The 83158-nt window shown below is 63.3% G+C and carries 71 protein-coding genes, 5 tRNA genes and 1 pseudogene (1 of these 77 only partly in view); 31 read left to right on the top strand and 46 right to left on the bottom strand.

Annotated elements, in window-relative coordinates; all coding sequences use genetic code 11:
• Positions 1-13: 13 nt before the first annotated feature.
• From tuf (C7449_RS03285) to rpsL, 4 genes are all read right to left on the bottom strand, one after another.
• Positions 14-1189, bottom strand: a complete 1176-nt coding sequence (gene tuf, locus C7449_RS03285; protein WP_108001299.1) for an elongation factor Tu — start codon at positions 1187-1189, stop codon at positions 14-16.
• A gap of 67 nt (positions 1190-1256) precedes the next feature.
• On the bottom strand, positions 1257-3356 hold the full coding sequence (fusA, locus tag C7449_RS03280) for an elongation factor G (protein WP_108001313.1): 2100 nt from the start codon (positions 3354-3356) through the stop codon (positions 1257-1259).
• A gap of 20 nt (positions 3357-3376) precedes the next feature.
• Positions 3377-3847 carry a 30S ribosomal protein S7 gene (rpsG, locus tag C7449_RS03275; RefSeq protein WP_108001312.1) on the bottom strand — a complete coding sequence of 157 codons (471 nt, stop codon included), beginning with the start codon at positions 3845-3847 and terminating at the stop codon, positions 3377-3379.
• A gap of 57 nt (positions 3848-3904) precedes the next feature.
• The gene (rpsL, locus tag C7449_RS03270) at positions 3905-4276 is read right to left on the bottom strand and encodes a 30S ribosomal protein S12 (protein WP_108001311.1); all 372 of its coding nucleotides are present in this window, start codon (positions 4274-4276) and stop codon (positions 3905-3907) included.
• Positions 4277-4841: 565 nt separating this feature from the next.
• On the opposite strand from rpsL, the gene C7449_RS03265 reads away from it, so the two are divergent.
• Positions 4842-5138, top strand: coding sequence for a transcriptional regulator (locus tag C7449_RS03265; protein ID WP_108001435.1), 297 nt, complete (start codon positions 4842-4844; stop codon positions 5136-5138).
• 74 nt (positions 5139-5212) lie between these two features.
• On the opposite strand, the gene C7449_RS03260 is transcribed toward C7449_RS03265, so the two are convergent.
• From C7449_RS03260 to C7449_RS03215, 10 genes are all read right to left on the bottom strand, one after another.
• On the bottom strand, positions 5213-5485 hold the full coding sequence (locus tag C7449_RS03260) for a hypothetical protein (RefSeq protein ID WP_108001310.1): 273 nt from the start codon (positions 5483-5485) through the stop codon (positions 5213-5215).
• Between the two features lie 152 nt (positions 5486-5637).
• Complete coding sequence (gene rpoC / locus C7449_RS03255) at positions 5638-9849, bottom strand: DNA-directed RNA polymerase subunit beta' (protein WP_108001309.1); 4212 nt, start codon at positions 9847-9849, stop codon at positions 5638-5640.
• 180 nt (positions 9850-10029) lie between these two features.
• Entirely contained in the window at positions 10030-14169 is a 4140-nt protein-coding gene (gene rpoB / locus C7449_RS03250; RefSeq protein WP_108001308.1) for a DNA-directed RNA polymerase subunit beta, read from the bottom strand.
• 249 nt (positions 14170-14418) lie between these two features.
• On the bottom strand, positions 14419-14796 hold the full coding sequence (gene rplL / locus C7449_RS03245; protein WP_108001307.1) for a 50S ribosomal protein L7/L12: 378 nt from the start codon (positions 14794-14796) through the stop codon (positions 14419-14421).
• Positions 14797-14856: 60 nt separating this feature from the next.
• Complete coding sequence (gene rplJ / locus C7449_RS03240) at positions 14857-15375, bottom strand: 50S ribosomal protein L10 (protein ID WP_108001306.1); 519 nt, start codon at positions 15373-15375, stop codon at positions 14857-14859.
• A 337-nt stretch (positions 15376-15712) separates the two neighbouring features.
• Complete coding sequence (rplA, locus tag C7449_RS03235; protein ID WP_108001305.1) at positions 15713-16411, bottom strand: 50S ribosomal protein L1; 699 nt, start codon at positions 16409-16411, stop codon at positions 15713-15715.
• Between the two features lie 4 nt (positions 16412-16415).
• Positions 16416-16844: a 50S ribosomal protein L11 gene (gene rplK, locus C7449_RS03230; RefSeq protein WP_108001304.1), complete on the bottom strand. Its 429-nt coding sequence runs from the start codon at positions 16842-16844 to the stop codon at positions 16416-16418.
• A 210-nt stretch (positions 16845-17054) separates the two neighbouring features.
• On the bottom strand, positions 17055-17585 hold the full coding sequence (gene nusG, locus C7449_RS03225) for a transcription termination/antitermination protein NusG (protein ID WP_108001303.1): 531 nt from the start codon (positions 17583-17585) through the stop codon (positions 17055-17057).
• 16 nt (positions 17586-17601) lie between these two features.
• Positions 17602-17802, bottom strand: coding sequence for a preprotein translocase subunit SecE (secE, locus tag C7449_RS03220; RefSeq protein ID WP_108001302.1), 201 nt, complete (start codon positions 17800-17802; stop codon positions 17602-17604).
• A 184-nt stretch (positions 17803-17986) separates the two neighbouring features.
• Positions 17987-18062, bottom strand: a tRNA-Trp gene (locus tag C7449_RS03215).
• Between the two features lie 247 nt (positions 18063-18309).
• On the opposite strand from C7449_RS03215, the gene C7449_RS03210 reads away from it, so the two are divergent.
• Positions 18310-19350: a glycosyltransferase family 2 protein gene (locus C7449_RS03210; RefSeq protein WP_108001301.1), complete on the top strand. Its 1041-nt coding sequence runs from the start codon at positions 18310-18312 to the stop codon at positions 19348-19350.
• A 98-nt stretch (positions 19351-19448) separates the two neighbouring features.
• Positions 19449-20600, top strand: coding sequence for a glycosyltransferase (locus tag C7449_RS03205; protein ID WP_108001300.1), 1152 nt, complete (start codon positions 19449-19451; stop codon positions 20598-20600).
• Positions 20601-20719: 119 nt separating this feature from the next.
• Here C7449_RS03205 and tuf (C7449_RS03200) read toward each other — a convergent pair whose 3' ends face one another.
• Both tuf (C7449_RS03200) and C7449_RS03195 read right to left on the bottom strand, forming a co-directional pair.
• The gene (gene tuf / locus C7449_RS03200) at positions 20720-21895 is read right to left on the bottom strand and encodes an elongation factor Tu (protein WP_108001299.1); all 1176 of its coding nucleotides are present in this window, start codon (positions 21893-21895) and stop codon (positions 20720-20722) included.
• A gap of 404 nt (positions 21896-22299) precedes the next feature.
• Positions 22300-23112: a hypothetical protein gene (locus C7449_RS03195; protein ID WP_108001298.1), complete on the bottom strand. Its 813-nt coding sequence runs from the start codon at positions 23110-23112 to the stop codon at positions 22300-22302.
• A 380-nt stretch (positions 23113-23492) separates the two neighbouring features.
• Between C7449_RS03195 and C7449_RS03190 the strand changes: the two genes are divergently transcribed.
• The 3 genes from C7449_RS03190 to C7449_RS03180 are packed head-to-tail and all read left to right on the top strand — an operon-like array spanning position 23493 to position 26576.
• Entirely contained in the window at positions 23493-24545 is a 1053-nt protein-coding gene (locus tag C7449_RS03190; RefSeq protein WP_108001297.1) for a type III polyketide synthase, read from the top strand.
• On the top strand, positions 24542-25048 hold the full coding sequence (locus C7449_RS03185) for an isoprenylcysteine carboxyl methyltransferase family protein (protein WP_108001296.1): 507 nt from the start codon (positions 24542-24544) through the stop codon (positions 25046-25048). Before C7449_RS03190 ends, C7449_RS03185 begins: the two co-directional genes overlap by 4 nt.
• Positions 25032-26576, top strand: coding sequence for a DHA2 family efflux MFS transporter permease subunit (locus tag C7449_RS03180; protein ID WP_108001295.1), 1545 nt, complete (start codon positions 25032-25034; stop codon positions 26574-26576). Before C7449_RS03185 ends, C7449_RS03180 begins: the two co-directional genes overlap by 17 nt.
• Before the next feature lie 111 nt (positions 26577-26687).
• Here the strand turns inward: C7449_RS03180 and C7449_RS03175 are convergent, their stop codons facing one another.
• A complete protein-coding gene (locus C7449_RS03175) occupies positions 26688-27380 on the bottom strand; it encodes a CerR family C-terminal domain-containing protein (protein ID WP_170115776.1) in 693 nt (230 codons plus the stop codon).
• Between the two features lie 58 nt (positions 27381-27438).
• On the opposite strand from C7449_RS03175, the gene C7449_RS03170 reads away from it, so the two are divergent.
• Genes C7449_RS03170 through C7449_RS03155 form a run of 4 tightly spaced genes read left to right on the top strand, consistent with a single transcriptional unit; the run spans position 27439 to position 32484 of the window.
• On the top strand, positions 27439-28461 hold the full coding sequence (locus tag C7449_RS03170) for an efflux RND transporter periplasmic adaptor subunit (RefSeq protein WP_108001293.1): 1023 nt from the start codon (positions 27439-27441) through the stop codon (positions 28459-28461).
• A gap of 11 nt (positions 28462-28472) precedes the next feature.
• Positions 28473-30230, top strand: coding sequence for an ATP-binding cassette domain-containing protein (locus C7449_RS03165; RefSeq protein WP_108001292.1), 1758 nt, complete (start codon positions 28473-28475; stop codon positions 30228-30230).
• Positions 30227-31366: an ABC transporter permease gene (locus C7449_RS03160; protein ID WP_108001291.1), complete on the top strand. Its 1140-nt coding sequence runs from the start codon at positions 30227-30229 to the stop codon at positions 31364-31366. The genes C7449_RS03165 and C7449_RS03160 overlap by 4 nt, the downstream gene beginning before the upstream one ends.
• On the top strand, positions 31366-32484 hold the full coding sequence (locus C7449_RS03155) for an ABC transporter permease (protein ID WP_170115775.1): 1119 nt from the start codon (positions 31366-31368) through the stop codon (positions 32482-32484). Before C7449_RS03160 ends, C7449_RS03155 begins: the two co-directional genes overlap by 1 nt.
• Positions 32485-32586: 102 nt before the next feature.
• On the opposite strand, the gene C7449_RS03150 is transcribed toward C7449_RS03155, so the two are convergent.
• Positions 32587-32660: transfer RNA gene (locus C7449_RS03150), tRNA-Gly, on the bottom strand.
• Positions 32661-32684: 24 nt separating this feature from the next.
• Positions 32685-32769: transfer RNA gene (locus C7449_RS03145), tRNA-Tyr, on the bottom strand.
• 217 nt (positions 32770-32986) lie between these two features.
• Here C7449_RS03145 and C7449_RS03140 point away from each other — a divergent pair.
• Positions 32987-33862 carry a TrmH family RNA methyltransferase gene (locus C7449_RS03140; protein ID WP_108001289.1) on the top strand — a complete coding sequence of 292 codons (876 nt, stop codon included), beginning with the start codon at positions 32987-32989 and terminating at the stop codon, positions 33860-33862.
• A gap of 39 nt (positions 33863-33901) precedes the next feature.
• Here the strand turns inward: C7449_RS03140 and C7449_RS03135 are convergent, their stop codons facing one another.
• Positions 33902-34162 carry a hypothetical protein gene (locus C7449_RS03135; RefSeq protein ID WP_108001288.1) on the bottom strand — a complete coding sequence of 87 codons (261 nt, stop codon included), beginning with the start codon at positions 34160-34162 and terminating at the stop codon, positions 33902-33904.
• A gap of 141 nt (positions 34163-34303) precedes the next feature.
• On the bottom strand, positions 34304-34927 hold the full coding sequence (locus C7449_RS03130) for an FMN-dependent NADH-azoreductase (protein WP_108001287.1): 624 nt from the start codon (positions 34925-34927) through the stop codon (positions 34304-34306).
• A 241-nt stretch (positions 34928-35168) separates the two neighbouring features.
• On the opposite strand from C7449_RS03130, the gene C7449_RS03125 reads away from it, so the two are divergent.
• Both C7449_RS03125 and C7449_RS03120 read left to right on the top strand, forming a co-directional pair.
• Positions 35169-36116 (top strand): LysR family transcriptional regulator, encoded by a 948-nt coding sequence (locus C7449_RS03125; RefSeq protein WP_108001286.1) that lies wholly within the window; start codon positions 35169-35171, stop codon positions 36114-36116.
• A gap of 56 nt (positions 36117-36172) precedes the next feature.
• Positions 36173-36248: transfer RNA gene (locus C7449_RS03120), tRNA-Thr, on the top strand.
• A 278-nt stretch (positions 36249-36526) separates the two neighbouring features.
• Here the strand turns inward: C7449_RS03120 and C7449_RS03115 are convergent.
• From C7449_RS03115 to C7449_RS03070, 9 genes are all read right to left on the bottom strand, one after another.
• On the bottom strand, positions 36527-37219 hold the full coding sequence (locus C7449_RS03115; protein WP_108001285.1) for a response regulator: 693 nt from the start codon (positions 37217-37219) through the stop codon (positions 36527-36529).
• Complete coding sequence (locus C7449_RS03110) at positions 37216-39912, bottom strand: sensor histidine kinase (protein ID WP_108001284.1); 2697 nt, start codon at positions 39910-39912, stop codon at positions 37216-37218. The genes C7449_RS03115 and C7449_RS03110 overlap by 4 nt, the downstream gene beginning before the upstream one ends.
• Before the next feature lie 15 nt (positions 39913-39927).
• Complete coding sequence (kdpC, locus tag C7449_RS03105; RefSeq protein WP_108001283.1) at positions 39928-40500, bottom strand: potassium-transporting ATPase subunit KdpC; 573 nt, start codon at positions 40498-40500, stop codon at positions 39928-39930.
• Positions 40501-40502: 2 nt separating this feature from the next.
• Positions 40503-42545, bottom strand: a complete 2043-nt coding sequence (kdpB, locus tag C7449_RS03100) for a potassium-transporting ATPase subunit KdpB (RefSeq protein ID WP_108001282.1) — start codon at positions 42543-42545, stop codon at positions 40503-40505.
• A 14-nt stretch (positions 42546-42559) separates the two neighbouring features.
• Positions 42560-44269: a potassium-transporting ATPase subunit KdpA gene (kdpA, locus tag C7449_RS03095; protein ID WP_108001281.1), complete on the bottom strand. Its 1710-nt coding sequence runs from the start codon at positions 44267-44269 to the stop codon at positions 42560-42562.
• A 24-nt stretch (positions 44270-44293) separates the two neighbouring features.
• On the bottom strand, positions 44294-44380 hold the full coding sequence (gene kdpF, locus C7449_RS22435) for a K(+)-transporting ATPase subunit F (protein WP_108001280.1): 87 nt from the start codon (positions 44378-44380) through the stop codon (positions 44294-44296).
• 369 nt (positions 44381-44749) lie between these two features.
• Positions 44750-45316, bottom strand: coding sequence for a helix-turn-helix transcriptional regulator (locus tag C7449_RS03080; RefSeq protein WP_108001278.1), 567 nt, complete (start codon positions 45314-45316; stop codon positions 44750-44752).
• 16 nt (positions 45317-45332) lie between these two features.
• Positions 45333-46205 (bottom strand): S1C family serine protease, encoded by an 873-nt coding sequence (locus C7449_RS03075; protein WP_108001277.1) that lies wholly within the window; start codon positions 46203-46205, stop codon positions 45333-45335.
• 492 nt (positions 46206-46697) lie between these two features.
• Entirely contained in the window at positions 46698-47387 is a 690-nt protein-coding gene (locus C7449_RS03070) for a TetR/AcrR family transcriptional regulator (RefSeq protein WP_108001276.1), read from the bottom strand.
• Positions 47388-47783: 396 nt separating this feature from the next.
• Between C7449_RS03070 and C7449_RS03065 the strand changes: the two genes are divergently transcribed.
• From C7449_RS03065 to C7449_RS03040, 7 genes are all read left to right on the top strand, one after another.
• On the top strand, positions 47784-48848 hold the full coding sequence (locus tag C7449_RS03065; RefSeq protein ID WP_108001275.1) for an efflux RND transporter periplasmic adaptor subunit: 1065 nt from the start codon (positions 47784-47786) through the stop codon (positions 48846-48848).
• A gap of 1 nt (position 48849) precedes the next feature.
• Positions 48850-49944 carry an efflux RND transporter periplasmic adaptor subunit gene (locus tag C7449_RS03060; RefSeq protein WP_108001274.1) on the top strand — a complete coding sequence of 365 codons (1095 nt, stop codon included), beginning with the start codon at positions 48850-48852 and terminating at the stop codon, positions 49942-49944.
• Entirely contained in the window at positions 49941-52991 is a 3051-nt protein-coding gene (locus C7449_RS03055) for an efflux RND transporter permease subunit (RefSeq protein ID WP_108001273.1), read from the top strand. The genes C7449_RS03060 and C7449_RS03055 overlap by 4 nt, the downstream gene beginning before the upstream one ends.
• A gap of 336 nt (positions 52992-53327) precedes the next feature.
• The gene (locus C7449_RS03050; protein WP_108001272.1) at positions 53328-53684 is read left to right on the top strand and encodes an EF-hand domain-containing protein; all 357 of its coding nucleotides are present in this window, start codon (positions 53328-53330) and stop codon (positions 53682-53684) included.
• A 202-nt stretch (positions 53685-53886) separates the two neighbouring features.
• Positions 53887-54021 (top strand): hypothetical protein, encoded by a 135-nt coding sequence (locus C7449_RS22310; protein ID WP_280952449.1) that lies wholly within the window; start codon positions 53887-53889, stop codon positions 54019-54021.
• A gap of 121 nt (positions 54022-54142) precedes the next feature.
• Positions 54143-54484 carry a hypothetical protein gene (locus C7449_RS03045; protein ID WP_108001271.1) on the top strand — a complete coding sequence of 114 codons (342 nt, stop codon included), beginning with the start codon at positions 54143-54145 and terminating at the stop codon, positions 54482-54484.
• 58 nt (positions 54485-54542) lie between these two features.
• Positions 54543-54887 (top strand): hypothetical protein, encoded by a 345-nt coding sequence (locus tag C7449_RS03040; protein ID WP_210204689.1) that lies wholly within the window; start codon positions 54543-54545, stop codon positions 54885-54887.
• A 119-nt stretch (positions 54888-55006) separates the two neighbouring features.
• Here the strand turns inward: C7449_RS03040 and C7449_RS03035 are convergent, their stop codons facing one another.
• From C7449_RS03035 to pcsA, 7 genes and pseudogenes are all read right to left on the bottom strand, one after another.
• Positions 55007-55765, bottom strand: coding sequence for a FadR/GntR family transcriptional regulator (locus C7449_RS03035; RefSeq protein WP_108001270.1), 759 nt, complete (start codon positions 55763-55765; stop codon positions 55007-55009).
• 278 nt (positions 55766-56043) lie between these two features.
• Positions 56044-57114 (bottom strand): BMP family ABC transporter substrate-binding protein, encoded by a 1071-nt coding sequence (locus C7449_RS03030; RefSeq protein ID WP_108001269.1) that lies wholly within the window; start codon positions 57112-57114, stop codon positions 56044-56046.
• 46 nt (positions 57115-57160) lie between these two features.
• Positions 57161-58081, bottom strand: a complete 921-nt coding sequence (locus tag C7449_RS03025) for an ABC transporter permease (RefSeq protein ID WP_108001268.1) — start codon at positions 58079-58081, stop codon at positions 57161-57163.
• Positions 58081-59178, bottom strand: coding sequence for an ABC transporter permease (locus C7449_RS03020; RefSeq protein ID WP_108001267.1), 1098 nt, complete (start codon positions 59176-59178; stop codon positions 58081-58083). The genes C7449_RS03025 and C7449_RS03020 overlap by 1 nt, the downstream gene beginning before the upstream one ends.
• Positions 59168-60773 (bottom strand): annotated as a pseudogene (locus C7449_RS03015) (ABC transporter ATP-binding protein). Before C7449_RS03015 ends, C7449_RS03020 begins: the two are co-directional and overlap by 11 nt.
• A gap of 11 nt (positions 60774-60784) precedes the next feature.
• Positions 60785-61756: a quinone oxidoreductase family protein gene (locus tag C7449_RS03010; RefSeq protein ID WP_108001266.1), complete on the bottom strand. Its 972-nt coding sequence runs from the start codon at positions 61754-61756 to the stop codon at positions 60785-60787.
• Positions 61757-61758: 2 nt separating this feature from the next.
• Positions 61759-62496, bottom strand: a complete 738-nt coding sequence (gene pcsA / locus C7449_RS03005) for a phosphatidylcholine synthase (RefSeq protein WP_108001265.1) — start codon at positions 62494-62496, stop codon at positions 61759-61761.
• Positions 62497-62755: 259 nt separating this feature from the next.
• On the opposite strand from pcsA, the gene C7449_RS03000 reads away from it, so the two are divergent.
• Entirely contained in the window at positions 62756-63964 is a 1209-nt protein-coding gene (locus C7449_RS03000) for a UbiH/UbiF family hydroxylase (protein WP_108001264.1), read from the top strand.
• Here the strand turns inward: C7449_RS03000 and C7449_RS02995 are convergent.
• Complete coding sequence (locus C7449_RS02995; RefSeq protein ID WP_108001263.1) at positions 63932-64894, bottom strand: AEC family transporter; 963 nt, start codon at positions 64892-64894, stop codon at positions 63932-63934. The genes C7449_RS03000 and C7449_RS02995 overlap by 33 nt on opposite strands.
• Before the next feature lie 100 nt (positions 64895-64994).
• Positions 64995-65744 (bottom strand): cytochrome c biogenesis CcdA family protein, encoded by a 750-nt coding sequence (locus C7449_RS02990; protein ID WP_108001262.1) that lies wholly within the window; start codon positions 65742-65744, stop codon positions 64995-64997.
• A 338-nt stretch (positions 65745-66082) separates the two neighbouring features.
• On the opposite strand from C7449_RS02990, the gene C7449_RS02985 reads away from it, so the two are divergent.
• The 3 genes from C7449_RS02985 to C7449_RS02975 all read left to right on the top strand — a co-directional run bounded on the left by C7449_RS02985 (position 66083) and on the right by C7449_RS02975 (position 66974).
• A tRNA-Lys gene (locus tag C7449_RS02985) sits at positions 66083-66158 on the top strand.
• A gap of 105 nt (positions 66159-66263) precedes the next feature.
• On the top strand, positions 66264-66470 hold the full coding sequence (locus tag C7449_RS02980) for a hypothetical protein (RefSeq protein ID WP_108001261.1): 207 nt from the start codon (positions 66264-66266) through the stop codon (positions 66468-66470).
• Between the two features lie 234 nt (positions 66471-66704).
• A complete protein-coding gene (locus tag C7449_RS02975; protein ID WP_108001260.1) occupies positions 66705-66974 on the top strand; it encodes a hypothetical protein in 270 nt (89 codons plus the stop codon).
• Between the two features lie 237 nt (positions 66975-67211).
• Here the strand turns inward: C7449_RS02975 and C7449_RS02970 are convergent, their stop codons facing one another.
• The gene (locus tag C7449_RS02970; protein ID WP_108001259.1) at positions 67212-67901 is read right to left on the bottom strand and encodes a TetR/AcrR family transcriptional regulator; all 690 of its coding nucleotides are present in this window, start codon (positions 67899-67901) and stop codon (positions 67212-67214) included.
• 95 nt (positions 67902-67996) lie between these two features.
• Here C7449_RS02970 and C7449_RS02965 point away from each other — a divergent pair, with 95 nt between their 5' ends.
• The 5 genes from C7449_RS02965 to C7449_RS02945 are packed head-to-tail and all read left to right on the top strand — an operon-like array spanning position 67997 to position 72545.
• Complete coding sequence (locus tag C7449_RS02965; RefSeq protein WP_108001258.1) at positions 67997-68362, top strand: cupin domain-containing protein; 366 nt, start codon at positions 67997-67999, stop codon at positions 68360-68362.
• Positions 68359-69678, top strand: a complete 1320-nt coding sequence (locus C7449_RS02960) for an NAD(P)/FAD-dependent oxidoreductase (RefSeq protein WP_108001257.1) — start codon at positions 68359-68361, stop codon at positions 69676-69678. The genes C7449_RS02965 and C7449_RS02960 overlap by 4 nt, the downstream gene beginning before the upstream one ends.
• A gap of 26 nt (positions 69679-69704) precedes the next feature.
• Complete coding sequence (gene dctP, locus C7449_RS02955; protein WP_210204688.1) at positions 69705-70718, top strand: TRAP transporter substrate-binding protein DctP; 1014 nt, start codon at positions 69705-69707, stop codon at positions 70716-70718.
• Positions 70719-70747: 29 nt separating this feature from the next.
• On the top strand, positions 70748-71254 hold the full coding sequence (locus C7449_RS02950; protein ID WP_108001256.1) for a TRAP transporter small permease: 507 nt from the start codon (positions 70748-70750) through the stop codon (positions 71252-71254).
• Between the two features lies 1 nt (position 71255).
• Positions 71256-72545, top strand: coding sequence for a TRAP transporter large permease (locus C7449_RS02945; RefSeq protein WP_108001255.1), 1290 nt, complete (start codon positions 71256-71258; stop codon positions 72543-72545).
• Between the two features lie 239 nt (positions 72546-72784).
• On the opposite strand, the gene C7449_RS02940 is transcribed toward C7449_RS02945, so the two are convergent.
• Positions 72785-73651 (bottom strand): DMT family transporter, encoded by an 867-nt coding sequence (locus tag C7449_RS02940; RefSeq protein WP_108001254.1) that lies wholly within the window; start codon positions 73649-73651, stop codon positions 72785-72787.
• A 194-nt stretch (positions 73652-73845) separates the two neighbouring features.
• On the bottom strand, positions 73846-74073 hold the full coding sequence (locus C7449_RS02935; RefSeq protein ID WP_108001253.1) for a hypothetical protein: 228 nt from the start codon (positions 74071-74073) through the stop codon (positions 73846-73848).
• 236 nt (positions 74074-74309) lie between these two features.
• On the opposite strand from C7449_RS02935, the gene C7449_RS02930 reads away from it, so the two are divergent.
• Positions 74310-75083, top strand: coding sequence for an NAD kinase (locus tag C7449_RS02930; protein WP_108001252.1), 774 nt, complete (start codon positions 74310-74312; stop codon positions 75081-75083).
• 182 nt (positions 75084-75265) lie between these two features.
• Here C7449_RS02930 and prfB read toward each other — a convergent pair.
• From prfB to C7449_RS02910, 4 genes are all read right to left on the bottom strand, one after another.
• A protein-coding gene (gene prfB, locus C7449_RS02925; RefSeq protein WP_108001251.1) for a peptide chain release factor 2 occupies positions 75266-76397 on the bottom strand; the annotation gives its coding sequence in 2 pieces (ribosomal slippage) (positions 75266-76327 and positions 76329-76397; 1131 coding nt in all).
• A gap of 160 nt (positions 76398-76557) precedes the next feature.
• The gene (locus tag C7449_RS02920; protein ID WP_146165032.1) at positions 76558-76896 is read right to left on the bottom strand and encodes a hypothetical protein; all 339 of its coding nucleotides are present in this window, start codon (positions 76894-76896) and stop codon (positions 76558-76560) included.
• An 81-nt stretch (positions 76897-76977) separates the two neighbouring features.
• Positions 76978-79428 (bottom strand): penicillin-binding protein 1A, encoded by a 2451-nt coding sequence (locus tag C7449_RS02915; protein WP_108001249.1) that lies wholly within the window; start codon positions 79426-79428, stop codon positions 76978-76980.
• Positions 79429-79722: 294 nt separating this feature from the next.
• Positions 79723-80994 carry an N-acetylmuramoyl-L-alanine amidase gene (locus C7449_RS02910; RefSeq protein WP_108001248.1) on the bottom strand — a complete coding sequence of 424 codons (1272 nt, stop codon included), beginning with the start codon at positions 80992-80994 and terminating at the stop codon, positions 79723-79725.
• A 712-nt stretch (positions 80995-81706) separates the two neighbouring features.
• Here C7449_RS02910 and C7449_RS02905 point away from each other — a divergent pair.
• Positions 81707-83158 carry the 5' portion of an Rne/Rng family ribonuclease gene (locus C7449_RS02905; RefSeq protein ID WP_108001247.1) on the top strand. The gene runs 1449 nt beyond the window's last position, so only the first 1452 of its 2901 coding nucleotides appear in the window; it begins with the start codon at positions 81707-81709; the stop codon falls past the right edge of the window.

The following is an 83158-nucleotide window of genomic DNA, read 5'->3' as shown; positions in this document are numbered from 1 at the left end:
TTCCCGCCGTCGCTTACTCGATGATCGAGGCGACGATGCCGGCGCCGACGGTGCGGCCGCCTTCGCGGATGGCGAAGCGCAGGCGCTCTTCCATCGCGATCGGCACGATCAGCTCGACGTCAACGGTGACGTTGTCGCCCGGCATGACCATTTCCGTGCCTTCCGGCAGCGTGACGATGCCCGTCACGTCGGTGGTGCGGAAGTAGAACTGCGGACGGTAGTTGGTGAAGAACGGCGTGTGACGGCCACCCTCTTCCTTCGTCAGGATGTAGGCCTCGGCCTTGAACTTCTTGTGCGGCTTGACCGAACCCGGCTTGCACAGGATCTGGCCACGCTCGACGCCGTTGCGGTCGACGCCGCGCAGCAGCGCGCCGATGTTGTCGCCGGCCTGGCCCTGGTCGAGCAGCTTGCGGAACATCTCGACGCCGGTGCAGGTCGTCTTCGTCGTCGGACGGATGCCGACGATCTCGATTTCCTCGCCGACCTTGACGATGCCACGCTCGACGCGGCCGGTGACGACCGTGCCGCGGCCGGAGATCGAGAACACGTCTTCGATCGGCATCAGGAACGGCTGGTCGATCGGACGCTCAGGCGTCGGGATGTACTCGTCGACGGCGGCCATCAGGGCGCGGATCGCGTCTTCGCCGATTTCCTTGTTGCTGTCTTCGAGGGCGGCCAGCGCCGAGCCCTTGACGACCGGGATGTCGTCGCCCGGGAACTCGTAGGACGACAGCAGCTCGCGCACTTCCAGCTCGACGAGCTCGAGCAGCTCGGCGTCGTCGACCTGGTCGACCTTGTTGAGGAACACGACGATCGCCGGAACGCCGACCTGGCGGGCGAGCAGGATGTGCTCGCGGGTCTGCGGCATCGGGCCGTCGGCGGCCGAGACGACGAGGATCGCGCCGTCCATCTGCGCCGCACCGGTGATCATGTTCTTGACGTAGTCGGCGTGGCCGGGGCAGTCGACGTGCGCATAGTGGCGGTTGGCCGTCTCGTACTCGACGTGGGCCGTCGAGATGGTGATGCCGCGCGCCTTTTCTTCCGGAGCGGCGTCGATCTGGTCATACGCCTTGAACTCGCCGAAGAACTTCGTGATCGCCGCCGTCGTCGACGTCTTGCCATGGTCAACGTGGCCGATCGTGCCGATGTTTACGTGAGGCTTGGTGCGCTCAAACTTACCTTTTGCCATTTCCGGCTCTCCATAATTTCTCCCCGGGCGGGGAAGCGTTCAAATCGGTTGGGGTTGGGTATTCCGGTCACTTCTGACCGGAATACTTCGCCTGGATGTCCTGTGCCACGTTCGACGGAACCGGCGCGTAGTGATCGAAGGTCATCGTGTACTGCGCGCGGCCCTGCGACATCGAGCGCAGGTTGTCGACGTACTTGAACATGTTCGCCAGCGGCACATGCGCATTGATGACAACCGCCACGCCACGCGATTCCTGGCCCTGGATCTGGCCACGACGCGAGTTGAGGTCGCCGATCACGTCACCGACATAGTCTTCCGGCGTCACGACTTCGACCTTCATCATCGGCTCGAGAAGCTGGGCACCAGCCTTCTTGGCCGCTTCACGGAAGCAGGCACGGGCGGCGATTTCGAACGCCAGGACCGACGAGTCGACGTCGTGGAACGCGCCGTCGATCAGGGTCGCCTTGACGCCCAGCATCGGGAAGCCCGCGAGCGGACCCGACGACAGAACGCTTTCGATACCCTTCTGCACGCCCGGGATGTATTCCTTCGGAACAGCACCACCGACGATCTTGGACTCGAACTTGAAGTCTTCGCCTTCCGGGTTCGGTTCGAAGACGATCTTGACGCGCGCGAACTGGCCGGTACCACCGGTCTGCTTCTTGTGCGTGTAGTCTTCCTCGCAGGCCTTGGTGATCGTCTCACGGTAGGCAACCTGCGGCGCGCCGACGTTGGCCTCGACCTTGAACTCGCGACGCATGCGGTCGACGAGAATGTCGAGATGGAGTTCGCCCATGCCGGCGATGATCGTCTGGCCCGATTCCTGGTCGGTCTTGACGCGGAAGGACGGGTCTTCGGCCGCCAGGCGGTTGAGCGCAAGGCCCATCTTCTCCTGGTCGCCCTTGGACTTCGGCTCGATCGCGATCTGGATCACCGGCTCCGGGAACTCCATGCGCTCGAGGATGACCGGCTTCAACGGGTCGCAGAGCGTGTCACCGGTCGTGGTTTCCTTGAGGCCGGCGAGAGCAACGATGTCGCCTGCAAAGGCTTCTTCGATGTCTTCACGCGAGTTGGAGTGCATCTGCAGCATACGGCCGACGCGCTCGCGCTTGTCCTTGACCGTGTTCATCACCGAGGAGCCCTTCTCGAGCTTGCCCGAGTAGATGCGGCAGAACGTGAGCGAACCGACGAAGGGGTCGTTCATGATCTTGAACGCGAGCATCGAAAGCGGCTCGTTGTCGTCGGAGTGACGCTCGATCTCGGCTTCGGTCTTGACGTCGATGCCCTTGATGGCCGGGATGTCGACCGGCGACGGCAGGTAGTCGACCACGGCGTCGAGCAGCGGCTGGACGCCCTTGTTCTTGAACGCTGTACCGCAGAACACCGGATGGAACTTGACGTCGATGGTGCCGCGGCGAACGAGTTCGCGGATCTTGTCGTTGTCCGGCATCTGGCCCTCGAGATAGGCCTCCATCGCGGCTTCGTCGATCTCGACCACGGTCTCGATCAGCTTCTCGCGATACTCTTCGGCCTTGGCCTTCATGTCTTCCGGGATCTCGACGACATCCCACTGAGCGCCCAGCGCCTCGTCGCGCCAGATCAGCGCGTTCATCTCGACCAGGTCAATGACGCCCTGGAAGTCGCTCTCGGCGCCGATCGGCAGCTGCATGGCAACCGGGATCGCACCAAGACGAGACTTGATCATGCTCAGGCAGCGATAGAAATCCGCGCCGGTCTTGTCCATCTTGTTGCAGAAGATCATGCGCGGAACATGATACTTCTCGGCCTGGCGCCAGACGGTTTCCGTCTGCGGCTCGACACCGGCGTTGGAATCGAGCAGCGCGACAGCACCGTCGAGAACGCGCAGCGAGCGCTCGACTTCGATGGTGAAGTCGACGTGGCCGGGGGTGTCGATGATGTTGAAGCGGCGCATCTTGCCGTCGCGACCCTTCCAGAAGGTCGTGGTGGCAGCCGACGTGATGGTGATGCCGCGCTCCTGCTCCTGCTCCATCCAGTCCATCGTCGAGGCGCCGTCGTGGGTCTCACCCATCTTGTGCGACTTGCCGGTGTAATAAAGGATGCGCTCGGTGGTCGTGGTCTTGCCGGCGTCGATATGCGCCATGATACCGAAGTTACGGTAGTCTTCGATCTTGTATTCGCGTGCCATAAGGAGCTGCCTTTTCGAGATTACCAGCGGTAGTGCGAGAACGCACGGTTGGCATCGGCCATCTTGTGCGTGTCTTCACGCTTCTTGACGGCGCTGCCACGGTTGTTCGCAGCATCCATGAGTTCGCCGGAGAGGCGCTCGACCATGGTGGTTTCGTTGCGCTTGCGCGCAGCTGCGATCAGCCAGCGGATTGCGAGAGCCTGACGGCGCTCCGGACGGACATCGACCGGCACCTGGTAGGTCGCACCACCGACGCGGCGCGAACGCACTTCGACGTGCGGCGCAACGTTGTCGAGAGCAGAGTGGAACACCGTCACCGGGTCCTGCTTGGACTTGCCCTGGACAACGTCGAAGGCGCCGTAAACGATGGTTTCGGCGACGGACTTCTTGCCGTCCAGCATGATGGCGTTCATGAACTTGGTGACTACGAGGTCGCCGAACTTCGGGTCCGGGTTGATCTCGCGCTTTTCTGCTCTATGGCGACGGGACATACTTTTTGTCTCTCAACTTTGAATGATCTGACCAGCGAAATGGCGCCGGTTGCCGTGTTACTTCGGACGCTTCGCGCCGTACTTGGAGCGGCGCTGCTTGCGGTTCTTGACGCCCTGGGTGTCGAGAACGCCGCGGATGATGTGGTAGCGCACACCCGGAAGGTCCTTCACGCGGCCGCCGCGGATCATGACCACGGAGTGCTCCTGAAGGTTATGGCCTTCGCCGGGAATGTAGCCGATGACCTCGAAGCCGTTGGTCAGACGAATCTTGGCGACCTTACGGAGAGCCGAGTTCGGCTTCTTCGGCGTGGTCGTGTAGACGCGGGTGCATACGCCGCGCTTCTGCGGGTTCTCCTGAAGAGCGGGAACCTTGTTTCGCTTTACCTGTGCCTGACGCGGCTTACGGATCAGCTGTTGTACGGTAGGCATATAACCATCCCTTGCAATTTTGTCTCGTTACCCTTGCGGGCGGAAATGTGCCGTTTCCGGCACCTGCCGCACACCTGTCGTCCATGCGCAAAACAGGACCGATCCGCTTGTGGCAGATGGCCCCCGAAGGCAGAGGACGCGATATTCCCGCGTCATGCGTGCAGCTTTCATGTCTTCAACGTGCGTTGAAGCCTTGTTTGAGGCGAACTTCAGAACGAGTCGTACCGAACCAGCCAGCCTCACATGGGCTCCGATGCGGGTGCCATCTACTGGTTTAAGCCCCGTGCGTCAAGGGGATGGGCGAATTTATCTTGCCCGAACGGCAACCAGGCCCCTGCATTACAGGGGTCGGCGGCACTTTATAGCACGGCTTCTCTGCCGAGCCACCACGGCCAGCGCGCATCCACTTGCACGGGCATTATTAAAGAATCATGAAGAAAGAATCAATGTCTATGTTCATCGTTTTACGGCGCTGCCCTTTCGCGTTCGCACCAGCGGCGGCCGCTTTCCATTTGACTGCATGGGGCGTATTGAGATGGGCCCAAGCATCACGAAGGACAGCGGCATGACCATTTCTCCGGACAACGACAACAACGCCGAAGACTCGATGGTCTTCATCATCATCGGCAAGGCCTATGAGCGCGACGGCGACACCGAGGGCGTCGACATCCATGTCATACTGCGGGCGCCGGACGACGACACTGCCGTGCGCGAGGCTCTGAACGCCCTTGCCGAGGAGGGCTTCCTCGAGGCTGACCTCGATCAGATCGGGATGCTGACCGAGGCGCCGGACGATGAACCGCATGCCTCGGCCTACCAGGGCGCTCTCGAGGGCGAGGTAGCAATCATCCGGTTCGCCTGACAAAGCCCGCCCATAAGCGCGCCCACGAGGCGAAGGCCGCCGCGTGCCCCGGGCCGCGGCCGCCTGAGCTTGGATTACCCCGCCCGCCTGCCCGGGCCATCAGGCCCCCACGCCAGATAGGGGGCACCCGACTGGTCGATGAATGTCGCACCCGTCACGGTCCCCCCGGTCGCGGCGCCCTCGTCAAATTCAAACGCCCTGCCCGTCAGCACGATGCGGCCGCCGCTCGGATCCCGGTACACCGCCAATGTCGGGCTTGCCTCGATCAGGATGTGCCGGCCAGTGTCGGCAAATGCCGACTGAACCGGTTCCGCATGCAAGCTTGAATGTTCCTTCAACGCTGCCATTCATTCCCCTCCAGGTCTCTATTGTAGCCAAGGCAGCTCCCCACGCTGCCGTGTCGGGAGTTCATCCGCTGCGGGACCCGGACGCAAGAAGCCGCCCGGATCACTCCGGGCGGCTTCCCCAAATCATTCGGCGTAGCCCTACGCCTTTAGGCTTATTCGCCTGCCGGCACGTTCTCGCCTTCGGCCATTTCGGCCAGCATCGGCGTGGCGACGGCGGCCCCCGTCGACTTGCGGCGCTCGTCGAGGATCATCTCGTCCCGCGAGGTCGCAATGCGGCGGATCTGCGTCATGGTTCCGCCGGTGCCGGCCGGGATCAGACGGCCGACGATGACGTTCTCCTTGAGACCCTGCAGGCCGTCCATCTTGCCGGCGATAGCGGCTTCGGTCAGCACCTTCGTCGTCTCCTGGAAGGAGGCGGCGGAGATGAAGGACGGGGTCTGCAGCGACGCCTTGGTGATGCCGAGCAGGACCGGCTCGCCATAGGCGGGCTTCTTGCCTTCCTCGATCAGGCGATCGTTGACGTCTTCCAGCTCGATCCGGTCGACGTTGTCGCCGACGATGTAGGTGCTGTCACCTGCATCGGTGATCTCGACCTTCTGCAGCATCTGGCGAACGATCACCTCGATGTGCTTGTCGTTGATCACCACGCCCTGCAAGCGGTAGACCTCCTGGATCTCGTTGACGAGGTAGGAAGCCAGCGCCTCCACGCCCTTGATCGCCAGGATGTCGTGGGGAGCCGGGTTGCCATCGAGGATGTAGTCGCCCTTTTCGATGTAGTCGCCGTCCTGAAGGTGGAAGGGCTTGCCCTTCGGGATCAGGTACTCGACCGGATCAACGCCGTCTTCCGCCGGCTCGATCGTGATGCGCCGCTTGTTCTTGTAATCGCGGCCGAAGCGAACCGTACCATCGATCTCGGAGATGATGGCGTGGTCCTTCGGACGACGCGCCTCGAACAGTTCGGCAACGCGCGGCAGACCACCGGTGATGTCCTTGGTCTTGGCGCTTTCCAGCGGCGAACGGGCGAGCACGTCACCCTGGCTGACCTTCTGGCCCGGCTCGACCGACAGGATCGCATCGACCGAGAGCAGGAAGCGGGCTTCGCCACCACGGGCAAGCTTGGCAACCGCCCCGTTCTTGTCCTTGATGACGATGGCCGGCTTGAGGTCCGTGCCACGCGGCGTCGAACGCCAGTCGATGACCTGGCGCTTGGTGATGCCGGTGGATTCGTCGGTCGCCTCGAGAACCGAGATGCCGTCGACCACGTCCTCGAAGTGAACGATGCCCTCCACTTCCGTCATCATCGGACGGGTGTAGGGGTCCCATTCGGCGAGACGCTGGCCGCGCTTCACCTTGTCGCCGTCGTCGACGAAGATCTTCGAACCGTAAGCGACGCGCTGCGAGGAGCGTTCCACGCCGCGCTCGTCCAGGATCTGGATCGCCATGTTGCGGCCCATGGCGACGAGCGCGCCATCGGAGTTGCGCAGCATGTTGCGGTTCTTGATCTGCACCGTACCTTCGTACGAGGCTTCCAGGAACGACTGGTCGACCACGGTCGCCGTGCCACCGAGGTGGAACGTCCGCATGGTGAGCTGGGTGCCCGGCTCGCCGATCGACTGGGCCGCAATGACCCCGACCGCTTCGCCCATGTTGACCGGCGTTCCACGTGCCAGGTCGCGGCCGTAGCACACGCTGCAGACGCCCGTCTGGATTTCGCACGTCAGCGCCGAACGGATGCGGATCGACTGGATGCCGGCCTTCTCGATCTCGATGACGTCGGGCTCGAGGATCATCTTGCCGGCATCGACGATGCGCGCACCCGTGACCGGGTGATCGATGTCGTCGAGGGCCGTACGGCCGAGGATGCGCTGGCCGAGCGAGGCCACGACCTGACCGGCATCGACGATCGCCGTCATCGTCAGGCCCTTGTCGGTGCCGCAATCGACGGAGTTGACGATGCAGTCCTGCGCCACGTCGACGAGACGACGGGTCAGGTAGCCGGAGTTCGCGGTCTTCAGGGCGGTGTCGGCCAGACCCTTACGGGCGCCGTGCGTCGAGTTGAAGTACTCGTTCACGGTCAGGCCTTCCTTGAAGTTCGAGATGATCGGCGTCTCGATGATCTCACCCGATGGCTTGGCCATCAGGCCGCGCATGCCGCCCAGCTGGCGCATCTGGTTCGGCGAACCACGCGCACCGGAGTGGCTCATCATGTAGATCGAGTTCATCGGCTTCTGACGGCCGTTGTCGTCGAACTCGACCGCCTTGATGCGCGCCATCATCTCTTCGGCGACCTTCTCGGTCGCCTTGCCCCAGGCGTCGACGACCTTGTTGTACTTCTCGCCCTGGGTGATCAGGCCGTCGTTGTACTGCTGCTCGTATTCCTTCACGAGCGCCTCGGTGTCGCCGACGATCTTCACCTTGGTGTCCGGAATGACCATGTCGTCCTTGCCGAACGAGATGCCGGCACGGCAGGCGTGGGCGAAGCCGAGCTGCATGATCCGGTCGCAGAAGATGACCGTGTCCTTCTGTCCGCAGTGACGATAGACCGTGTCGATCATCTTGGAGATGTTCTTCTTGGTCATTTCCTGGTTGCAGATGTCGAACGGAACGTTGGGGTTCTTCGGCAGCAACTCACCGATCATGAGGCGACCCGGGGTCGTCTCGTAGATCTTCGAGACCGGCTTACCCTCCTCGTCGACGGTCTTGTAGCGGCCCTTGATCTTGGCGTGCAGCGTCACCGTCTTGGTCTCGAGCGCGTGCTGGAGCTCACCGAGATCCGAGAAGGCCATGCCTTCGCCGGGCTCGTTCTGGTTCATGATCGACAGGTAGTACAGGCCGAGAACCATGTCCTGCGAGGGCACGATGATCGGAGCACCGTTGGCCGGATGCAGGATGTTGTTCGTCGACATCATCAGCACGCGGGCTTCGAGCTGGGCTTCCAGCGACAGCGGCACGTGGACGGCCATCTGGTCGCCGTCGAAGTCGGCGTTGAAGGCGGTGCAGACGAGCGGATGCAGCTGGATCGCCTTGCCCTCGACCAGGATCGGTTCGAAGGCCTGGATGCCCAGGCGGTGCAGCGTCGGCGCGCGGTTCAGCAGCACCGGATGCTCGCGGATGACCTCGTCGAGGATATCCCAGACTTCCGGCTTTTCCTTCTCGACCAGCTTCTTGGCCTGCTTGACGGTCGAGGAGAAGCCCTTCGCGTCGAGGCGGGCGTAGATGAACGGCTTGAACAACTCCAGCGCCATCTTCTTCGGCAGGCCGCACTGGTGCAGCTTCAGCTCCGGACCGGTCACGATGACCGAACGGCCGGAATAGTCGACGCGCTTGCCGAGCAGGTTCTGGCGGAAGCGGCCCTGCTTGCCCTTGAGCATGTCGGACAGCGACTTCAGCGGACGCTTGTTGGCACCGGTGATGACGCGGCCGCGGCGGCCGTTGTCGAACAGGGCGTCAACCGACTCCTGAAGCATGCGCTTCTCGTTGCGGATGATGATGCCCGGCGCGCGTAGTTCGATCAGCCGCTTCAGGCGGTTGTTGCGGTTGATGACGCGGCGATAGAGGTCGTTCAGGTCGGAGGTCGCAAAACGACCGCCGTCCAGCGGCACCAGCGGACGCAGGTCGGGCGGGATGACCGGCACGACCTTCATGATCATCCATTCCGGACGGTTGCCGGACTCAATGAAGTTCTCGACGATCTTCAGGCGCTTCATCAGCTTCTTCTGCTTGAGATCCGACGTGGTCTCGGCAAGCTCGGCGCGCAGGTCGCCGGCGATCTTCTCAAGGTTCATCGAAGCGAGCATCTCGTAGATGGCCTCGGCGCCGATCATGGCGGTGAACTGGTCCTCGCCATATTCATCGACCGCGATCATGTACTCTTCTTCGCTGAGGAGCTGGTTCTCCTTCAGCGCCGTCAGACCCGGCTCGGTGACGATGTAGTTCTCGAAATAGAGAACGCGCTCGACATCCTTCAGCGTCATGTCGAGGAGCGTCGCGATGCGCGAGGGCAGCGACTTCAGGAACCAGATGTGGGCAACGGGCGCTGCGAGCTCGATGTGGCCCATGCGCTCGCGGCGAACGCGCGACAGCGTGACCTCGACGCCGCACTTTTCGCAGATGATGCCCTTGTACTTCATGCGCTTGTACTTGCCGCACAGGCACTCGTAGTCCTTGATCGGCCCGAAGATGCGCGCGCAGAAGAGACCGTCGCGTTCCGGCTTGAACGTGCGGTAGTTGATCGTCTCCGGCTTCTTGATCTCGCCATAAGACCAGGAAAGAATCTTCTCCGGCGACGCAATCGAAATCCGGATGGAATCGAAGGTCTGTGCAGGCACCTGCGGATTGAAAAGATTCATGACCTCTTGGTTCATGCCTGTCTCCTTTGTGGGCCTGAGGCCCTCAGCTTAGCGGGCGAATGCGGCGATACCCGGGTGCCGCAATGCCGCTTGAATCGGATAATGCCGCTTCCGAAGAAGCGGCCAAGCCCCTGCCCCGCCCTGTCGGCGGAGCGGGAACGGTGCGCGCCACATCGCAGCGCGCACCCTTGAGGCTTACTCGGCGGCGTCCGGAAGCTGGGCTTCGGCGGTCGGCTCTACCTTCGAGTTCTCCAGCTCGACCGACAGACCCAGCGAGCGCATTTCCTTGACGAGAACGTTGAAGCTCTCCGGAATGCCGGCCTCGAAGGTGTCGTCGCCGCGCACGATCGCCTCGTACACCTTGGTACGGCCGGCTACGTCGTCGGACTTCACCGTCAGCATTTCCTGCAGGGTGTAGGCGGCGCCATAGGCCTCGAGTGCCCAGACCTCCATTTCCCCGAAGCGCTGACCGCCGAACTGCGCCTTGCCGCCCAGCGGCTGCTGGGTCACGAGCGAGTAAGGACCGATCGAACGGGCGTGGATCTTGTCGTCCACCAGGTGGTTCAGCTTGAGCATGTAGATGTAGCCGACAGTGACCTGCCGGTCGAACTGCTCGCCGGTACGGCCGTCATAGAGCGTCGACTGACCGGTGACATTAAGACCGGCCTGCGCAAGCATCTCGTTGACGTCCTTCTCGACGGCGCCGTCGAAGACCGGCGTCGCGATCGACACACCACGGCGGGTCTGTTCGGCAAGCCGAACGACCGACTCGTCGTCGTAGTGCTTGATCGGCTCGCCCTTCGGACCTGCCCCGATCACGCTGTCGATCTTCTGGCGCAGCGGCTGGATGTCGCCGCCGCCCTTGTAGGCGTCCAACAACTCGCCGATCTGCTTGCCCATGCCGGCGCAGGCCCAGCCGAGATGCGTCTCGAGAATCTGGCCGACGTTCATGCGCGAAGGCACGCCCAGCGGGTTCAACACGATGTCGACATGGGTGCCATCCTCGAGGAACGGCATGTCCTCGACCGGAACGATACGCGAGACGACGCCCTTGTTGCCGTGCCGGCCGGCCATCTTGTCGCCCGGCTGGATCTTGCGCTTCACGGCGACGAAGACCTTGACCATCTTCATCACGCCCGGAGGCATCTCGTCGCCGCGCTGGACCTTCTCGACCTTGTCCATGAAGCGCTGCTCGAGCCGCGACTTGGATTCGTCGTACTGGCCGCGAAGCGCCTCGATCTCGCCCTGCGCCTTCTCGTCCTCGACGGCGAACATCCACCACTGCGAGCGCGGATATTCGGAGATGACGGCGTTGGAGAGCTCGGTGCCCTTCTTGAAGCCCTTAGGACCGGCGACAGCCACGTGGCCACGCAGCATGTCGATCAGACGGCCGTAGACGTTACGGTCGAGGATCGCCTGCTCGTCATCGCGGTCCTTGGCGAGGCGTTCGATCTCCTCGCGCTCGATCGCCATCGCGCGCTCGTCCTTCTCCACGCCGTGGCGGTTGAAGACGCGCACTTCGACGACCGTGCCGAAGGTGCCCGGCGGCATGCGCATGGAGGTATCACGTACGTCCGAAGCCTTCTCACCGAAGATGGCGCGCAGAAGTTTTTCTTCCGGCGTCATCGGGCTTTCGCCCTTCGGCGTGATCTTGCCGACGAGAATATCGCCCGGCTGAACCTCGGCGCCGATATAGACGATGCCGGCCTCGTCGAGGTTCTTCAGCGCTTCTTCCGAAACGTTCGGAATGTCGCGGGTGATTTCTTCCGGGCCGAGCTTGGTGTCGCGGGCCATCACCTCGAACTCTTCGATGTGGATCGAGGTGAAGACGTCGTCGGAAACGATCCGCTCGGAAAGCAGGATCGAGTCTTCGTAGTTGTAGCCGTTCCACGGCATGAACGCGACGAGCACGTTGCGGCCGAGCGCCAGGTCGCCGAGATCAGTCGACGGACCGTCGGCGATGATGTCGCCCTTGTTCAGAACGTCGCCGACGCTGACCAGCGGACGCTGGTTGACGCAGGTGTTCTGGTTCGAGCGCTGGAACTTCTGCAGCCGGTAGATGTCGACGCCGGACTTGCCCGGATCGAGGTCCTCGGTGGCGCGGATAACGATACGGGTCGCGTCGACCTGGTCGACCACGCCGCCGCGGCGCGCCGCGATCGCAGCACCGGAGTCACGCGCAACCACCGGCTCCATGCCGGTGCCGACGAACGGCGCTTCCGCACGCAGCAGCGGCACAGCCTGACGCTGCATGTTCGAGCCCATGAGCGCGCGGTTGGCGTCGTCGTTCTCCAGGAACGGAATGAGCGCCGCCGCCACCGAAACGAGCTGCTTCGGCGAGACGTCCATCAGGTCGACCTGGTCGCGTGGCGCCAGCATGACTTCGCCGGCGTGACGGCAAACGACGAACTCTTCCTCGAACTCGTTGTTGGCGTTGAGGATCGAGTTGGCCTGCGCAACGTGGTACTTGGCCTCCTCCATCGCGGAGAGGTAGACCACGTCGTTCGTGACCTTGCCGTCGACGATCTTGCGGTACGGGCTTTCGATGAAGCCGTACTTGTTGACGCGCGCAAAGGTCGCAAGCGAGTTGATCAGACCGATGTTCGGGCCTTCCGGCGTCTCGATCGGGCAGATGCGGCCGTAGTGGGTCGGGTGAACGTCGCGGACTTCGAAGCCGGCGCGCTCGCGGGTCAGACCGCCCGGGCCGAGCGCCGACAGACGACGCTTGTGGGTGATCTCCGAAAGCGGGTTCACCTGGTCCATGAACTGCGACAGCTGCGAGGAGCCGAAGAATTCGCGAACCGCGGCAGCCGCCGGCTTGGCGTTGATCAGGTCCTGCGGCATGACGGTGTCGATCTCGATCGACGACATGCGCTCCTTGATGGCGCGCTCCATGCGCAGCAGACCCAGACGATACTGGTTCTCCATCAGTTCGCCGACCGAGCGGACGCGGCGGTTTCCGAGGTTGTCGATGTCGTCGATCTCGCCCTTGCCGTCGCGCAGGTCGACAAGCATCTTGACGACCGCGAGGATGTCTTCCTTGCGCAGCACGCGGACGGTGTCGGCGACGTCGAGGTCGAGGCGCATGTTCATCTTCACGCGACCGACCGCGGACAGGTCATAGCGCTCGGCATCGAAGAACAGCGACTGGAACATCGCCTCGGCCGAATCCATCGTCGGCGGCTCGCCCGGACGCATGACGCGATAGATGTCGAACAGGGCGTCCTGACGGTTCTCGTTCTTGTCCGCAGCAAGCGTGTTGCGGATGTATGCACCGACGTTGATGTGGTCGATGTCGAGGACCGGAATCTCGTCGAAGCCAGCCGACAGGATGACCGGAAGGGTCTTCTCGTCGATCTCGTCGCCGGCTTCCAGGTAGATTTCACCGGTCGAGAAGTTGACGACGTCTTCGGCCAGATAGTTGCCGTAAAGGTCGTCGTCGGTCGCCTTGAGCGCCTTCAGCCCCTTCTCGGTCAGTTGCTTGAGGAGGCGCGGCGTCAGCTTCTTGCCGGCCTCGACCACGACTTCACCGGTGTCGGCGTCGATCATGTCGGCAACCGCCTTCTGGCCGCGCATCGCCTCCGGATGGAACGGCACGCGCCAGCCTTCGCCGTCGCGCTGGTAGAGCGACTTGGTGTAGAAGGTCGACAGGATCTCCTCGCCGTCCATGCCGAGCGCCATCAGCAGCGACGTCACCGGAATCTTGCGGCGGCGGTCGATGCGCGCATGGACGATGTCCTTGGCGTCGAACTCGATGTCGAGCCAGGGGCCGCGATAGGGAATGACGCGGGCGGCAAAGAGCAGCTTGCCGGACGAATGGCTCTTGCCCTTGTCATGGTCGAAGAACACGCCCGGCGAACGGTGCATCTGCGAGACGATGACGCGTTCGGTGCCGTTGACGATGAAGGTGCCGTTGTCGGTCATGAGCGGCATGTCGCCCATGTAGACGTTCTGCTCCTTGATGTCCTTGATCGACTTGGCGCCGGTATCCTCGTCAATATCGAACACGATGAGGCGCAGCGTCACCTTAAGCGGCGCAGCGTAAGTCAGATCGCGCTGGCGGCATTCCTCGACGTCGAACTTCGGCGGTTCGAACTCGTAGGAGACGAACTCGAGCATCGAAGCGCCGGAGAAATCGGTGATCGGGAAAACCGACTTGAAAACGGCCTGAAGGCCTTCGTCCGGGCGGCCGCCCTGCGGCTCCTCGACCATCAGAAACTGGTCGTACGAGGCCTTCTGAACCTCGATGAGGTTCGGCATCTCGGCGACTTCGGGGATCTTACCAAAAAACTTGCGTACGCGCCTGCGACCATTAAACGAAAGGGTCTGAGCCATCGTCGCTCCTTCAAATGTGCATCCGGGCCTGCAACGGACGGGGTTCGCTGGCCAGTCGATCCCGTCGATCAATGGGTATTCTCAACCTCGTCCCCTCTCCCGACACGCCGGCCGGATTGCCTGAAGCAGTCGGGTTTGGGACCATCCTCTTGAGAACCCATTACCCAAGAGCCGTTTCGACGGCTCTTGGGTAACCAGTTCGGAGGAAATGACCGGGGGAGGACACACTCCCCCGGACGCATTCCGGTATTACTTGACGTCGACCTTGGCGCCGGCTTCCTCAAGCTTCTTCTTGAGGTCAGCGGCTTCAGCCTTCGAAACGCCTTCCTTGACAGCCTTCGGAGCGCCTTCGACGAGGTCCTTGGCTTCCTTGAGGCCGAGACCGGTGATGGCGCGGACTTCCTTGATGACGTTGATCTTGTTCGCGCCGGCATCCGCGAGGATGACGTCGAACTCGGTCTTTTCTTCTTCAGCAGCAGCCGGAGCAGCACCGCCGCCGACGGCAGCAACAGCTACGGGAGCAGCAGCCGAAACGCCCCACTTCTCTTCGAGCATCTTGGACAGCTCAGCAGCTTCCAGGACGGTCAGCGAGGAGAGGTCTTCAACGATCTTTGCGAGATCAGCCATTTTGATAGTTCCTTTTGTTCAGTTCGAACTGGGTTGTTTGATTTACAGCGAAAAACCGCCTCAAGCGGCTTCGTCCTTCTTGGCGTAGGCGGCGAACACGCGAGCAAGCTGGCTTGCCGGTGCTGCAACGACCGTGGCGACGCGCGTTGCCGGGGCGTTCAGCAGGCCCAGCAGCTTCGCACGCAGCTCGTCCAACGACGGCAGGGTCGCAAGCGACTTGACTGCATCGGCGTCGAGCGTGGTCGCACCCATGGCGCCGCCGAGAACAACGAGCTTGTCGTTGGACTTGGCGAAATCCATGGCAACCTTCGGAGCGATCATCGGATCATTTGCGTATGCAATGAGCGTCTGACCCTGGAAGAGATCTGACATCCCTTCCGACTCCGTACCCTGAAGGGCAATCTTGGCCAGGCGGTTCTTCGCGACTTTGACGGTTCCGCCCGCTGCACGCATCTTCGAACGAAGATCGTTCATCTGTGCAACGGTGATACCGGCATAGCGGGCCACGACAACCGAACCGGAAGCCTTGAAGACTTCGTTCAGCTCCGTGACGAATTCGCGTTTTTCCGCTCTTTCCACTGCCTATCTCCAGTTGACGGGGCTACGGGTGCCGCAGTCCCCATCGGGTTTGCCTTTGCCGCCAGGGATCATCTGTCGAAGATCCCGAGCGACGCTCGAGGATCCTGTCCCCTCGCGCTCGGCCTGTCGGCCGGGGCACAAGGCAAGGTAGGTTCGAACCGAACTCTTCCGCGCATCGCTGCGGGGTAAAATCCAGGTCTTACCCGTCTCATGCAGGCAAAGTGATTAAGGGATAACCACCTGCAATCTCGGACAGGAGTTCCGGGTTGCCCCGGAAATTCCCGGCCAGACAAGGCCGGGAATTCTTGGTCTGCCGGGCCGAAGCCCGGCGAAACAATCAGGCGACCGTCAGGCTCGCCGGGTCGATCTTGACGCCCGGGCCCATCGTCGAGGAGATCGCCACGCGCTTGACGTAGTTGCCCTTCGCGCCGGTCGGCTTCGCCTTGATGACGGCGTCAGCGAACGCCTTGATGTTCTCTTCGAGAGCCTTGGCATCGAACGAGGCCTTGCCGATGCCGGCGTGGACGATACCAGCCTTCTCGACGCGGAACTCGACAGCGCCGCCCTTCGACGCCTTGACGGCGCCGGCGACGTCCATGGTGACGGTGCCGACCTTCGGGTTCGGCATCATGCCGCGCGGGCCGAGAACCTTACCGAGACGGCCGACGAGCGGCATCATGTCCGGGGTCGCAATGCAGCGATCGAAGTCGATCTTGCCGCCCTGGACGATTTCCAGCAGGTCTTCCGCACCGACGATGTCGGCGCCGGCAGCCTTGGCCTCGTCGGCCTTGGCACCACGGGCGAACACGGCGACACGAACCGTGCGGCCGGTGCCGTTCGGCAGGTTGACGACGCCGCGGACCATCTGGTCGGCGTGGCGCGGGTCGACGCCGAGGTTCATCGCCACCTCGACGGTCTCGTCGAACTTGGCGGTGGCGCGCTCCTTGACGAGGGCGATCGCGTCGCTCAGCGCGACGAGCTTGGTCGGGTCGATCCCTTCACGGATCTTCTGGATACGCTTTGCAATCTTCGCCATGGTCTCAGCCCACCACTTCCAGGCCGATCGAACGAGCCGAGCCCGCGACCATTGCCATTGCGCCTTCTACGTCGGCGGCATTCAGGTCCTTCATCTTGGCTTCGGCGATCTTGCGGATCTGAGCCTCGGTGATGGTGCCGGCCTTCGCCTTGCCCGGGGTCTTGGAGCCCGACTTCAAACCGGCTTCCTTCTTGAGGAAGTAGGTGACCGGCGGCTGCTTCATCACAAAAGTGAAAGACTTGTCCTGGTAATAGGTGATGACGACCGGAATCGGCATACCCTTTTCCATCTCCTGCGTGGCGGCATTGAACGCCTTGCAGAATTCCATGATGTTAATGCCACGCTGACCAAGCGCAGGGCCGATCGGCGGGGACGGGTTTGCCGAACCTGCCGAGACCTGCAGCTTGAGCTGGCCTGCAACTTTCTTAGCCATTTCTCTCTGCCTTTCTGGTGCGACCGGTCACCCGGTCAATGATGCCGCGACCGCAAGGGGCGCGGCGGCTGCGGTTGCGTGGTGCGGGGACGTGGCACCCGGCTCAGGCGCCACCCCTTCCACGCGGGATTGCGGGATTTCCCGCAACCGGCTCACGAGAGAGCCGGAACTGTCGAGCCGCCGCCACGGATGCACCGGCGGCGGCAATGATCAGATCTTCTCGACCTGGCCGTATTCCAGTTCGACCGGGGTGGCACGACCGAAGATCGACACCTCGACCTTAAGGCGCGAACGCTCCTCGTCCACGTCCTGAACGATCCCATTGAACGACGCGAACGGACCATCCGAAACCCGCACCTGCTCGCCGATCTCGAAGGAGATCGACGGCTTCGGGCGGTCGACGCCCTCCTGGACCTGGCCAAGAATACGCTCGGCCTCGTGATCCGGGATCGGCACCGGCTTGTTGTCGGAGCCGAGGAAGCCCGTCACCTTCGGCGTGTTCTTGATCAGGTGGTAGGCCTCGTCGGTCAGATTGGCGCGTACGAGAACGTAGCCGGGGAAAAACTTGCGCTCGGCATCGACCTTGCGGCCACGGCGGACCTCGACGACCTTCTCGGTCGGCACGAGGATTTTCTCGAACAGGTGCTCAAGCCCCTTCTGGCGGGCCTTCTCCTCGATCGATTCGGCGACCTTCTTTTCGAAATTCGAATAGGCGTGAACGATGTACCAACGCGAAGCCATAGTCATCTCCACCCAATTACATGCCGACGTGCAGGATCAGGCCGATAAGCCAGCCCATGAGCTGATCCGCGGCGAAGAAGAACAGCGCAGCGAAAAAGACCATGACGAGTACCATGACGGTGGAGATCATCGTCTCGCGCCGCGTCGGCCATGTGACTTTCGACGCTTCGGAGCGGACCTGCTGCAGAAACGCTATCGGATTCGTCTTGGATGCCATTGAATGCTCACGCCATTACGGCACGTAAAGCCGAAATCTCAGCCCCACGCGCCGCGTGTCTGTTTTGCCCTACATAAAGCGCGATTCCTTTTTTCACAAGAGGCAAGCGCGCTTTTAACGAAAACAGGCGAAATCGCCCTTTGCCAACCGCGCCGCTGCAGGTCACCTGCGCGAACCAGCGTGATGGCAGGGGCAGAGGGGCTCGAACCCCCGACCTGCGGTTTTGGAGACCGCCGCTCTACCAACTGAGCTATACCCCTGTGCCGCCGCGCGCATCCGGGAATGTCCGGCCGCGCATCGAGACAGCGGCTTATTATTCAACTTGATGTGCAATGACAAGCGGCTTCAATGCAAAAAGAGCGAAGAGCCTGTGCATTCCGCGATCGGCTGGCGCCATACCCTGATCCCGATGCACAGAATGCCGTGCATCGGCGCGTGATTGCGGTGCATCGGCGGACGTGCGATGAAGAATGCGGTCACGTTACGTGAGTCGAGGGGTGGTGCCTGATGCAGTATCCTGTGCGCAATGTGAAGGACTGGGGCAAACTTGGTCGCCTCTCACTCAAGAAGCGGATCCGTTTGTTTCTGCGCGATCGCCGCTATCGCAAGCGCGCAAAGTCCGACCAGGGCGTCGAATTCGAGAGAATCAATGCCGCAACGGCGCCGCTTGGGCCTCGTGACATCATCCTCATCTGCGTCGCGCGCAATGCCGCTACATACATCCCCTCTTTTCTAGCCCACTATCGCCGCCTCGGCGTCACGCGATTCGCGTTTCTCGACGACCGTTCCGACGATCAGACGCGCACCCTCCTCTCCCAGCCGGATGTCGACCTCTACGCCTCGAATGTCGACTTCCGCCGCGCCAGCGGCGGCCTGCTCTGGCGTGACATGCTTGTCGGGCAATACGGCTACGATCGTTGGTACATTTCAGTCGATTGCGACGAGTACCTCATCTATCCCGGTTGTGAAAACAGACCAATTACAGCATTCGCCGCCGACCTCGAACGCAACCGGCTGAAGCGGACCCTCGCCATCATGCTGGACATCTACCCGGATGGGAAGCTGACGGAGGCGGCGCACGATCCGATCGACGCCCCGCCGACCTTTTGCTGCCCGCTTCATGACGGCGACGGCTATACCGTGTACGACGATTCCCACAGCACCGCCGTGCGCGGCGGGCCGCGCCTCCGGCTTTTCGGCGCCGACATGCGGATGAGCAAATTTCCGGTCATCTTCGTGGACAGGATGACGCAGTTCAACGGCGGAAGCCACCACGCGCCGATCCCCGTCACACGCAATTTTGGCCCGGTCCACGCGGTCCTGCTGCACTACAAGTTCCCGGCCGACGCGGTGCGGGAATTTCATCGCATCGCCGACCAGGGTACGCACGCCAAGGAGGCCGGTTTCTACAAGGCAATCATCTCGCATGTGGCCTTTGGAGAAGAAATGGACCTGCGTTATCCCGGATCCGTCCGCTTTACAGATTCGGAAAATCTCGTCGCGAAGGGCTACATGAAAGATCTGCGCATTCCAGTCAAACAACAGTAATACTAGAGCGCCTCCTTGCGGTCACCAGTTGCATCCGCTACGCTCTACTTCCTATACTTCATCTGATATTCAGACCCGCACAGCCAGGGAGCGATCGTATGTCCGTGCAGCTTGCAGTAGCTCCCAGCGTCACCCCCCAGGCCCGGCGAACCACACCCGTCCTCAAGAGCGATGGCACGCCGCTGAAAGTGCTCTACGCGCTCGACAGCTTTCCGCAGCTGTCCGAATCCTACATCAACGCCGAGATCGAGCGCATGCTCGGCTGGGGCGTGCATGTCGAAGTCTGGTCCAAGGACGATCCGAAGACCGAGGGCCGGCATGTCGACGTGAAGATCCATCGCGGCACCCTTGTCGACACGATCGCCCGCGAACAGCCGGACATCGTGCACACGCACTGGACGCAGACTGCGCTGAAATACAAGGACGCGGCCAAGCGCTACGGCATCCCGATGACGGCCCGCGGCCACTGGCACTTCGTTCCCAAGCAGATTGAGCGGGTGGAGCGGGAGGACACGATCGTGCGCCTCTACATGTTCCCCCACCTCACCGAGCAATGGGGCTCGATGACCACGAAGATCCTGCCGATGACCTCCTGCTTCCACCCGGAGTGGGCAGCGCCGCCCTGCAAAAAGAACCGCAAGATGATCATGCGGACGGCGGCCTGCAAGAAGCCCAAGGGGCTAGCCGACTTTATCCGGATCGCCCATCGGCTTCCAGACTACCGCGCCGTAATGATTCTCTGCAGCCTCGGGCCGAACCAGCTCTATCGCGACCTCGAGGAACTCAATCGCGAACTCGGCAGCCCTGTCGAGATGATCCGCGACGTTACCTACGAGACGGTTGCCGGATACCTAGCCGAGGCCGGCATCTACGTGCACACCTATGATCCGAACGTCTCGTTCGGAATGCCGGTATCCATCGCCGAGGCCATGGCGGCCGGCTGCACAATCCTTGCCCGCGACGTTTTCGGCGCTGAGGCGTACCTCGGCGACGCCGGCCGAGTTTACAAGGACGAAGACGAGGCGGTTGAACTGGTCCGCGCTACGGAAGGCTGGTCGGAAGAACAGTGGGCGGCCGCCGAGCGTGTCTCCCGCCAGCGCGCCCAGACCTGCTTCAACGACAACGAGGTGCTCGTTCCGTTGCTCGAGACCTGGAAGGAGATCGGCGAAAGCCGCGTTGCCGCCGGGTCGAATGTCTCGCTGCTGGCAACGTTTCGCCGATGGACCGGCCTCGGCCTGAAGAAAATCTAGATGCCTGCATGATGGGCGGTTAGCGAAGTCCGATCCACCGAGCGTCCCGCAAAGCCATCAAACGGAAAAAAGGCCCCGCGGTTTCCCGCGAGGCCTTCTTACTGCAAGAGATCCGTCGCTTACTCGATGATCGAGGCGACGATGCCGGCGCCGACGGTGCGGCCGCCTTCGCGGATGGCGAAGCGCAGGCGCTCTTCCATCGCGATCGGCACGATCAGCTCGACGTCAACGGTGACGTTGTCGCCCGGCATGACCATTTCCGTGCCTTCCGGCAGCGTGACGATGCCCGTCACGTCGGTGGTGCGGAAGTAGAACTGCGGACGGTAGTTGGTGAAGAACGGCGTGTGACGGCCACCCTCTTCCTTCGTCAGGATGTAGGCCTCGGCCTTGAACTTCTTGTGCGGCTTGACCGAACCCGGCTTGCACAGGATCTGGCCACGCTCGACGCCGTTGCGGTCGACGCCGCGCAGCAGCGCGCCGATGTTGTCGCCGGCCTGGCCCTGGTCGAGCAGCTTGCGGAACATCTCGACGCCGGTGCAGGTCGTCTTCGTCGTCGGACGGATGCCGACGATCTCGATTTCCTCGCCGACCTTGACGATGCCACGCTCGACGCGGCCGGTGACGACCGTGCCGCGGCCGGAGATCGAGAACACGTCTTCGATCGGCATCAGGAACGGCTGGTCGATCGGACGCTCAGGCGTCGGGATGTACTCGTCGACGGCGGCCATCAGGGCGCGGATCGCGTCTTCGCCGATTTCCTTGTTGCTGTCTTCGAGGGCGGCCAGCGCCGAGCCCTTGACGACCGGGATGTCGTCGCCCGGGAACTCGTAGGACGACAGCAGCTCGCGCACTTCCAGCTCGACGAGCTCGAGCAGCTCGGCGTCGTCGACCTGGTCGACCTTGTTGAGGAACACGACGATCGCCGGAACGCCGACCTGGCGGGCGAGCAGGATGTGCTCGCGGGTCTGCGGCATCGGGCCGTCGGCGGCCGAGACGACGAGGATCGCGCCGTCCATCTGCGCCGCACCGGTGATCATGTTCTTGACGTAGTCGGCGTGGCCGGGGCAGTCGACGTGCGCATAGTGGCGGTTGGCCGTCTCGTACTCGACGTGGGCCGTCGAGATGGTGATGCCGCGCGCCTTTTCTTCCGGAGCGGCGTCGATCTGGTCATACGCCTTGAACTCGCCGAAGAACTTCGTGATCGCCGCCGTCGTCGACGTCTTGCCATGGTCAACGTGGCCGATCGTGCCGATGTTTACGTGAGGCTTGGTGCGCTCAAACTTACCTTTTGCCATGTTGTTCTTCCTGTGAACGAAATTTGGGCCTAACCGACAGTACGGTTTGGCAGCCGTTTAAGGCTTTCGCAAGGAATGCGCAAGCCTTAAATACACCGGTGACAGGCGCCCGCGAAGCGGCGCCCGGCAAGGTGTATCGTCCCTTTCGATCGATCCCCGTCGCAGTGTAGGCGAATTACCGTTTCACCTATACTGCAGTATCTTCCGGGATTTTTCTAATCTTGTACATCAGCACTCGTGAACTGGCGTCACGCCTGCGAGGCACGACGCAGAGGAGCGACCACGCACGGCGGGGCCGCTGCTGCCTGCCACTCAATTCTTGATTGCAGCAGAGGGCGAAGTGGAGATGATAAAGCGAGGCGATCGGCCTGCGCTCAGGGACGTGCAACGGCTGCGACGCAGGGTCACCGAAGTCGGGCAGCGTGCCGGAACTCGTTCTTCAGGAAGTTGCCGACCCGTTTGCCCCGGTTCATCAACTTGTGCTGCACGGTCTCGTCGACGAAATAAGTGTGCAAGATGGAATCGCGGCTGCGCACTTCCGGGCCAAGTTTATCGACCGAGTGCCAGGTGTCGGTCCCAACCGCGAATGCGTAGCCCGTGTTCGGGGAAAACGGCATCCGATGCACCATCTCGAAGCTGCCATCCGGCTTCTGCCGATCGAAACGCGTACCGATATGGCTGACGCTCTCATCTTCGGGCAGATAGAACTGCACCGTGATCCCCTTCCACCGCGTGTCGGTGTGGGGGCGGATCTTGTAGCCGGTAACGTCCCGCGTCAGCATGGGCACGGGGTACAGATCGGTCTTCATGAAGTCCGCCCCGAATCGGCGTTCCAGCCCCGGCGCAAGGCGGCGCATGAACGCCTCCTTCAGCTCTGGCGCCTGCAGGGCGCTTCCGACCAGATCCCACACGGCGCGTTTTTCGGGGGGCAGATGCCGGATATACTCCGGAAAAAGGTCGATCTTGATCCGAGTGGAACTGCCGTCCGCCTGGATGTTTCCGTTGTAGCGTCCCTTCAGGGCGCGATACTCGCTCGCCTCCGGCATCGCCGCCCGCATGCGACGATAAAGTTCAGCCGGGAAGACTTCCGTCATCTCCAGATGCCAGAACGGCTCGTCCACAAACGCGGCGCGGTTCACCGCATCCAAGATGTGGGCAACGACCTGGGCCGTCTGAAAGGAACCCTGCGATGCATCCGTGTGGGCTGCGACAGACATGGACAACTCTCGGCGTTAGAGAAATTTTCCATTATTTCCAGCATAGGTAGCACGACCAGCAACGGGCGTTCAAGCCTTCCGGATGACCGTGGGAGGAGCGATGAGGCGTTTATCCCCACCAGCAAGGTCTTGGGCGCTGCATTCGCTTATGCATGCCTAATTCCAAGCGAGTGTAATCGGCTTCTGCCGCGCCTGGCGAGATCGCGAATCGATTTTGATGTCCTGGTCAGGTCCTCCGGCAGCGGACGTCACACCGCGAAGGTTTGTCTGAATTTGCCCCGCTGCAAGGTGCAACTTCCAAAAGGTCTCTGCGTTTTCCTATCGGACCTACTACCGCGCTGCCGGCTCAAAGCCACAAAGCGAATCCGGAGGAAAATTCGATGGCACACTCGGCAGAGCTTTGGTCCATTGGAACTGCCGTGCCGCCGTATGTTATCGACCAGCGTGAGGCGGCACTCGCCTCGCATGATGCTTTCTCCTCTCGTTTTGCCGACTTTGAGCGGCTGGCAAAAGTCTTCGAAACTTCGGGCATTCGGCGGCGCTACGGCGTGCGTCCGATCGACTGGTACTTGCGCACGACAGGCTGGGTCGAACGCAACAATGCTTACATCGAAGGGGCGAGCGCCCTGTTCGTCTCGGCGGCCAGCAACGCACTGACCTTGGCAGGCATCACCGCAGCAGATGTGGATACCGTCGTGACCGTGTCGTCGACCGGTATCGCCACGCCAAGCCTGGAAGCACGGGTAAAGCAGCAGATGGGGTTCCGCGACAATGTCGAACGGGTTCCCGTCTTCGGGCTAGGCTGTGCCGGCGGCGTCTCGGGTTTGTCGATCGCCTCGCGACTGGCGGCCTCCCGTCCGGGCACAGTGGTGCTGCTCATCGCGGTCGAAACCTGCACGCTGGCATTTCGGATGGACAAACTGACGAAAGCCAACATTGTCGCCACGGCGCTTTTCGGCGACGGCGCCGCCGCTTGTGTCCTGAGCGCCACCGACGGTGGCCTCGCCCAGGTCGAAATGAGCGGCCAGCATACATGGCCCGACACGCTGGACATCATGGGCTGGAGTGTTGATCCGGAGGGCTTCGGGGTCATATTCGACCGCGCGATACCACCTTTCGCAGAGGCCAACATCCGGCCAGCACTTATTTCGATCCTGGAGCGCGCCGGCCTCAGCCTGGACGACATCGACAGGTTCGCCTGCCATCCGGGTGGCGCGAAGGTGATCGATGCGCTCGAGACTGCATTGTCACTCGGCCAGGGAACTCTGAACCACGAGCGCGCCGTGCTGTCGGACTATGGTAACATGTCCGCGCCAACGGCATTGTTCGTGCTGGATCGGCTGATCTCAGACGGATTGCCGCCCCGCACGTTGCTGACCGCGATGGGACCCGGGTTTACCTTGAGCTGCGTGTCGCTGAAGGCGGCAGCATGATCTGGTCTACGCTGCTCCTGACAGCGGTCACTTTCGAAAGGCTGGGGGAGCTTTGGCTCGCGAGACGTAACACCCGTGCTCTTATTCAAAAGGGAGCGGTTGAGGTGGGGGCATCGCATTACGCGGCGATCGTCGCCCTGCATGCCACTTGGCTGGCTGGTCTCTGGCTTCTCGGGTGGAACGCGCCGCTGCATCTGGGATGGCTCGGCTTGTTCGCAGGGTTGCAGATCCTGCGGCTGTGGACCCTGTCGACGCTTGGCCGGCGCTGGACGACACGGATCATCGTGGTGCCGGGAGAGAGGCTTGTGACTGCCGGCCCCTATCGGTTCCTTCGGCACCCGAACTACCTTGTGGTTATAGGCGAGATTGCGGTTCTCCCGCTGTGCTTCGGCCTGACGCGGTTCGCGCTCCTCTTCTCGATCGCCAACGCTCTGATCTTGACGGTGCGGATCAGGGCCGAGAACGCAGCCCTGTCAGGATCGGGCCATGCCGACCAGCTCTGAGACCAGGCCCTTTGTCAGTGGCCCTGTCCTGGTGTGGACGGGCTTTACTGCGATGTGCCTCGGGATGTTCATGGCCATCCTCGATGTTCAGGTGGTTGCGACGTCACTTCCAACCATCCAGTCGGCTCTCGAGATCAGCCCCGACCAGATGAGCTGGATTCAGACCGCCTACCTCATCGCCGAAGTCGTCGCCATACCCTTGACCGGCTTCCTGACCCGGTTCCTGACGATGCGCTGGCTGTTCGTGTCGTCGTTAACCCTGTTCGTCATTGCATCGGCCGGGTGCGCCGCGAGCAGCAGTCTTGGCAGCCTCGTTTTATGGCGCGTTTTGCAGGGCTTTTCTGGTGGAACGCTGATACCGTCGGTCTTTTCGGCCGTCTTCATCCTCTTTCCCAAAGAGCGGCAGGCCCTCGCCACCACGATTGCGGGTGTGCTCGCGGTTTTGGCGCCTACCGTCGGGCCTGTCGTCGGCGGCTGGATGACAGAGACCTATTCCTGGCACTGGCTGTTTCTGATCAATGTTCTTCCGGGAATCCTTGCCGCCCTGGTCGCAGGGCGATCGCTGCCGCGCCAGGGCATCGAGGTCTCTGAACTTCGCCATCTTGATGGCGTGTCCCTTGTCCTGATGGCGATCAGCCTGGCCGCGTTGGAGCTTGCCCTGAAGGAGGCGCCCAAGAGCGGCTGGACATCGCCCTATCCGGCGGCTTTGCTGGGCGTCTTTGGCGTTTGCGGAATGGGGTTTGTCTGGCGGTGCACGCACCGCGCCCGCCCGCTTGTCGACCTCGACAATTTCCGCGATCGGAACTTCCTGGCAGGGTCGATCCTCAGCTTCATTCTCGGCATCGGGCTGTTCGGCTCGGTCTATCTCATGCCGGTCTTTCTCGCCTTCGTCAGAGGACACAATGCATTCGAAATCGGCATGACGATGCTGATAACCGGGATTGCCCAATTGCTGACAGCCCCGATCGCCGTCGCCATGGAGAAACGACTGGATGCCCGTCTGCTGTCGGCGGCGGGCTTTACGCTCTTTGCGATCGGCATTGGGATGAGCGCGTTTCAGGACCCGCGCTCCGACTACGACGCGATGTTCTGGCCGCAGGTCGTGCGTGGCGTCGCTATCATGTTTTGTCTGTTGCCGCCGACGCGCCTGGCGCTCGGCACGCTGCCGGTGGACAAGGTTCCGGATGCAAGCGGGCTGTTCAACCTGATGCGGAATCTCGGCGGCGCAATCGGCATCGCATTGATTGACACGATCATTTACTCCCGCGCCGAGCCCCTCGGGCGAACGCTTCTGGAGCGCCTGCAGGCGGGCGACACGGACGTCGCCGCATTCATCGGTGTTCCGCTGGAAGCTATGGCGGAGCACAAGGATGGTTTGGATGAAACGACGATGGCGCTGCTCGAGCCATTGCTGCGGGCGGCCGCGACCGTCCAGGCAATCAACGAGGCATGGATGGTCGTTGCGATGCTGACGGCTTGCGCCCTGCTGTGCTTGCCCCTCGCACAACGCGTCGGTCCGGCAGAATGATCACTCCCGGATGAGATGCGGCATGCGGGGGCTTCCGGCCACGCGTGGCGGCTTGGCGCCGGTACCGGTTCACTGCCGCTCTACTTGCTTCAAAGCCCCCTGCTCTCGTGATCAGGCCGTCGCCTTAGCCAGCCCTGCGAGACCACCGAGAGCGAAGCGGACCAGCCGGTCCACCAGTTCGTCATCGCCCGTCATCTGCCGGCCGATAACGGGAATGATTTCCGACAGCCGTTTCTCCGCGACCATCATCATGAGGCAAGGAGACATGACCGAGAAGACCGCCTGCCCGGCCAGGGCATCATCCGGCGCAATTCCCATGATCTCGGCTACGACACCTGTCAGCAGCGCCTTCTTCGGCTCGAGCTCTTCGCGGTGCAGCCGCTCGATGTGCGGCGTCGGCGCGATCAGTTCCCTGACGATGATCTTGATCGGCCATGCATCTTGCACGTCTGCACGGATGACCTTGACGACGAGGCCAAGCAACCGGCGAAGCTTTTCCTCCGGATCGTTGCTTGCAGCGAGTGCCTGCGCAAGGTCGTTGTAGTTCACGATCCGCCGATGGGCCTCCACCAGAACCTCTTCATAGAGGCCCTGAATGCCGCCAAAGTGATAGTTCACGGCTGCCGCATTCGTTTCGGCCCGGCTGGCAATCTCCTTTGCGGTCGCCCGATCGAACCCGAGTTCAGCAAAAACGCTTCCCGCGGCATTCAGAAGGTTGATGCGAGTGCTCGCCCCGTCCTGGCGCTCCTTTACGCGTGCCTGTCGTGTTGCCTGTCGTGTTGCCTGTCGTGTTGCCTGTCTCACCAAACCAGCCCTTGACCAATGATAGTTTGAATTCTAATTTCAAATGTGAGTTTGACAAGTGTCTTTCTCGGCACCGCCATGCCTCGTCGGCATTCTTTTACTCCTGGCCGCCGTCGTCGGCGGGGCGGCCTGGTGGTACATCTACCGTGACAACGCCTCTGACGAACTCGTCCTCTACGGCAACGTCGATTTCAGGCAGGTCAGCCTCGCCTTCAACGGAAGCGAGCGGGTCGCCGAGGTCCTTGTCGAGGAAGGCGACCGCGTCAAGAAGGACCAGGTGCTTGGCCGGCTCGACACCAGCAGGCTTCTGCCGCAGGTCGCCCAGGCCGAGGCGCAGGCCGCCAGCCAGCGCGCCAATCTCGCTCGCCTGAAGAGCGGCAGCCGGCCGGAGGAAATTGCGCAGGCCCGTGCCAATCTCGAATCCGCGAAGGCCGATGCGGCGAATGCAAAGATACAGTATGAGCGTCAAAGTGACCTGGCCTTGCGAGCCGTCGCCAGCCAGCGGTCCCTCGAAACGCTGGAAGCGACCTCCAGAATGGCCGATGCGAAGGTCGCGGCAAATCAGGAAGCGCTGGACCTGCTGGTGGCCGGCCCGCGGATCGAAGACATCCAGGAAGCGGAGGCGCAGCTTCATGCGGCAGAGGCCAACGTCAGCCTCCTGCATCAGCAGCTTGCCGACGCCGAACTGAAGTCTCCGGTCGATGCCGTCGTTCGGTCGAGGCTGATCGAGCCTGGCGAGATGGCATCGCCCACACGCGCGGCGTTCTCGCTGGCGACAGTCAGTCCGAAGTGGGCGCGCGCCTATGTTTCCGAAGCCGAGCTTGGGCGGATACGGCCCGGCATGAAGGCTTCCGTGTCGGTGGATTCTGCTCCCGGACGCCCTTTTCAGGGCTGGATCGGTTTCATCTCGCCTGTCGCCGAGTTTACGCCTAAGACGGTGCAGACCGAGGAGCTGCGCAGCAGCCTCGTCTACGAGGTACGCGTCTTCGTCGACGATCCCGACAACATGCTCAGGCTTGGCATGCCCGCGACCGTCAGACCGATCCTCGTTAACGGCGAGACCGCGACCGCCCAGCAATAGGGTCACCGACGATGAGTGCCAGTGAAGCAGCCCTTGTCGCGACGGATGTTCGAAAGACCTTCGTGCGGAACACCGGCGAAGTGGTCGAAGCCCTTGCGGGCGTCTCCCTGCAGGTGGAACGCGGCGCGCTGACAGCGCTGGTCGGACCGGACGGAGCGGGCAAGACGACGCTGCTGCGTCTGGCCTCCGGACTCGTGGTGCCGGACAGCGGCAGCCTTGACGTCATCGGCATCGACGTTACGCGCTTCCCGCAGCAGGTTCAGGACAAGATCAGCTACATGCCGCAGCGATTCGGTCTCTACGAAGACCTCAGCGTCCAGGAGAACCTTGATCTGTACGCCGATCTGCACGGGGTGCCGCAGGTGGAGAGGAATGAGGTTTATCCGCGCCTGTTCGGGATGACCCAGCTCGGTCGGTTCAAGGAAAGGCCGGCTGGAAAGCTGTCGGGCGGCATGAAGCAGAAGCTCGGGCTTGCGTGCACGCTCGTCCGCTCTCCGCAACTCCTCCTTCTTGATGAGCCGACCGTCGGGGTCGATCCCCTCTCCCGGCGCGAACTCTGGGAGATCGTGTTCCAGCTCGTCAAGGACGGTCTGTCCGTGATCGTCTCGACATCCTATCTGGACGAGGCCGAGCGGTGTGAACGGGCCGTCCTGATGCATGCCGGGCGTATTTTGGCGGAGGGTCGCCCGAACGAGATTACCGCCAGCGCCAAGGGGTGCTGCTTTCTGGTCAGGGCGCCGGATGGAATGCCGGCGCGGTCCCTCCAGGCGCGCCTGTTCGGGTTGCCTGACATCGCCGACGCGGTGCCGGAAGCGGGCCGCGTGCGGGTCGTCAGAAGGTCCTCCGCAGCCCCGCCGCCGTTCGAACTCGACGGCAAAAGCCTTGAGGCCGAAGCGGTGGAACCGCGGTTCGAGGACGCATTCATGCTGCTCTTCGACGCGATCGCAGGCGATCAACGACGCGAGAGCCACGCCGGCATCGCCGGCCAGGCATCCGTAAACGAGGAGACGGTCGTAGAGGTCCGCGATCTCGTCAGAATGTTCGGCAACTTCACGGCCGTCGACCATGTGAGCTTCAAGGTCCGTCGCGGCGAGGTCTACGGCCTGCTTGGCCCGAACGGAGCGGGCAAGAGCACAACGTTCAAGATGCTGTGTGGCCTCCTGCCGGCCACAAGCGGCACGCTTCATGTCGCAGGCGAAAACCTCCTGACCGCCGGGGCGAAGGCTCGACAGAGGCTCGGCTACGTGGCGCAGAAGTTTTCGCTCTACGGGCAGCTCACGGTCGACGAGAATCTCGAATTCTTCGCCAGTGCCTATGGCCTGCGGGGAAGCAGCAGGCGTGAGAGGATCAAGGCGCTGAAGGAGCAGTTCGAGCTCGACCGGTTCTCCGAGCTGCCGAGTGGCCAGTTGCCCGGCGGCTTCAAGCAGCGCCTGGCCCTGGCAGCAGCCCTGCTGCACCAGCCCGAGATCCTGTTCCTCGACGAGGCGACCACCGGGGCCGACCCGCTCGCCAGGCGCCAGTTCTGGGGCAGGATCACCGGGCTCTCCGAGCGTGGGGTGACGGTCATCGTCACCACCCATTTCATGGAGGAAGCCGAGTACTGCGACCGGATCATCATCCTGGACGCGGGCAAGAACCTGGCGGAAGGCACGCCCCTGGACATCCGGGCTCACGCCGAGACCGATCGGGACAAGGCGCCGACGATGGAGCAGGCATTCATTGCCATCGTGGAAAAGCAGCGCCGCAAGGACAAGGAGGGCGGAGCATGAGTACCCGCGCCGCCAACAGGAGGCTCGCCGCCCTCCGGCGGATCCGCGCGCTCATCCGGAAGGAAAGCTGGCAGCTTCTCCGCGACCCGAGCAGCATCGCCATCGGCATCGTGATGCCGATGGCGATGCTCATCCTCTTCGGCTACGGCATCAACCTCGACGTCAAGAACGTTCCGGTAGCGATTGTCATGGAAGACGATTCGGCCGAAGCGCGCAGTGTCGCCTCTGCCTTCGAACTGTCCGATTATTTTTCTGCCATGCCGGTCAAGACGATGGCGGCGGCGCAAGAGATGCTGATGTCGTCCCGGGCCAATGCGATCGTAAGAATTCCCACGGATTTCGCACGCAACCTGAAAGCCGGAAACGCGCAGGTCCAGGTGATCGTGAACGGCGCCGACTCCAACACCGCGCGGATCTCGCTCGGATACGCTCAGGGCGCAGTCGGCGTCTGGGCCGCCAAGGAGGCGGCCCGAAGCGGAAGTTCGGGCGGAGTCATCACCGTCGAGTCGCGGCTATGGTTCAACGAGGCGAACGACAGCACCTATTTTCTGGTTCCGGGGCTGATCGTTCTGGTGATGACCTTGATCGGCGCGATGCTGACGGCGCTCGTCATGGCGCGCGAATGGGAGCGCGGCACGTTCGAGGCGCTCTTCGTCACACCCGTGAACGCCTTTGAGATACTCTTGGGAAAGACGGTCCCCTATTTCCTGCTCGGCCTTGCCGGCCTAGCGCTCTGTGTCGCGGGCAGCAAGCTATTGTTCGGCGTCCCGCTTCGCGGCTCGCTCGTCATCCTCACCGTCGTGTCGATGCTCTACCTGCTGGTCGCCCTCGGCCTCGGGCTGGTGATCTCGTCTGCGACCAAGAACCAGTTCATCGCAAGCCAGGTGACCATGCTGGTCACGTACCTGCCGGCCATGATGCTCTCCGGCTTCGTGTTCGACCCGCGCAGCATGCCGGTGGCGGTGCAGATCATCACCTACATCTTTCCCGCGCGCTATTTCGTGAAGTTGCTCCAGACCCTGTTCCTGGCCGGAAACATCTGGAGCGTCATTCTGCCGAATGCGGCGGTTCTCGCCGGAATGGCAATCGCCCTGCTTGCCCTGTCGGTGAAGCTGACCCGGAAGAGGATCGCGTGATGCTGGCCTCGCTGCTGCGTATCCTGACCCTGATCCACAAGGAACTTCTGGTCATTCTCAAGGACCCCAAGAGCCGAGCCAGCCTCGTCCTTCCGCCGATCCTCCAGTGTCTCATCTTCGGCTACGCGGCCACCTACGACCTGAACACGGTCCCTTACGCGCTCGTCGACCTGGATCGAAGCGCAACTTCCAGGGAGCTCGTATCGAAGCTGGAGGGGTCCGGGATATTCCGGCGGCAGACGACGCTGGCCCAGATTGGCCAGGCGGTGACCTTGCTCAACACACAAAAGGTTGTGCTTGTCGTCGTCATCGAGCGTGACTTCGAACGCCAACTTGCGGGCGGAGGCAAGGCGGCGGTGCAGGTCATTGCAGATGGGCGCAATTCCAATACCAGCGGCGTCGCACTGGGTTACGCGAACACGATCATCGCCGACTTCGCTAACGACTGGCGTTCGCGGCAGGGATTGTCCGGACCCGTCGTTGAGGTCACGAGCCGCGCCTGGTTCAACCCGCAGCTCGAAACGCGCTGGACCATGATCCCTTCGCTGATCGGGACCATCACCATGATGATGACGATGATGCTGACGGCCATGTCGGTGGCGCGCGAACGGGAGGAAGGAACATTCGACCAGCTTCTCGTCGCTCCGTTCACGCCCACCGAGATCATGATCGGCAAGGCGGTCCCTTCGATGATCGTCGGCATCGTCCAGTCGTCCGCCATTCTCATCGTGGCGCTGTTCTGGTTCCAGATACCGTTTGCCGGCTCTCTGGCGACGCTCTCTCTGGGGCTGGCGCTGTTTCTGGCGGCTGCGATCGGCTTCGGCCTGTTCCTGTCGTCGCTCGCCTCGAACATGCAGCAGGCGATGATCCTGTGTTTCGTGTTCCTGATGCCGTTCATGCTGCTGTCGGGACTGATGTCACCGGTGGACAACATGCCCGAGGTGCTGCAATACGCTACGGTGATCAACCCGTTGAAATACGCGATTTCGATCACCCGTCGCGTCTATCTCGAGGGCGCCCACCTCACCGAGATGCTGCCTGACATGCTGGCGCTGGTGGCCATCGCCGCCGTCACCATGCCCGTCTCCGCCTGGATGTTCCGGCACCGGTTGAACTAGAAGTGGTCCCGCCTGCGCGATCGCCTTGCGTGCGGGTATTTGGGAAGAACGGGGGCCGACCGGAGCATCGACGGGCCAAAGCCACAGAATTTTGTCTCTGTTTGGAGCGGGTAGCGGGAATCGAACCCGCGTATTCAGCTTGGAAGGCTGCTGCTCTACCATTGAGCTATACCCGCGGCGTTCGATCCGTTGCGACAGAATGGTGGAGGGAGCTGGATTTGAACCAGCGTAGGCATAGCCAACGGATTTACAGTCCGTCCCCTTTAACCACTCGGGCATCCCTCCAGCTATCTGTCGGGATCAAGCGACCAGGCATTTCAGAGCGAAGCGCGGTTCCTGCCGGAGCAAGGCGCCCCTTCGATCTGCGCCGGGTATATGACCGGGCCCTTGCCTCCTGTCAACACGAAGTTTTGGAAAAAGTTGGGAAAACCGGCGACCGGATTTTAGTCCCCAGCGCCAATCATTGGATTTGCGGATTTCGTGCCGAACGCTATAAGGCGGCATGAGCAAGGACGACGCAGGCGGCAAGAACGCCCGGGACACCCATTACGCCAAACTGCGCCGGGCGCACCGCGACCAGCGGCGCGAGCGCGGCGAGATTCCGACGCCGAAGGACGATCGCCGCCGCCGGCAGGCCGAGGGCTGGAAGCCGCCGGCGCTGGCGCCCGACCAGGTCTTTCTCTACGGTCTGCACACCGTGCGCGCCGCCCTCGACAACCCCGAGCGCCACATCATCAACCTTTCGGTGACGCAGAACGCCGCCCAACGCCTCGGCCTGCCCGATTCCGCGACCCTGCCCTACCCGGTCGAAACCGTGCTGCCCTCCGATATCGACCGCCTGCTCGGCCCGGAGGCAATCCACCAGGGCGTGATGCTGGAGACCCGGCCCCTGCCCGTGCGCCGGCTCGGCGCGCTGAAGGAAAGCCCGCTGATCCTGGTTCTCGACCAGGTGACCGACCCGCACAATGTCGGCGCCATCCTGCGCACCGCCGTCGCTTTCGGCGCCGGAGCCGTCGTCACCACGATGCGGCACTCGCCGACCGAATCGGGCGTGCTCGCCAAGTCGGCTTCCGGTGCGCTGGAACTTATCCCCTACATCCAGGTCACCAACCTCGCCGAGGCGCTGGAGGAACTGCACGGGCTCGGGTTTCACTCGATCGGGCTCGATTCGGAGGGGCCGGCCCCCTTCGAGGCGACGCTTTCGGGCAACAAGGTCGCTCTCGTCCTTGGTTCGGAAGGCAAGGGACTGCGGCAGAAGACGCGCGCCACCTGCAGCGCGCTGGCACGGCTCGACATGCCTGGCGCCATCAAGTCGCTGAACGTCTCGAATGCCGCGGCCATAGCCCTCTACGCCGCGCGCCAGTATCTGGCGCGGTAAAGCAGGATCACCGGCGCCCGCCGCACGGGGCGGTAACGGTCAGAGGGCTGCCGCAAGACGCTCCACCCGAGAACGGTCGGCAGCCGGACAGCCGTCCTGCACCTTCTTCCAGTTGGGCACGTTCAGCGCCATCTCGCAGCGGGCAAGATACGTGCGTCCGTCGACGTTCAGGCAGGCGACGGCCCCCTGCTCGTAGCGGCTGCCGTCACGGTTGCGGCAGGTGCACTTGCCGAGTGCATCAGACGCGACCGGCAAAAGCAGAACCGGGATCAAGACGAAAATTCCAAGCAACGACCGCATGGGAAGCCTCCGTTGCCGTTTTCGGCAGGAGAATTCTAGGCCGTTTTTTGCACCTGTCGAGCGCCAGGCACCGTCCTCCGTTACCCGGCCAAGGCGGCCCCTCCGCAATCCGCGCGAGCCGCCTGGCTCTTTCCGGCGAAGTCAGCTCGCTAGGCTCAGAGCTCCGAGACCGGAGATGGTACGCTCGGCTTCAGAGATCGCCGTCGCCTTCGAAGCGGCGCTGACGTTCAGGCCTTCGGCACGGACCAACTCGATATCCGTGATGCCGAGGAAACCGAAGACGGCCTGAAGATAGCTTTCCTGATGGTCCATTACCGCTGCCGGGCCGCTGCTGTAGTGACCGCCGCGGGTGGAGGCGACGATCACCTTCTTGCCGCGCGCCAGGCCTTCCGGACCGGTTTCGGTGTAACGGAAAGTCTTGCCGGCGACGGCGATCCGGTCGATCCAGGCCTTCAACTGGCTCGGCAGCGAGAAGTTGTACATTGGCGCGCCGAGCACGACGGTGTCGGCGGCCAGAAACTCGTCGAGCACGGTGGCACTGGTGACGACGTCGGCGGCGATGCGGGCGTCGATGTCCCCTGCCTTCGCATTGGCAGCCATCAGGTGGGCGCCGGTCAGGTGCGGCAGGGCATCGGCGACGAGGTCGCGGTAGGTAATCTGCGCCTGCGGATGGTCTCTCTTGACCTGCGCGACGATCGCGGCGGTCAGACGGCGGGATACGGAATGGTCTCCGAGAATCCCGGAGTCGATATGGAGAACGTTCATGGTGGGGCACCTCTGTTGGGTTCGGGTGCAACCTATATGTATTGAAAACAGTCTCCCGATTAGACGGCCGATATTCGATTGACTGTTTCCTGATGGAAACAATAATTCACCTTATGCTGGGACAAGGCCGCACGAGGACAGCGTCAGCAGAAGCCGTTGCCGGCTTTGATTGTGGGCAGATGCCGCCGCTGCGACCTCGACGGGCCTTTGGGAATCGAGCATCAGGCAAGGAGTGCACGTCATGCAGGACCTTAACGATCTGGCGCTGTTTGCCGCCGTCGTCAGACACAAGGGGTTTACGGCCGCGGCCAATGCGCTGGGCGTACCGAAGTCGAAAATCAGCAAACGCGTCGCCCAGTTGGAGCAGCAATTGGGCGTCCGGCTCCTCGAGCGCTCGACCCGCAAGCTCCGCGTGACCGACATCGGCCAGAGCTTCTACGAGCGCTGCGAGGCCGTGCTTTCCGGCGTCGAGGAGGCCGAGGCTGTGGTCGCCGCGGCAAAAGCCGAAGCGGCCGGTCCGGTGCGGCTCGCCATGCCGCTCGGCTTTGCGCCGATGCTCGCCGACGTACTGCCGCGGTTTCTGAAGCAATATCCGCAGGTGCGGCTGGCGATCGTGACGACGAACCGACCGATCGACCTGATCGAGGAGCGCATCGACGTCGCGCTCAGGGTGCGCGCCAGCTATGAGGGCGAGCAGTCGATCGTCGTCCGGAAGTTCTGCGACACGCGCCACTACCTGACCGCCAGCCCCGCCTTCGTCGCCCGGCACGGTCCGATCACTTTCGACAACCTGTCGCTGTTGCCGACGATCGCCATGCAGGAGCAGCCGAGCCGGGCCATCTGGACGCTCGTCAACGGCGAAGGCGAATTCCGGGACGTCGCCCACAATCCGGTGCTGTCATGCGTCGACTTCGGCATCCTGGAACGCGCCGTCATCGAGGGAATCGGCCTCGGCCTGCTGCCCGACAGCATCGTGGAGCGCGGTGTTCGCAGCGGCGTGCTGGTGCCCGTGCTCACCGGCTGGAGCTCGCCGGAATCGTCGGTGCACGTCGCCTTTCCGTCCAGGCACGGCATTCTGCCGGCGGTCCGGGCGCTGATCGACTTTCTCGCCGAGACGCTGCCGAGATCGATGGAAAGCTGCAACGAAGTCATTCCCCGCCCGGCGACGACGGCCGACTGGTCGATCTGATGGCCTTTTCCTCTTTACAGCCGGGTGGAATGTGCTAACTCACACTCACTTGGCATGCCCTTATAGCTCAGTTGGTAGAGCACCTGATTTGTAATCAGGGGGTCGCGGGTTCGAGTCCTGCTGGGGGCACCAAGCTTTTCTTAGCAAAATGAAAACATAGCGGCCGAAACCCAGAGTTCTTGGCGATTTCATGTCGCATCGTGTTGCGTGCTGCTATCATTAATTTTCAGCTGTTTCCCTGAGAACTCGGCAAATCCATGCGACATGGAATGCAACATCCGGGGAATCGGTGCCCGGCAGTGTGTGGCGGTTCTCGATCGCAATCGCGTTTTTCTGATGGGAGGCACCTATCTCAGGTTTGAGCGCGTCCAATATCAGGACGTGGCGAACGGCAGCGGGATTGGCCTGTCTCAGTTGTCATCCCTGACAAAGCGGTATCCGACGCCCGGTTCGGTGCGGATGATCGTCGGGGCGGCGGGGTCGCGCTCGACCTTGCTTCGCAACTGGCCGATGAACACCCTCAGGTAATGCAGGTCCTCGCCGTGAGCAGCGCCCCAGACGGCGGTCAGCAATGTCTTGTGGGTTACCACCCGATCGGCATGCCGCGCGAGCATGACGAGCAGATCGTATTCCTTCGGCGTCAGCCGCAGTGCCTTCCCATCACGGCTAACCGATCGCTTGACCATGTCGATCGACAGGCCGTCGGTGGAGAGCTGCGCTTGTCCGCCTTGCATCTGGATACGATGGCGGAGCGCGGCGCGAATGCGCGCGGTCAGTTCGCCGATGGCGAACGGTTTTTCGATGTAATCGTCAGCGCCGAGATCGAGGGCGGCGATCTTTTCGCTTTCCCGGTCGCGCGCCGACAGGATGATGATCGGCAACTGCGACCAGGCGCGGATGTTGGCGACGACGTCCTTGCCGTCCATGTCGGGGAGGCCGAGATCGAGGATGATGACGTCCGGCGCGCGCGTCGCGGCTGCCTTGAGTGCCTCACCGCCGGTCATGGCCTCGACCACCTCATAGCCCGCCGCCCCGAGCGCTGGCCGAAGAAACCGCTGGATTTGCGGCTCGTCGTCGACCACGAGAATACGTTCTGCCGTCATGCACATCCCCTCTTGGAGGGTTCGGCGATGGCGACCGGAAAGCGCATCGAGATGCGCGTGCCGCGGCGCTTGACGGCCGGGCTCTCGGCCTTGATCTGCCCGCCCATTGCCTCGACAAACCCCTTGCTGATCGCAAGGCCAAGCCCGGTGCCGCGCGCGCGTCCATCCGGCCTTCCCTTACGGAAGAACTTGTCGAACACATGCTTGAGATCGGCGGGGGCGATCCCCTTGCCGAGGTCCGTCACGGAAAGCACGATCTCGTTTCCCTCGCGACGGGCATAGATGCTGACGGGATCGTCGCCGCCGAACCTGTCGGCATTGTCGAGAAGGTTGAACAGCACCTGGCCGAGCAGCACGCTGTCGCCGCGCATCAACGGCAGGTCTGGTGCGATGCTCGTCTCGAAGGCGCGCTCGGGGAAGTATTTCGTTGCCCGCTCCACCGCTGTGCGAACGACGTCGGCCACGTCGACCCAGTCGCGCCTGGCGTTCAAGGTTCCCGCCTCGATGCGGGTCATGTCGAGCAGGTTGGCGACGAAGCGGGTGAGCCTTCCGCTTTCCTCCTCGATCGATTGCAGGAGGTCGTTGCGGCTCTCCTCCGGCATCCGGTCACCAAGCTGGCGAAGGCTCGTCACCGCCCCGGTGATCGTCGCCAGCGGCGTCCTCAGGTCATGCGAGATGGACGAGAGCAGTGCGGCGCGGAACTTCTCGCCTTCGAGGCGGGCCGCCTGATCGAGGGTTTCGCGCGACAGCCGGGCCCGGTCCACGGCGATCGCCGTCTGGTCGAGGATTGCTGCGAGCGCCCGTTCCTCGTTGATCTCCAGCGGCTTGTCCCGTTGCACGTAGCCGCAGACGCCGACGACACCGTGCGGGGTCATCAGCGGCCTGAACTGGAACGGACTGTTCGGCAGCGTGCCGGTACCGTTGCCAGCCGTCTCCTTCTTTTCGAAGGCCCAGCGGGCCGCCATCATGTCGGTCACGCTGAGTTCCATATCCGGCGGCCAGGCGACGCTCAAGGCGATGTCGCCGTCCTCCGGCAACAGCAGCACCGCGCCGCGCCTCAGCATCTTCTGCGTCTGGGTGACGGCAGCCCAGAGCACGTCCTCGACATCGACGGTGCCGGAGAGCGTACGCGAATAATCGTAAAGTGTCAGTATGTCCGTTGCCCGCCGCCGCGCCGCCTTTGCCTGCTGTCGGATGCGGGAGGCCAGGCTGCCGACAAGGATCGCAACTACGAGGAAAACGAAGAAGGCGAAGACCTCGTGCGGCTCGGCGATGGTGAAGGTGCCGACCGGCTCGATGAAGAAGAAGTTATAGGCCAGCCCGGAAAACAGGGCCGCGGCGATTGCGGCGACGTAGCCGGCATAGCTGGCCGAGATCAGAACCGCGAGCAGGTAGAGAAGCGATATGTTTTGCAGGATGACGAAACGTTCGATCACGAGACCGGCGGCTGTGGCCGAAGCCACGGCAGTGGCGGCGATGGCGACCCAGCGGGCGATCTCCTTCGCTGATGCGCGGGCGCGCGTCCGCTTCGGCCGTGCGGAGGGTTTGTCGCTGTCGGCAATCAGGTGAACGCCGATGCCGGAGGCCCGCGCCGCCAGGGCATCGGCCAGCGAGCGGCGAAGGAAGCGTAGCGGAGAGCGATCCTGTCGTGCGCCGATGATGATCTGCGTCGCGTGCTCGCGCCGTGCCAATCTGAGGATCTCCTCGACGAAGTCATTGCCGATGACGCGGCGCGTCTGGGCACCCATCTGCTCCGCGAGCCGGAATGTATCGTCGAGCTGCCGCATTTCCTCGCGGTCGCCGTCCTCGCCGTCGGCCCGTTCCATGGAGACGACGATCCACTCGGCGTTGAGCCCTGAAGCAAGACGACTTGCGGTCCTGACCACCTTTTCCGACAGGGCATCGGGGCCGATGCAGACGAGCAGCCTTTCGCCGGCCGCCCAGGGCCCCTCGATGGCATGCTGCCTGAGGTAATCGACCATCTGATCGTCGACGCGGTCAGCCGTGCGCCTGAGCGCCAGTTCCCGCAAGGCCGTCAGGTTGCCCAGCCGGAAGAAGCGGTCGACGGCGCGGCTGGCGCTGTCGGGCAGATAGACCTTGCCCTCCTTCAGCCGCTCGATGAGCTCGGTCGGCGGCAGGTCGACCAGCAGCACGTCGTCGGCACGGTTCAGCACCGTGTCGGGAATGCGCTCGCGTACCTGCACGCCGGCAATCTGGGCGACGACATCCGCCAGGCTCTCGAGATGCTGGATGTTGACAGCGGTCCAGACGTCGATGCCGGCGGCGATCAGTTCCTCGATGTCCTGGTAGCGCTTCGGATGGCGGCTGTCGCCGAGATTGGTGTGGGCGAGTTCATCGACAACGATGATCCGCGGATGTCGGGCCAGCGCGGCGTCGAGGTCGAATTCCGAAAACGTCCGGCCGCTATGGACCACCTCGCGACGCGGCAGCACCTCCAGCCCTTCGAGAAGCGCCATCGTCTCGCTGCGGCCGTGCGTCTCAACAAGTCCGATGACGATGTCCACGCCCGCTTTCTTAAGCCGCTGCGCCCGCATCAACATGGAATAGGTTTTTCCGACGCCGGGTGCTGCGCCGAGGAAGACCGTAAGTTTCCCCCTCTTGTCGCGGTCAACCAGCGCCAGCAGGACATCGGGATCGGGGCGGCTCGTTCGCTCGCGGTCGTTTTCGGGCATGCGATGTCTCGAGCTTTATCGGTTCCCTGGCGCATCCAAGGCGAGGTTCAGTTTTAGCACATTGACGCGCGGCTCGCCTATAATCCCGAACAGGCGACTTTCGGTCGCCTGCTCGACGCGAGCGGCAACATCCGCTTCCGGCAGGCCGCGCGCCTTGGCGACGCGCGCGACCTGGGCCCTCGCGAATTCAGGCGAGATATGCGGGTCGAGGCCCGATCCCGACGCCGTGCCGGCATCGGCCGGAACGGCGCCGGCGATACCTGCGGCGCGCAGCCGGGCGATATCGGCTGCCACGCGCTCCTTGAGCTTGACGGAGGTGGTGCCGAGATTGGAGCCGGTGGAGGCGCTGGCATTGTACGGTTCCGGGCCGGTCGCCGATGGACGCGGCCAGAAGAATTGTTCCGACGCAAAATTCTGGCCGATCAACTCGGAGCCGATGACGGCTCCGTCCTTGAGGATCAGGCTGCCATTCGCTTGCCGTGGCATCAGTGCCTGCGCGATGCCGGTGATCGCCAGCGGATAGGAAAGCCCCGTGATCGCGGTCAGGGCCAGGGTGAGGACAAGGGCGGGGCGGAGTTGACTGAGCATGGTCACACCAGATTCAGGGTGGAGACGACGACGTCGATGGCCTTGATCCCGACGAAGGGCAGCAGGATGCCGCCGAGGCCGTAGACCAGCAGGTTGCGGCGCAACAGGGCGGCCGCGCCGACGGGGCGATATTTGACGCCTTTCAGCGCGAGCGGAATGAGCGCGACGATGATCAGCGCGTTGAAGATGACGGCCGAAAGGATGGCGGACTGCGGCGACCCCAGCCCCATGACGTTGAGCGTCGCAAGCGCCGGGTAGGTGGTGACGAACAGCGCGGGGATGATGGCGAAATATTTCGCCACGTCATTGGCGATCGAGAAGGTGGTGAGCGAGCCGCGCGTCATCAGCAGCTGCTTGCCGATCTCGACGATCTCGATGAGCTTGGTCGGGCTCGAATCGAGATCGACCATGTTGGCCGCCTCGCGGGCGGCTTGCGTTCCCGTCTGCATGCAGACGCCCACGTCGGCCTGGGCGAGCGCCGGCGCGTCGTTGGTGCCGTCGCCGCACATGGCGATGAGCCGGCCGCCCTTCTGCTCCTTGCGGATGAAGGCGAGTTTGTCCTCGGGCGTCGCCTCGGCGAGGAAATCGTCGACGCCCGCCTCGGAGGCGATTGCGGCGGCGGTGATCGGATTGTCGCCCGTGACCATCACGGTGCGGATGCCCATCGCCCGCAGCGCGGCGAAGCGCTCCTTGATGCCGGGCTTGACGATGTCCTTCAGGTGGATGACGCCGAGCAGCCGGTTGCCGTCCGCCACCGCCAGCGGCGTGCCGCCGGTGCGGGCGATCTTGTCGACCGCCTGTCGGAACGTGGCAGGGACATCGGCCTCGGAAAGGCCGGCAAACCTCAGGACCGAGTCGACCGCGCCCTTGCGCAGCCGGCGGTCGGCATGGTCGACACCGGAGAGCCGGGTTTCGGCAGCAAACGGAATGATCGCGTCCATCTTGCCCGAAGGCGGGTGCCGGCCGAATTCGCCGGTGGCAAGCGCCACGATCGAGCGGCCCTCCGGCGTTTCGTCGGCCAGGCTCGCCAGCAGCGCCGCATCGGCGAGTTCGTGGTCCGTGACACCCGGAACGGGCAGGAAATCGCTTGCCATCCGGTTGCCGAACGTGATTGTTCCCGTCTTGTCGAGCAGCAGCGTATCGACATCGCCCGCCGCCTCGACGGCGCGCCCGGACGTGGCGATCACATTGAAGCGCACAAGCCGGTCCATGCCCGCGATGCCGATCGCCGAGAGCAGCCCGCCGATCGTGGTCGGGATCAGCGTGACGAGCAAGGCGGAGAGCACCGTCACCGACAGAACGGTCGCCGAGTAGCCGGCGAGGCCCCAGAGGGTGACGACGGCGATCAGGAAGATCAGCGTCAGGCCGGAAAGCAGGATCGAGAGCGCGATCTCGTTCGGCGTCTTCTGGCGCTGTGCTCCCTCGATCAGGGCGATCATGCGATCGACGAAGGTCGACCCGGGAGCGGTGGTGATGCGAACCTTGATCCAGTCGGAAAGGACCTGGGTGCCGCCGGTGACGGCGGACCGGTCACCGCCGGCTTCGCGGATCACCGGCGCCGATTCGCCGGTGATCGCGCTCTCGTTGACCGAGGCGATACCTTCGACGACCTCGCCGTCGCCGGGGATCAGTTCGCCGGCTTCGACGAGAACGAGATCGCCGACCTTCAGCATGGTGGCCGGGACGTCCTGCGTCTCGCGCCGCTCCGACGACAGGAGCTTGCGGGCCGTCAGTTCCGACTTGGAGCGGCGCAAAAAATCGGCCTGCGCCTTGCCGCGCCCTTCGGCAACGGCTTCGGCGAAGGTCGCGAAGAGCACGGTGAACCACAGCCACGCGGCGATCTGGCCCGAGAAGGATGGGTTGCCGCCGTGTGCGACGAGGTCGCGGACGAAGAATAGGGTGACCACCGCCGCCACGACCTCGGTCACGAAGATCACCGGATTGCGGACGAGCTGGCGCGGGTCGAGCTTGGCGACGGCGGCCCTGGCTGCCGGCAGCAGAATCGCGGGATCGAAGAGGCTGGGCGCGAGGGGTTTCCTGGACATCTGCCTGGTTTCCTTCAGAAGGTCTGGCCCGAAAGCATGGCGAAATGCTCGATGATCGGGCCGAGGGCGAGCGCCGGGAAGTACACCAGCCCGCCGAGGATGAGGATGATGCCGATCATCAGGCCGACGAAGAGCGGCGTGTCGGTCGGAAACGTGCCCTTCGACGCCGGCACGCGCGTCTTGGCGGCGACCGAGCCGGCGATCGCGAGCACGGGGACGGCGTAGGCGAAGCGGCCGAGCAGCATCGCAATGCCGAGTGTGGTGTTGTACCACGGCGTATTGCCGTTGAGCCCGCCGAACGCCGAACCGTTGTTGCCGGTGGCGGATGTGAAGGCATAGAGGATTTCCGAGAGCCCGTGGGGCCCGGCGGTGCCGATGCTGGCGACGGCCGACGGCAGCATCGCGGAGATGGCCGTGAAGCCGAGGATCGCGACCGGCAGGATCAGCACGGCGAACATCGCGTACTTCATCTCGCGCGCCTCGATCTTCTTGCCCAGCAATTCGGGGGTGCGGCCGACCATCAGGCCGGCAACGAACACGGCGAGGATCGCAAAGACGACCAGGCCGTAGAGGCCTGAACCGACGCCGCCGGGCAGGACTTCGCCAAGCTGGATGAGGAACATCGGGACAAGGCCGCCAAGGCCGGTGAACGACCCGTGCATGCCATTGACGCCGCCATCGGAAAGGCCCGTCGTGACCGCAGCATAAAGCGCCGTCATCGCCTCGCCGAAGCGAACCTCCTTGCCTTCCATGTTGCCAAGCGCCGGATCGAGGCCAAGGGCCGTCAGGATGGGGTTGCCCGCCGCCTCCGCCCAATAGACGACGCCGGCGCCGACGACCAGGAAGGTGAAGGTGACGGCGACGAAGGCCCAGCCCTGGCGGCGATTGCCGACGAGCTGGCCGAAGGTGTAGAGCAGCGCCGCCGAGAGCGACAGCATCGCGAAGATGTTGAGATAATTGGAAAGCGCCGTCGGGTTTTCGAACGGGTGCGCGGCGTTGACGTTCAGGAAGCCGCCGCCGTTGGTGCCGAGCTGCTTGATCGCCTCCTGGCTGGCGATCGGCCCGAGCGCGATCGTCTGCCTTGCGCCCTCGAGCGTGGTCGCAACCGCCGACGCATCGAGCGTCTGCGGCAGGCCCATCGCCACGAAGGCGAGCGCAATGACGACGGCAATCGGCAGGAGGACATAGAGGGTCGCGCGGACGAGATCGACCCAGAAATTGCCGACCGTCGCGGCGGCCGAGCGCGCAAAGGCCCGCGTCACGGCGAGCGCCATCGCGATGCCGGTCGCGGCCGAAACGAAGTTGTGCACCGTCAGCCCTGCCATCTGGCTGAAATGGCTCATCGTCGTTTCACCGGCATAGTTCTGCCAGTTGGTGTTGGTGACGAAGCTGACAGCCGTGTTGAAGGCGAGGTCCGGCGGGACGTTGCCGAAGCCCTGCGGGTTCAGCGGCAGCCATGCCTGGCATCTCAGGATCGTGTAAAGCGAGGCGAAGCCGATCAGGCTGAAGGCGAGCATGGAAAGCGTGTATGCCAGCCACCCCTGTTCTTTCGCCGGATGGACGCCGGCGGCGGCATAGAGGCCGCGCTCGACGGGGGCGAGAACGGGTGAAAACATGGTGCGCCCGCCGGAAAAGACTCGCGCCATGTAGAGCCCCAACGGCTTGACGACGATCAGGACGGCAAGAAAGAGGAGGCATATCTGCAGCCATCCGATGGTAATCATGGGAAAGTCTCCGCAGAGGACGGGTCAGAAGCGTTCCGGCCGGACGAGGGTCACGACGAGGTAGACGGCAAGCGCAATGGCGACGGCCAGGCCGATCAAGGGTTCGATCATCGATCCCTCCTAGAGGCGGCTGAGCGCGCGCGCGTAGAGCGCAAGCACGACAAAGCCTCCGATGCCGGCGGCGAGAAAAACGATGTCGGACACGGGCGTTCTCCAGGCTTCTCTGACACCTGGATGATGCACCCTCGCGGGGTCAGTTATCGATTTGGATTGTTCATTAGCGGCATAAGGAAAATATAAATACGCGGCTGCCTTCGGTATCTTGCTGCGGACTTATCAACGACCGAACCGAAGCGCAAAGCCCAGGGAATTGGGGCCTACCATGTCCGAAATGAGCAGCTTGCAGACGTCGCACGTCATCCGCAACGCGCCAACCTGCAAACAACACCACCTTATTGGCCGAGCGTTATACGTGCTGGCTCATACGTAAAGCAGGCCTTGCCTTAGCGCTATGGCCACAGCGTCGGCGCGGTTTTGCGCCTGAAGCTTGGCAAACACTGCAGAGACGTGGAATTTCGCGGTATGCACCGAGATTTTGAGCTGGCGGGCGATCACCTTGTTCGAGGCCCCGTCAGCAAGCAATGCAAGCGTTTCCAATTCGCGGGGGCTCAGTGACAGATGGTGAGGCCCGTCTCTCGGCAGCCCTGTCTCGTCCGTATGAGCGGCCTCGTTTGCATCTCCAGCATCGACGGCTGACAGGCGATATCCTGCCGCAACGACCGTCGTGGCCGCGGCAATGAGCGCAACATCCGCGGAAAGCGGCAGCACAGCATGGATGTTGCTACCCGAGGCTGCACCAAGCACGATATGCGGCGTCATGGCGTCGAGAAGTTCGCCATCGGACACGACCACATCGAAATCCTCCGGCTGCTCGAGATGGAACGACGTCACGGCCACATGACCGCGCTCTTCCAGAGCATGTTCCAGTTCCACCGCATGCTCCGGATCGGACAGGGCTATCATCACGGTCAGTGGACGCTCAGCCATCCATCCTCCCTGTCGCTCAAGAGTGCGGTCGTGCGCCGACGAGGACGTCGAGGCTTCGCGCCTCACAACCGCGCAATATTCCGAGTGCCACCGTTTTGCCGACACTATCGGGACCGAGCTGACGGATCAGGTCCCGCACGCCCTCCACCGTCTCCCCCTTGCAGGATGTTATGATGTCGCCGAGCACCAGCCCGGCCCTCTCCGCCGGACCGCCCGCCTCGAGGCTCATTACCATGGCGCCCCGCGTCTTCTCCTGGCGCACCGGGTGCAACCCTGCGCCGAGATATCCGCGTGGCACATGTCCCTTTTCGGCAAGCGTTGCCGCAACCCGGTCGACCGTTTCGGCCGGAATGACGAGAGCCCGCCGGCGGGGGCCGAACAGGACGACCCCGATGAAGCCCCCCTCGGCATCGATCGCCGCCCCGCCTTCGGCGCACGGGTCGATATTGGCGGAAAGGCGGATGCGCCGGTCGATCAGGCCGCCACGCATGCTGCGCCAAGCGGGTCCGACCTCGCTGACAATCCCGAAGCCGGCCAGCGTGAAAGCTTCGTCCCGGCCGACAGCGACGACAAGGTTCCCTGCCTCCGCCTGCCCGGCAGGTTTCAGGGTCGGCGCGCCATCAGGAACCTCCGATTTCAACACCGCGAGCCCCGTCGTCGGGTCGCGCCCGACGAATTCAGCCACCGCGGCGTTGCCGTTCGGCAAAGTCAAGGTGATGCCTTCCTCGGTCTCGATCGCCTCGCTCGCGGCAACGAACAGGCCTTCACGCCAATGGACGGCGCTCGACGGATTATGGCGGCTGGCCTGGACGGCGACGATCGCCGGCGCGGTGGCGGCGACAAGGCCGGCGATCTCGCGAGAGAGGTTTGTAAGGCTGGCTTTCGGCATGGTCTTTCTCCTCAATCCGTTTGAGGAATCTGGACTGTTTCATCACGCCGGCCAACTGGCCTCTCGGCTAGGTTTGGCGCGAACTGGCAATCCGGGCAGGTCGCGTCACGCCGGCTCCAGCACGGAGATGGGGCGCATCGTGGTGCATGCTGCGGCCGTTGAACGGGAGGGCCGGAACAACAACAGCCGATGCTGCAATGTCCTTGCCCGCCCGTCGAGAACTGCTGGGAACTGCCGAAGGGTGACGGCGACAAGCAGTCCTGCAAGATTGACGATCTGAGAACAAAGGGCCCTGCCCTGCAAGCTGCAGTTACCTGCTCAGTTACAAGAACGACTATTCAGATCGTGAACAACTGTCTGATTCGCGCCGTCGGCCGCAGTGCAGACTTGGAACCAGCATCGTCTGGTATTCGCGCGGTCGAACCAGTTCCGTGGCGGCCCGCTTCGATAGGGACAACGCAGGTCGGCGTTGCCGAACACGAGCCACGCAAGTCATTTGCCGGCAAGCGGGGGCCCCACCCATGCCCCTTCCGGTAACACGGGGATGCTGTTGGCCAGCCCATCGAGGATGCCTTGCAGAACGATGTCGCTCAGTTCGCGCATCGCTTCGCCGGGGCCGACAAGGCGGTCCACCAGCAGCAAGGTGAGACCGTGCATCTGCGACCAGAAGATCAGAATGGCGCCATCGATCATCCGCTCGTTGGCAGCGGTGTGCGGAATAAGTCGCCCTAGGGCGCCGTCACTGATCGCGCCCACCACAAGCGCTTTCATCCTGTAAGCGGCGGTTCGTTCTATAGCCGGACGGTCACTTTGCTGATCGGTGAGGTAGCCTCCGAACATCAATCTGTAGAGCGCGGGATTGTTGACGCCACCGCAAATGTAAGCGCGTGCCATGGCTGCGAGCCGCTCGCGTGGACTGGCCAGTCCCCTTGTTGCATCGCTCATCTGCCTTGCAAGGGCTTCAAACCCCACCGCCGAAACGGCCGCCAACAGCTCGCGCTTGTCGGCGAAGTGTTTGTAGGGCGCGTTGTGACTGACGCCCGCCCGCCGAGCGAGTTCCCGAAGCGAGAACTCGGTGCTCTGGGATTCGCTGAGGACCTCAAGCGCGGCATCGACGATGGCGCGCTGCAGGTCGCCGTGGTGGTAGGGGCGCTGATCGGGATTTGAATTCTCGTTGGTCATAATCGATCCATTAGAGCTCAATGTTGCTATTGTCAACTTTTCGGCGTTGAGATTGTGGCGTTGTTCGCTTCAGCAGGCAGCGCCCGGTCAGTGATCAGATTGTGGACTGCTACCGCGCCCCTGCCCTGCGAATCCTTCCGCGCCGAAGGCTGCCGCATGGCCAAACCGGATCACCTCGCCGCATCCGGCCCTGGCCAGAGCATTTGCACGGCATCCTTCAAAAGCGACGACCACGATCCAGCTGTTCTCTCGATCCGACATTAACCATGTTGACACTGTCCACTCCTTCAACTAAAGTGGCCACTGTCAACATTGAGCGATGCCCTCCTTTGCATCAGAGCAAGGCCGCGACGACGCGGCTCTGCCCCCTTGGCCACAAACCGAACCGGAGCAATCATGCAGTCCTTTCGATTGCTAGGAATTGGTCTCGCCTGCGCTTTTCTGGCGGCCTGCGAAGACAAGGCGGTGCAAACGCCGCAGCCGCAGCAGGTCCGCGTCGTTGCCGCCGCCAGTGCGCAGTATCAGCCCAGTGCAGAAATCACAGGCGAGGTGAAAGCTCGGATTCAGACCGAGCTTTCCTTTCGCGTCAGCGGCCGCGTGATCGAGCGGCGGGTCGACATCGGATCGCACGTACGCGCGGGAGAAATCCTTGCTCGGCTGAACGATACCGAGCAGCAGGCAGACGTAAGTGTCGCCCGAGCGGCTTTGGAGTCGGCAAAGGCCGTCGCCCAGCAGAAAGCCCTGGCCTTAGAGCGGGCCAAGCACCTCGTGCAGTCGCAGGCAGTAGCCAAACAGGTCTTCGACGCGGCGCAGCAGGAGTTGCTGAGCGCCCGGGCGGCGCTCGCGTCAGCCGAGGCCGCGCTTGCAACCGCCCAGGACGCGCTGTCCTACACCGAGGTGAGAGCCGACGCCGACGGGATCATCACCGCGCGTGGCATCGAGGTTGGACAAGTGGTGTCCCCGGCGCAATCCGTGTTCACCCTCGCTCACGATGGTCAAAGGGACGCCGTCTTCGACGTCTTCGAGGCCTTCTTCCTCGACGGGCGGCCCTCGGCGGACATCGAGGTCGCGCCGCTCGTGGACCGAGTGCACGAACTGCACGCCAATGTCCGAGAGGTGTCCCCGGTCATAGACACCAAAGCCGGTACGATCCGCATCAAGGCAGCTCTGCCGGACGATGCCGGATGGCCCCTCGGCACCGCAGTCGTAGGCAGGATCAAGTCATCGCCTCGCTCGGGGATCGTCCTGCCTTATAACGCGATGGCCTCCGACCACGGTGATCCCGCCGTCTGGCTGGTCGGCACCGAAAAACACACCGTCACCCTCCGCAGGATCTCTGTCGATCGCTACCGCAAGAGCGACTTCGTCGTGGCTGGCGGCATCGCGCCGAACGACCTCATCGTCACGGAGGGGGGGAAATTTCTGAGGGAAGGCCAGGCCGTTGGCTGGGAAGGTATGTGAGATGACCGTCAAACGCTTGTATGCAACTCTTCCGCTTCTGCTGTCGATCTCACTCCTCGCCGGCTGCGATGAAAGCTCGGTCGCCGGTGAGCAGGCGCCCCCTCGGCCCGTCAAGAGCGTGACGGCCACCGCGGAACCGGAGAACATCGAAAGCCTGCCCGGCGTCGTGCAAGCCCGCGTCGAGACTGACATGGCCTTTCGGACACTCGGACGAATCGTATCGCGCAGGGTCGAGGTCGGAGACCTTGTTTCCAAAGGCGAGGTCGTCGCCGAGATCGATCCGCTCAGCCTTCAGCTCGCGGTGAGGAGCGCGGAAGCCGATCTGCGCGACGCGCAGGCGCAATTGGACAATGCTGCCGTCACTGAAAGACGCAAGCGAGTGCTTACGAACAGCAATGCCGTCAGCGTTGCCGACTACGAGCTTGCACAGCAGCAGCTCAAGTCGGCCGAGGCAAACGTTACGAGGACCACCGCAAGCCTTGCCAAGGCGCGTGAGCAGCTTGGCTACTCGGAACTGCGAGCCGAGTTCGATGGTGTCGTCACGGCCACGTCCGCGGAAACGGGTCAGACGGTCGCAGCTGGTCAAACAGTTCTGAGGCTCGCGCGTCCCGAACTGCGTGACGTGGTCGTCGACATACCGGAGGCGCTTTTGTCATCCGCCCGGGTGGGCGACAACTTCAACGTCGCGCTCCAACTGGACTCCCGCCAAAAGACACTGGGCAAGGTGCGCGAGATCGCGCCACAGGCTGAACCCAGCACCCGCACCTACAGGATCAAGCTCGCAATCGACGAGGCGCCCGAGGTTTTCCGTCTCGGCGCTGTCGTCACGGTCACCATGGCCAAGCCAGCGAAGGGATCGATCCGCCTGCCGATCGCCGCAATCTGCAACAAGGACGGCGCCGACCGCGTCTGGGTGGTGGATCGGTCGACGGGCACGGTGAAACTCACGCCGGTCAAGCTCGGGAGGCGCGCTGCGGGGGCCCCCTTCGTCCGGGTTCTCTCCGGACTTGGGGAAGGAGACGAAGTCGTCGTCGCCGGCGTGAACGAACTTGCCGAGGGACAGAGGGTCAAACGAGATCAGGAGCCGCGCTCGTGAACAGGTTCAATCTCTCCGACTGGGCGCTCGAGCATCGCTCCCTCGTCTGGTATTTCATGATCATCTTCGCAGCCGCCGGCGCCTTCGCCTATCTCGGGCTCGGGCGCGAGGAAGATCCCTCCTTCACGATCAAGACCATGGTCATCCAGGCCCAGTGGCCCGGCGCTTCCGCCCAGGAAGTGACCGAGCAGGTTGCAGACCGCATCGAGAAGAAACTGCAGGAGCTCGACAACCTCGAACACACCCGCAGCATCACCACGGCCGGCCAGACGACCGTCTTTGTCGATCTGCTGCCGGATACCAACGCGCGGGATGTGAAGCCCACCTGGGCACGGGTGCGCAACCTGATCGACGATATCAAGCACGAATTCCCGCAGGGCGTGGTCGGCCCGTTCTACGACGACCAGCTCGGCGACGTCTACGGCAATATCTTCGCCTTTACCGGCGACGGGTTGAGCTTCAGGGAACTGCGCGATTTCGCGGAAAAGGCGCGGACGCAGATCCTCAAGATTCCGGACGTGGGCAAGGTCGACATCGTCGGTGCCCAGGACGAGGTCATCCATCTCGAATTCTCCACGCGCAAGATCGCCGCCCTCGGCATCAGTCGCGCCGACATCATCGCCACGCTGCAGGCGCAGAACGCCGTCACCCAATCGGGCTTCGTCCAGACGGGGCCGGAACGCATCGCCCTGCGCGTCGGCGGGCGCTTCATCTCCGAGGAGACCCTGCGCGGCATCAACCTGAGAGTAAACGATCGCTTCTTTCCGCTGACCGACGTCGCCACCATCACCCGCGGCTATGTCGATCCGCCGACATCGCTGTTCCGCTTCAACGGAAAGCCCGCGATCGGGCTGGCGATCGGCATGAAGACGGGCGGCAACCTGCTTCACTTTGGCGAGGCGCTCGAAAAAACGATGGGCCGCGTCATTAGCGACCTGCCGGTCGGTGTGTCGGTGGAACGTGTCTCCGACCAGCCGAAGGTGGTCGAGGAAGCCGTCGGCGGTTTCACGAAGGCCCTGTTCGAGGCAGTCGCCATCGTGCTTGCGATCAGTTTCGTCAGTCTCGGTGTCCGGGCCGGCCTCGTCGTGTCGTTTGCGATCCCGCTGGTCCTCGCCATCACCTTCCTGGTGATGCAATATTCAGGAATTTCGCTGCAGCGGATATCGCTCGGAGCGCTGATCATCGCGCTCGGCCTGCTGGTCGACGATGCAATGATCGCGGTCGAGATGATGGTGGCGCGGCTGGAATTGGGTGACAGTCTCAGGAAGGCCGCCACTTACGTCTACACATCGACTGCGTTCCCGATGCTGACCGGCACGCTCGTGACCGTCGCCGGCTTCATACCGGTGGCGTTCAACAAGAGCAACGCGGGCGAGTTCACCTTCACTCTCTTTGTCGTCATCGCCGTTTCGCTCGTCGTATCCTGGGTCGTCGCGGTTCTGTTCACACCCCTCATCGGCGTGACGATCCTTCCGAAGACCATGAAGAAGCATGCCGAACACAAGGGTTGGTTTGCGAAGGCGTTCTCGAAACTTCTGCAAGCCTGCCTACGCTGGCGCTGGATCACGATCATGGCAACGGTCCTGCTGTTCTCAGCATCGGTCGCCGGCCTGTCATTGGTCCAGCAGCAGTTCTTCCCGAGCTCCGACCGGCCGGAACTGATCGTCGACTGGAACCTGCCGCAGAACAGCTCGATTGCGGAAACGAGCCGCCAGATGGCTCAGTTCGAGCGCGAGATGCTGGCCGGCAACCCTGCGGTCGACCACTGGTCGACATACGTCGGCAGGGGCGCGCCGCGCTTCATCCTTTCCTTCGACGTCCAGCCGGCCGACGTTGCCTTCGGCCAGACCGTCATCGTCACAAAGGGGCTGGATGTCCGCGACAAGCTCAAGCAGGATATCGAATCCTACCTCCAGAAGACCTTTCCAGGCACCGACGGCTACGTGAAGCTCCTGGAGGTCGGGCCGCCGGTGGGCAAGCCGATCCAGTACCGTGTGTCCGGCGAGGACCTGCAGACAGTGCGCGAACTGGCGCAGAAACTGGCGTCGATCGTGGGCACCCATCCCTCGCTGAAGAACCTCGCCCTCGACTGGAACGAGCCGGCCCGCGTCGTGAAGATCGACGTGCTCCAGGACAAGGCGCGCCAGCTTGGCGTCTCGTCCCAGGACATCGCGATGGCGCTCAATACCGTCGTGCAGGGGAACGCCGTCACCCAGGTCCGCGATGACATATACCTCGTCGATGTGGTCGGCCGCGCGGCTGAAAAGGAACGCGAGTCGGTCGACACGCTGCTCGACCTGCAACTGCAGAGCAGCAGCGGCCAGTCGGTTCCGCTGTCGTCGGTCGCGACCTTCCGTTACGAGCTGGAACAGCCGACGATCTGGCGCCGCGACCGGGTGCCGACGATCACGGTCAAGGCCGGGATCGCCGATGCGACGCAGCCGGCGACCGTCGTGAAGGATCTGTCCGGCAAGATCGACGCGTTTAAAAAGGCGCTGCCGGCCGGATATTCCGTCCAGGTCGCCGGCGCGGTCGAGGAAAGTGCCAAGTCGCAGGGTCCCATCGCCAAGGTGGCGCCGGCCATGCTCCTCATCATGGCGACGCTGCTGATGATCCAGCTGCAGAGCTTCCACCGGCTGTTCCTGGTGTTCTCGGTCGCCCCGCTGGCGCTGATCGGTGTCGTCGTGGCTCTGCTCGCGAGCAATGCACCGCTCGGCTTCGTCGCCCTCCTCGGGGTACTCGCACTCGTCGGCATCCTCATCCGCAACTCGGTGATCCTGATCGTGCAGATCGAGGCGCTGCGCGCCGCGGGAATGTCGGCCTGGAAGGCGGTGGTGGAGGCCACCGAACACCGGATGCGGCCGATCATGCTCACCGCCGCGGCCGCGACCCTGGCGCTGATCCCGATCTCGCACGAGATCTTCTGGGGACCGATGGCCTACGCCATGATGGGCGGCATCGTCGTCGGAACAGCGCTGACGCTCCTCTTCCTGCCGGCGCTCTACGTCGCCTGGTTCCGGATTCCTCGTGAAGTCGAGCAGAACTGACATGACAGCTCCTCTTTTCGACGTTGATCGCGGCAAACGGGCCAACCGGTGCGCGGCCTCCACCGCCGGCGCGCGCCGGGAGCTTCCGAAGGGCAATCGCTTTTCGACCGGCGACCAGGACCAGCACAGTCGATTCGGGCCGTCTCCTCGCGGGGCACACATCGCAGGACGCGCGTCGCACCGAGGCAGATCTGCCCCGCCGCAACTCTCCAGAAAATGACCGGGCGCAATGCGGTGGGGGCGCTTTGCTGCTATTGTTACAGGTGCCGGCGCAATGCGGAGAAGCATTGCCGCCGCTTGCGCCGCGCGCTTTTCCCTAATCGAAGGAGAACGCAAATGGCTTCTGCAAGATTGGCAGGCGTGGCGATGGTAGCCACGCTTCTTTCGGCCGGTTCTGCCCACCTGGCCCTCGCCCAGACCGATGAGAATGCGGAGCAAGGCGGGGACCAGCAGCAGATGCAGGACAACATGCCGGGAATGATGGGCGGGCGACAACATGGCATGATGGGCAGAATGGCGATGCGCGGGCAGATGATGAAGATCATGTTCGCCATCGCTGATACGAACGGCGACGGCGCACTGTCCTTCGACGAGGTGATGGCGGTGCACAAGCGCATCTTTGACGCCATCGATGCCAACAAGGATGGCAAGGTGACCCTGGAAGAGATGCAGATGTTCCTGCAGGGTCCATAACGCTGCCCGCGGAGCAAGCATGCGTGGGCGTCCAGGCTCTTCCTGGACGTCCACCGCCCGCCGAAATGACGGATCCGGCGCCAAGGGATGCCCCCACTTCCGGCAGCTACGATGCATTGCCGGGCGCTGTTACACCGCAGTTGCCGCACGACTTCCCGGTTCAGGCTTGGGCATGCTATCCTTTGAAAGGGAGGAGCATGCCATGCAGAATTTTCTCGCATTGTTCGCAATTGTTCTCGGCTCCGCCGTGCTGGGCGTCTGCCTTGCCTTCGGCATGCGGCGGCAACGTCAGGCGCAACGCCCGCACCACCACGACGAGGCTTCCCCCCATTTCTAGGCGGAGCCGCTGCGATGACCTCCGGCAGGTGCCTTGACCCGAACCGCCGACCTGTCGAACAGCGCCCGATCGGCGCTGGCCCGGCGACGTTGGCCGTGCCCGAAAAGCCTTGAGCGGCGCAATGGACCCCGACCACAAGCCCGACGGCGAACCGGAGATCGGCGTCCTGTTCCGGAACGGCAACATCACCGTCTTCGGCATCGTGCTCTCCTTTTCGCTCGGCTTCCTCAATACCTGGTCAAGCAATCCGAACGAGTGGAGCCTTAAGGACCTGCCGACGCTGATGCTGATTGCGGCCGGAATAGTCTTTCAGGGATGGGCGCTCTGGCGACTGCTCCATCCGGATTCGCTGCGGCAGAGCATCTTCATGTCGGCGACCCGAACGTTCGCGATCGGCCTGCTGCTGACGTCGGCCGGCGTGATCCTGTCGATCGGCATCGATCTCGCCCGGTTGCTGCCCTGACCTGCCGCGCCGACCGGCAGCGCTCGACTTGCCGGTGCCTCTGTGCAAGACTGCGCCCATGATCGATAGCAGCGACCAGGAACTCGAGGACGAGCGGCTGAAGCTGGTGGCGGAACTTGCACGGGTGAAGCAGACCACCGCGGCCACGCTTCTCGCCCGCAACGCACCCGGAACCATCGGCTGCCACGAGGCGACCCACACGGCGTCGATCGTGCTCGACCTGCTGGACCAGCACCTCCTGCATCATCCGGCCATTGCCGGAAACCCAGAGTGGTTCCGCTATGCTTCCCACGCCAGCGAGGCGCTGTTCAACCTCTACCAGTCGATGGGGTCGGCACAGATCGAGCCGCACGGCGACGATGGCCTGCGCCCCGAGGACCTGAACGCAAGCAACGACGACTGAGCCCCCACCGCTGCGCCTCAAGGCGCCACTTGGTCTTTATTTTGCTGCGGCGGACACGCGCAATCCCGCCGCCATTCGAAGCCGGTCATTGCAGATCCGCCATTAAGAGGCGCCCGCACTCAGGGCCTTGTGCGGCGGCTGCGATCGTCCAGCGCATCGACCACCCGATCGCGTCCGACCCGGATGACGTTTTCCATGGCGCGGCGCGCTGCTTCTTCGTCCCGGCGCCGGATGTCCTCGACGATGCGGATATGCGATGCGGCGACGTCGTCGATCTTGCCTCGATCCTGCGCCGGCGAACTGAGTCGGAACACGCCGACCAGCGCCGCTTCGATCAGCGATCCGATGGTGCGGAAGAACGGGTTGCGCGATGCCTCGAGGACACTGAGGTGAAATTTCAGATCGGCCATCGCCAAGCTCTCGGCGGTGTGCTCGGGATCGCCCATCGCCATGGCGAGGCGCATCATGTGGCTGATGTCCGCATCGGTGGCGTACCGGGCGGCGAGCGCGGCAGCGTGGGGCTCGAATGCCAGGCGCACCTCGCTAAGATCGATCAGGAATGCCTCGTCGACGCCGACGGCGAGCTGCCAGGTGAGGATATCGCTGTCGAAGAGGTTCCACTGCGTCCGCGGCGTCACCCGAGTGCCGATGCGGGCGCGCGGCACCACCAATCCCTTGGCCGACAAGGTCTTCATCGCCTCGCGCAGCACCGTCCGGGAGACCTTGAAGCGGGCGGCGAGCTCCGCGTCGCCGGGCAGGATCGATCCAACCGGAAACTCACCGGCGACGATGGCGCGGCCGAGCTCGTTGACCACCTGCGCATGGCTGGTGCGTGTTGCTGCCCCGCTAATGGCGGTCTCGAGCAGTCCCTTGCGCAATCGCTTTTTTCCTCCCCTCTCGCGGCTGAGGCAATCGGCCTGCCGCCCTTCGGATACGAGAATCCCTTCCGCAGCAGGATAAACGCAAAAGGCAGAAGTCCAATCAGTATCTTCTTCCACGAGCCAAGAAGCCGTGGAACGTGGCGCCGGTCCGCTTTCCGCACTCCAAGATGGAGAATGCCGCCAGCCCGTGACGCAAGAAGGCCCCCGGAACCACAGTTCCGGGGGCCTCGATTTACTCGGAGGCCGGCACGGACCGGCACCCCCTCGTCCATGCCTTACTGCGGCAGCTTGTCGTCGACGCCGGCGATGTAGAAGTTCATGCCGAGCAGCGTCTGGTCGTCAGCCGTCTCGCCTTCCTTGAGCCATTCCGAGCCGTCCTGCTTCTTGATCGGTCCGGTATAGGGATGCAGTTCGCCCGACTTGATCTTGGCCTCGGTCTCTTCGGCCATCTTCTTCACGTCGTCCGGCATGTTGGTGTAGGGCGCCATCGTCAGGATGCCGTCCTTGAGGCCATCCCAGATCTGTTCGGACTTCCAGGTGCCATCCATCAGCTGCTTGGTGCGCTTGATATAGTAGTTGCCCCAGGTGTCGACGATCGCCGTCAGCTGCGTTTCAGGGCCGGCCTTGATCATGTCGGAAGCCTGGCCGAAAGCCTTGATGCCGCGCTCGGCGGCGACCTGCATCGGCGCGGTGGTGTCGGTGTGCTGGGTCAGGATATCAACGCCCTGGTCGATCAGTGCCTTGGCGGCATCGGCTTCCTTGCCGGGATCGAACCAGGTGTTGGCCCAGATCACCTTGACCTTAAAGTCCGGGTTGACCGACTGCGCGCCATGGACGAAGGCGTTGATGCCCATGACCACTTCCGGGATCGGGAAGGAGGCGATGTAGCCCGCGACACCCTTCTGCGACATCTTCGCGGCGATCTGGCCCTGGATGTAGCGGCCCTCATAGAAGCGCGAATTGTAGGTGGCGACGTTCGGGGCGGTCTTGAAGCCGGTGGCGTGCTCGAACTTCACGTCCGGGAACTTCTCGGCGACCTTGATCGTGGCGTCCATGAAGCCGAACGAGGTGGTGAAGACCATTGCGCAGCCGGAGCGGGCCATGCGCTCGATGGCGCGCTCGGCATCCGGGCCTTCCGGAACGTTTTCGAGGAAGGGCGTCTCGATCTTGTCGCCGAACTCGGCCTGCAGCGCCTGGCGGCCGATGTCGTGCGCCTGCGTCCAGCCGCCGTCGGTCTTCGAGCCGACATAGATGAAGCAGATCTTGGTCTTGTCCTGGGCGCTTGCGGCGGCGGCAAAGCCGAGCACGGCGGCCGAGGTTGTAAGTGCGAGTAGAAGCTTTTTCATTTCGACCTCTGTAAGGTTAGAGCACTGATTTCCGGTCTTTTCTTCTTCACCGATCGGGAACGAAGGGTCTTCCGAGCGATGCGGGCGTGTTGACCAGCGTCATGCGCCGATTGTGCGATATCAGGACGAGGACAACCACGGTCGCAAGGTAGGGAAGAGCCGAGAGGAACTGCGAGGGAATGCCGAGGCCGAGCGCCTGCGCATGGAGCTGGCTGATCGAGACAAACCCGAAGAGATAGCCGCCGGCGAGCACCCGCCATGGGCGCCACGAGGCGAACACGACCAGGGCGAGCGCGATCCAGCCACGTCCGGCCGACATGTTCTCCACCCACTGCGGCGTGTAGACCAGCGACAGCTGCGCACCGGCCAGGCCGGCGCAAGCGCCACCGAACAGCACGGCGAGATAGCGCGTGCGGATGACGCCGATGCCAAGCGCGTGCGCCGAGGCATGGTTGTCGCCGATCGCCCGCATCTTCAGCCCGGCCCGGCTTCTGAACAGGAACCAGTTGACGCCGACGACGAGGGCGATCGAGATGTAGAAGATCAGGTCCTGCTTGAACAGAATGGGACCGAGATACGGAATGTCAGAAAGGAGCGGAATGGCGATCTGCGGCAGCTTAGTGCCGGACATGCCGACATAGGGTTCGCCGATCTGGCCGGACAGGCCCAGGCCGAGGATGGTCAGAGCCAAACCGGTCGCCACCTGGTTTGCGACCAGCGTCAGCGTCAGGAAGCCGAACAGCAGCGAAAACAGCGCCCCGCCGGCGATCCCGGCAAGGATGCCGACATAGGGCGATCCGGTCGCCTGCGTCGCCGCAAAGGCAAGCACCGCGCCCATGATCATCATGCCCTCGACGCCGAGATTGAGGACGCCGGCGCGCTCGGTCACCAGTTCGCCGATGGAGGCGAGCACCAGCGGCGTCGCGGCGGTGATGACGGTCAGCAGTATTGCTTCGAGAATGCCCATCACTCGGCCCCGCCTTGCGCCATCGCCGCCGTCCTGCCGGAGAGGACGATCCGGATCCTGTATAGAATGAGCGTGTCGCAGGAGAGCACGAAGAAGAGCAGAAGGCCCTGGAACACGCGGGTCACCTTGTCGGAAACACTCAGCGTCAATTGCACCGCCTCCCCACCGACATAGGTCAGGGCCAGCACCAGGCCGGCGACGATGACGCCGATCGGGTTGAGGCGACCGAGGAAGGCGACGATGATGGCGGTGAAACCGTAGCCGGGCGAGATGATCGGCTGCAGCTTGTTGATGTTTCCGCTGACTTCGGCAATGCCGGCGAGCCCCGCAAGCGCGCCCGACAGCAGCATCGAGAACCAGATCATCCGGCGTGAAGAGAAGCCGGCGAAGCGCCCTGCCCGCTCCGACTGGCCGAGAACGGTGATCTCGAAGCCCTTCAGGGTATAGCGCATCATGAACCAGATCAGCAGCGCCGCAACGATAGCGAAGACGAAGCCGAGATTGGTGCGGCCGGAGGCGAGGATTTCCGGCAGCACAGCCTCCGGCGCGAAATTGCGCGTTACCGGGAAGTTGTAGCCTTCCGGGCTGCGCCAGGGGCCGCGCACGATCCAGTCGAGGAAGAGCTGAGCGATGTAGACCAGCATCAGGCTCGACAGGATCTCGTTGGTGTTCATGTTCGCCTTCAGGAAGGCGGGGATTCCTGCATAGAGCGCGCCACCAATCATGCCGAAGATCAGCATCAGCGGCAGCACCAGCGGCGAATGCCAGTCATGGAAGACGACGGGAACGATCGAGCCGGCGATCGCGCCCATGATGAATTGTCCCTCGGCGCCGATGTTCCAGTTGTTGGAGCGGTAGCAGACCGACAGCCCGACGCCGATCAGGATCAGCGGCGCCGCCTTGATGGCGATCTCATGCAGCGACCAGACGTCGAGCAGCGGCTCGACGAAGAAGCTGTAGAGCGCACCCAGCGGATCCTTGCCGAGCATCCAGAACATGATGCCGCCGACAATTACGGTCAGCGCCAGGGCGATGAAGGGCGAAAGCACGGCGTAGAAAGTCGACGGCCGCGGCCGCTTTTCCAGTTCAATGCGCATGGGCAGTCTCCGCCGCTTCTTCCGCCTCCTGCATGCCGCCCATGAGGAGGCCGATCTTTTCGCGGGTCATCTGGTGTGCCGGGAAAGCTTGCGAAAGCCGTCCCTCGCTGATGACGGCGATCTCGGTCGCCACCTCGAAGATCTCGTCGAGGTCCTGGCTGATCACCAGCACGGCGGAACCCGCCTTGGCGAGGTCGACGAGCGCCTGGCGGATGCGGCTCGCCGCGCCCGCGTCGACGCCCCAGGTCGGCTGGTTGACGACCAGGACGGCGGGCTGGCGGTCGAGTTCACGGCCAACGATGTATTTCTGCAGATTACCGCCCGACAGCGACCCGGCCGGCGGATCGTCGCCGCTCTTGCGCACGTCCATCGCCTCGGAAATGCGCCGCGACGCCAGTCGCACCGCGACATACTTGATGATGCCCAGCATTCCGCCGCCGAGGAACGCGGCCCGATCGGACTGGTTGCGGGCGAGCACGAGATTTTCGGAAAGCGACAGGCCGGTGACGGCCGCATGGCCATGACGCTCCTCGGGGACAAAGCCGCCCCCCGAGCAGGCGGCGTGCAGTGATTCCAAGCTTTCCGACCGGTCGCTGGCGGATCCGGACAGCATCCGCGTCGCCCACCGGAAACTCGCCGGAAAGGGCATCGAACAGTTCACCCTGACCGTTGCCGGCCACGCCCGCGATCGCCAGCACCTCGCCGCCATGCACCTTCAGCGAGACGGACTTCAGCGAAACGGCGAAGGGTGTGCGGGCCGGAACGCTGAGGTTACGGGCCTCGAGCAGCACGTCCCCCTTGGTGTTGGTTCCCTGGGGCGTCACCGCGGCGACGTCGTTGCCGACCATCATGCGGGCGAGCGAGGCCGGCGTTTCCTTGCGCGGGTCGCAGGCGCCGGTGACCTTGCCGTGGCGAAGCACGGTCGCCCGGTCGCAGATGCGCTGCACCTCTTCCAGGCGATGGCTGATATAGAGAACCGAGCGCCCCTCCGCCTTCAGCTTGGCGAGCGTCTCGAACAGCCGGTCGGCCTCCTGCGGCGTCAGCACCGAGGTCGGCTCGTCGAGGATAATCAGGTCAGGGTTCTGCAGCAGCGCCCGGACGATCTCGATCCGCTGTCGTTCGCCAACCGAGAGATCGGCGACGTGCGCCTTGGGATCGAGCGGCAGACCGTAGGCCTGCGACAGGCGCGCCGCCTCCTCGGCGACCCGGGCGAGCGAGATGTCGGGCGGCAGCGAAAGGGCGATGTTCTCGGCCACGGTCAGCGCCTCGAACAGCGAAAAATGCTGGAACACCATGCCGATGCCGAGCTTGCGCGCCGCACTGGGGCTTTGGATCGAAACGGCCTGTCCCTTCCAGAAAATCTGGCCGTCCGTCGGCGCCAGAACGCCGAACAGCATCTTCACGAGCGTCGACTTGCCGGCGCCGTTCTCCCCGAGGAGCGCATGTATCTCGCCTGACCGGATTTCGAGGTCGATGCCGTTGCAAGCTGCAAACGTGCCGAAAAGTTTCGTCAGGTTTCGCACAGCCAGCAACGGGCTGCCCGCGGACGCTCCAACGACTGACACTATGCCCCTCTTTTCTCGTGGCTCTTCCATATCGCAGTGCGTCAGGGGATGAGCAACGTCGTTCCGCTTGTTTTTCTTGCTTCGAGATCCGCCTGGGCGCGCCCCGCCTCCGCCAACGGATAAGTCTGATTTATATTGATACGCACTTTGTTGTTACGCACAACATCAAAGAGCGAGTTTGCACACGCATCGAGCTCGGCGCGCGTTGCGATGTAGTGGAACAGCGTCGGCCGGGTAGCGTAGAGCGACCCCTTCTGCGCCAGCAATCCGACGCTGAAGGCGTCCACCGGACCGGAGGAATTGCCGAAGCTTACCCACAGGCCGCGAGGCTTCAGGCAGTCGAGCGACTTGGGGAACGTGTCCTTGCCGACGGAATCATAAACGACGTCGCACTTGTTGCCGCCGGTCAGTTCGAGCACGCGCTCTACGAAGTCTTCCCTGGTGTAGTCGATGACGTGGTCGTAGCCGTGCGCCAGCGCCAGCTCGACCTTCTCCTGCGAGCCGGCGGTACCGATCACGGTCGCGCCGAGTGCCTTCGCCCATTGCCCGGCGATCAGGCCGACGCCGCCGGCGGCGGCGTGAAACAGCATCACCGTTCCCGGCTTCACCGGATAAGTTTGCAGCAGCAGGTACTGCGCCGTCATGCCCTTCAGCATCATGGCCGCCGCCGTCTCCAGCGAGATCTCGTCCGGGACCTTGACCAGGTGCCTGATAGCGACGTTGCGCTCCGCCGCATAGGCTCCATCGGCCGTCGCATATGCGACGCGGTCTCCGACCGCGAAATCGGTCACGCCCTCGCCGAGTTCCGTCACCGTTCCGGCCCCTTCCTTGCCTGGGATGAACGGCGGATCGGCCTTGTAGAGACCGGTACGGAAGTAGACGTCGATGAAGTTCAGCCCGATCGCGGCTTGCTTGATGCGGACCTCGCCTGGACCGGGCGGCGACAGTTCTACCTCCTCCAGCTTCAGCACTTCCGGACCGCCGAGCGAGCGGACGACGATGGCCTGCGTCATCACTATTCTCCCAGATCTTTCCTGCCGAGGCGCGGAAACAGCTGCAACACCGCGCCGATGAGATAGAGATACATGCCGGTGCCGACGACGCCGAGCACGACCCACTCCGGCGTATCGAAATGCAGCAGCAACGCATAGCCGCCCAATGCCGACCAGGCGAAGAAGACGATCAGATTGAGAGACCGCAACCGCTTGACCCGCACGGGGTGCAGGAAATTGATCGGCATGAAGGTGAGGAACACCGAGACAAAGACAATGATCGACGCCGTCACCTCGCTCGCCTTGATTACGAACAGCGTAAAGACGATCATGTTCCAGACGACGGGAAAGCCGGAAAAGAAATACTCGTCCGTCTTCATGCCCATATCGGCATAGTAGATGGCGCTGGACACAACGATGGCGCCGGCGGCCACGAAGGACCACGGCTCGCCGATCATGCCGCTCTGGTAGAGCGCAAACGCCGGAAGCAGCACATAGGTGACGTAGTCGATGACGTTGTCCAGCGTGTCGCCGGACCAGTTCGGCAGAACTTCCTTGACCCCCACCTTACGGGCGATCGGACCGTCGATGCCGTCGACCAGCAGTGCCAGGCCCAGCCACCAGAACATGTCGACGAAGCGATGTTCGGCCGCCGCCACGACGCCAAGGAAGGCGAGAAAGGAGCCGGATGCCGTGAGGATGTGCACCGAAAAGGCGCGGATTTCCGCATAGGGCACCCGCCTGTAATTGAAGAACTTCATCCTTTGCCCTTGTCGTCCCCGGCCGGCATTGCCATCGAGTGCGTGTCGAAAGCTGCTGACATCGCACGCTTTTCGCTCGTAATATGCACCGATTGGCCGTCGCTGCCAGTGAAAATCGCCCGCACCGCCGTGCGCTTTCAGCCGTCGGCTGTGCCTGCGCCGTTTCAGCCCATGGATTTTGGCCGAATCTGGGCTTAGCTTGCAGAAAAGAGCCCGCGGCATTTCTGTGGGTAAGCATGGCCTGAAAGAAGAACTGCGCATGGAAGCCTTTGATATTGCCATCGTCGGCGCCGGCCTCGCCGGAAGTCTCGCAGCGCTGGCGCTCGCTGATTCGGGCCGGCGCGTGGCGCTGATCGCCCCTGCGGCACGCCCCCACGACGGCCGCACCACGGCCCTGATGGCCCAGTCGATCGACTTCGTGAAGGAGCTCGGCCTTTGGGAGGAGATCGCCAAGGTCGCAGCCCCGCTCGAGACGATGCGGATCCTCGACGGCACGTCCCGGCTTTTCCGCGCCCCGCCGGTCAATTTTCGCTCGAGCGAGGTAGGCCTTCCTGCCTTCGGCTACAATATTCCGAATGCGCCGTTCCTCGACGACCTCGAGCAGCGGATAGCGCAGCACGAGGCGATCAGCCGGTTTGACACGGCGCTGGAAACGCTGTCGTTGCGGGCCGATGGCGCGGAACTGCAGCTTGCCGACGGCCGCGCGATCAGCGCCCGTCTGGTGGTCGGCGCCGACGGGCGCCGATCGGAAGTCCGCCGCCAGAGCGACATCGCCGTGCGCAACTGGACCTACCCGCAGACCGCGCTGGTGCTGAACTTTGCCCACGAACTGCCGCATGGGAACATCTCGACGGAGTTCCACACCGAAAGCGGGCCTTTCACGCAGGTGCCACTGCCGGGCGGCCGGCGCTCCAGCCTCGTCTGGGTGCTCTCGCCAACCGAGGCGGAGGCCAAGCGCTCGCTGCCGCTCGAAGAACTCAGCCGCGCGGTCGAGGACCGCATGCAGTCCTTGCTGGGCAAGGTGTCGATCGACACGCCCCCGCAGGCATTTCCACTCTCGGGCATGCAGGCGGTCCGGTTCGGAAAGGGCTGCGTCGTGCTTGTCGGCGAAGCTGCCCACGCCTTTCCGCCGATCGGCGCCCAGGGTCTCAACCTCAGCCTGCGCGACGTGATGGCGCTACGCGAACTGGCGGCCACGCCGGGCCATCCGCTCGAAACCATCGGCGAGGCGTTCGACCGGAAACGGCGCGCCGACGTCCAGAGCCGGACCGCCAGCGTGGACCTGCTCAACCGCTCATTGCTGTCGAACTTCCTGCCCGTGCAGATCCTGCGCACGGCCGGCCTTCACCTGTTGTCGGTGATCGGACCGCTGCGCAGCGTCGTGATGCGCGAGGGCGTCGAGCCGGGCGGCTCGCTCAAGGCGCTGCGGGAAAGCCTACGGGAACGGGTCCCCGGGCAGCAGGCTTGATTTGATCATGTAGAGCAGGGCTGTCACGGTTGCCACCGACAGCACCGTCGTGATCAGGATCGTCGCCGAGGCGCGCTCCTGCCAGACACCGTATTGCTGGCCGATGACGAAGACGTTGGTGGCCGTCGGCAACGCCGCCAGCAGGACGGCGGTGTAGAGCCAGACCGGATCGAAGTTCCCGGCTGCCCCCAGCACCAGGTACATCGTCACCGGCAGAAGCAGCAGCTTCGCCGGCACGATGTAGCCGATTTCGACCGGTACGCGCTTGATCGGCCGCAACGCCAGCGTCACGCCCATTGCGAACAGCGCACAGGGCGCGGCGGCCTGCGCGAGATAGTCGATCAGCCGCTGCAGCGGCACCGGCGCCTCGAAGGCGAAGAATGCGGCGACGAAGCCAGCCGCGGTCGCCAAGATGAAGGGGTGCGTTACGATCCGCCGGACGATCTCGCCGATGACGACGGCGAGGCGGCGCCTTTCTCCGCCCGACAACGACATCAGCGCCGGCGCCGCCATGAAATGCAGCATGTTCTCGAAGCAGAACACCAGAGCCACCGGCACCGCCGCCGGCTCGCCGAAGGCCAGCAGCGCCAGGCCCGGCCCCATATAGCCGATGTTGCCATAGGCGGCCGCCAGTCCCTGCACGGTGGCCTCGCCGACGGTGGCACGCCTCAGAAACAGGCCGGCGGCGAAGATCAGGCCGAAGACGAGGTAGGTGGCGCTGACATTGGCGAGGATGAAGTCGACGCGGGTCAGCTGCTCGATCGGCGTTTTCGACACCAGCTTGAAGAACAGCGCCGGCAACGCGATGTAGATGATGAAGGTGTTGAGCCAGCCGAGCGCCTCGGCCGGCTGTCGGGTGATCCTGGCGGCCACGAAGCCGAGCAGGATCATGCCGAAGAACGGCAATACCAGTCCCGTGATTTCCGCCATGCCGTTGCGCGCCCCCGCCGCTGTTGCCTGCAGGCGCCGCTCTAGCCGAAATCCGCGTCTCTCGAAACCCGTTTTGGGCGGATGGACGGCCGCGGACCCCTCAACCGATCTGCGAGAGGATCGGGAAGGTCTGCTGGAACCAGATGGCGATCGAACTGATATAGCCGAACATGAAGGCGAGGCCCGTCAGCACGAGGAGAACGCCCATGATGCGCTCGACCGTGCCGAGATGCTTGCGGAACCGCATCAGGAACCGCATGAAGGCGCCGGAAAAGCCGGCGGCGATCCAGAAGGGAACGGCCAGCCCGAGCGAATAGACGGCGAGCAGGAAGGCCCCCTCGCCGACCGTGTCCCGCGACGCCGCCACGCCGAGGATCGCGCCGAGCACCGGCCCGATGCAGGGCGTCCAGCCGAAGGCGAAGGCGAGGCCCATGACATAGGCCCCCGATGCGGTGGCCGGCTTGCCGCCGCCCTTGAACCGCGCCTCGCGGGCGAACAGGCCGATCCGCAGAAGCCCGAGGAAATGCAGGCCCATCAGGACGATGACGAGCCCGCCGACCTGCGCCAGCACGTCCAGATGCCGCCTCAGCACCATGCCGATCGTCGAGGCCCCCGCCCCCAGTGCCACGAAGACCGTGGCGAAGCCGAGCGTGAAGAACAGCGCCGACAGCAGCACCGCCTTGCGCGCGCGCCCGTCGTCAACGACCGCCGTTCCGCCCCGGAACTGCTCGACGGAGATGCCGGCCATGTAGCACAGGTAGGGCGGCACGAGCGGCAGCACGCAGGGCGACAGGAAGGACAGGGTTCCGGCGAGCAGCGCGCTGAACAGGGATATTTCGGCGATGGACAAACAGGCTCTCCGCGACACGTTCGGCCGGAACGGCGTCCGGCCCGGCTGAAGCGCTCCGCGATCCTTCAGAATCGCCTGACCACGCCTCAGATCTTCTTCTTCTCTGTGTATGTGCCCCACAAAACATATTTCCGGAGGCACGCTTCTCGCCGCAGCCGTTGGTGCGGGAGCGGACATCCGGCTGGCTCCTTAGCCGCCCAAGTGCTTGCGGGCCAATCACCTTTTAGGGATCGCGGCGAAATGCAGCATGTACCCGCCGATGAAGCGCTTTTTCGGGTTGACCCGCAAGAGCCGCCTGCTATATGTCCGCCCACTTCCGCGGGAGCCGCCCCGCCAGGGAGCGCGTAGCTCAGCCGGTAGAGCAACTGACTTTTAATCAGTAGGTCCAGGGTTCGAATCCCTGCGCGCTCACCAAAATTCAACAAAACAATCAACGAAGTAGCAACTACGGGCCGCGGTCAGCGTTACCGCAATCTACCGCCTTTGCGGGCGGTGCAATGGTCGTGCCGGGAGGCCACCATGATGGCGAAGTTCTCAGAATGGATCCGGCTCTTCGGTGTCTCGCGAGAATGGCGCCCATATTGGGCGGACGACGAAGTCGCTCTCGAAGATGGCTCGCCCGTATCCGGCCTGGTGATGCGACGGCGAGACGGGAACCGGGTTGTTAATCGTCGCGCCACCGATGAAGAAGCCGAAGACGCAAAATGGTTCTTCGCCATCCGGTAACTGGCCCTTGAGGCATTACTTAACAATCATGACGTTGATGTCCACACGCCAGGATCTCTTGGCCGGTGAGCACCCCCTACTTCTCCCCAATGGTATTGAAGTTTTGTCGTTGGCTCCGAACATTTGGGGTGGCTGGCCCGTTTGGGTTCATATGGGTGTGTACTCGTGGTGCAATCTGTCGACATGGACCGCAGAATCTGCTGTGCCAGAGGTTCAGCTTAGGGAGATGAAGTGATGTTGCCGGTCATATTCGCCGCTGCACTTGCAGCGGCCGCAGCGCAGCCGACCGTTGAAGACCTGCAGGCAGATTTTGAAACCGCGCGGCCGTGCCCGGGCCTTGTCGACGGCCGTTCCGTGTGGGAGGGCAAGAAGGCTTTCTTCGTCTCTTCGTACACGAAGCAGGCGGCGGAACTGGACCCCGACCTCGTCGGCGCCGACGCTGTTCTTCGCGCCGACAATTCTCCAGATGTGATTGGCGAGTTCGAAGCGGCGTGCTCACCTTGAGCAGTACCTGATCCCCGAACATTTCAGTCGACAAAATGCACGGAAACGCTCAAGCGGCGGTTCCCTGTCCTGGAAGCTATGGCCCTTCCCGACACCGACACAGTTAAGAATTCCTCGGGACACTAACGCTCCCCGCGCCGGCCTGCCGGTGACGGGTCTGCGTGGGACGATCCGTGCAGCCACGGTCGATCCTCCTCTTCGTCCGCCGTGCGCCCCCCAGGATATCGCCAGTGCGTCTCAACAGGGCGGAATTGGTTCGTCGCCCCACAGGTGCTTGCGTGCGATGATCCGCCGACGGAAGGCGAGCTCGGCTTCGGCGCTGAGCTTCTCGTCCGTATAGGTCTCAAAATAGGTCGACAGATAGGACAAGCGGGTCGACAGCGGCTCGCGCGTGTTCAGTGCGTAATATCCCATCTGCGTGTAGTAGAAATTGCGCGCACGGATCAGAGCCTGGCGCTCTGGAAAGCCGTGAGCCGCGAACATGGCGACGAGCGCATCCATGCGCTGCTGATCGGATGCAGAGATGATGCCCTGAAGTTCGGCATCGCCGCGCGCCCAGTCTCGCACGGCGAAGTCGAGCCGGGGATCGAACAGTTCAGGGTCGATCCAGCACATGAAGAGCGCCAGGACCCGGTCCTCGAGCGTGCCCGGCGACGTCGCGGCGCAGATGACGCTGGCCGTATTCGACTGTTCCCACACCCTCAGCATCGCCGAGAGCAGTTCGCCCCGATCTGCGAAGTGCCAGTAGAAACTGCCGCGCGTCACTCCAAGCAAATCCGCCAGGCGCGTGATCCTGACCGCATCGATACCGTTTTCGATCAAGACATGCAGTGCCTTGTCGAGCCAGTCGGCCCGCGTCAGTCGCGGCTCGGCGCGATTTTCCCCAGCGGCAGCGCTGACGCGCTCGATCAATTCGCGGTTCGTCATTGACAACTCCATACAGGAATGCATGTGTCCATACATATCTGTCTTGTGATCATAATTCCTTTAGATCAGACAGAAGGACCAGGTGGAAGAGAAAGATGACGGACCAAGCCAAGGCGCCGGCGCGCGTGAACCGCTTTTCGGCGCTGAATTTTCAGCCGCGTTTCGCCTATCCCGAAATGGCGGATGTCGTGGAGGTTGCCGGGCTGGCGGATCGAAGCGAGCTCGCCGGCGGCTTTGCCCGTTTCCGGGATGCGGACATTCCGTGGCAGGTCAAATATGACGAGTTGATCCTCGTGATCTCCGGCGAATTTTCTGTCGAGACCCCCGCCGGTCTGCTCGAGGCCGCGCCGATGGACACCATCTGGCTACCGGCCGGCACTCCGGTTCGCTATCGCTCCAAGGATGCGCTCGTCTTCTACAGCCTTCAGCCGGCAAGCTGGGCTGAGGGAGCTGCCGAATGACCCAGATTACGCTGCTTCCCAAGGACGACCGCACGAACGGCTGGAGTGCGCTTCTGCCGCCGCGTCAGCCTCAACCGCCGCTGTCTGGAGATATCAGCACCGATGTCGTCGTGATCGGAGCCGGCTTTGCAGGGATCGGCGCGGCGCGGCGTTTGGGCGAGTTGCGCCCGAACGCCAGGATCGTCGTTTTCGACGCGCAGCAGCTTGGCGAGAACGCATCGGGGCGAAACTCGGGTTTCGCCATCGACCTGCCCCACAATGTCGGTTCGTCGCTTGAGGAACTGGCGAAGGGAAATGCCTACATGCGGCTCTCGCGGGCAGGGATCTCCTCGCTTCGCGAGTGCGTCCAGCGCTACGGGATTAACTGCGACTGGAGCGAGGTCGGCAAATACCACACCGCCAGCTCGGAGAGAGGGGCGGAAGAGGTCCTCAGGCCGACGATCAAGGAGTTGGAACGGCTGAACGAGCCTTACGAATGGCTGGGGCGCGAAGAGACCGCAAAACGGTTGGGCACCCGCCATTTCGCCGCGTCGGTCTACACGCCGGGGACGGTCCTCATCAATCCGGCCGCACTGAATCGCGGTCTCGGTGAAAACCTGCCCGAGAACGTGACGCTCTATGAGAACTCCCCCGTGCTCGAGGCGGATTTTGGTTCGACGATCACGCTCAGGACCGCGCGTGGCTCCGTCAAGGCGCCGAAGGCCATCCTGGCTGTGAACGGGCTCGCCATGCGCTTCGGCTTCTGGAAAGGAAAGCTCCTGAACTTTGCCGCGCACGCCAGCCTTTCGCGGCGGCTCACCGAGGCGGAACAGGCAGCGCTCGGCAATATCGCATCGTGGGGTTCGACGCCGGCGAATGCCTTCGCGGGCATCACCATGCGCTACACCAACGACAACCGCATCCTCATCCGACAGAACATTCATTTCTGCCCTGGCCTGCGGCAATCCGACGAGCGCCGCCTGAAGATCCGCGCGGAGCATCAGCGCCTGTTCGACGAGCGCTTCCCGATGCTCCGTGGCGTCACGATGGAGCATACCTGGACGGGCTTTATCTGCCTGTCGCGCAACGGCACCCCCGGCTTCGGCCAGGTCGCCCCGAACGTCTGGAGCGCGGTGTGCCAGAACGCCGTCGGCGTCGCGAAGGGTACGATCAGCGGGCGGCTTGCCGCTGAGATGGCGCTTGGCGAGGACAACCCGCTGATCGCCGACATGATCAGCCTCGCCACGCCGACGCCCGTCCCGCCGCGGCCGTTCCTCGACATCGGCGTGAGGGCGCGCTTCGCTTACGAGATTTTCAAGAACCGACACGAGGCCTGAGGGGAAGTTTCCCCCGGGGAGGAGACATGATGACGAATGCAATGCGTAACCTGACAAAAGCGGCCCTGATGGCTGCACTCATGACCAGCGCGGCATGGGCCGGAACGGCAGCGGCCGCGACCTTGAAGATCGCGACGGATTCGGGCGCCAAGGGCTCGGATGCCGGCAATGCGATCGAGACCTGGGCGAAGGAGATCGAGGCCGCTACCAACGGCGATCTGAAGTTCGAGATCTTCTATCAGAACGAGCTTGGCGGCCAGCAGGAGGTGTTCGACCTTCTGATGGCCGGCGACGTGGATCTGATGCTCAACTGGCCGATGACCTCCTATGACAAGCGCATTTCGCTGATCTATACGCCCTATATGTTCACCGACTGGTCTGAGGCCCTGACGGCCTATGGCAAGGACGGCTGGCTGAGCAGCGCTCTGGCCGGGGTCTATGCCGATGCCGGGTTGAAGTATCTCGGCGCCTGGCCGGAAGGCTTCAACGGGGTTGGAACCAAGGGCGGCCATGCGACCACCTTCGAGGCGGCCAAGACGTTCAAGGTCCGCGTGCCCCCGGTTTCACCCTTCACCGAGACCATCGCGGCCATGGGCTACCAGACCGCCACGATCGATTGGGGCGAGCTCTACTCCGCCATTCAGACCGGCGTCGTCGATGGCGACAGCGCCAACGTGATCTTCTATGACTACAAGTACTTCGGCGATGTTCTGACCGACTACGTCCATACCCGCCAGCAGTTCCTGACAGGTATCCTGACCGCCAACATGGAAAGCTGGGACAAGCTCTCGCCCGAACAGCAGCAGGCTGTCGCCGCCGGCGCGGAAAAAGTCATGCTCGCACAGTTCGACGCCGCCAAGCAGGCCGACGACGGCTATGTCGAGGAATGGAAGAAGCTCGGCCACAAGTACATCGAGCTGACCGACGAGGAAATCGCCTCGCTGCGGCGCACCGTGCGCGAGACGGTCTGGCCGCAGATGGAAGCGCTAATCGGCGCGGATCTGCTCGACCTCGTCAGGCAACACGCATCCGCCGACTGATGTTTTCCATCTGACGCAACGAGGTCGACGTGATCGCCTTCCTGACTATAGCCGACCGGGCGTTCGACTGCCTCTTGCGCGCGATCGCCCTCTTGACCAGCGCGATCGTTACGCTTGCGCTGGTCGCTCTGGTGATCTGCCGGGTCCTTTTCAACTATGCTTTGGTTGGCATGCATGAGGCGAGCCTTCTCGCGGCGATCTGGCTTTACATGGTGGGGGCGGTTCTGGCCTCTCGCCGCAACGAGCATCTCGTCGTCGATTTCCTGGCAAGCTCGCTGAAGGCGCCCCGCGCCAGGGCGATCCACAGTCTCGTCGTGGCCGCCCTCACCATCGTCATTGCCGGCTTCTTCGCACACTGGGTCTGGAAAATGCTGGCCTGGGGCATGAAACGTCCCCAGACCATTCCGGTCCTTGACCTGCCGTTGTGGTGGGCGCAGGCATCGCTCGCCCTCGCCGCGATTTCGGCAATCCTCTACGCGCTGCGCGACCTCGTCCGCGCGGCCCTACAGATCGTACATTCCGGCAGGAGCAGCTAAGATGGAGGCGTTACTCGTTCTGGGGCTGCTGCTTGTCCTTCTGGGGATCGGCCTTCCTGTCGCATGGTCCTTTGCCGGCGTCGTAGCGGCGCTGGTCTGGATCTACGACGTGAACCTCAACACCCTGATGCTCCAGGGTTTCAGATCGCTCAATTCCGTCATCCTTCTGGCCCTGCCCCTGTTCATCCTGGCGGGTTATCTCATGCAGTCGGGCGGCATCGCCAGCCGGCTGGTCGCCTTCATCGAAATGGCCATCGGCCGGCGGCGCGGCGGGCTTGGCAATGCCATGGTCGGGGCATCCGGGGTCTTCGGTGCGATCGCCGGCACGGCCACGGCGGCCGTTGCGGCGATCGGGACGCTGATGATCGACCCGATGGCAGAGCGCGGCTATCCACGCGGCTATTCGGCGGCGCTGCTCGGCATCTCCTCGTTGCTCGGAATCCTTATTCCGCCGTCCATCACCATGATCCTTTTCGCCGTGGCGACCCAGCAGTCGGTCGCGGCCTGCTTCGCGGCTTCGATCGTGCCGGGGATCATGCTGATGATCGGCCTCATGCTCTTCAACCGCGGCCAGATCGGCCGTCGCATCCATGAGCTCCACGATGAGCGCAAGCTTACGGGGACTGAGAAGCGGCGCATCGCCCTACGCACCCTGCCCGCGCTTTCGCTGCCTGTGATCATCATCGGCGGCATTTACGGCGGCTATTTCACGCCGACCGAGGCGGCCGCTTTCGCCGTGATCGCCGCTGTCTGCATCGGCCTTTTCGTTTACCGCGACATGAGCCTGGCGCGGCTGCGCGACAGCACCGTTGCCGCAGCCGAGACCACCGGCTCGATCGTGCTGATCCTGCTGTTTTCCTTCGTGATCGGCCGCATCCTCGTTTCCGAGCGGATCCCGCAGGATCTGACCGAACTTGTCACCTCGCTCGTCAGCAACCCGATCGGTGTGATCGTCCTTGTCAACATCTTCCTGATCGTCGCAGGCGCTCTCATCGACGATGTCTCGGTCACGGTGGTCATCGCGCCGCTTCTGCTGCCGCTGATGGTGTCGGTCGATGTCCATCCGGTCCACTTCGCCGCCATCGTCGCGACTTCGGTCGTGATCGGGGCGAACAGCCCGCCCATGGCGCCGGTGCTGTTCATGGCCTGCCGGATAGGAAAGGTCTCCGTCCACCATGCGGTCGGCCCTGCCCTGCGGATGATGGCTTTCGTCGCCTTGCCCGTAATGCTGCTGACGGCCTTCATTCCGGCGCTGTCGCTGGCTTTGCCGCGGTGGCTGGGGCTGCTCTAAGACACGAAAAGAGCTTGCGCTGAAGAACGGAACTGCCCGGCGGCCATCGCCGGGCCTTCTTTCCAGCCGTGACCTGCGGCTCGACCAACCTGATCAGATGATCCGCCCCGCGGCTGCCGAGCGCACATAGATGCTCGAAAGGCCCGGCCAACATTCTGCGCTCGGAGCAGTGGCCCCTCTGATGATCCGCCTATGCTGGCGCGATGATCACCCTTGGCGATGGATGCCGAAGCTTCCGATCATCGCTTCGTCAGTTGATGTTCCCGCCAGATGGTGAACAGGCCCGCGCCGACGACGATCAGAGCGCCGATCATCATGTTGACGGTGATCTTTTCGCCGAACAGGATCACGGCGAATGCCACGTTGAGGACCAGCTGGAAATAGGTGACCGGCTGGACTTCGGCCGCCGGCAGCAGCCCATAGGCCCTGATCAGGAAATAGTGGCTTAGCGTGCCGCAGATGCACAGCGCACCAAGCGCGATCCAGTCGGACGGCTGGACCTCTGTCCAGTAGAACGGCCCGATCAGGGAGATCGCCACCGCTCCCGCGACACCGGCATAGAAGATACTTGTCACCGCCGAGTCCTGGTGACTGACGGCGCGGGTGGCGATGCTGTACATCGCAAACAGCACGGCCGCCGCAAGCGGCAAGAGCAGCGAGAGGTCGAAGTGAATATCGACCGGATTGATGATCACCAGCACCCCGACCAGACCGACCAGAACCGCGGCGCCGCGCCTCCAGCCGACCGTCTCGCCGAGAAGAGGAATGGAAAGAATCGTGATGATCAACGGCGTCGCCTGGAAGATCGACTGGCTCATGGCCAGCCCGGCATGCACGTAGGAGAAGACGATGACGACAATCTCCGTAACGAGCAGAACGCCGCGGATGATCTGCAGCCAAGGGTGGCGCGTGGCAATGGCGCCGCGAACCCCGCCAGGCGAGGATGCGGCGAAGCAGAATACGAAAAGCGCGAACGCCCAGAACCGTATCATGGTGATGAACAGTGCCGGGTAGCGATCCCCAAGGTATTTGGTGATCGCATCCTGGCCGGCGAAGATGCAGATCGCCAGGAAGGCGAAAACGTAACCGCGGGTCTTGATGGTCATTGGGGCACAACTACGAACTCAGAATCAATGCCCATCTTGGTATCACGGCGTTCCGGTGAAAGCCGGACCAAACGGCAATGCCGGCATAAACACGGACGATTTTTCAGGTTCGCTTGCCGCACCTGTCTTAGGAACGTTCGGGTTGCAAGGCTCGGACAATCAGCCAATTGTGGCGAGGAGCACCATCTGCTGCGCTAGCCGAAGATCAGAAGCATTGCCAGTCCGACGGCGATCAGACCCGCAGCGTACCAGTTCCTCGTTAGTCCCATGAACCGCATCCCCTGCCCCCGCGGCTCCAGGGTCGGCTGGGCGCCGGGAACGGAGCGGTGCGGATCGCTGAGCGGCCGACGGCCAAGTGCCTCCAGCACAAGGAGGAGGATGCCACAAACAACGAGGGCAGCGCCGATCAGGATTCCGAGCATTTGTCTCCTCCTTCCGAATTGGCGGCCCACATGCCCATAGAACGTCCGGAACTCGCAAGCGTTCCGCTCCTGCCCCTCCGGCGTCGAGCGCTCGCGGCGACGCTTCGTCGCTGACGATTTGTGATGCAAGGGGCGCCGATGCATGCAACAAAGACCTGCCCGCGCAATGACATGACGGGCGCGGACCGGTGGGCAACCGGCGCAAGTGGCAGTGGAGAAGACGGGCTGCGAACGACATGACACGCAACATCAGATCGCTTTCGTTCGTCGCCTCGCAGGCACCCGAGGCGCAGGAAGGCTTGGAAGAACTCGTGGCGCGCTACGGCAATGCCGATCCGGACGAGGCCGACGTAATCGTTGCGCTCGGCGGCGACGGCTTCATGCTGCAGACGCTCCATTCGATGATGAACTCCGGCAAGCTGATCTACGGCATGAACCGCGGCTCGGTCGGCTTCCTGATGAACCGCTACAGCTGCGACGGCCTGCCGGAGCGGGTGGCAAGGGCGGAGGAAAACATCTGCCGGCCGCTGGAGATGCGCACGATCGACGCCGACGGCAACCGCCGCGAGGCGCTTGCCATCAACGAGGTCTATCTGTTCCGCCAGTCATACCAGGCGGCGAAACTGCGCGTCGTCGTCGACGGCCGCATCCGGCTCGAGGAACTGATCTGCGACGGGCTGCTGCTGGCGACGCCGGCCGGCTCCACCGCCTACAATCTCTCGGCGCACGGGCCGATCCTGCCGCTTGAGGCGCCGCTGCTGGCGCTCACCCCCGTGAGCCCGTTCCGGCCGCGGCGGTGGCGCGGCGCATTGCTGCCGGACCATGTCGAGGTACAGATCGACATCCTGGAGCCGGAGAAACGCCCCGTGAACGCGGTCGCCGACTACACCGAGGTGAAGTCGGTTACCTCGGTCCGTATCGTCCAGTCGGAGAACTCCACGGCGATCATCCTCTCCGACCCCGACCACTCCTGGTCCGAGCGTATTTTGTCCGAACAATTTCAGTATTGAAGAGGTCGCAGCCGAAGCTGTCGCCCCACGAAAAACCTCGCGCAGGCCGCTTGACCTACCGGTCTCGGGCACGACTAGCATTCTGATTCATAAGAGCTTGGTCATCGGAGGCTTGGACCCAAGGCCCTGCAAATAAGAAAGGCCCCGTTAGGGGCCCATCTCCGGTCTCATTGATCTGCGCGTCAGGCGATGTCCTCGACCATCGCATCGGCGCCGCCGTTGACACGGTGGGCCAGGGCAGCCTCCATGAACTCGTTCAGATCGCCGTTCAACACGTCGTCGGGCGACGTGCTCTCGACGCCGGTGCGCAGGTCCTTCACCAGCTGGTAGGGCTGCAGCACGTAGGAGCGGATCTGGTGGCCCCAGCCGATGTCGGTCTTCGAGGAGGCTTCCGCGTTCGCGGCTTCCTCACGCTTCTTCAGCTCCGCCTCGTAGAGGCGGGCGCGCAGCATGTCCCAGGCCTTGGCGCGGTTCTTGTGCTGTGAGCGCTCCTGCTGGCAGGCGACGACGATGCCGGTCGGAATATGCGTGATGCGCACGGCCGAGTCGGTCGTGTTGACGTGCTGTCCGCCGGCGCCGGACGACCGATAGGTGTCGATGCGGCAATCGCTCTCGTTGACCTCGATGTTGATCGACTCGTCGACCACCGGATAGACCCAGATCGACGAGAACGAAGTGTGGCGGCGGGCGTTACTGTCGTAGGGCGAGATACGCACCAGCCGGTGCACGCCCGATTCCGTCTTCATCCAGCCATAGGCGTTGTGGCCCTTGACGAGGATCGTTGCGGACTTGATGCCGGCCTCTTCGCCGTCGTGGATTTCCAGAACCTCGACCTTGAAGCCCTGGCGCTCCGCCCAGCGGGTGTACATGCGCAGCAGCATGTTCGCCCAGTCCTGGCTCTCGGTGCCCCCGGCCCCGGAGTGCACCTCGACATAGGTGTCGTTGGAATCCGCCTCGCCCGACAGCATCGCCTCGACCTGGCGCCGATTGGCTTCCGCGCGCAGTTCCTTCAGCGCGTTCTCGGCATCCTTGACGATGTCGGCGTCGTACTCTTCCTCACCGAGTGCGATGAGCTCGATATTGTCCTTGAGCTGCTGCTCCAGGGCGCGCAGGCCGTTGATGCCGTCGTCGAGCTGCTGGCGCTCGCGCATCAGCTTTTGCGCCTCGGCGGCGTCGTTCCAGAGGTTGGGATCCTCTGCCTTGTTGTTCAACCAGTCCAGTCGTCTTATCGCCTGGTCCCAGTCAAAGATGCCTCCTCAGCAGGCTTATGGCCTGCTTGATTTCGTCGACTACGTTCTCGATTTCCGCGCGCATGTCCGTTTTCTTCGATGCTGTTTCGGTGGCCTCGAAATAGAGAGGGTGGGCGCCGATGTAAAGTCCTGCGACGGGCAGACCGCGGTTAGCCTGCGTCCCTCCGTGTGGGAATTATTACCGGCCCCGATAGGCCGCATGCCAGCCGCCTCAATGGGCGAGTTCAAGCTTTGGTTTTGTAGTCTTCGACCAATTCATCCCAGAAGAGCGCGGGGAAAACGGAAATGGCCTTATCGTACTGGAGCGGTGCGATACGGCGCAGCGACACCCAAGCCGCATTAAAAAGGAACAAAAACGCGCCAATCCCCAGGGCGACCTCGAGCAGGAGCAACGAACCCAAGAGGAACTGCAACATAGCCTGGGCGCTACGCATCATTTCTTCCATGGATTCTATGCCAATCACATAAATGCCGACGAAGAACAGGGCCTGAGCGACGAGAGCAGAACCAATGGGAAATATCACTGCAGCGATCGCCCATCGCTTGCTGGTTTTCCGTTTCAATCTCAACTCCGAACTTCTCACTGCATATTTCCACTGCAGCGGTGATTGGAGCCCCAAAAAAGAGCTCCAATCTCACGGCGATCAGAACAACCCGCTCGCCCCGCCGGAAACCGCCTGGTTGGCCTGCGGCGAGTTCCTGAGGATTTCCTCCGGCTCCATGTACTCCTCGCCGCCGATGACCGAGAACACGTCGGCCGGGCCGGTGCCGGGCTTGAACGCTTCCATGATCGTGTCCGGCTCGCCTTCATAGGCCTGCATGCCGGTCTTGCGGTTCACCGCGATCATCTGCATGCCCTCGGGAACGAGGAACTTCGACGGCGGCGTGCCTTCGGTGGCGGCCCGCATGAAGTCGTTGAAGATCGGCGCTGCCAGCGAGCCGCCGGTGGCGCCGCGGCCGAGCGGTGCGGGGCTGTCGAACCCGATATAGAGGCCGGCGACGAGGTCGGGCGTGTAACCGACAAACCAGGCGTCCTTCTCGTCGTTGGTCGTGCCCGTCTTGCCGGCCACCGCGCGATCGAGCTTGACTTTGCCGGCGGCGGTGCCGCGCGTGACGGCGCCTTCCATCATCGAGGTGATCTGGTAGGCGGTCATCGGATCGAGCACCTGCTCGCGATTGTCGGTCAGGACCGGCTCCTCCTGGTTCTGCCATTCGGCGGTATTGCAGCCCTCGCAGGTCCGCTCCTCATGGCTGAAGATGGTCTTTCCGTAGCGATCCTGGATGCGGTCGACCAGCGACGGCTTGATCTGCTTGCCGCCGTTCGCGAACACGGCATAGGCCGAGACCATGCGCAGCACCGTCGTTTCGCCCGAACCGAGCGAGGCGGCCAGAACCGGGTACATCTTGTCGTAGACGCCGAAGCGCTCGGCGTATTCGGCCACCAGATCCATGCCCATGTCCTGGGCGAGGCGGACGGTCATCAGGTTGCGCGACTTCTCGATGCCGAGACGCAGTGTAGAAGGGCCGGCCGCGCCGCCGCCATAGTTCTGCGGCCGCCAGACCTGGCCACCGGCGACGATCTCGATCGGCGCGTCCATGATGACCGATGCGGGCGTGTAGCCGTTGTCGAGCGCTGCGGCGTAGACGAACGGCTTGAACGACGAGCCGGGCTGGCGCATCGCCTGGGTGGCGCGGTTGAATTCCGACTGGGCATAGGAAAAGCCGCCGACCATCGCCAGCACGCGACCGGTATGCGGGTCCATCGCCACGAGGCCGCCCTGCACCCGCGGCGGCTGGCGCAGCCGATAGTTGCCGGCCTTCTCCGTCGGCTCCACATAGACGACGTCGCCGGGCGACAGCACGCCTTCGGGGGATTTCGCCGTCTTGCGGTCGCCCTTTGCCGACCGGTAGGCCCACTTCATCTGCTCGGCCGGAATACGCCCGGTGACGCGCTCCTCGGCAATGCTGCCCGACACCTCCTTGCGCGGCTGCAGGCCGATGTCGGCCCCCTTGCCGTCGGTCGCAAGCACGACGGCAAGCTTCCATTCGGGCACATCGCTAAGCGCCGGGATCTTGCTGAGTTCCAGACCCCAGTCGCCGCCGACCTCGATCGTCTTGACCGGACCATGGAAGCCGCGGCGCTCGTCGTAGCTGATCAGCCCCTTCTGCAACTCCCTGCGGGCGATCACCTGCAGGTGCGGATCGAGGGAGGTCCGGACCGACAGGCCGCCTTCGTAAAGCGCGTTGTCGCCGTAGCGCTCGATGATCTGCCGGCGCACTTCCTCGGCAAAGAAGTCCGAGGCGAAGAGATAGGAGCCGCGATTACGCGGCGTGACGCCGAGCGGTTGCTTCTTGGCCTCGTCACCCTCACTCTTGGTGACGTAGCCGTTCTCGACCATGCGGTCGATCACCCAGTTGCGTCGCTCGATCGCCGCGTCCGCTTTCCGGAACGGATGATAGTTGTTCGGCCCCTTCGGCAGCGCGGCGAGATAGGCGGTTTCGGCGATCGACAGTTCCGTCACCGCCTTGTCGAAGTAGGTCAGCGCCGCACCGGCGATGCCATAGGAGTTCATCCCGAAGAAGATCTCGTTCAGGTAGAGCTCGAGGATGCGGTCCTTCGAATAGGCCTGTTCGATGCGAAACGAGAGAATCGCCTCCTTGACCTTGCGGTCGATCGTCTGGTCCGACGACAGCAGGAAGTTCTTGGCGACCTGCTGGGTGATGGTGGAAGCGCCGACCGGGCGGCGGCCGGATCCCATCTGCTGCACGTTGGTGACAATCGCCCGGAACAGGCCGGTGATGTCGACGCCGGGATGGTTGTAGAAATTCTTGTCCTCGGCCGAAAGGAACGCCGCCTTCACCCGGTCCGGGATTGCCTGGATCGGCAGGTAGAGGCGGCGCTCGCGCGCATATTCGGCCATCAGCGCGCCGTTTGCGGCGTGGACGCGGGTCGTCACCGGCGGCGCGTAGCTGTTCAGCACCTCGTAGTCCGGCAGATCTTTCGTGACATTGGCGAGATAGACCGCGATGATCGCGGCCACACCGAGGAAAAAGACGGTGCCAATCCCGAAGAAATATCCAATCAGTCTGATCATGCCGGTTACCGGTACCTTGTTATTGTCATCGTCCGGGCAGTTTGGCTGGCCGCATGCAGCGAGGATGCAAATTGGATCCTGGCCGGCATGCTCGGCGACCTGAAATTTCGCCCATCAGTGTCTCACGGAAGGGCTCGACTAGAGCCGCGAATGTGAGGAAAATAGGGCTTACTGCAATCAACAGCGGATAGCCACGGCACAAATGCCGGTGCTGTCACTTTTTCGGCACATGCCGAAGGCTAGCATGAAACCCGCGCCGTCGCGCGCAAAAACGCGTCAGCCCCGGAGGGGTCATCAGCCGCCATTGGCTACCACGGCCGAGCGGTAGCGCTGCACGGCCTGCGCGAGCAGCCCGGCCACCTTCTTGCGCCATTCCGGATCGAGCAGCAGCTTCTCGTCTTCCTTGTTGGAAAGGAAACCGAGCTCCAGAAGGATGGACGGAACGTCAGGCGCCATGAGGACGCGGAAGCCGGCGTGGCGGTGCGGATTGTTGATCAGCCTGACCTGCCCTTCGAAAGAGCTGACCACCTCCTGGGCAAGGCTGATGGAAAAGGCCTGCGTCTCGCGGCGCGTCAGGTCCAACAGTATGTCGGCCACTTCCGGCGGCTCGCCGTCGAGCGCCATGCCGGCGATCTCGTCCGACAGGTTCTCGCGCGCCGCCAGGTTTGCCGCCAGGCTGTCGGAGGCCTTGTCGGAGATCGTATAGACCGTCGCACCGCGAATGTCCTTCTGGCGCAACGTGTCGGCATGCACGGAGATGAAGAGGTCGGCGCCGCGGTTGCGCGCAAGCTGGACACGCTGCGGCAGGGACAGGAACTCATCCTTCTCACGCGTCATGAAGGCCTCGGTCGAGGACAGTGCATTCAGCGCATCGGTGAGTTCCCGGGCAAAGGCGAGCGTCACCTCCTTCTCGTGCGTTCCCGTCGCCGCCCCTTGAGCGCCGTTGTCGATGCCGCCATGCCCCGCATCGACGGCAATGACGAAGGGACCGTTTGCGTCGTCCGCGGCGCCGGCCAGAAGTTCCCCGGTGACTGCCGGTGCCGCCGCGGCCTGCTTCCAGCTCTGTCCGTCGAGAAGTTCGGCGAACGCGGCTTCGCTCACGACCGCCGTATCGACGATGAGCTTGTAGCTCGACCCGCCCTCCTCGGCACGCACCTCGGAGGCGACGACCGCGACGGGCTGCCGCGCCGTCAGCACGATGCGCGCCCGGCCGGCCGCCATTGCCCCGTAGCGCACCTGCGAGAAGAGGCCGCGGGCGGCCATGTCGGACTCCTTCAGCCCGAACATCGTCTCGGGCAGATCGATGAGGATCCGGTAGGGCTTGGCGACGTAATGCACCGAAAACTCGGGCCGCTTGTCGAAGTCGATGATCAGCCGGGTCCGGGCGTCGTCCCCGGCCATGCGCCCGGCATAGGCCAGGAGCGGCGACGAGGCCGGAATCGATGCGGTCGTTGCCGCAGCATCCGTCTCGGCCGCCGCCGCCTGCGGCTCGGTACCGGTCAGCACGGAAATCGACAGAATCAGGGCAACGGCAAACCGGCACAAGGCCGCCGCGGTTCTGGCCATCCTGCTTCCCCCGGCACGCGATGCCTTCAAACCGGCGTCTCCTCTACAAACTTGGCGCATGGTCAATGCATAGCCATTCATGACGAATCGCAGGGGGGCGCCGACCGCGCGAACCAGGCCCGTCATCCCCACCGCGAAAATGCCGGCCCATGGTTAATCAATTGTTATGCCCGCTCTGGTGGGGCGGACCGGCGGCCTCCATCCTGCGCGATTGGATCATAATTGTGTCCGTCCGGGCTTTTTCCTTGCCATTGTGACATATTGAACATAAAAGCGTTTTAAGGGAGAAAGTACAGACGGGATAGGAGCCCCGGACGGGCAGCCAACCGCTTGGATTTGGCGCCGAAACTGGCCTTCATCCGCCGTCATAATTGCTTTTTCCCGGGCATTTGAATCGCGGTAAATCCGGCGGTGGCCGGACCAATTCATCGGTGGGTTTCCACCATGGGTCCCTTTTCGGACCCTTTCATCGGACCCTTGCGGTCTATGGCATTGGCATTCTCGTTTGGACGTAGATGTTGTCGCTGCGGTATGTGTCAGAAGTTAACAGGCTCCGGTGCGTGACCGCGCCAGCCGTTGTCTGGCCGCAGCCCCCTCACCCGACCCCAACGGGAAATCACTTATCCGGCGCGGCGCTCCCGCCTTCCGACCGTTCGTCCCCTGAGGACCGTTCGCCAGACAGGCTCCGCCTGCGCCGAGGAGCTCTACTTACATGGCAGACAAAATGCTTATCGATGCGTCTCACGCTGAGGAGACGCGCGTCGTTGTCGTACGCGGCAACCGCATAGAAGAATTCGACTTCGAATCGCAGCACAAGAAACAGATCCGCGGCAATATCTACCTGGCGAAGGTAACGCGGGTCGAACCCTCGCTGCAGGCCGCCTTCGTGGATTACGGCGGCAACCGGCACGGCTTCCTGGCCTTCGCCGAGATCCATCCCGACTACTACCAGATCCCGCTCGCCGACCGGCAGGCGCTGTTGCGCGCCGAAGCGGAAGAGGCGCGCCGCGACGAGGACATCGAGCACGTCGAAACTGCGCCGACATCCGCCGCACCGGTGGCTGCGGAAGAAGAGGCGATGACGCCGGCTGCAGAGGTCGAAGCGGAAGCCTCCGACGCCGTAGCGGCCGTCGAGGTGGAGGCGGACTCCGCGCCCGCCACGGACGCCCCTGCCGAGGCCATCGAGGCCGAGAGCACGGCGGCCGAGCCTGCGGAAGCCGAGGCCAAGCCGAAGGCCCGCAAGCCCCGCAAGCCGCGCGCCAAGAAAACCGAGGCGAAGGACGAGGCTGCAGAGGCTGGCGAGACCGTTGCCGACAGCGAGGACGACCGGACCCCGTCCGGCGACATGGCCGCCGCGGTCGATACCGACGTGATCTCCGAAGAGGTCCGCAAGCGTCCCAACGACGATGATGACGACGACGATCACCACGACGAACATGACGTGATCGAATCGGTCGGCGCCGAAGACGCGATGGAAGAGGTTCCGGACCGCATCGTGCGCAAGCCACGCAAGCAGTATCGGATCCAGGAAGTGATCAAGCGCCGGCAGATCCTGCTGGTGCAGGTCGCCAAGGAAGAACGCGGCAACAAGGGTGCGGCGCTGACCACCTACCTGTCGCTTGCCGGCCGCTATTCGGTGCTGATGCCGAACACCGCTCGCGGCGGCGGCATCTCCCGCAAGATCACCAGCCCGCAGGACCGCAAGCGCCTGAAGGAGATCGCCCGCGACCTCGAAGTGCCGCAGGGCATGGGCGTCATCCTGCGCACCGCCGGCGCCAACCGCACCAAGGTCGAGGTCAAGCGCGACTTCGAATACCTGATGCGCCTGTGGGAGAACGTTCGCACCCTGACGCTGAACTCGACCGCGCCCTGCCTCGTCTACGAGGAAGGCTCGCTGATCAAGCGCTCGATCCGCGACCTCTACAACAAGGACATCAGCGAGATCGTCGTGGCCGGCGAGGAAGGCTACAAGGAAGCCAAGAGCTTCATGAAGATGCTGATGCCGAGCCACGCAAAGGTGGTCCAGCCGTATCGCGACATCCATCCGATCTTCTCGCGCTCGGGCATCGAAGCGCAGCTTGACCGGATGCTGCAGCCGCAGGTGACATTGAAGTCCGGCGGCTACATCATCATCAACCAGACCGAGGCGCTCGTTTCGATCGAC

This window comes from Mycoplana dimorpha (genome assembly GCF_003046475.1).
GTDB lineage: Bacteria > Pseudomonadota > Alphaproteobacteria > Rhizobiales > Rhizobiaceae > Mycoplana > Mycoplana dimorpha.
This window is presented reverse-complemented; position numbering and strand designations above follow the sequence as displayed.

What these genes read in the sequence shown, in the direction of transcription:
- tuf (WP_108001299.1), bottom strand. Translation starts at nt 1,189, where the DNA reads ATGGCAAAAGGTAAGTTTGAGCGCACCAAGCCTCACGTAAACATCGGC.
- fusA (WP_108001313.1), bottom strand. Translation starts at nt 3,356, where the DNA reads ATGGCACGCGAATACAAGATCGAAGACTACCGTAACTTCGGTATCATG.
- rpsG (WP_108001312.1), bottom strand. Translation starts at nt 3,847, where the DNA reads ATGTCCCGTCGCCATAGAGCAGAAAAGCGCGAGATCAACCCGGACCCG.
- rpsL (WP_108001311.1), bottom strand. Translation starts at nt 4,276, where the DNA reads ATGCCTACCGTACAACAGCTGATCCGTAAGCCGCGTCAGGCACAGGTA.
- C7449_RS03265 (WP_108001435.1), top strand. Translation starts at nt 4,842, where the DNA reads ATGACCATTTCTCCGGACAACGACAACAACGCCGAAGACTCGATGGTC.
- C7449_RS03260 (WP_108001310.1), bottom strand. Translation starts at nt 5,485, where the DNA reads ATGGCAGCGTTGAAGGAACATTCAAGCTTGCATGCGGAACCGGTTCAG.
- rpoC (WP_108001309.1), bottom strand. Translation starts at nt 9,849, where the DNA reads ATGAACCAAGAGGTCATGAATCTTTTCAATCCGCAGGTGCCTGCACAG.
- rpoB (WP_108001308.1), bottom strand. Translation starts at nt 14,169, where the DNA reads ATGGCTCAGACCCTTTCGTTTAATGGTCGCAGGCGCGTACGCAAGTTT.
- rplL (WP_108001307.1), bottom strand. Translation starts at nt 14,796, where the DNA reads ATGGCTGATCTCGCAAAGATCGTTGAAGACCTCTCCTCGCTGACCGTC.
- rplA (WP_108001305.1), bottom strand. Translation starts at nt 16,411, where the DNA reads ATGGCGAAGATTGCAAAGCGTATCCAGAAGATCCGTGAAGGGATCGAC.
- rplK (WP_108001304.1), bottom strand. Translation starts at nt 16,844, where the DNA reads ATGGCTAAGAAAGTTGCAGGCCAGCTCAAGCTGCAGGTCTCGGCAGGT.
- nusG (WP_108001303.1), bottom strand. Translation starts at nt 17,585, where the DNA reads ATGGCTTCGCGTTGGTACATCGTTCACGCCTATTCGAATTTCGAAAAG.
- secE (WP_108001302.1), bottom strand. Translation starts at nt 17,802, where the DNA reads ATGGCATCCAAGACGAATCCGATAGCGTTTCTGCAGCAGGTCCGCTCC.
- C7449_RS03210 (WP_108001301.1), top strand. Translation starts at nt 18,310, where the DNA reads ATGCAGTATCCTGTGCGCAATGTGAAGGACTGGGGCAAACTTGGTCGC.
- C7449_RS03205 (WP_108001300.1), top strand. Translation starts at nt 19,449, where the DNA reads ATGTCCGTGCAGCTTGCAGTAGCTCCCAGCGTCACCCCCCAGGCCCGG.
- tuf (WP_108001299.1), bottom strand. Translation starts at nt 21,895, where the DNA reads ATGGCAAAAGGTAAGTTTGAGCGCACCAAGCCTCACGTAAACATCGGC.
- C7449_RS03195 (WP_108001298.1), bottom strand. Translation starts at nt 23,112, where the DNA reads ATGTCTGTCGCAGCCCACACGGATGCATCGCAGGGTTCCTTTCAGACG.
- C7449_RS03190 (WP_108001297.1), top strand. Translation starts at nt 23,493, where the DNA reads ATGGCACACTCGGCAGAGCTTTGGTCCATTGGAACTGCCGTGCCGCCG.
- C7449_RS03185 (WP_108001296.1), top strand. Translation starts at nt 24,542, where the DNA reads ATGATCTGGTCTACGCTGCTCCTGACAGCGGTCACTTTCGAAAGGCTG.
- C7449_RS03180 (WP_108001295.1), top strand. Translation starts at nt 25,032, where the DNA reads ATGCCGACCAGCTCTGAGACCAGGCCCTTTGTCAGTGGCCCTGTCCTG.
- C7449_RS03165 (WP_108001292.1), top strand. Translation starts at nt 28,473, where the DNA reads ATGAGTGCCAGTGAAGCAGCCCTTGTCGCGACGGATGTTCGAAAGACC.
- C7449_RS03160 (WP_108001291.1), top strand. Translation starts at nt 30,227, where the DNA reads ATGAGTACCCGCGCCGCCAACAGGAGGCTCGCCGCCCTCCGGCGGATC.
- C7449_RS03155 (WP_170115775.1), top strand. Translation starts at nt 31,366, where the DNA reads ATGCTGGCCTCGCTGCTGCGTATCCTGACCCTGATCCACAAGGAACTT.
- C7449_RS03140 (WP_108001289.1), top strand. Translation starts at nt 32,987, where the DNA reads ATGAGCAAGGACGACGCAGGCGGCAAGAACGCCCGGGACACCCATTAC.
- C7449_RS03135 (WP_108001288.1), bottom strand. Translation starts at nt 34,162, where the DNA reads ATGCGGTCGTTGCTTGGAATTTTCGTCTTGATCCCGGTTCTGCTTTTG.
- C7449_RS03130 (WP_108001287.1), bottom strand. Translation starts at nt 34,927, where the DNA reads ATGAACGTTCTCCATATCGACTCCGGGATTCTCGGAGACCATTCCGTA.
- C7449_RS03125 (WP_108001286.1), top strand. Translation starts at nt 35,169, where the DNA reads ATGCAGGACCTTAACGATCTGGCGCTGTTTGCCGCCGTCGTCAGACAC.
- C7449_RS03115 (WP_108001285.1), bottom strand. Translation starts at nt 37,219, where the DNA reads ATGACGGCAGAACGTATTCTCGTGGTCGACGACGAGCCGCAAATCCAG.
- C7449_RS03110 (WP_108001284.1), bottom strand. Translation starts at nt 39,912, where the DNA reads ATGCCCGAAAACGACCGCGAGCGAACGAGCCGCCCCGATCCCGATGTC.
- kdpC (WP_108001283.1), bottom strand. Translation starts at nt 40,500, where the DNA reads ATGCTCAGTCAACTCCGCCCCGCCCTTGTCCTCACCCTGGCCCTGACC.
- kdpB (WP_108001282.1), bottom strand. Translation starts at nt 42,545, where the DNA reads ATGTCCAGGAAACCCCTCGCGCCCAGCCTCTTCGATCCCGCGATTCTG.
- kdpA (WP_108001281.1), bottom strand. Translation starts at nt 44,269, where the DNA reads ATGATTACCATCGGATGGCTGCAGATATGCCTCCTCTTTCTTGCCGTC.
- kdpF (WP_108001280.1), bottom strand. Translation starts at nt 44,380, where the DNA reads ATGATCGAACCCTTGATCGGCCTGGCCGTCGCCATTGCGCTTGCCGTC.
- C7449_RS03080 (WP_108001278.1), bottom strand. Translation starts at nt 45,316, where the DNA reads ATGGCTGAGCGTCCACTGACCGTGATGATAGCCCTGTCCGATCCGGAG.
- C7449_RS03075 (WP_108001277.1), bottom strand. Translation starts at nt 46,205, where the DNA reads ATGCCGAAAGCCAGCCTTACAAACCTCTCTCGCGAGATCGCCGGCCTT.
- C7449_RS03070 (WP_108001276.1), bottom strand. Translation starts at nt 47,387, where the DNA reads ATGACCAACGAGAATTCAAATCCCGATCAGCGCCCCTACCACCACGGC.
- C7449_RS03065 (WP_108001275.1), top strand. Translation starts at nt 47,784, where the DNA reads ATGCAGTCCTTTCGATTGCTAGGAATTGGTCTCGCCTGCGCTTTTCTG.
- C7449_RS03060 (WP_108001274.1), top strand. Translation starts at nt 48,850, where the DNA reads ATGACCGTCAAACGCTTGTATGCAACTCTTCCGCTTCTGCTGTCGATC.
- C7449_RS03050 (WP_108001272.1), top strand. Translation starts at nt 53,328, where the DNA reads ATGGCTTCTGCAAGATTGGCAGGCGTGGCGATGGTAGCCACGCTTCTT.
- C7449_RS22310 (WP_280952449.1), top strand. Translation starts at nt 53,887, where the DNA reads ATGCAGAATTTTCTCGCATTGTTCGCAATTGTTCTCGGCTCCGCCGTG.
- C7449_RS03045 (WP_108001271.1), top strand. Translation starts at nt 54,143, where the DNA reads ATGGACCCCGACCACAAGCCCGACGGCGAACCGGAGATCGGCGTCCTG.
- C7449_RS03040 (WP_210204689.1), top strand. Translation starts at nt 54,543, where the DNA reads ATGATCGATAGCAGCGACCAGGAACTCGAGGACGAGCGGCTGAAGCTG.
- C7449_RS03030 (WP_108001269.1), bottom strand. Translation starts at nt 57,114, where the DNA reads ATGAAAAAGCTTCTACTCGCACTTACAACCTCGGCCGCCGTGCTCGGC.
- C7449_RS03025 (WP_108001268.1), bottom strand. Translation starts at nt 58,081, where the DNA reads ATGGGCATTCTCGAAGCAATACTGCTGACCGTCATCACCGCCGCGACG.
- C7449_RS03020 (WP_108001267.1), bottom strand. Translation starts at nt 59,178, where the DNA reads ATGCGCATTGAACTGGAAAAGCGGCCGCGGCCGTCGACTTTCTACGCC.
- C7449_RS03010 (WP_108001266.1), bottom strand. Translation starts at nt 61,756, where the DNA reads ATGACGCAGGCCATCGTCGTCCGCTCGCTCGGCGGTCCGGAAGTGCTG.
- pcsA (WP_108001265.1), bottom strand. Translation starts at nt 62,496, where the DNA reads ATGAAGTTCTTCAATTACAGGCGGGTGCCCTATGCGGAAATCCGCGCC.
- C7449_RS03000 (WP_108001264.1), top strand. Translation starts at nt 62,756, where the DNA reads ATGGAAGCCTTTGATATTGCCATCGTCGGCGCCGGCCTCGCCGGAAGT.
- C7449_RS02995 (WP_108001263.1), bottom strand. Translation starts at nt 64,894, where the DNA reads ATGGCGGAAATCACGGGACTGGTATTGCCGTTCTTCGGCATGATCCTG.
- C7449_RS02980 (WP_108001261.1), top strand. Translation starts at nt 66,264, where the DNA reads ATGATGGCGAAGTTCTCAGAATGGATCCGGCTCTTCGGTGTCTCGCGA.
- C7449_RS02975 (WP_108001260.1), top strand. Translation starts at nt 66,705, where the DNA reads ATGTTGCCGGTCATATTCGCCGCTGCACTTGCAGCGGCCGCAGCGCAG.
- C7449_RS02970 (WP_108001259.1), bottom strand. Translation starts at nt 67,901, where the DNA reads ATGACGAACCGCGAATTGATCGAGCGCGTCAGCGCTGCCGCTGGGGAA.
- C7449_RS02965 (WP_108001258.1), top strand. Translation starts at nt 67,997, where the DNA reads ATGACGGACCAAGCCAAGGCGCCGGCGCGCGTGAACCGCTTTTCGGCG.
- C7449_RS02960 (WP_108001257.1), top strand. Translation starts at nt 68,359, where the DNA reads ATGACCCAGATTACGCTGCTTCCCAAGGACGACCGCACGAACGGCTGG.
- dctP (WP_210204688.1), top strand. Translation starts at nt 69,705, where the DNA reads ATGATGACGAATGCAATGCGTAACCTGACAAAAGCGGCCCTGATGGCT.
- C7449_RS02945 (WP_108001255.1), top strand. Translation starts at nt 71,256, where the DNA reads ATGGAGGCGTTACTCGTTCTGGGGCTGCTGCTTGTCCTTCTGGGGATC.
- C7449_RS02940 (WP_108001254.1), bottom strand. Translation starts at nt 73,651, where the DNA reads ATGACCATCAAGACCCGCGGTTACGTTTTCGCCTTCCTGGCGATCTGC.
- C7449_RS02935 (WP_108001253.1), bottom strand. Translation starts at nt 74,073, where the DNA reads ATGCTCGGAATCCTGATCGGCGCTGCCCTCGTTGTTTGTGGCATCCTC.
- C7449_RS02930 (WP_108001252.1), top strand. Translation starts at nt 74,310, where the DNA reads ATGACACGCAACATCAGATCGCTTTCGTTCGTCGCCTCGCAGGCACCC.
- C7449_RS02915 (WP_108001249.1), bottom strand. Translation starts at nt 79,428, where the DNA reads ATGATCAGACTGATTGGATATTTCTTCGGGATTGGCACCGTCTTTTTC.
- C7449_RS02910 (WP_108001248.1), bottom strand. Translation starts at nt 80,994, where the DNA reads ATGGCCAGAACCGCGGCGGCCTTGTGCCGGTTTGCCGTTGCCCTGATT.